The sequence below is a fragment of the Deinococcus planocerae genome, assembly GCF_002869765.1.
Taxonomy (GTDB): Bacteria; Deinococcota; Deinococci; order Deinococcales; family Deinococcaceae; genus Deinococcus; species Deinococcus planocerae.
Genome location: NZ_PNOR01000012.1, coordinates 1 through 114933, shown reverse-complemented (window position 1 = coordinate 114933; position 114933 = coordinate 1). Strand labels below are relative to the sequence as shown.

Sequence of the window (114933 nt, the reverse complement as noted above, 5' to 3'; positions counted from 1 at the left end):
TCTGGCTGGTCGCGCAGGCGCTCATCATCGGCTACGGCATCTGGGCGATGCATTTCGTCGGCATGCTGGCCTTTCAGGTCCCGGCGGCCATCAGCTACAACCTGCCGCTGACCGTCCTCTCCGGTGTGGCGGCGGTGGCCCTGCTGTACCCGGCCCTGCTGATCTTGCACGGGGGCGCCCTGACCGCCGGGCGGCTGCTGACGGCGGGAGGCGTTGCCGGCACCGGAATCGTCGTCATGCACTACCTGGGGATGTACGCCCTGCGCATTCCGGGAACCGCCGTGAGCGTGAGCTGGGCGCCCTTCCTGGCCTCCGTGCTCATCGCCGTGGGCGCCAGCGTCGCCGCGTTCTTCCTCTTCAAGCTGGTGTCGAGCGAGTGGGCCGAGGGCCGATCCCGGGCCGTCATGACCGCCCTCAAGCTCGGGGCCGGGCTGGTGATGGGCTTTGCCATCGTGAGCATGCACTACACCGGCATGGCGGCCCTGCGTCACCGCGTCGTGGACGCTGGAGCGCTAGGCACCACCATCTCGGGCGCCGACACCGGACTGCTCGCCCTGCTCATCGGCGTGGTGACCTTCCTGCTGATCGGGCTGGCCGTGACGAGCATCCTGATGGATTCGGGCAGCACGCACGACGTCGGGGAGCTGGAGTTCACCGCCGAGGGTACGGACTGAGCCCTGCCGCCTGACGTCTCCCCATCCGTCCCCCTGCCCCGCCCAAGAGGAGTCTTCCAGATGCAACTCCAGTACCAGACGGCCCGCCTCTCGTCTTCCCTCCGCTCCCGCACCTCGCGGGCGGCCGGCGGCCCCCTCGCCAACCTGCGCGTCGGCCAGAAGCTCGCGCTGATCGCCTTTTCCTTCGGTATTCCGCTGAGCGTGCTGCTCTCGCTCGTGCTGCAACAGGGGCAGCAAGACATTCGCCTCCTTCAGCAACAGGAGAGCGGGGTCACCCACGTGGCCCTGGCGCAAGACGTTCTCGCCAAGCTCCAGCAACACCGCCGCCTGATGGACAACGCGCTCACGGGTGTGGGCTCGCTGCAAGCTGCCCAGGCCAAGGCGCGGGAGATCGACGCCGCCCTGCAAAAGGCGGTCGCGGCGGCGCGCCAGAACGGCGACCCCTTCGGCGAGCTCGACGACTACGCGCAACTTGAACGCGCGTGGAACACCATCAAGGCCCGGGGCATCAACACCACGGCGGCGCAGAGCTTCGAGGCACACGAACAGGCCATCGACGAGTCCATGCTCCCCCTGCTCACCGAGATCGCCAACGAGTCCAAGCTGATTCTCGACCCGAACCTCGACAGCTTCTACCTGGTGCTCGCCTCGACCCGGCAGTTGCCCCAGTTGCTCGAATCCATCGGGGAGCTGCGCCACGAGGGACAGACGGCGCTCAACCGCAGCCAACTCGACGTCGCCACCCGCGTTCGCGTCGCTGGCCTGATCGAGAAGGTTCAGGAAGAGAACGAGATCGCCAATCAGTCGCTGACGTACGCCGCGCAGGCCAACTCGGCCTTCGCCGCCCAACTCAAGGCCGTCGATGACAAGGCCAACCTGAGCCTGAAGACGCTGCTCACGACCGCGCGCGACGAGATCGTCAACCAGCCCAAGTCCGCCCTCAGCGCCGCGACGTTCTCCCAGCTCGCCACCCGGGTCAACGAGGAGTACCGCAAGCTCTTCGCTGTCAGCTTCAACGACCTCGACGTCACGTTCGCCCAGCGGCGGCAGGAAATCGAGCGCACACGCCTCCTCACGCTGCTCGGCGTGGGGGCCGTGGTGCTGGCCGCCTTCGCCCTCCTGATCGCGCTCGCCCGCAGCATCACCAAGCCGCTGGGCGCGCTGACCCGCGCCAGCCAGGCGCTCGGGCAGGGCGACCTCGACGTGAAGGTGCCCGTCCGCACCCGCGACGAGTTGGGCTTCATGGCGAACACCTTCAACCGCACGGCGGCCCAGCTCCGCGAGAACGAACTCAAGAACCAGCGCGAGCGCGAGGAGTCACAACGCCTCCAGCAAAACATCGGCGACTTCCTCGACGTGACGATGGACATTGCCGACGGCGACCTCACCCGGCGCGGGCGCGTCTCCGAGGACGTGCTCGGCAACGTGGTGGACTCCATCAACCTGATGGTCGAGGAGCTGGGCACCGTGCTGCGGGGCGTCCAGGCCGCCTCAAGCTCGGTGAGCGGCGGCGCGCAGGCGATGCTGGGCACCACCGGCGAGATCGTGCAGGGCAGCGAGGCGACCGCGGGCGAGGCCCAGCGGGTGCGTGAGCAGGTGCAGGAGGTGACGGGCGCCATCCGCCGCATGGCCGAGATCGCCGCCGCGAGCGCGACCGCGGCGCAACAGGCGCTCAGCGCCTCGGTGCAGGGGCAGGACGCCGTGAAAGACACCCTGGGCGGAATGCAAAACGTCCGACGCGAGGTGCAGGACATCTCCAAGCGCGTCAAGGCCCTCGGGGACCGCTCGCTGGAGATTCAGGAGATCGTGGACACCATCACCCGCCTCTCCTCGCAGACGAACCTGCTCGCGCTCAACGCGGCCATCGAGGCGGCGGGCGCGGGCGAGGCCGGAAGCCGCTTCGCCATCGTCGCCGACGAGGTGCGCAAGCTCGCCGAGAACAGCGCCCAGGCGACGGGCCGCATCGCCACCCTGATCAAGACCGTGCAGGGCGAGATCCAGGAGGTGGTCGCTTCGGTGGAGGACGGCACCCGCGAGGTGGAGTCGGGCTACCGGGTCGCCACGACCGCCGGTGAGAGGCTTCAGGAACTCGGCGCCCTCGCCCGGCAGTCGGCCCAGCTCGCCGAGAGCATCAGCGCCGCCACGACCGAGCAGGTGCGCGGCGTCGAGCAGGTGGGCGAGGCGGTCGGGGAGATCGCCCAGATCGCCGAGCGGTCAAGTGTGTCCGTGCAGCGGGGCCGCCAGGCCGCCGAGGAGCTTCAGGCCCTCGCCGGGCAGCTCGGCGGCAGCCTGGAACGCTTCCGGCTCCCGGGTTAGGAGGACTAGGGATGACCGCGCACTCCGCCGATCTGCTGGGCGCCTACCTGCTCGAAAGCTGGCAGAACCTGACCCAGCTCGAATCCCGCCTGAATGAGCTGCGGGCCGGGCACGACCCCGGGGCCGTGGACGCCCTCGTCGTGCTCTACCACCGGATGCGGGGCAGCGCGGCCCTCTACGGCTTCCCGCAGATGTCGAGCCTCTCCGCCCTGGGCGAGCGTCTCCTCGAACCCCGCCCCGAGCTGCCCGAGGGGCTGCGGCAGCAACTCCTGGACGTGCTCGGCAGCGTCGCCGTGTGCCTGCGGGGCGCCCTGGAGGGGGTGGCGAGCGGCCAGGGCGAGGGCGAGGTGGGCCTCACCTTCGCCCAGATCGGGGGCACCCGGCGGCTGCAAGACCTCCTCGCCGCCCAGCCCACGGCCTTCCGCGCCCCGTCGGCCCCGGAGCGGGCCAAGGGACCGGAGGTTCCGGCCATCCCCGCGGGGTTGGAGGCGACTCTGCGCGCCTTCCGGGAAGGGCAGAGCGACCTGTGGGGCTACTTCGCCCCCGAGGTGCGCGAGCATCTGGGCGCCCTGCGCGCCGGGCTGGAGGCGGGCGAGGCGGGCGACGTGACCGAGATGTTCCGCGCCGCCCACACGATCAAGGGCAGCGCCTACATGGTGGGCTTCGAGGTGCTGGGCGACTTCGGGCACGGCCTGGAGAACCTGCTCTCGGCGGTGCGCGACGGCGAGCGGGCCCTGGACGCCCCCGCGCGTCAGGCCCTCCTAGAGGCCACCTCGGTGGTCGAGCGGCTGCTGCGCGCGGCGGAGGGCGAGCCCGACAACCTGAAGCCCGTCCTGGCGCGGGTGGGCGCTCGGCTCGCCGCGCTCGTCGGGGGTGAGGTCCCCGAGCCCGAGGCCCCGGCCCCCCAGGCCCCCGAGCCCGAGGCGCCGCGGCCCGTCACCCCGGAGCGCCGGGCGAGCGTGCGGGTCGATCCGGGGCGCCTCGACGGCCTGATGGACCTCGTGGGCGAACTCGTGGTCTCCCGCGCCCGGCTGGGGCAGACGCTCTCCGGGCTCGCCGGGCTCGCGCAGGCGATGGCGGACAGCCACGCCCGCATCGGGCGCGCGGTGCGCGACTTCGAGGAGAGGTACCTCAACCCCGACATGGTGCGGGCGGGCGAGGATTCCGCGACCTCCCGGGCAGGCGCCAGCGTCGGCGAGCTGTTCGACGAGCTGGAATTCGACGCCTACGACGACCTCAACATCCTCGCGCGGGCGGTCACCGAACTCGCCGCCGACTTCGGGGAGGTGCGCTCCGGTTTCGGAGCCGGGCTCGGCAGCCTGCGCGACGAGAACGAGCGGCTGGGCAAGCTGCTGCGGCGGCTGCGCCAGGAGGTCGCCCGCACGAGCCGGGTGCCCTTCGGGCAGGCCACCACCCGGTTGCGCCGCTGGGCGCGGGAGCGCGAAGGGCTCCTCCACCTGATCACCGAGGGCGAGCGGGTGGAGGTCGAGGCGGGCGTGCTCCAGGGCCTCGCCGACCCCCTGCTCCACCTCGTCACGAACGCGGCCCACCACGGCCTCGAACCCGCGGAGGAACGGGTCCGGGCGGGCAAACCGGCCCTGGGCACCCTCCGCGTCCGGGCCGTGGCGCGCGGGCACCACCTCGACGTGGAGGTCAGCGACGACGGGCGGGGCATCGACGTGGCCGCCGTTCGGGAGCGGGCCCTGGCGCGCGGGCTGCGCTCGGCGGCTGAACTCCAGGCGATGAGCGACGAGGCCGCCCTGCACCTGATCCTGCTCCCCGGCCTCTCGACCGCCCGCGAGGTGACGGCGGAGGCGGGGCGCGGGGTCGGCATGGACGTGGTGGCGAGCAACGTCCGCCGCCTGGGCGGGGAACTCCTGATCCGCAGCCGCCCCGGCGAGGGAACCACCTTCACCCTGCGGGTGCCCCTCACCGTGCGCGTCGCCGAGATCGTGCTCGCCCGGGTGGGGCCGCAGACGGTGGCCTTCGCCACGAACAGCGTCGCGGCCCTGCGCGAACTCGACCCGGAAGAGGTGCTGGACACCCCGGCGGGCGAGCGGGTCCTGTACGAGGGGCAAAGGGTCTCCCTGCATCCCCTGCGTCCCCTGTGGGGGCTGCCGGAGGGGGACGGGCCCGGGCCCCGGCGGGTGGCGGTGCTCTCCACGGCCTCGGGGTTCACGGCGGTCGAGGTGGACGAGTTCCTCGACATCGAGGAGGTCTCCTTGCGCCCGCTCGAGCCGCTGCTCGCCAGCCTGCCCTTCCTGGCGGGGGCGACGGTCACGAGCGGCGGGGAGGTCGTGCCGCTGCTCGACCCGGGGGGGCTCGAACGCCTGGCGGGGGAGCCGCGGCTGTGGGCGCCCCGGACGGGGACGGAGGCGGCCCGCGAGCAGGCCCGGCTGCTCCTCGTGGACGACTCGGTGAGCGTGCGCCGGGTGGTGGGGCGGATGCTCGAACGCGGCGGCTACCGGGTCGTGACCGCCGCCGACGGGCAGGCGGCGCTGGAGCTGCTGACCCAGGACCCGGCCTTCGACCTCATTCTCAGCGACCTGGAGATGCCCCGCATGAACGGTTACGAACTGATCGAGGCCCTGCGCGCCCGCCCGGTCACCGCCGGAACCCCGGTCGTGGTGATGACGACGCGGGCGGGCGAGAAACACCAGCGGCTGGCCTTCGCGCTGGGTGCGACCGACTACTTCAGCAAACCCGTGGACGAGACGCTGCTCCTGCGGCGGCTGGGGCAGCTTTGCGCCGGGGGGGCCCCGTGAGCGCTCCTCGCAGCGTGCTCTTCGTGATGGGGTCTTTCGCGCGGGGCCGCGCCCACGCCCTGCTCGGCACCGGGCGCGGCCTGGAGGCGAGCTTCGCCGAGGGGGCGCTGTACGCCCTCACGCGGCTGGAACGCAACGTGCCCGATCTGATCGTCTGCGACGAGACCCTGACCGACATGGGGGGCGAGGACTTCCTCGAGATCGTCCGCAACGACCCGGCGACCGCCTCCTGCCCCTTTCTGCTCGTCGCGCGCGAAAAGCCGCCTCGCCTTACCGGCCCCCTCGACCTGTGGCAGGCCCCCGGCCTCTCCCCGCAGGAGATGATCGGCGTGGTGCAGGGGCACCTGGAGCGGCTGGGCCCCCGCCTCCCCGAGGCCCCGCAGCCCCCCGAGGCCGTGGGGGACGAGGACCCGTTCACCGACGATCTCCTCCTCGACGACTCGGCGGACGAGGGCCCTGCGCCCGACGAGCCCCTGGACGAGGGCGGCGCCGGGCTTCAGGGAACGCTCGAACTCATCGGGTTTTTCGACCTGCTGACCTTTCTCAACCAGATGCGCAAGAGCGGGCGGCTGACCGTGCAGCTCGGCGACCTGACCGCACAGTTCGTGCTCGACAACGGGGAGGTCGTCTGGGCCGAGTGCGGCGGTCTGGGCGGCGAGGCGGCCTTCTCGCGCACCTACGCGCTGACCGAGGCGACCCCCGGGGTTCCCTTCACCTTCCATCCCCTGCGCCAGGGCGAGGTTCGGGGGCTACCCCACACGATCACCACCTCCACCCAACACCTGATGCTGGAGGCCACCGTGCAGCTCGATCACGCGCGGGCGGCCCACGGCTGAGGCGCCCTTTCCCTGCCCACCAAGGAGTCCCATGCCCGAAGTTCTCGTCGTCGACGACAGCGTCAGCGTCCGCAAGGCGCTGGAATTCAGCCTCTCGCCCCACGGCCTGACCGTGCTCGGCGCCCCCAGCGCGGAAGACGCCCTGAGCCTCCTGGCGGGCCGCCCCACCGTCGACCTCGTGATCGCCGACATCGTGATGCCGGGGATGGGGGGCTTCGAACTCTGCCACGAACTCCGGACCCGGCCCGAGCACGCGGGCCTGCCCGTCCTCCTGATGAGCGGCGTCGTGAACGACGGCATGTACCGCCAGGCCCAGGAGGCGGGGGCCGCCGGGCTCCTGAAAAAGCCCTTCACCTCGGGCGGCCTGCTGCCGGTGGTGCAGCGCGCCCTGAGAAGCCCCCAGGCGACCGAGGGCCTGACCCCGCCCGCGCCCGCGGCCCCCTCCCCGGCGCCCGCCGAGGCTCCCAAGCCCGCTGCCCCGTCCCGGCACGCCACCCTGCTCGGGCAACTCGCCGAGGCGCCCGGCCTGGTGAGCGCCGCCGCCTACGGGCGGGAGGGCACCGTGCTCGCCCACGTCGGGGAGGCGCTGCCGGGGGAGGTGGGAACCTACGCCCGCTTCTACCTGGGAACGGCCCAGGTCCTGGGAGAGCGCGTCGGGGGGCAGGCCATCCAAACTCTTCAGTTGGAATACGGTCGGCGGACGCTGCTCCTCGCGCAAGACGGCGAGGTGCTGTACGCGTGCCTCCTGCGCGAGGCGAGCAGCGCGGGCGTCGTCAAGTACCTGCTGCGGCAGGTGGTGACCCACTGACCGGGCCCACGACCCGGCGGCAGGAGCACCGAAGAGCTGGACGGAGGGGGAGCCGGGCGGTCGGACGCCGGGGTTCCCCTTCCGGCTTTTTCATCAGCCATCACGACGCGGGGGCCAGGGTGAAGTGCTGGCCCCGGCAACCCGGAGGGTCCGCCTGATCACCAGCGGACGCCTCGCCTCGCAGCGCGCAGGAGGACGTGCCGCCGTCGAACCCCCGAGGCTCGCCCCGGGCGTCCCGCGTGATCCCCGCGCGCCCACATCTCGTCGGCCACGCGCCGGGTAAGGAGGGCCTGCCGCAAGGACCCCACGCTGTGGCCCGCCTCCGGCGCCACACTCCCGGGGTCCCCACGCCTGCACGCGACGGCCAGCTCGCCGCGCACACTCCCAGTCGCCTTTTCCCTAGGCTCCGCGTTGACAATCCCACCTGCATCTGCCGCCTCTTCTAATCGATTAGAATCTGTCGGGAGGTGCTCGGCCCCTCTTCGCCGGGAGGGGTTCGGGCCGCGGAAGACCGCCCGAGCATCCAGGCCCACCACAGGACTCTTGCCAGAGAGGGACAGCCATGCACAAGACCATCGCAGTCGGCGTGATCGGCACCGGGGGCATGGGCACCCGCCACGCGCACAACCTCCACCGCCTCGTCCCCGGCGCCGCCGTCGCGGGCACCTCCGACGTGGACCGCGACCGCGCCGCTCGGGTCGCCGCCGAGTGCGGGGGGGCCGCCGTCTTCGACGACCCGTACCAGCTCATCGAGGACCCCACGGTGAACGCGGTGCTGATCGCCTCCACCGACTCGACGCACGCGGCCTTTGTGCGGGCGTGCCTGGAGGCGGGCAAGCCGGTCATGTGCGAGAAGCCGCTCGCGGAGACGGCCCAGGACGCGTGGCACCTCGTGCAGGCGGAGCAGGCCCTGGGGCGGCGGCTCGTCGCCGTGGGGCTGATGCGGCGGTTCGACCCCCAGCACCTCGCCGTCGAGCGGGCGGTGCGGGCGGGCAAGGTCGGCAGGGGCCTGATGTTCAAGGGCACCCACCGCAACGCGAAGGTGCCCACGCACCTCCCGGGGCGGGTGGTCATCACCAACTCGGCGGTCCACGACATCGACTCGGCGCGCTGGCTGCTCGGTCAGGAGGTCACGGAGGTCTTCGTGCGCGGGGTGCGGACCCGGCCCCACTTCTCGGGGGAGACGGTCGACATGCTGCTCCTCCAACTCGCGCTCACAGACGGCTGCCTCGCCACGGTCGAGGTCACGTCCGCCGCCGGGTACGGCTACGAGGTCTGCGCCGAGGTCGTGGGGGAAACGGGCACGGTGACCACGGCCCAGCCCGCCGACGCGGTGGTCCGTCTGAACGGGCAAAGCGCCACCGACGTGGATCAGATCTGGCTCGACCGCTTCCGGCAGGCGTACGTGGACGAACTGGTGGGGTGGGTCGAGTCGGTGCAGACAGGTACGTCCTTCCGGGGCGCGAGCGCGTGGGACGGGTACGTCTCACAAGTGGTGACCGACGCCTGTATCGAGGCGCTCAACACCGGCCAGCCCGTGCAGGTGCCGACACCCGAGACGCCCGCCCTCTACCGCGAGGACGCCGCACCGGAGGTCGTTGGTGCCGACTGAGAGCGGAAAGCCCCCGGTGCCCGCGATCCGAGGAACGGAGGAGGCCCCCCTGTGAACACGGTTCGTCTGACGGTCGCGCAAGCCGCCCTGCGATTCCTCGCCGCGCAGCACAGCGAGCGGGATGGAGTGCGGCAACGTCTCATCCCCGGTGTCTGGGGCATCTTCGGACACGGCAACGTCGCCGGGCTGGGTCAGGCGCTCGAAGAGTACGGGGATGAACTCGGCCTTCCCACCTACCGCCCGCAGAACGAGCAGGGGATGGTCCATGTGGCCGCCGCCTACGCCCGCCACAAAAACCGCCTCCAGACCTTCGCCTGCACCGCGAGCATCGGCCCCGGCAGCATGAACATGCTCACGGGGGCGGCCCTGGCGACGGTCAACCGCCTGCCCGTGCTGCTCCTGCCCAGCGACCTCTTCGCCAACCGCATTCCCGATCCGGTCTTGCAGCAGCTCGAACACCCGCTGGAGCACGACCTGAGCGTGAACGACTGCTTCCGCCCGGTCAGCCGCTTCTACACCCGGATTTCGCGGCCCGAGCAGCTTCTCTCCGCCCTGCCGGAGGCGATGCGGGTGCTCACCGACCCCGCCGAGACGGGCGCGGTGGTCGTCTCCCTGCCCCAGGACGTGCAGGCCGAGGCTTTCGAGTGGCCCGAGAGCTTCTTCGCCGAACGGGTGTGGCGGGTGCGCCGCCCTCCGCCCGAACTGGAGGTGGTGCGGCAGGCTGCCGAACTCCTGCGGAAGGCCAAGCGTCCCCTCATCGTGGCAGGCGGTGGCGTGATCTACAGCGGGGCGGAGCGTCAACTCGCGCAGTTCGTCGAAACGTTCGGCATCCCCGTCGTCGAGTCGCAGGCGGGCAAGGGCTCTCTGGTGTGGGACCACCCGCAGAACGCCGGGCCCGTCGGCTCCATCGGCGGCAGCGCGGCGAACCGCCTGGCGCGCGAGGCGGACGTGGTGCTGGCGATTGGGACGCGGCTGGGCGATTTCGTGACCGCCAGCAAGACGGCCTTCCAGAATCCGGACGTGCAGTTTATCGGCCTGAACGTGGTCCCGATGGACGCGGCGAAGCTGGGGGCGCTGAGCCTCGTTGCAGATGCGCGGGAGGGGCTGAACGCGCTTCAGGCCGCGCTGGAAGGTTGGGCGGGGACGGCCTCGGCCACCCGCACCGCTGCCAGCGATCTCATCACCGAATGGCACGGCCTCGTGGACGCCCAGCGCGCCGACACGGGCAGCACGCCTCCCTCCCAGGGCGCCGTGATCGGCACGGTGAACAGCGTCACGGGCGAGAACACGACCGTCATCTGCGCCGCCGGGAGTATGCCGGGCGATCTGCTGCGCCTGTGGCGGCCCACGGATTCCAAGTCCTACCACGTCGAGTACGGCTTTTCCTGCATGGGCTACGAGATTCCCGCCGGGATCGGCGTCGCCCTGGCCCAGCCGGATCGCCGCGTCGTCGTGATGATCGGGGACGGTTCGTACCTGATGATGAACTCCGAGATCGTCACGGCGGTCGCGGAGAACCTGAACCTGACGGTCGTGCTGGTGGACAACCGTGCGTATATGAGCATTCGCGGCCTCCAGATGGAATGCGGCAGCCCCAGCTTCAACAACGAGCTGAGACACCGCAACCCGGAGACGGGGCGGACGGACGGCCCGGTCGTGAACGTGGACTTCGTGATGCACGCGCGGGGCATGGGGGCACAGGCGGTGCGCGCTGAGACGCTGGCCGACCTAGAGACGGCCCTCAAAAACGCAGGCCAGCAGGGCGGCGTCCAAGTCATCGTCGTGCCCGTCAACCTGCGTGAGCGGGTGCCCGGCTTCGACTCCTGGTGGGACGTGCCCATCGCCCAAGTGTCCGAGCAGGAGCAGGTCCAGCAGACCCGCAAGCACTACGAGGAGAAGGTGGGGGCCCAGCGCGCCTACTTCGCCCCGACCCGCAGCAAACAGGAAGTTTGACCCGCCCGGCGCGGCGAAAGGACGGCGAACCATGACCCAGACGCAAACCCGGCTCCAGAACTTCGTGGGCGGCCAGTGGGAGCCTTCCCGCTCCAGCGAGGCGCAGCCCGTCATCAACCCCGCGACCGCCCAGACCCTCGCGGACGTGCCGCTGACCACCGCGCAGGAGGTGGACCGCGCCGTGCAGGCCGCCCAGGCCGCCTTCCGCGAGTGGAGCGAGGTGCCCGTCGGCGACCGCATCCAGCCCCTCTTCAAGCTCAAGGCGCTGATCGAGGAGAACATCGAGGACCTCGCCCGCACGATCACCGACGAGTGCGGCAAGACCCGCGCGGAGAGCATCGGCGAGATTCGGCGTGGCATCGAGAACATCGAGGTGGCGAGCGGCATCCCGATGCTGATGCAGGGCGTGAACAACGAGAACATCGCCCGCGGCATCGACGAGCATATGTTCCGCCAGCCCCTCGGGGTCGTCGCGGCGATCACGCCCTTCAATTTCCCGGCGATGATCCCGCTGTGGTTTCTGCCCTACGCGGTGGCGACCGGCAACGCCTTCATCCTCAAGCCGAGCGAGCGGGTGCCGCTGACGAGTGCGAAGCTGTTCGAGCTGATCGAGAAGGCGGGCTTTTCCAAAGGCGTTCTCAGCCTCGTCAACGGCGGGAAGGACGTGGTGAATGCCCTCCTCGACCACCCGCAGGTACGCGCGATCAGCTTCGTGGGCTCGACCCCGGTTGCCCGCTACATCTACGAACGCGGGGCGAAGAACGGCAAGCGCGTGCAGGCGCAGGGCGGCGCGAAGAATCCGGCGGTGATCCTCCCCGACGCGGACATGGAGATGACGGCAACGATCCTCGCCGACAGCGCCTTCGGCTGCGCGGGGCAGCGGTGCCTGGCAACGAGCGTGGCGATCACCGTGGGTGATGCCCGCAAGGACTTCACCGACCTGATGGTGGACCTCGCGCAAAGCCGCCGAGTCGGGTACGGCTTCGACGACGGCGTGCAGATGGGCCCGGTGATCAACGAGGGGAGCAAGGAGCGAGTTGAGAGCCTGATCGAGAAGGGCGTGCAGGAGGGCGCGCGGGCCATCGTGGACGGTCGCGGGGCGAAGGTCCCCGGCTACGAGGGGGGCTACTTTGTGGGGCCGACGCTGCTCGACGACGTGCCCCCGCAGGGCGAAATCGCCCGCACGGAGATCTTCGGCCCGGTCCTGAGCATGATGCACGCCGCGACGGTGGACGAGGCCGTGAGGCTCGTCAACGAGCGCGCCTTCGGCAACCAGGCGAGCCTCTTTACGGGCAGCGGCGCGGCGGCCCGCAAGTTCCGGCACGAGGCTCGGGCGGGGAACATCGGCATCAATATCGGGGTGGCGGCGCCCATCGCCTACTTCCCCTTCTCGGGCTGGGGCGACTCCTTCTTCGGGGACCTGCACGCGCAGGGCCGCCACGGGGTCGAGTTCTACACCGAGACGAAGGTCGTGGTGGAGCGCTGGCCGCGCGAGTGGAGCCGGACGTTCTGAAGGGTTGAAGGGGTTGGGCGTTAAGTGGCCTGGGGATGAGGTTTGCGTTTACCCCCCTCCCAGCCTCCCCCACAAGGGGAGAGGAGCTAAAAGAGCAATCTTTCTCCCTCTCCCCTCGTGGGTGACTCGAAGAGCCGCGTAGCGGAGGGCCGGGGTGAGGGGGCGTGTGACCGGCTCCACCGCAAAAAGGATGCTTTCTCCCTTTCCACCGGCTCGGATGCCCGGCCCGTTCACCCCCTCCCAACTTGCCCCCTCAAGGGGGAGGGGCACAAAAATTCAGCCACCCATTTGCCTGTCCACGAAAGCGAATCCCACCATGACCGATCCCCCCCAATCCCCAACCCCCGCCCTCATCACCATCGGGCGCAGTTCCATCGACCTGTACTCGCAGGACGTGGGCAAGCCTCTTCCCGAGGTCCGCACGGTCGGCGCCTACCTGGGCGGCAGTCCCCTCAACATCGCGGTCGGCGCCTCCCGGCTGGGCGTGGAGGCGGCCCTCGTCACCGCTGTCGGAGACGACCAGGTAGGTGACTTCATCCTCGCCGGGCTGGAGCGCGAGGGTGTGAGCACCGATTACATCCCGCGCAAGGCGGGCACCCGGACGAGCGCCGTGATCCTCGCCATGCAGCCGCCCGACCGCTTCCCCATCACCTTCTACCGGGACAACGCGGCAGACATTCAACTCGGCATCGACGATATTCAAGCGGTGCCTATCGAAGAGGCCCGGGCTCTCGTCGTCAACGGGACCGCGCTGTCCAAGGAGCCGAGCCGCAGCGCCGTCCTCTTTGCGTGTGAGCGGGCGAAGGCGGCGGATGTGCCCGTGTATCTCGACCTCGATTTCCGGGCGAACCAGTGGCACGACCCGCGCGCCTTCGGGCTGACCATCCGGTCGCTGCTGCCGGGCGTGGACGTGGTGATCGGCACGGAAGAAGAGATCAACGCGGCGATGCTGCGTGACCCTGCCGACATCACCATCCGCCACAACCAGATGACGGCCCCCGAGATTCGCGGCGACGTGGCGGCGAACACGGCGGCGCTGCTGTCCCGCGTGTCCACCGTCGTCGTGAAGGAGGGCGAGCGCGGCTGCACCGTCCACCGGGCGGGGGAGGCGGCGCTCAATGTCCCCGGCTTCCCCGTCGAGGTCGTCAGCGTGCTGGGGGCGGGGGACGCCTTCGCTGCCGGGCTGATCACGGGGCGGCTGCGGGGCTGGGACTGGTTTCGCAGCGCGCGGCTGGGGAATGCCTGCGGGGCCATCGTCGTCAACCGGATCGGCTGCGCAGACTTCACACCCACCCAGGTCGAGGTGGACGCTTTCGTGGAGGAGAAGGGAGGCTGGGAATGCCCTACGTCACCGACGCTCGCCCGCTGATTCAGGCGGCGTACCGGGAAGGCTACGCGCTGCCCGCCTTCAACTTCTGCTCGCTGGAGATGGCGAAAGGCTGTGTGCAGGCCGCCGAAAAGGCAGGCGTGCCCGTCATCCTCCAGACCTACCCGGCGGATATCGAGCAGGCGAGCGCGCACGTCCTCGCGCAGACCGTCCGCGCCCTCGCCGACGAGGTGAGCGTGCCCGTCGCCCTGCACCTCGACCACGGGCGCGGGCTGGAGATGGCGGTGGGATGCCTGCGCGCCGGGTACTCCTCCGTCATGTTCGACGGGCAGGACTACGCCTTCCCCGAGGTGCTGGACCTCACGACACGGCTTGCCGAGATCGCCCACGCCGCCGGGGCCTCGCTGGAGGTGAGCGCGGAGAGCTTCGGCATTCCGGGGCAACAGAACGAGTTGGAGGCGACCGACCCCGACCACGCCCGGGGGCTCCGCGAAGCGGGGGCGGATATGGTGGCCTGCGCGGTGGGCAGCGAGCACGGGCAGAGTTCGCGGCTGGACCTGGGGTTGCTGCGTGCGGTGGCGGACGCCGTGCAGGGTCCCCTCGTCCTCCACGGCGGGAGCGGCATCCACCCGGACGACGTGCGGACGGCGTTAAGCTGCGGCGTGGTGAAGGTGAACATCGGCAGCGCCCTCTACCGTGCCGTCAGGAAGGTTTGGAGCGACGAGACGCCGGGCCTGACCTCCCACCGGGCCGGGTACGCCGCCGTCCGCGCCGCCGTGGAGCGGACGACCGCCCCATACCTCGAACTCCTCAACCCGCGCGCCCGGGTGGGCGAGGTGACGACGTGACGGGAACGAACCACTTTTCCACGACCTCAGACACGCACCCTGGTATCACCCCCGAGAGCGCCGGGTGGCAGTACCTCACCTTCCGCGTGGAGCACCTGGGGGCGGGCGAGACGCGGACGGGCGAGACGGGCGGGCTGGAGATGGCCCTCGTGCCGCAGGAGGGCGACCTCACCGCTTCAGCGAACGGAGAGACCTACACCCTGCGGCGCGAGAGCGTCTTCACCCAGCTTCCGCACGTGCTGTACCTGCCGCCGGGCACGAGCTACACGCTGACCGCCACGCAGGACAGCACCTACGCGATAGGCGGAGCCCCCGCCCAGGGCCGCTTGCCCGTCCGCCTGATCCGCCCTGAAGAGATTCGGGTGGAACTGCGCGGCGGCGCGAACGCGACCCGGCAGGTGAGCCACATCCTCGGCCCCGACCTCCCCGCCGAGCGCCTGCTGCTGTACGAGGTCTACACGCCCAGCGGGAACTGGAGCGGCTGGCCTCCCCACCGCCACGACGGGCGGCTGGGGTCCCTCTACATCGAGGAGACGTACTACTACCGGGTTTCGCCCCCGGGGGGCTGGGCGGTCCACCGCAACTACAGCCCGGAGGACGGGGAGGACGAACTCCTTCTCGCGCGGGACGGCGACCTGATCCTGTCGCGGCGGGGGTATCACCCGGTGGCCGCCGCGCCGGGCAGCAACGTCTATTACCTCAACTACATGGCGGGGGAGGCGCAGGGTGAGGAGCGCAGCCGAGCGCCCGTGGACGAGGCCGCCTGGGGCTGGATGCGTCAGGACTGGGGGGGCCGGGCGATGGATTTGCCCTTCGGAGCCGCGCGCCGGGGAGAACCCCTTCATGAGGCGGGCGGGCAAGACGAGACGCTGGTCCGGGAGGACTCGTCTCAACCGGCCTCGGAGGCTCCTCCCCCTTGACCTGCCAGGCTGCGGCGCCGAGCGTCCCAGCTCCCTCTCTCCAACCCTGCCCCCGCAAGCCGCTCTCCGAGTCCCCCGCAAGGGAAAAGGGAGAACAGATAGGAGCGTCCATGATTCAAGTTGCCAATGCCCCCTGCTCGTGGGGTGTGATCGAGAACATCGAGGGCGAGCGCGGCGGGTACGCCACCGTCCTCGACGAGATGCACGACACCGGCTACGTCGGCACCGAACTGGGCGACTGGGGCTTCATGCCCACCGATCCGGCAACGCTGAGCGGGGAGTTGAGCGCCCGCAAGCTCAAGCTCCTCGGCTCGTGGGTGAGCGTGTCCCTGCACGACCCGGACCGCCACGCCCGGAGCGAGGCCGAGGCCGTCCGTACCGCCCGCCTCCTCGCGGCGGTGGGGGGCTCACAGGCCGTCGTGGTGCTGGGCAATGATCCCTACACCGACCCCGTGCGGACGCTGAACGCGGGCCGCATCGCGCCGGAGATGGGGATGACGGAGAGCCAGTGGGAGGTTTTCGCCCAGGGAGCCAACCGGGTCGCGCAGGCTGTCATGCGGGAGACCGGGCTGCGGACCGTCTTCCACCACCACATCGGGACCTGGGTGGAGACGCCCGCCGAGGTGGACTGCTTCCTGAGCCTGACCGACCCCGAGGTGATGGGGCTGTGCTTCGACACCGGGCACTACACCTTCGCGGGCGGGGACACGGTGGAGGGGCTGCGGCGCTACCGGGACCGCATCTGGCACGTCCACTTCAAGGACCAGGACCCGGGGGTGGCCGAGCGGTCGCGCCGGGAGGGCTGGGACGGCGTGACGGCGGTCGGGCACGGCGTCTTCTGCGAATTGGGGAAGGGAAGCGTGGACTTCCCCGCCGTGCTGAGGCAACTGGGGGAGAACGGCTACGGGGGCTGGGTGGTGGTGGAGCAGGACGTGCTGCCCGGCCTGGGGAGCCCGGCCCAGAGTGCGCGGCGCAACCGCGAGTACCTTCGGCGCATCGGCTTGTGACCCGTCTCCCGCCCCGCCGTGTCCCCCGAAGCGTGGCCGAGCGTGTGGAGGGCGCAGGCCCGGTGGCTCCCACTGCCGTCCGCCCCCGGGGGGGGCCAGGGCGCCGCCGCGCCGCGGCTCTCGGGGCCGGTCCTGTGGGGGCGACCGAGGGACCCCGGTGACCCGACCCACCTCCAGAGCTTCCGGGGTGGACCGGACCTCTGCTCCCGGCACCCGGACCCGCCGCGTGACCCACAAGGACGTGGCCGAGCGGGCGGGCGTGTCGGTGGCGACCGTCTCGTACGTCCTGAACGGCGGGCCGCGCCCGGTGTCGCCCGAGACGCGCGCCCGGGTGCAGGCCGTGATCGACGAACTGGAGTACTACCCGAACGATGTGGCGCGCAGCCTGCGCCGGCGGCAGAGTCGGGCGGTCGGGCTGCTCATCCCCAGCATCACGAACACCTTCTACGCCGAGGTGGCCCACGCGCTCGAAACGTCTTGCCACCGGGAGGGCTTTGTGGTGCTGCTGTGCAACTCCGAGGGCGAGGCGGGGCGCGAGGAGAGGTACGTCCAGGCGCTGCGGGCGGGGCGGGTGGACGGGCTGGTCGTGATTGCGCACTCGGACCCGGCGGCGCTGCTGCGGCCCATCCTCCAGGCCCGGCTTCCGGTCGTCCTCCTCGAACACGACGTGCCCGGCGTGGCGTGCGTCGCCATCGAGGAATTCCGGGGAGGACAGGTCGGCACCGAGCACCTGCTGGGGCTGGGCCACCGCCGCGTCGCCCTGTTGCGGGAGACGCCGACGAGCGCCCTGAGCCGGGAGCGGGTCGGCGGCTACCGGGCGGCGCTCTCGCAGGCGGGCATCGACTACGACCCGGCGCTGGTGGTCGAGTGCGGCGCCACCCTGGCGGAGGGCCACCGGGTGACGAGCGGGTTGCTGGCCCTGCCCGATCCGCCGACTGCGGTGTTCGCCCACAACGACCTGCTCGCCCTGGGGGCCTGCCACGCCGTCCATCAGGCGGGGCTGCGCGTGCCGCAAGACGTCTCGGTGGTGGGCTACGACGACGTTGCCAGCGCCGCCTACCTCAACCCGCCCCTGACGACCATGCGCTTCCCGAAGGCAGAGATGGGACGCCGGGCGGGCGAGCTGATCCTGGGGGCGCTGCGGGGCGAGGAGTTGCCCGCCCGGACGGTGACCCTGCCCGTCGAACTCGTCGTGCGGGCCTCGACGGCGCCGCCGCGGGCGAAAGGCACGTCCTCTCGCTGAGCCCGTCAGGGGCCGAAGCGCCGAAGCTGCACCCGGTACACGCCGCCCACGTCCTCCCGCCACGCGAGTACGGCGGCCCCCGAGGCGTCCACCGCCAGCGACGGCGAGCGGGCGTCGCGCCCCTGGTCCCGATTCACCGTCCCGAGGTCCTGCCAGCCCTCCCCCGTCCAGCGGGCGAGCCTCACCCGGCCCAGGCCGCCGCGCTCCTCCACCCAGGCGAGCACCGGGCGACCGCCCTGGTCCAGCGCCAGGGAGGGGGCAGAGGCCGAGCCCGTGCCGAGCCTCCCGCCCAGCGCCTCCCAGCCCCTCCCGGTCCAGCGCGAGACGAAGAGGGCGTCCTGACCGCCCGCGTCCTCCAGCCACGCGACGACGGGGCGCTCCTGCGCGTCCAGCACGAGGCGGGTGGAGGCGACGTAGGTGTTCGGCGTGCGGTTCAGCGCCCCGCCGAGGGGCTCCCAGCGCTCCCCGGTCCAGCGCGCGGCGAGCACGCGGCTGGCGAGCACCTCGCCTTGCAACCACGCGACGGTGGGCCGCCCCGCCCGGCCCAGCGCGAGGGCGGGCGTGCGCGAGAAGGCCCGGAGGTCGTTGAAGGGCGCGCTGCGGGTCCAGACCTTCGCCGCGGGGTCCCACGTCCGCACGGTGAGGCGGCTGCCGTCGGGCTTGCGGAGGTATTCGCCCCAGGCGAGGACGGGTTCGCCCTGCCGGGCCGCGACCGCCCGCGTCCGGGCCGCATAGGGCAGGTCGTCGCCGAGGTAGCGCGTGCGCCAGTCCGTCCACGCGCCGCCCTGGTACGCGCGGAAGACCACGATGTCGTTGTCGCCGTAATTCTCGTTCCACACGAGGACGGGGGTGCCGCGCTCGTCGAGGGCGAGGTTCAGGGAAGACACCGGGCGGGGGTGGTCGTAGTTGAGGGGGCCGCCGAGCGCCGTCCACGTTCCGCCCGCGTGCCGCCACGCGGTGAGCTGCCGGGCGACGAACGTGCCGCGCCCGCTGCTGTACGTGCCCTCGTCGGCGACGACCGCGAGGACCAGCGACCCGTCGGGGGCGGCGGCGAGCGCGAGTTCCCGCACGGGCGGCGAGGCGGCCAGACCGGGTGGGGCGCCCGGGGTGGAGGGAGACGTGGGCGCCGTGGCGAGCGCGGCGGTCAGGAGGGCGGCGAGTCCCAGGGTCAGGGGATGCGGGCGCAAGGTTGTCCTTTCCCCGCCCGCGCCCCGGAAGGTGTGGACGGCCCGGAGTCGGGGCGGTGTCGTGCCCCCATTGTGCGCGCCGCCGCGGGTGGGAACAACGCCCGCCCGTCACCCGCGGGGCCCGGGAGGACACCTCCCGGTTCCGCCAGACGCGCAACGGCAGAGGGGGGCAGCAGTCCCTTCCGCCCTCTACGGCACGGTCAACGTGGGCACCTCGGTCACCCGGCCCGCCGGGGCCGTGACCGGTTCGCCCGTCACCCCGCCCACCTCCACCCGCACCGCCCGCTCGGGAAGGCGCAGGAAGCCGTAGCCGCCGAGGCCGTTCGTGGTCGTGCGGGCCAGCTCCTCGCCCGACTCGTCGAGGAGGCGCACCGTCCGGTTCCCGAGGGGCGCCGTGCCCGTGGTCGCCACCGTGCCGCGCAGGGCCCGCAGCGCCGCCGGGTCGGGGCGGACCCAGCGGGCGGGGGACGCGAAGGGGCCGCCGGGTCCGGCCAGCTTCCTCGTGAGTTCGGGCAGCACGTCGGCGGTGGTTCGCTTCCCGGCGTTCACGTCGGCGTCGGGCGTGCGGTAGGAGTACCCGGCCCAGCCCAGGCCCAGGGTGCGGGTCTTACGGACCTGATTCAGGGTGCTCGCCTGGTCGTTGAGGTAGATCGACGCGCCGCTGACCTGCGTGACCTCCGGCGAGCGCACCCGCAGCCCCGCCGCGTACGCCGCCCAGGTGTTGAACCACCCCGCCTGCTCGGGCACGAAGTCGCGCTTGTAGTTCATCATCACGTTCAGGTCGAGGTAACCCCCCCGCACCCAGGTCAGCCAGTCCTGCAAGACCTCGTTGTACGTGCGCGTCTGGGTGAAGCCCTCGTCCGTCGTCGGCCCCGCCCCGTAGGTGATCGTGGCCGCGTTGACGCTCACGTCGGGCCTCACCGCCTTCACTGCGAGCGCCGTGTCCCGCACGAGGTTGGTGACCTGGGTGCGGCGCCAGGCCGACCAGGCGGGGTCTTCCGGGGCGAGCGTGCCGCTGGCCCCCGTCTCCGCGCGGAAGCGGGCGAGGGCCGTCTCGTTGTACCCCCAGCCGTTGGGCCCGCCCACCGGGTTGTAGTCGGGGTAGCGCACCCGGTCGAACTGGATGCCGTCCACGTCGTAGTTCTGCACCACCGAGACGTACATGTTCTTGATGTACTCGGTCGCGTCGGGGTGGCCGGGGTCGAACACCCAGTCGGCCCCCGCCTTCAGGGTGCCGTCGAACTTCACCAGGAGCCAGTTGTCGCGCCCCGTCTTGTCCGGGCCGTGCAGGTTGAAGGCGTGGTCGGGGCTCTTCGGCGGCGTGGGCGAGTTCCAGACTGAGGTCGTGATGATCCAGGCGTGGACTTGAAGGCCGAGCGGGTGCGCCTTTTCGATCAGGTCCGCGAGGGGGTCGAATCCGGCGGGCACGGCGGGGTCGTCCGTCGGCGGCATGGCGGCCTTCAGGCAGTAGCAGTCGCCCCGCCGCCCCACCTGCGCGAAGATGACGTTCACATTCATCGCGCGGGCGTCGGCAATCAGTTGATCCACCTCGGCGGGCGTCTTGATCCCGGGCCCGAAAGCGTCCACCCACAGGCCGCGCAGCTCGACCGGGGCGCCCTGCGGGACGGGCGTGGGGGCGGCGGGCGGCTGGGCGGAGGCGACGACGGACAGGCTCAGCACGGCGGACAGCAGGACGGTATTCATGGGCTTTTCCCCTCAGGAGGACGAATCGAGAACGGTCGGGGCCTGGGTGGTTCGGTTCCCGCCTCTCAGCGGCTTTGGGTATCCGCTGCGTCGCGCAGCGCGTCCCCGAAGAAGTTGAAGGCGAGCACCGCCAGGAAGATGAAGAGGCCGGGGATGAGCAGCCACGGGTAGAGCCGCAGCGTCTGGAAGTTCTGCGCGTCCTTGAGCAGAAGGCCCCAGGAGGTCATCGGCTCCTTGATCCCCAGCCCCAGGAAGCTCAGCGCGCTCTCGCCCAGGATGTAGCCGGGAAGGGCGAGCGTGGCCGTCACCACCAGGAAGGAACTCAGGTTCGGCGTGATGTGCCGCAGGATCACCCGCAGGTCACGGGCGCCGATGGCCTGCGCGGCGGTCACGTACTCCACGTTGCGAGCGGCGAGCACCTGCCCGCGCACCACCCGCGCGAGCCCCGCCCAGCCGATCAGGGCGAGCACGGCCACGATGCCCAGATACACCCAGGTGCTCGGCCACCGCGCGGGAATCAGCGTCGAGAGCGCGAGCAGGATGGGTAGGCGCGGGAAGGAGAGCAGCACCTCCACCGTCCGCTGGATCAGGTTGTCGGTCCAGCCGCCGTAATACCCGCTGATGCCCCCCAGCACGATGCCGATGGCGAACGAGATCAGCACCCCGATCACGCCCACCGTCAGGCTGACCTGACCGCCGACGAGGGTGCGCGAGAGCAGGTCCCGCCCCAGTTGGTCGGTGCCGAGCGGGAAGAAGGTGTTCCCCTCCGGCACGCCGAAGAGGTGGAGGTTGGACGGGATGCCCAGGAAGCGGTACTCGTCCCCCCGCACGAAGAGGCGGATGGGCACCGGATTCGTTCGGTCCTCCACGTTCCTGCGGGCGAAGGTCACCGGGTCGCGCTCCTGCTTGAAGCCGTACACGAAGGGCGTCCGCAGCCTCCCCTCGTGGACGATGTGGACCCGCTGCGGCGGCTGGTAGCTCGCCTCCTCGTGCTGGGTGGTGATCGCGTAGGGCGCGAGGAAGGGCGAGAACAGCGCCAGGGCGTAGAGGAGGATCAGGAGCCAGCCGCCGATCACGCCCAGCCGCGACTTGCGGTAGCGCCGCCACGCCATCGCCCAGGGGGAGGGCGTGACGGGGGTGGGGGAAGCGGGGAGGGTGGTCATGGGTGCCCTCGGCGGTGAGTGGGAAGTGGGAAGTGGTGAGTGGGAAAAGCGCAGCGGAGGCGGAAGCGTGAAGCCAGAGCTTCCACCAACCACTGACCACTCACCACTAACCGCCTCACCCGTACCTCACGCGCGGGTCCGCCCACGCCAGCGCCAGGTCGGCGAGCAGGTTGCCCACGAGGAGCAGAAACGCACTCAGCATCAGCAGGGTCAGGGCCGTGTACTGGTCCTTGTTGACGAGGCTGTCGTACAGCAGCGGCCCGATGGTGGGGAGGTTGAGGACGATGGAGATGATGATGGTGCCGCTGATCAGGGTCGGCAGGCTCAGGCCCGCGAGGGTGATCAGGGGATTGATCGCGTTGCGGACGGCATGGCGCCAGATCACCCGGTTCTGCGGCAGCCCCTTCGCCCGCGCCGTGCGGATGTAGTCCTGGCTCAGCACGTCGAGGGTGGAGGCCCGCATCTGCCGCATCAGCCCCGCCACGCCTTCTAAACCGATGGCGAGCACAGGAATCCACAGGTGGTTGAGCAGGTCCAGCACCCTGGCCCACGACCACGGCGCGTCGATGTAGTCTGGACTGAAGAGCCCCCCGACGTTCGTCCCCCCGAGTTGCAGCACGAGCGCGACGAGGAGGAGGGCGGCCAGGAAGTCGGGGATGGCGAGCCCCACGTACCCCAGGAAGTTCGCCACGCTCGCCGCGAAGCCGTGCCGGTTGAAGGCCGTGTACAACCCCAGCGGCACGGCGACGATCCACGTGAAGAGCAGCGTGATCAGGCTGATGAAGACCGTCCAGCCCAGCAGGTCGCCGATCACGCTCACCACAGGCCGGTTTTGCAGGAAGGAGTACCCGAAGTCGAACTCGGTGATCACCCCCCACAGCCACCGCCCGTACTGCACGACGGCGGGCTGGTCGAGCCCGAGCTGACGGCTGATCGCCGCCGCCGTCTCGCGGGTGAAGCGCGGGTCTTCGAGGTACTGGTCGGTGAAGCTGCCCGGCTGGAGCTTGATCACCGTGAAGCACACGGCGCTGATCACGAGCAGGGTGGGAATCATGCCGAGGATTCGGCGCAGGGTGTAGGTCAGCATAGGGGGTGAGTGGTCAGTGGTCAGTGGGGAGTGGAAGCTTCAGCGTGGTGCTTACGCCTCGGCTGCGCTTTTTCCACTCACCACTCCCCACAACCCACTTACTTCTGATAGATGAGCGGCACCGGGTTGTACCCCGGAATCACCCCGAGGTTGTAGATGTAGTTGCCGTACTTGTTGCTGATCGCGCCGATGTTCTCGGGCTTGGCGAGGGGCGTCACCGGCAGGTTCTGGGCGAAGAGGAGCTGCCAGCGGGTGTAGAGCGCCTTGCGCTTGCTGCGGTCGGTGGTGGTCGCCGCGTCGTTGAAGATGGTGTAGATCTGGCGCTCCCAGGGCTGCATCCGGGCCAGGTTGGGCGTGCCGCCGTCCTGGGCGGGCTGGAGGCTGCGGTGCCAGTAGTACAGGGCGCCGCCGGGCTGCCAGATGGGCTTGCGCAGCTCGGGGTCGGGCTGGTCGCCGAAGGCGTGGAGGATCATCTCCCAGTCGCCGCTCTGCCCGGTCGAGAGCAGGTTGCGGGAGAGGATGCCCTTGAGGTTCACCTTCACGCCCGCCTTGGCGAAGTCGCTCTGGATGATCGTGGCGATGGCGGGGTAGACGGAGGAGTCGGTGCCGTAGGTGAGGTCGAACTCCAGATTCTTGCCCCGGGCGACCTCGCGGATGCCGTCACCGTTCGTGTCCCTCAGCCCCAGCGCGTCGAGGGCCGCCCCCGCCGCCCGCAGGTCGAAGGCGCCGAGCTGCCGGGTGGTGTTGGCGTACCAGTCGCGGTTGACGGGCGCGACCCCGTGCCCCGGCAGGCTCGCCAGGCCGTTGTACACCGTGTCGATGATGCGCTCGCGGTTCAGCGCACTCTGCATCGCGCGGCGGAAGCGCACGTCGCCGAAGACCCGGGCGAGCGCGGGGTCCTTCGCGTCGAAGTTGTACGCCACGAAGGGCGGGCTCCCGAACAGGGCGGTCGAGCGCGTCACCTTGAAGGGAGCGCCCGCCACCTCGCGTCCCTTGAGGTCGGGGAACTGCGCGCCCGTGATGTTGAGCTGGTCCACGTTCCCCGCGAGGAACTGCGCGACCTGGGCCTGGGGGTCGCGGATGATCAGGAATTCGAGCTGGTTCAGGTACGGAAGCTGGGTGCCCCGGGCGTCCACCTTCCAGTAGTTCGGATTCTTGACGAGCGTGACCTTCTGGCCCGCCGTGTAGTTGCTCAGCCGGAAGGGGCCGGTGCCGACGACCTCGGACTCGGCCACGTTGCCCGGCCACGCGTTGTTGATGTCGGCGGCCTTGGCCCCGCCCTCCTGCGAGAAGCGCACCAACTTGTGCTTCGGCATCACGAACGAGCGCATCTGGAGGAGGAACGCCGGGCTGGGACGCGGCAGCACGAACTGCACGGTCGTGGGGTTGACCTTGCGCACCTCGACCTGCTTGCCGTCGAGCTTGAAGGAGGCGGCGTCCCCGGCGCGGGCCTCCGGGTTCATGATGATCTGGCTGTAGGTGAACACCACGTCGTCGGCGGTGAAGGGCTGGCCGTCACTCCACCGCACGCCCTGGCGCAGCCGGAAGGTGTACGTCCGCCCGTCGGGGCTCACCGTCCAGGACTCGGCGAGGGCGGGCTCGACCCGGTAGGTGGCGTAGTTGAACTCGACCAGCCCGTCGAAGAGCTGCTGGGCGATGAGTCCCAGGTTGTTGTCGATCACGCCGTAGTAGTTCAGGCTCTGCGGGCTGTCCCCGAGGATGAGGGTGTACGTCCCGCCGGGCTTGCCGTCGGTGATGCCCAGGGCGCCGTAGCCCGTGACCTTCTTGGGCGCGGCCAGGGCACCCCCCACGAGGGCGAGCGTGACCAGACTGAGCAGACGGGGGGCGAGGGTGCGTCGGTTGAGCATGAAGACCTCCGGAGGTCGGCGCGAGATGGGAAAGACCTCAATTGTGGTTAAGGTTGGGCCTCAGGATAGGTCCGCCCCCCCTCTACCGCAACCCTCGCGGGCAGGCGGGCACCTGGGTGGTATGGTCTCCCGGATGCCGCTTTCCTGCGCTTTCCCCGGTGCCGCCCCGGTGACGACGTGAGCACCCCCCGCGTCCTCGGCCTGATGAGCGGCACGAGCGCGGACGGGATCGACGCGGCGCTGCTGGAATTGCCGGGGTGGCCTGAGTTGGAAGACGGGGGGAGGTGGCCCGGTCTGCCGGAAGGCGTGCCGCGCGGGCGCGTCGTGGAGCACGTCTTCACCCCCTTTCCTCCTGAGCTTCGCGCGGCGGTCATCGCAGCCATGCGGGACGAGGCCAGCGCGGCGGAACTCACCCAGCTCCACTGGTGGCTGGGCGAGGCGCTGGCGGAGGCGGCCCTGCCCCTCGCTCCATCCGCCGACCTGATCGCCTCGCACGGGCAGACCGTCCAGCACCACCCACGGCCCGACCCTGTGCGCGGCTGGACCCGGCCCGCCACCCTCCAACTCGGCGAGGCGGCGGTGATCGCGGCGCGGACAGGAAAACTCGTGGTCGCCGACTTCCGCCCGGCGGACATGGCGGTGGGTGGGTTGGGCGCCCCCCTGGTCCCCTTCGCCGACTGGGCACTGTTCGGGCAGCCTGTCGTGCGGCGGGCCGTCCACAATCTCGGCGGAATCAGCAACCTGACGTATCTGTCGGGGGAGGATCGGGCGGGCGTCCTCGCCTTCGACACCGGACCTGGAAATTGCCTCATCGACGAGGTGGCGGGCCTGAACGGGCAGACCCACGACGAGGGCGGGCGGCTCGCGGCGGCGGGGCAGGTTCACGAGGAAACGCTGGCCGCGTGGCTCACGCACCCCGAGTTGCAGCTTCCTCCCCCCAAAGCCACCGGGCGCGAGGTCTGGACGCTCGCCCGCCTCCCCTCCCCCGCCGACCTCAGCCTCCCCGACCTCGCGGCGACCGCCACGGCCTTCACCGCGCGCACTGTGGCCGACGCCTATCACCGCTGGGTCGTCCCGCACGGCCTGGACGAGATCGTGGTGGCGGGCGGAGGGGCGCGTAACCCGGTCCTGATGGCGGCCCTGCGCGCGGCCCTCTCCCCCATCCCCGTACTGACCTTCGAGGAGGTGGGCTGGGCGGCGCACGGTTTCACCGACGCCACGCGCGAGGCGGCGGCCTTCGCCTTCCTGGGCTACGCGCGGGCGCAGGGGTGGGCGAACGTTCTGCCGCACATCACGGGGGCGCGGGTGGCCGTGAGCGCCGGGAAGGTTCTGCTACCGCCCTCCGAGGAGCCACGATGACGACCGACCCCCGCCCCACCGAGGGCGTGCATCCCGACCACCCCGATCTCGACCGCCTCGACCCCCTCGCGCTCGTGCGGGCCCTGGCCGACGACCAGCGGCTCGCGGTGGAGGCGGTGCGCGCGGCGACTCCGGCCTTGGCCCGGGTGGTGGAGGCGGCCCTGCCCCGCCTGGAACGCGGCGGGCGGCTCGTGTACGTGGGCGCGGGCACGAGTGGGCGGCTGGGCGTGCTCGACGCGACCGAACTCACCCCGACCTTCTCCTGGCCGCCCGAGCGGGCCGTGCCGCTGATCGCCGGGGGCGAGCGGGCGATCCGGCAGGCGGTCGAGGGGGCCGAGGACAGAGCCGGGGCGGGGGCAGGGGACGTGCGCGCGGTCGGAGTCGGGCCGGACGACGTTCTCATCGCGGTCGCGGCGAGCGGCACGACCCCTTACGTCCTCGGTGCGGTGGCAGCGGCCCGCAGCCTCAGGGCGCTCACCGTTGGGATGGCGAACAATCCGGGCACCCCCCTCCTCGCCGCCGCCGACCATGCCGTCCTCCTCGACACCGGGCCGGAGGTCATCAGCGGCAGCACGCGCCTGAAGGCCGGAACCGCCCAGAAGATCGCCCTGAATACCCTGTCGAGCGCCCTGATGGTGCGGCTGGGCAAGGTGTACGGCAACCTGATGGTGGACGTGCGGGCGACGAACGCCAAGTTGGAGGCCCGCGCCCTGCGTCTGACCCGCCACGCGACCGATGCTGGCGAGACGGAGGCAAAGACAGCCCTGACGGCGGCGGGCGGGCGTGTCAAGACCGCCGTCGTGATGCTGCGGCTCGGGGTGGATGCGGGCGAGGCGGAGGCCCGGCTGGCGGCGGCGGGCGGACATGCACGGATGGCCCTGGGGGAAGGGTGATTCCGCAGCGGACGCGGGACCTGCTCGACCAAGCTGTCGAGAAGCAGGGCCTGTGTGGAGCGGCCTTTGGCGTGGTGGACACGGACGGGCAAGGAGAGACCTACGGGCTGGGCTGGGCAGCCCGCGAACCCGAACCTCTGCCGCTGGACGGAGAGACGTGGTGGGACCTCGCCAGCCTGACCAAGCCTCTTTTCACCGCGCGGGAAATCCTGCGGGTGGTGGAAGAGGGCCTGCTCGACCTCGACGACCCCCTCTCGGCCCATCTCCCCGATCTCGCGTGGATGCAGGAGACGCTGCTGAAGGCCCGGACCCTGCGTCAACTCCTCACCCACACGGCGGGCCTTCCCGCCTGGGCGCCGCTCTACACCTGGGGCGACGCGACGACGATCCGCGCCCGGCTGCTCCAGGAGCCGTGGCGGCTGAGGGCACCGGGGGAGGTGGTGTACAGCGATCTCGGCTACCTGCTGCTGGGGACGGTTCTGGAGCGGGTACGCGGCGTGCCCCTGCGGGCGTTCGGGCTGGACGAGGGGCTGACCTTCACGCCGGACCGCGCTCACAGCGCCGCCACCGAGCGTTGCCCCTGGCGCGGGCGGGTGCTGCGCGGCGAGACGCACGACGAGAACGCCTGGGCGCTCGGCGGGGTGGCGGGGCACGCGGGCCTGTTCGGCACGCTCGCCGGGGTGCTGACGCAGGCCAAGGGCCTCCTGCGCGAACGCTGGCTCTCCCCCGCCGCGCAGGCCGCCGCGACCCGTCCCCAAGCGGGGGGCCGCTCGCTGGCCTTCGTGGCCGCCCAGCCGGGCTGGAGCGGGGGCAGCCTCTGCGGGGAGCGGGCCTTCGGGCACACCGGCTTCACGGGCACGGGGCTGTGGGTGGAGCCGGAACTAGGCCTCGCGTGGGTGCTCCTCACCAACCGGGTCCACCCCTCGCGGCACGGCACGCTCGATATTCAGGCGCTGCGACGGGCGGTGGGGAACACGCTGCTCGCAGCTCGGGGCTAGAAGCCCAGGAAACGAAAAAGCGCCCCACGCGGGGCGCCCTGGCTGGAAGGCCCGTGCTCAGTCGCCGCTCGCCGCGTCGCCGCCCAGCGAGCCCTTGAGGGTGGAGGCGACCTTGAAGGCGACTTTCTTGCCCGCCGGAATCTGGATCTTCTCGCTCGTGCCGGGGCGCACGCCGGTGCGCGCGGCGGTGGCCTTGACGCTCAGGGTGCCCAGGCCGGGCAAGCCCACGCTCTTGCCACTGCGGATCGCGTCCACGACCACGCCCAGCATCGCGCTCACGGCCTCCTCGCTCTGCTTCTTGGTCAGGCCGGTCTTGTCGGCGACCTGCTCCACGAGCTGCGTCTTGGCGACCTTGCCGCTGCCGCCCCGGGCGTCTCCACCGTTCCCGCCTGTGCTCGCCTCGTTCACGTCGTCGCGCTGGGCTTTGGCCGCGCCCCGCGTGGAGCCCTTGGCGGCGGCAGGCTTCTTGGCGGGGGCCTTCGTCGACTTTTTCGTCATGGTGAGCAGCATGACATATGTTGCCCCGCTCGTGAAGAGGGGTCAGAGCGAACGAGCCCCTCTGGCACGGGTTTCTTAAGAACTGCTCCAGATTCTTCGCGTCCTGGCGCGCATTTTTGATCGAGTTCATTCTTTGGGTGGACGCTGGCGCCCCCCAAGCACGGCCCAGACGGCCTCGCTGTCCCGTGCTCCCGGGTCGGGCCGGGGGCGGGGATGTGTGCAGGGGCGCCGATTTGCCCTACACTCTGGGCCACACCCCCTTTTTGTCGCCCGCGCCGCGCGCCTTGCGGCGAGCCGGGCCTTCTCCCGGAGGTCTTCGCCATGACACAAGACGGTCTGATGTCCGCCCCCACCGACGCCGCAGGAGCGCCCGCGACCCGCTACTGGCCCGCGGGCAAGCCGCGCACGCTGACCCTGCCGCAGGTGGGCCTGATGCACAACCTGCGCGTCTCCGCCGAGCGCTACCCCGACCGGGCGGCCCTGTGGTTCTACGGGCGCGAGGTGAGCTACCGGGAACTGCGCGAGGGGGCCGAGCGGCTGGCCGGTCACCTGAAGGCGCAGGGCGTCGGGAAGGGCGACCGCGTGGCCGTGTGGGTGCAGAACAGCCCCGCCTGGGCCGTCGCCGCGCACGCCGCGTGGCACCTCGGCGCGGTGGTCGTGCCGCTCGCCCCCATGCTCCAGGCGCGCGAGTTCGGCTTCTTCCTCCAGGACGCCGGAATCCGCGTCGGCGTGGTGGGCGCCGAGCTGTACGAGAAGGCCAAGCAGGGCGGCCTTCAGCACGCGGTCGTGGCGAACGTCCTGCACGGCACGGACTCGGGGAAGGCCGGGGTGCCCCTGCCCGACGGGCTGAACGTGACGCCCACGCTTCAGGAGGGGGACGTGACGCTGGAGGACGCCTTGCAGGCCCACCCCGCCCCCGCCGCCGAGGTGGGCCCGGACGACCTGTGCGTGATGCCGTACACGAGCGGCACGACCGGACTGCCCAAGGGCTGTATGCACACCCACCGCAGCGTGCAGGCGAACGTCTTCGGGGCCGGGGTGTGGGTGGACGGCAGCGTGGAGGACGTGTACCTCGCTACCCTGCCCTTCTTCCACGTGACGGGGTTTGTCAACAGCCTTCTCGCGCCGCTGATGGGCGGTGGCCGGGTCGTGGTGATGGCCCGCTGGGACCGCGACGTGGCCCGCACCCTGATCCGCGAGCAGGGCGTGACCGTCTGGACGAACACCGCCACGATGGTGATCGACCTGATGGGCAGCCCGAACTTCGACCCCTCGCACCTCGCGACGCTGCGCAGCGTGACGGGGGGTGGCGCGTCCCTCCCCGCCGCGGTCGGGCAGCGGCTGTTCGACCTCACCGGGATCACCTTCACCGAGGGGTACGGCCTCAGCGAGACGATGGCGCAGACCCACACCAACCCCAAGGACCGCCCCAAGCTGCAATGCCTGGGCATTCCGATCTTCGGGGTGGACGCGCGGGTGGTAGACCTCGACACGGGCGAGGAGCTTCCGCCCGGCGGCGTCGGCGAGATCGTCATCCACGGGCCACAGGTCATGCAGGGCTACTGGAACCGCCCCGACGCGACGGCGGAGGCGTTCACGGACATTGACGGCAAACGCTTTTTCCGCTCGGGCGACCTGGGCTACATGGACGAGGAGGGCTACTTCTTTTTCACCGACCGCCTCAAGCGCATGGTGAACGTCTCAGGGATGAAGGTCTGGCCCGCCGAGGTCGAGAATCTGCTGCACGGCCACCCCGCCGTGCAGGAGGCCTGCGTGATCGCCGTCCCCGACGAGCGCACCGGGGAACACGCCCGCGCATTGATCGTCCTCAAGCCCGGCCAGCAGGTCAGCGGCAAGGACATCGAAGCCTGGGCGCGCGACGTGATGGCGACCTACAAGGTGCCCCGCGACTACCAGTTCGTCGAGTCCCTCCCGCGCGGCGCGACGGGTAAGGTGGCGTGGAGACAGCTTCAGGAGCAGGCGCGGGCGCAGATGCAGGGTTGAGCGTCGTGAGCAAGGGGAGGGGCCGCGCGGGTTGACCCCCCTTCATCTTTGCGGGCGGTCAGGAAGGGTCGGCGCCGAGGAAGGAGCTGACCGAGTGACTGACCGAGCCCTGGAAATGCGCTGGGTCGTGATGAGGCGCCCCTCTTGAGGCGAGGAGGGTGACGGTGCAGACCTCACCCTGATCGCGCAGGCCCTCGCTCGCCGCCTCTGCAAGCAGCGCACTCAACGCCCGAACGAGGCGCCGATACCGCTCCGGCGTGAGGCGTAAGGTCAGCGCCTCGACATGTGGGGGGCAGCCCTCCTCGGCAGGGGCATCCGGTTGAGGCGGGGGCGGAACAGGGTGCTCACGGTCCCCGAATCCCATCACCGTCTCCTCTTCCTCCCGTGATCGGCTCCACGACTCCTCATAAGCCTTCAAGAAGGTGTCGGCGAAGACCCGGATGTCCCCCGCCTGACCTCCCCCCTCCAGCGGGGGCAACAATTTCATCGGGAAGCGAAACTCCTGCGCCGTGAGCTGCAAAAACACCTTTCCACCCTCGCGCCGCACCTCCCGCAGCAGGCCCAGTTCCAGCAGCCGCCGCGCGTGGTGATGCACCAGATTGGCGGGTTGACCCATCGCCGCGGCCACGTCGCTCGGCGAGGCGGGCGAGACGAAACGTCCCAACAGGTCGATGTGTCCCTTCAGCGCACGGGCCTGCGCCGGGTCGGAAACGCGCAGCACGTCCAGTTGTTCGGTCGTCATGCCCGCAGGATGACGGCCCGCGTTTCAGTCGGCCACAGAGGGGGCTGAAAGTTCTGAACCGCTGGTGTCTTGACCTCCGGACAACTCCGCCTTCAGCCACCGCGCCGCCTGATCCATCAGCCCCGCGGCGGCGGGCGAGAAAGCCGTCATGTTGGCGAAGCCGTGGATCATGCCGGGGCCGGGCTGGTGCTCGGCGCGCACCCCCGCCTGCCTCAGCGCCTCGACGTAGGCGATGCCCTCGTCGCGCAGGGGGTCGAACTCGGCGGTCAGGACGAGGGCGGGCGGCAGGTCGTGGAGTTCGGCGGCGTGGAGGGGGCTGACGTGCGGGTGCGCGGCGTGCGCGGGGTCGGCGAGGTACATCTGGCCGAAAAAGGCCATGCGCTCCTCGGTCAGGAAGTAGCCCTGGGCGTTCTCGCGGCGGCTGGGGTAGCGGTCCACGTTGACGAAGTCGGCGGCGGGGTAGATCAGGAGCTGGGCCTTGACCGCCGGACCACCCTCGTCCCGGGCCCGCTGGGTGCAGGCGATGCACAGGCTCGCCCCGGCGCTGTCGCCCGCCACCGCGAGGCGGGTGGAGTCGGCGCCCAGTTCCCCGGCATGGGCGGCGGCCCACACCAGCGCGGCGTAGGCGTCGTCCGCCCCGGCGGGGAAGCGGTGCTCGGGCGCGAGGCGGTATTCGACGCTCAGGACGGCGGTGTTCGCCTCGGCACACAGCTCGCGGCACACGCTGTCGTGCGTCTCGATGGAATACGCGACGAAGCCTCCGCCATGGAAGAACACGGTCAGGGGGTGTGGTCCCTCCCCCACCGGGGTGTAGAGCCGGGCGGGGAGGTCGGACGCCGGGCCGGGGATGGTCAGGTCGCGCGTCCCGGCGATGGTCACGTCCCGCTTCGGAGCGCGGGCGGCATTGGCGATCACGGCGGCGCGCATCTCCTCCAGACCGTTCGGCTGGGGCGCGGCGGCGAGCTGGAGCAGGACTTCCTGAAGGTGGGGATCGAGGGGCATCGGTTTTCCTTTCGCGGCGCTCAGCGCCAGGAGGTGAGATCGGGGTCGAGGTGGCCGGTCTCGTTGAACGAGTCGAGGCTGGCGCGCCCGCCGCCGTAGGTGAGTCGGGTGAGGCTGCCGTTCCGGACGCGCCAGTTCAAGGTCAGGGCCGAGTCGTCGGGAGCGCGCAGGACGGCGGCGACGGTCACGCCGATCACGCCGCCCGAGGAGAAGGCGAGGACGGTGCGGCCCGAAGGACCCGTAAGGAGTTCCCGCAGGAAAGCGTGGACGCGGGCGCGGAAGGCGGCCCAGGTCTCCACCCCGGGATGCGTCACCTCGCCCCGCAGGTACGCCTCCGCCAGGGGTTCGAGCATCCGCTGGAAGTGGCGGTTGCGCTCCGGCCCGAGCCGTCCCTCTTCCGAGGCGCGCAGCAGGGCGCCAAACTTCGGGTCCCGGGCGGCGAGGAGCGGCCCCAGGGTGCGGGTCAGGCCGTCGCCGTCGTACTCGGCGAGGCGGGGGTCCACCACGGGCTCGGGCCACTCCCCCGCCGCCGACTCTGCGGCCAGCCGGGCGCTCTCGCGCTGCCGGACGAGCGGGCCGCAGAACACGTCGGTGGGTTCGACTCCCGCCTCCGCGAGAAAGGTTCCCACCGCGCGGGCCTGTTCCTCCCCCAAGCGGGAAAGGCGGTCGGTGTCGGCCTCGAAGGGGGTGGCCTGACCGTGCCGAACGAGGATGAGGGTGCTCACGCGGGGGCCCCGAGCGGGGAGGCGGGTGAGAACCGGGTTGTGGAATGGGGCACGGAGGCCAGGGTAGCGCACTGGAGCGGCCCTGCCGCGCACCCCCTCACGCCCCCGCCCCTTCCGGGAAGTGGAGGGGCGGGGGCCAGGGACGTTCACCCGGGCGCCGAAGCACATCAGCCGGAAGAGCCCGACCTGCGGAGAATGTGGACCCGGCCTGTCACGGGCTGTCAGGCCAGGGAAGCCGCGCGAACCTGCCACGACGTGGAAAGCTCGGGAGGGTCGCGCATGAGAGAAGACCCGTCCCGGACGGAGAAAGGGAGGGGTCTGGATCAGGCGTTCGGTGCCGCCCAATGACGTTCGCGCTGGTACTCGGCAGACTTGCGTGCTGGACGACGAAGCGCGACACTACCGTTACAACCCGCCTTCGGGTGGGTTGAGGGATTGAAACAGCCGCTCCGAAACGCAGACGATGACGTCGGTCCTCATTGCCGTTCGCCCTCGCGTGTGCGGCGGGCAGGGCATGGCATACCGTGTCAGAAGACTCCAGAATGCCTACCCCTCCCGGCCCCAGCCGGGGAACGGAGCCCCCGATGATGCATCCCGCCCTGCTCACCGCCGCCCTGCTGACTTTCTTTTTCGCCGTGCTGACGCTGGGCATGATCCTGGGCGTCAACCTGGGCAGCCACAGCCGCCTGTACGTCCCGGCAGGGACAGCCCTGCGCCTGCCGCCCCCCGCGTACCGGACGCTCTGGCGACTGCGCTTTTCCCTCTACACTCTGCTGCTGGGTACTGCCGCGCTGCTGTGGCTGGCGTGGCTGTGGCGGGTGGTGCCGCCTGTGCAGGGCATCCGGCTGACGTAGGTGAGCCGGGCCCTTCCCTATCCCCCCGCTTCCCCGATTCGTCGCCACGCCTCCCCGATCAGCCACTGGGCCTGAGACCCCAGCGGGGCGAAGCGGGTGTCCCGCGTCTGTCCGGCGCGGTAACGGGCGTAGATCTGCCCCACGATCACGGCGAGCTTGAAGTGGCCCAGCACCTCGTACCACGCGACGCCTCCCACGTCCCGACCGCTGCGTTCGGCGTAGCGATTCAGGAACTCCTCGCGGGTGTAGTAGCCCTCGGCGCTCGCCACCGCCCCGACCCGGTTGGGCTCGCGGCCCGGCATCTCGGGCATCGTCCAGTAGGTCAGGGTCAGGCCGAGGTCCACCAGGGGGTCTCCCACGGTCGTCATCTCCCAGTCGAGGAGGGCGACCACCCGCGAGGGATCGTGGGGGTCCAGCATCAGGTTGTCGAGCTTGAAGTCGTTGTGGACGAGGGTGTGGGCCGACTCGGGGGGCGTGTTGGCGGTGAGCCACGCGATCACGTCCTCGTCGTGCAGTTCGTCCACGGGGGGCATGTCGTCCGTGCGGGCGCGGCGCCAGCGTCCGGCCCAGCCCTCGACCTGCCGCCCGTTGAAGCCCTCCGGCTTGCCGAGCCCACGCAACCCCGCCGCGTCGATGTCCACCGCGTGCAGGTCGGCGAGGGTATCCGCGAGCGCCTGCGAGAGCCTGCGGGGAGCGTCGGGCAGGGCCGCGTACTCGGGCGGCAGCTTCGTCCTCACGACCGTCCCGCGCCGCCGTTCCATCAGGTAGAAGGAGGCGCCGATCACCTCCGGGTCCTCGACGAGCAGGATGGGCTTGGGAGCGACGGGGAGGACGGGATGCACCCGCTCCAGCAGCCGATACTCGCGCGGCATGTCGTGGGCCTTCGCCGCCACCGGGCCGAGGGGGGCGCGGCGCAGCACGTACTCCTGCCCCCCCTCAGACAATTGGCCCAGCCGGACGAGGTAGGTGAGGTTGGAAAAGCCGCCGGGGAACTGCTCCACGGTCAGCCGGTCCACGTCCCCCTCCACCCGTCCGCGCAGGGCCTCCCGCAGCGAGTCCAGCGGCAACTCCTCCCCGGGGCGGACGGGGGCGGTGTCGGGACGGGTCATCGGGCCTGCTCTCCCGCCCCGAAGGCCCGGCCCCCGTGCGCGGCGAGCAGCGCCATCGCCTTTTCCCGCAGCCTCCGCATCTTGCCGATCCAGGTGTCGTAGTCGGCGGCCTTGTTCTGGAAAGACTGGAGAGTCGTGGGGTGGGTGGTGATCAGGAAGCCGTCGCGGCGCAGCACCTCCAGCGTCTTCTCCACGAGTTCGTCCGTCGTGATCGCCGTCTGCTGGAGGATGGGCGCGTTCTGGATCATCGGGGTCCAGACGCCTTCCGGGCACAGGCAGGAGACCTTGATGCTCCGGTCCCCGTAGGTGATCGCCAGCCACTCGGCAAACGCCAGCGCCGCGTGCTTGGTGACCGCATAGGGGGCGGAGTGCAGCTCGGTGAGGAGCCCCGCCGCCGACGCCGTGTTCAGGAGGTGGCCCTCGCCGCGTTCGAGCATGTGCGGCAGCAGGTGCCGGGCAGCCCAGACGTGGCTCATCACGTTGACCTTGTAGATCAGGTCCCACTGCTTGTCCGGCGTCTCCGGCCCCTCGCCGATGGCGATGCCCGCGTTCGAGCAGAAGAGGTCGATGCGGCCCTCCTGCGCGAGCACGCCGTCAATAAGGGCCTGAATATCTTCTTCCTTCGCCACGTTCGCGGGCACGAAGCGCGCGCCGATCTCTGCCGCCTTCTGGGCACCCACCTCGGCGTTGAGGTCGGAGGCGATCACGGTGGCGCCCTCCCGCACGAAGCGGGTTGCCAGCGCGAGGCCGATGCCGGAAGCGGAGCCGGTGACGACGATGATTTTGTTTTGGAAGTCCATGTGAAGGCTCCTTATCGGGGTTTCCCCTTCGCTTAAAAGTGCCACGTAGGGTTGTGAAGGGATGCTGAACTCCCCTGGTCCGTCTCCCTGCCTGACCGACCGTCAGGGAGACCTGCGAAACCTTTGGGGGTGATGACGCGTGGAATACACAGGTTACATCGCCACGGCCAGCTTCGACGACGAGGCCGACCTGTTCCACGGCGAGGTGGTCAACCTGCGGGATGTCATCACCTTTCAGGGCCGCACGGTCGATGAGTTGCGGCAGGCGTTCAAGGAAAGCGTGGACGACGACCTCGCCTTCTGCCGGGAGCGGGGCGAGGAGCCCGAGAAACCCTTCAGCGGGCGCTTCAACCTCCGCATCCGCCCCGAGCTTCACGCCCGCCTCGCCGCCCGCGCCCGCAGCGAGGGCCTGAGCCTGAACGCCTTTGTGAAGCGGGCGCTGGAGCGGACAACTTGAGCTGAAGCGGAGGGAGTTCATCACATCGGGGTCACGAGAGGCCGAAGTTGTTCAGCAACCTGCCGGGGGTCACTCAGCCTCCCCTGGGCCGTTCCCAGCACGAGGTCGAACACGGTGTCATCCGGGCCGCTCAGCTCTGCCCCGTTCAGCAGCAGGAAAACGGAGGTCGCCGCATAGGCCGTCCGCTTGTTGCCGTCCACGAAGGCGTGGCCCCGCGCCAGGAAGAACAGCAGGGCGGCGGCCTTCTCCGATATCGACGGGTAAAGCTCCACGCCGAACGCCTCCATCGCGGGCTGAGCGAGGGCCGAGGCGAGGGTCCCAGGGTCACGCAGACCAGACCTGCCCCCAAAGTCGGCGATGGCCTCGTCGTGCAATTCCACCACCTGCCCGGGGGTCAGGTAGACGGTCACGCGTCGCTGAGTCGCTGGAGCAGGTCGCGCTTCTCCCGGAACAGCTTGGCCCTGGCGTCCTCAAAAGTCAGGCCCTTGCGGGCAGGACGCAGGATCAGGCCCCCCTCGGTGGGCTCGATCTCCACCTCATCCTCGAAGCGGTACAGCTCCAGCAACTCCTTGGGCAGGATGACGGCCCGCGACTTGCCGACGGTGGTGAGACGTTTGCGCATGGCTCGATTCTAACCCGGTTAGAGCCTCAGTCCCCTACCACCGCTGCCCGCCGCTCCTTGGCCCGCTGTTGCCGCTTCATCTCCTCCTTCGCCACCGTCTCGGTGTGGACGATATCGGGGCCGTCGGCGAGGCGCAGGGTGCGCGCACCCGCGTACATGTTGGCGAGGGGCGTGTCCTGGCTGACCCCCGCGCCGCCGAAGACCTGGATGGCGCGGTCGATGACCCGCAGGGCGACGTTGGGCGCGACCACCTTGATCGCCGCGATCTGCCCGCGCGCCTCCTTGTTGCCCACCGTATCCATCATGTGCGCGGCCTGCATGGTCAGCAGCCGCGCCTGGTCGATCTCCATGCGGCTGTGCGCAATCGCCTCGCGGACGTGCTGGTGGCCGCCGAGCGGCTTGCCGAAGGCGACGCGCTGGCCCGCCCGCTCCACCATCAGGTCCAGTGCCCGCTCCGCCTGCCCGATCAGCCTCATGCAGTGGTGGATGCGCCCCGGCCCCAGCCGCCCCTGCGCGATCTCGAAGCCGCGCCCCTCGCCCAGCAGGAGGGCAGAGGCGGGCACGCGCACGTTCTCGAAGGTCATCTCCGCGTGGCCGTGCGGCGCGTCGTCGTAGCCGAAGACGGTGAGCATCCGGTTGATGGTCACGCCGGGCGCGTCCATCGGAATCAGGATCATGGACTGCTGGAGGTGACGCTCCGCGTTCGGGTCCGTCTTGCCCATGAAGATGCTCACGGCGCAGCGGGGGTCGCCCGCGCCGGAGGTCCACCACTTGCGCGCGTTGATGACGTACCCGTCGCCGTCTCGCACGATGCTCGCCTGGATGTTCGTCGCGTCGCTCGACGCCACGTCCGGCTCGGTCATCGAGAAGGCGGAGCGGATCTCGCCGTTCAGGAGGGGGGTCAGCCAGCGGTCCTGCTGCTCGGGGGTGCCGTAACGGGCCAGCACCTCCATGTTGCCGGTGTCGGGCGCGTTGCAGTTGAAGATTTCGGGCGCCCACCACACCCGGCCCATCACCTCGCACAGGGGGGCGTATTCCAGGTTGCTCAGGCCCGGGCCGAACACGCCCTGCGGGTCCGAGGCGGGCGGCAGGAAGAGGTTCCACAGGCCCTGGGCGCGCGCCCTCGGCTTGAGGTCCTCGATGAGTTGAACGTGTTCCCAGCGGTTCCCCTCGTTCACCTGGCGGTTGAACTCGGCCTCGTTGGGGTAGATGTGCTCCTCCATGAACGCGCTCAGGCGGGCGTGCAGGTCGCGGGTGCGGGGCGAGACGTCGAACATCGTCATAGCGGTTCCTCCTCCAGCTTCAGGGGGCGAAAGTGGGCGGTGTGGTCTTCGATGCCGATCAGGACCTCGCGGTGGATGCCCCCGCCCTCCCGCCGCACCGAGAGGCCCAGGGCCAGGATGCGGTCGAGCAGCGCCTCGGCACGGCCCAGCAGGGCGGGGTCGGGGTCGCTGACCAGTTCATCGGCGAGGCGGGCGTCCTCCTCGAACAGGGGGCGGTAGGGCTCGAAGGCGGGCAGCGGTTCGAAGGTGCAGTGGACGCTGAAGGGCTCGACGCGGCTGAGCGGCATCCGCGCCAGCAGCACGCCGTCGCGCTCCAGCAGGTAGACGGTCACGCCTTTTCCTCCCGGCCCGGGCGACCGCCGACGGGCGAGATCGTCGCCAGCGCCGCCGCGACGAGGGTGTCCTCTCCCCCGCTGCGGGCGTACACGTCGGCGCGCACGACGACCTGACGGCGGCCCGCGCGCAGGACCTCCCCGCGTGCCCACAGCGTCTCTCCCTTCGCGGGGGCGAGCAGGTTGAGCTTGTACTCGGCGGTCACCACGTCCCCGGCGACCGAGGCGGCGGCCCACGCGCTCACGGTGTCCGCGAGGTAGCCGATCACCGCCCCGTGCGCGTAGCCGTGGTGCTGGGTGAGGATGGGCTTGAGGTCGATCTCGATCTCGACCCGCCCGTTCTCGAAGTGGCTGAGGCGCGTGCCCATGAACCGCGTAAACTCGCTCGTCTCGATGGCGCGTTCGAGCAGGTCACGGGTGAGGGTGGAGGGGTCGGGGGCGGTCATGGGGTCACGTCCCTCCCCCCGCCGGAGGCACGTCCGCCGTGACGATGGTGCCGAGTGCGGTGGCGACCAGCCGCTCCTCGTCTCCCTGCACGGCGAAGATGTCGCAGCGGGTGACGGCCTGCCGCTTCCCGGCGCTGAGCACGCTGCCCCGAGCGACGAGCGCCTCACCGACGCCAGGCTTCACGAAGTTGATTTTGAACTCGGAGGTCAGCACACTCGGCCCCAGCGCCGCCGCCCCCATGAAGGTGAGGGCGATGTCGGCCAGCGCCGCCTGCACGCCCCCGTGCGCGAAGCCGTGGTGCTGGGTGATCTCCTGCCGGAAGGGCACCCGCACGACCACGCCCGCAGGCGACATTTCCTCGACCCTGGCTCCCACAAGCACGCTGAAGGGCTGGGAGTCGAGGACACTCTGGGCAAAGGCAATCGCGTCGGTTCCGTCGAGCGTCGTCATAGGTACACCCGCATCACCGTCTCCGCCGTCGCCGCGGGTCTTTCACTGCCCTCGATCTCGATGGTGTTGGCGACGGTGAGCTGGGCGTAGCCGCTGCCGTCCTCCACGCCGACCAGCGTTCCACGGTTGCGCAGGCGACTTCCCACGGGCACGGGCGAGATGAAGCGCACGCGGTTGAGGCCGTAGTTCACGACCATCCGCGCCCCCTCCAGCCGGGGAGAGCCGCCGTGGGTCATGAAGTGCCCCGCCAGCAGCGAGAGGGTCAGGAAGCCGTGCGCGATGGGTCCGCCGAAAGGGGTCTGCGCCGCCCGCTCGGGGTCCACGTGGATGAACTGGTGGTCGCCGGTCGCGTCCGCAAACCTGTTGACCATCTCCTGCGTGACAGTCACCCAGTCAGATAAGGCGATCTCCTGGCCGATGCGGGAGCGGAGGTCGGGAAGGGGAAGGGCGGTCATGGTGCCTCCTTTGGAGCAGTCAGCCGTCAGCTCTCAGCTTGTATTGCCGACGGCTGACTGCTCCATTCAAATCGCCGTCACCCCGCCGTCCACCGCGATGTTCTGCCCGGTCATGTAGGCGCTGGCATCGCTGGAGAGCAGCAGGGCGAGGCCCTTGAGGTCTTCGGGCCCGCCGAGACGGCCCAGGGGCGTGCTGCCGAGGATGGTCTCCTCCCCGTAGGCGATGGTGCCCTTCGTCATCTTGGTGGGGAAGTAGCCCGGGCAGATCGAGTTGACGGTGATGTCGTACTTCGCCCACTCCGAGGCGAGCGCGCGGGTGAGGTTGACGACCGCCCCCTTCGACGTGTTGTAGGCGACCGTTCCGGCCATGCGCGGGCTGTTGCCCTTGAGCCCGGCGACCGAGGCGACGTTCACCACGCGGCCCGCGCGGGCGGGGATCATGCACCGCTTCCCCACCGCCTGCGTGAGGAGGAAGAGGCCGTTGACGTTGAGGTTGATCACCTTCAGCCACGCCTCGAAGGGGTGCTCCTCGGCAGGTGCGCCCCAGGTGGCCCCGGCGTTGTTCACGAGGATGTGGATGGGACCGACCTCCGAGACGATGCGCTCCACGAGGGGCTCGATGGTCTCGAACTGGGAGAGGTCGTTCTGGTAGACGTGGGCCTTGATCCCTAGGCCCTCCAGGTGGGCCTTCGCCTCGTCGAGTTCGTTCCCCTTGCGGGCGGTCAGGACGACGGTCGCGCCGTACTCGCCCAGCCCCTCCGCGATTTGCAGGCCGAGGCCGCGCGAGCCCCCGGTGATCAGGGCGACTTTGCCGGTCAGGTCGAAGAGTTCCTTGAGTGCCATAGAGGGTGCCTCCGGGGTTGAGTTGTGCCGGGTTAGAGCCGTACCTCCCACCATAGGGAAAGTGTACGTACACGTCAATTCTGAACGTCGGCGGACAGTGAGCTGGGGTTAACCTGTCTGTTCTTGCAAAAACCCGCGCAGGTCCGACAGAAACTCCTGCGGGCGTTCGAGGTGCGGCATGTGCCCGGTTCCCGGGTAGACGCGCAACTGGGCACCGGGGATACCTGCCGCCAGCCGCTCGGCGTTCGGCAGGGGGATCAGGTCGTCCAATTCGCCGTGCAGCACGAGGGTGGGGACGTTGAGGCGGGCGAGCCCTTGCGTGATGTCGTGCGCCCGGATCGCCCGGAACTGCCGCTTGAAGCTCTCCTCGCTCATGGGATGGCGCTCGGCGTGGCGGGCGGCGAGGTCGAGCAGTCCAGGATTGGCTTCGATGAACCCGTCGTGCGTCATCAGCGTCAGCGCCTGCCGCGCCCGTTCCCGCGCTTCCATGTCGGCGGGCAGGAAGAGGGCCGCACGCCCCCGCTCGGTGGCCGGAGTCGTGTCCGCCCCACCAGGCGTCGTGGAGACGAGCACCAACCCGCGCACGAGGTCCGGGTGCCGCAGCGCGAGGTGCTGCGCGACCATCCCTCCCATGCTCAGCCCAACGACGAAGGCGGGCGCGGCGGCCACCTCCCGCAGAAACTCGGCGGCGTCATCGGCGAGGTCGGCGAGCGTGAAAGCGTCCTCGAAGGGGTCGGAGTCGCCGGTATCGCGGTGGTCGGGGGCGAGGGCGCGGTCTTCCTGCCCGATCTCCCCCACCACCCCCTCCCACCCCAGCCGCGAGCCGCCCAGCCACGCGAGGAAGAGGACGTTGGCGCGCGGATGAGACGGAGAAACCTCCAGATAGGCGAGGTTTCTACCCCCCACCGCGACCCGGTGAAAATCCTGCTGGGCTGACGGCTGAGAGCTGAGGGCAGACCGCTCCACTAAAACCACGCCCCCTGCATCTCGAACGTCGTCCTGTCCGCGCTTGCCAGCAGGTCCGCGTGCGCCTGCACCTTCGGCAGTTCGTGGGTGGCGAAGAAGCGGGCGGCCTGGAGCTTGCCCCGGTAGAAGTCGGCGTCGTCGCCCCGCGCCCCGGGGAGCTGGCGGGCGGCGGCGATGGCCTGCCGCAGCCACATCCAGCCGACGACGGTGTGCCCGAACATCTCCAGGGCGCTGTTCGCATTCGCCAGGAAGAGGTCGGGGCCGAGTTCAGGGGCCTGGGTGAGGATGGCCCGCAACGCCCCGGTGCTCTGAGCAACGGCCTGGTGCAGCGCCGTGCGAATCTCGTCGAGTCCCTCCAGGCCCTCGGACGCCCGCAGGTCGGCCTGCATCTTTTCGAGCAGCACCTGAAGCCCCCGCCCGCCCGCCTGCGACACCTTGCGGCCCAGGAGGTCGTTGCCCTGAATCCCTTCCGTGCCCTCGTGAATGGGGTTGAGGCGGTTATCGCGGTAGTACATCTCGACCGGGTAGTCACGGGTGTACCCAGCGCCGCCCATGACCTGGATCGCGTCGCTCAGCGCCTCCTGGCTGTACTTGCTGGGCCAGCTCTTGACGATGGGCGTGAGCAGGTCGAGGAGGAGTTCGTTGTCCCGCCTCGCCTCCTCCGGCCCGGTCTCGATCTCGTCCTCCAGGTGGGCGGCGTACAGGCCGAGCGCGAGGCCACCCTCCACGAAGCTCTTCTGCCGCAGCAGGAGGCGCCGCACGTCGGCGTGTTCGATGATGGCGACGGGTTCGCTCCCCGGGTCCTTGTTGCTCGCGTGCCGCCCCTGACGCCGGTCACGGGCGTACTCCAGGCTGGCGAGGTACCCCGCGTACCCCTGCATGACGGCGCCCATGCCGACGCCGATGCGGGCTCCGTTCATCATGTGGAACATGTACCGCAGGCCCTGGCCGGGCTCCCCGATCAGCTCCCCGACCGTCTCGCCGCCCTCCCCGTAGTTGAGCAGCGTGTTCGTCGTGCCCCGGTAGCCCATCTTGTGATTCAGGCCCGCCAGGACGACGTTGTTGGACTCGCCGACACTGCCGTCCTCGTTCACCCGGTATCTCGGCACGATGAAGAGGGAGATGCCCTTCACGCCCGAGGGACCGCCCCTGATGCGCGCCAGGACGAGGTGGATGATGTTTTCCGACAGCTCGTGCTCGCCCGCCGAGATCCACATCTTCGTGCCGGTGACCGCGTACGTGCCGTCTCCCCTCGGTGTGGCGGTGGTGCGGATGTCCGCCAGGCCCGACCCCGCGTGCGGCTCGGAGAGGGCCATCGTGCCGAACCAGCGGCCTTCGAGGAGGGGGAGCATGTATTTCTGCTGCTGCTCGGGCGAGGCGAAAACGCGTTGCAGGTTGGCGTTGCCGATGGTCAGGAAGGGGTAGCTGCTCGTGCCGATGTTCGCCCCCTTGAAGTGGGCGTGCATGGCCTGCGCGACCACGTTGGGCAGCCCCAGCCCGCCCAGCTCCTCGTCGGCGTGGGCGCTGAAAAAGCCCGCCTCGCGGAAGGCCTTCATCGCCTGGGCGGCGGCGGGAACGAGTTTGACCTTCCCGCCTTCGATATGCGGCTCGTTCAGGTCCGCCTCGCGGGCGTGGTTGGCGAAATACTTGTCGGCGACGTTGTAGGCGAGGCCCAATACGTCGTCGTACACCTCGCGCGAGTGCTCGGCAAAGCGGGGTCGCGTGGGCAGGGAGGCGGTGTCGAGCACCTCGTAGAGCTGGAATTGCAGGTCGCGGCGGGACAGGAAGGGGGCCATAGGGTCACTCCTTTGCGTGGAGGGGGGAGGTTGCGCTGCTTCGGTCCCGTCAGCTTAGGCCGGGTGTACGCACACGTCAATTTTGTACGCGGGCGTTCACAGGGCGGGGCAGGAACCGTACACTGGGCACACTCTCGACCACTCTTGCCCCATCCCCAGGAGGTTTTCCCATGCGCGCCCTGATCTGCGACCGTTTCGACCAACCCGAAGCCCTGACCGTCCGGGACGTGCCCGACCCCACCCCCGGCCCCGGCGAGGTCGTCCTCGACGTGGAGGCGGCGGGCGTGAACTACCCCGACGCGCTGATGGTGCAGGGGCTCTATCAGGTCAAGCCGCCCTTCCCCTTCACGCCGGGGGCGGAGGCTGCCGGAGTCGTCTCGGCGGTGGGAGAAGGGGTGCAGGGCCTCCAGCCTGGTCAACGAGTCGTGGCCTTCACGGGGACGGGCGCCTTCGCCGAGAAGTTGCTTGCCCCCGCCAACGCGGTGATGCCGCTGCCGGGGGGGATGGACGCCGCCGTCGCCGCCAGCCTTCCCCTCGCCTACGGCACGTCCATGCACGCGCTCAGCGACCGGGCGCAGTTGCAAGCGGGCGAGACGCTGCTCGTCCTCGGTGCGGCGGGCGGGGTGGGCCTCGCGGCGGTGATGATCGGCAAAGCGCTGGGCGCGCGGGTGATCGCGGCGGCGAGCACGGACGAGAAGCTGACCCTGGCCCGCGAGCACGGGGCGGACGAGACGCTGAACTACGCCTCGGAAGACCTGCGGGGCGGCCTCAAGGCGCTCACGGGTGGCCAGGGGCCGGACGTGATCTTCGACCCGGTGGGCGGGGACCTCGCCGAGCCCGCCTTCCGCTCGATCGGGTGGGGCGGGCGCTATCTGGTGGTGGGCTTCGCGGGGGGCGACATTCCGAGGCTGCCCTTCAACCTCCCGCTCCTCAAGGGCGCCTCGGTGGTCGGCGTGTTCTGGGGCGAGTTCGCCCGGCGCGACCCGCGCGGCAACGCCCGCAACCTCATGCGGCTGGCGGGGTGGGTGGGGGACGGGACGATCCGGCCACTGGTGAGCGAACGTTACGCGCTGGAGCGGGCCCCGGAAGCCCTGCGCGCCCTGCTCGACCGCCGGGTGACGGGCAAGGTCGTGGTCACGCCCTGATGACGCAGAGCCCCCAGCCGCTCACCTTCTACACGACCGCCGAACTCGCCCGCGAGGCGGGGGTGACCCGGCGCACGGTGATGCACTACGCCGAACTGGGCCTCCTGACCCCCGACCAGGTGACGGCCTCGGGGCGGGCGCTGTACGGGCCCTACGCGCTGCGGCTCTTGCGGGACGTGATGGACCTGCGCATTCTGGGCGTGCCCCTCGACGAGGTGCGCGACATGGTGACCCTGCGGCGGGCGACCCACGACGTGGGCGGCACGTACCGCCACGACTGGACCCGCGCCGACATCCCCCTCAGCGACGAGCGGCTGCGGGCCGTCCACGCGCGGCTGCGGGCCTTGAACGCCGCCTATGCCCGGCAGGCCGAGGGCCTCGCCCGCTTCGACCGCTGGCTCACCAAGAGATTTACGGGGGGCGACGTGCCCCCGCTGCCGGAGCCCGCCCTGGCCGGGGACGAGGGGGGCTGAGGCGAACGCCCGTCACGGACCCGCCGGGAAAAGCGCCGTCAAGGAAACGTTCATCGTTCGGGGTCCGATGGGGATTTGGCCCGATGCGACAGAAGGGCGTCGTCCCTCTGGCATAGAGCAGGGGGCGTGGCCCTCGCACGGACGGGAGGGACCGCCGACCCCCTGCGTCCCGTCGTCCTGCCCGCCCAAGGAGGCTCCATGCGACCGATCCCGCTGCTCACCTCGCTCCTGCTCCTCGCCGCGCCCGCAGCTTCGGCCCAGACCGCACCCGCCCCGCCCCGGCAGACGCCAGCCGCGCCGACCCAGGCGGCCCCGAGCACGCTGCGCCCCGACGAACTCTCGCAGGTCGAGGTGCTGGAGCGCTCGCTGAGGGGCGTGGTCTATATCAGCGCCGAGACGCCCGGCGACGAGCAGCCCGTCTTCTCCAGCCCGCTGTTCGAGGACCCCCGCGGCGGGGTGGAGCAGTCGAGCGGCAGCGGCTTTTTCGTGGACGCGCAGGGGTACGCCCTGACGAACTTCCACGTCGTGGAGGGGGCGACCCGGCTGAGCGTGCGCCTGCTGGGCCAGAGCCGCGAGTTTCCGGCGCGCGTCGTGGGCACCGCGCCCGACTACGACCTCGCCCTGATACAGGTGCAGAACGTACCCGCAGGTCTCATCCGGCCCCTGCCGCTCGGGGACAGCACGCGGCTGCGCGTGGGGCAGCGGGTCTTCGCCATCGGGGCGCCCTTGGGGCAGCAGTTCTCGGCGTCCGAGGGCATCGTGTCGGCGGTGGAGCGCACCATCCCCACCGGGCAGCGGCAGGTGCCGCAAAACGCCATCCAGACCGACGCGGCGATCAATCCCGGCAACTCGGGCGGACCGCTGCTCAACAGCGCCGGGCAGGTCATCGGGATCAACACCCAGATCCTGTCGCCCTCGGGCGCGGTGACGGGCATCGGGCAGAGCGCGGGCATCGGCTTCGCCATTCCCAGCAACGTCGCGGGCCGCCTGTTGCCGCGGCTGCGCGCGGGCGAGACGGTCACCGGGCCGCGCATCGGCGTGGTGCTCGCGCCCTTCGAACTCAGCGTCTTTTCCGAGCAGGCCCGCCGTCAGTACAACCTCCCGCGCGAGGGGGCCCTCGTCGTGACGGTCGAGCCGAACGGCCCGGCGGCACGCGGCGGCCTGCGCGGCGGCACCCAGCGGATCAACACGCCCTTCGGGCCGATCACCCTCGGCGGCGACGTCATCACCGCCGTCAACGGCCAGCCCATCGAAACCTCCGCCGACCTGCGCGAGCGGCTCTTCAGCGGCCAGGTGGGCGAGACGCTGCGCCTCACCGTCGTGCGCGGCGGCCAGACCGTGCAGGTCCCCGTCACCCTCGCCCCCGGCACGCCCCCGAGCACGGGGCAGGGGCGGTAGGGCGTTCGGCACGGGAACGTTGTCATGCTGACTTCCAAAGCCGCGTAGCAGAGCGGAGCGCAGCGTCCCGTCTGCCCGGCAGGAGACCCTTCGCTTCACTCAGGGTGACCGCTCAAGCGGCGAGGCGGAGAGTTCCCAGACGGCGTTGTGGGACCCTGCGCCTCGCGCGTTCCTGTCCAGCGCACGGCCCACCCGGCGCCCCCGCCGGACCTCAACTCCCCGTCTTCACGTACCGGGCAGTCTCGACATCCAGCACGAGGTTGCCCGCCGCCGCGCTGTCCTCCAGTTGCTCCAGCCGGTAGGCACCGACGATGGGAAAAACCGGGAAGGGCTCCGTCATCAGGGCGGCCAGCGCGACCTGATTCGGCGAGCGCCCCAGCCGGGCGGCGACCTCGCGCACCCGCTCCAGCCGCGCGAAATTGGCGTCGTTGTAGTACACGCGGCGGACGTGCCGGGCGGACGGCGCAGTGACCCACCACCTGCCCCGCCCGTACCTCCCGCCGAAGAAGCCGTTCGCCTGGGACGAGTACGGCACCGCCGCCAGCCCGCCCTCGCGGTGCAGCGCGTGGGTCGCCCCGTCCATCACGACGAGGGTCGGGTCACCCAGGGAGCCGGGGTTGGGTTCGGCGAGGCTCCAGCTCATCTGGTTCGCCACGGGGGGACGCCTTCCCGCCCGCCGCGCGTACCCGTTGGCCTCCCGCAGCCGCGCCGCGCTCCAGTTGGAGACCCCGAAGGCACGGATAAGCCCCTCGTCCACGAACGCATTGAGGGTGTCCACGATGGCCTCGACCGGGCGGCGGGGATCGTCGCGGTGGAGCCAGTACAGGTCGATCACGTCCGTCCGCAGGTCGAGGAGGCTGCCCTCCAGGTCGAGGCGGAGGTCGTGCTCCGACAGGCGCCCGCGTCCCATGTCGTCCAGGGGCGGGTGGCCGCCCTTCGTGGCGAGGACGATCCGGTCGCGCTTCCCCGTGGCCGCGAGCCATCTCCCGAGCAGCTTCTCGCTGCGGCTGCGCTCGCCGGGCAGCCAGTCGGAGTAGACGCGCGCCGTGTCGAGGAACGTGCCGCCGAGGTCGAGAAAGCGGCCCAGCAACCGGAACGAGGCGGCCTCGCCCAGCTTGCTCCCGAGCGCCGCCGTCCCCAGGGCGATCACGGAGGGCCGGAGATGGGTGCCGGGGATGGCCTGGGCGCGCATGGTGGCCCCCACTGTAGGGGGGTGGCGCGTGCGGAGGTTAAGCTTCGTTGAAAGGACCGTGTGGGCCCCGCTGTCCGGGTTCTGTGAGACCTTGCCCTTAGAATGTGTTCCCATGAAGCTTTCTCTCCGGCTGGCCTGTCGGGGCCTTACGGCGGCGGGCATTCCCGGGAGCGGCCCGCGTCCGTGTCGCCCCTCGCGGGTCCGTTTCCCGACCCGGGCCGAGGCGGCGCGGCCATGAAGGCCATCGACATTCTCCTCGTCGAGGACAACGCCGCCGACATCCTGCTGACCGAGGAGGCCTTCAGCGAGGCCGACTTTCCCCACGCGCTGCACCTCGCCCGGGATGGGGTCGAGGCCCTGGCCTTCCTGCGCCGCGAGGGCGAGCACTCGGGAGCCCCGCGCCCCGACGTGATCCTCCTCGACCTGAACATGCCCCGCATGGGCGGCCTGGAGGTCCTCGACGTGCTCAAGGTGGACCAGGACCTGCGCAATATCCCGATTATCGTCCTCACCACCTCGCGTGCCGAGCAGGACATCTGGCGCAGCTACAACCTGCACGCCAACGCCTACATCCCCAAGCCCGTCACCCTGGAGGAATTCGTCGAGGTCATCCGCTCCTTGGGCGCCTTCTGGTTCGCCACGGCGGCCCTGCCCCCCGACCACCAGCCGTAAGGGCCGGGCAGGACACAGCAGGCCTCCCGCAAAACGTCCCCACAAGCGTGGGGAAAAGGTCAGGCACAATCTCATTTTGAACAACTCCTCGGGCCATCCCCACGGGGTGAGGGAGAGAAAAGCATGCCCGGTGGAGGCAGCGTACCGGGTGAAACCGCGCGGCCTCTTTGCGAAAAGTTGACGAACTGACGCCAGGCGTCCCATCTGGACGGGGAGCACGTATGGGAGAGTCACCGCGTCCGTGAGCACGCCGGACCATTCCCACACGGGTGGGGAAGACGCCATCAGGGTGAGGATGGTGGTCAGCGTGGTCGGACCATCCCCACACCCGTGGGGAAAACGCACCCCCGCGGGTGACGAGGCCCGCGTCGGTCGGACCATCCCCACACCCGTGGGGAAAACACTTCCCCAGGAGACCCCGTGACCGACTTCAAACCGGACCATCCCCACACCCGTGGGGAAAACGGGCGTGTCGGGCAAGTCGGGAGAAAACATCTGGGACCATCCCCACACCCGTGGGGAAAACCCGGCGAAGGCCCGGAAGCGGTAGCGGGGCGGCGGACCATCCCCACACCCGTGGGGAAAACGGAGGCGGCACGGGTGGGGAACGGAATGAGCTCGGACCATCCCCACACCCGTGGGGAAAACTCGGCGGGCGGGTTGTCCAGCGCGGCATACACCGGACCATCCCCACACCCGTGGGGAAAACTTCAGCCCCTGCACGGACGCGTCCACGTAGGCCGGACCATCCCCACACCCGTGGGGAAAACTAGCTGGCGTTGCCCGCAGGGGCAGTGCGGAGCGGACCATCCCCACACCCGTGGGGAAAACGGTCGGTGACCGCCGTGACCCGGAAGGCAGGCCGGACCATCCCCACACCCGTGGGGAAAACTCGACCCTGTGACACACAAGTTGCCAAGGATACGGACCATCCCCACACCCGTGGGGAAAACGAAAGCGGGTGAGGTCGTAGGTCAGGTTGAGCGGACCATCCCCACACCCGTGGGGAAAACGTGGTAGCTCCACCTGTCTGATTTTCGGACGCCGGACCATCCCCACACCCGTGGGGAAAACGCATCCCGCCCGGCGGAGGGAGCAGCAGCACCCGGACCATCCCCACACCCGTGGGGAAAACTTGGGCGGGGCACTCCCCGCAACGTTAGACCGCGGACCATCCCCACACCCGTGGGGAAAACCAACGCGACGGTATACCGCGCCCCCACCTCCCCGGACCATCCCCACACCCGTGGGGAAAACAGGTTGCGTTGAGCGATGCCCGCCCCGGTGATCGGACCATCCCCACACCCGTGGGGAAAACGACCACGCCGCCGCGCTCAACATCCAGATTACCGGACCATCCCCACACCCGTGGGGAAAACTTGTCGGTGATTACGGAAGAGTGTGTGTACTGCGGACCATCCCCACACCCGTGGGGAAAACACTCTCAAAACACACGCCTCCCCGACCATCACCCGTATCGAGGTCTCTTCTCCAACCCCCGACTTACCTCACAATTTGTCATCGTCCTCGGGAGGGGCATACTCCCGGCTGAGTTCCGCGTGGCGGGCGTTGCGAACGGCGACCAATTGATAGCCGTCGAGGCTAACGACGCGGCGGGCGCCGTCGCCGTGGGTGCGGATCACGAAGCCCTGCTCGTTCTGCGCCCGGTAGACCTGGGTGCAGCGGCCCCGGCGCGTGTGCTGCACGGCCTTGTCCCACAGCAGGTCGCGGACGAGGGCCGAGGCGTTGCCGACGTACACGCCCGGCTGCACCTCGATCAGCCAGCGGGCAAGCTCGCCGCGCAGGCTCTCAGGAACGGCTTCCAGCGTCATCACCAGCATAGTTGCGGCCTCCCACCGCGTTGCCCGAGGGGTCCCACAGGTCGCCCGGTGCGCTCGGCTCGGGGTCCGGGTCGTCGCCGCCGAGGAGGTGAACGAGGTCCGCCGCCATGCGTTCGAGGAGGCGCAGCCGGGTCATGTGGTCACGCAGTCCGGTGCGGACGCGCCTCTCCAGATCGTCGCCGGGCGTGGCCGCCTCGCGGAAGGCGATGGGGAGAACCACCTCGACCTTGTAGAGGTCCGCCACGTCGTACACGAAGGACAGCAGCTTCCCGGTGTGGACGAAGCCCAGGGCCGGGCTGTACCCCATGCTGAGGATCGCCGCGTGCGCGAGGCCGTACAGACAGGCGTTCCCCGCGCTGACCGCCTTGTTGATCGGTGTGGCGCGGTTCCAGTCCTGCTGCTTGTACTGCCTCGTCTCCCACCTCACCCCGTGGGCGGCGCTGTAGCGGGCGTAGGCGTCCCGCATCCGCGCCCCCTCGCGCCCACGAATCTGCTGGAGGGTCAGGTCGTCCGGCAGCCCCTCCGGAAAACGCATCGCGTACATCTGCCGCACGACCCTCAAGCGGCTCTGTGGATTGGCCCACAACGTCGCTTGGCGGTGGAGGCGGGCCGCGCTGCGGGTCTCGCCCAGGCCGCTCGCGTACAGCCGCACGCCTTCCTCCCCGACCCAGAGCAGCGAGCAGCCCGTGTCGGAGAGGGCCTTGACCGCCTCGTGGCTCACGCTGCACCCGGGGCCGAGGAGGAGGACACTCAGGCTGGCAACCGGAATGGTGAGCATCCCCTCGGGGTGGTAGGCGCGTACGCCCCGCCCGTCTTGCTCCAGGCGGGTGTGTTCGAGGTAGAGGTAACCCGTGCCGTCGCGGAACTTGGGCAGCTCGCGCAGGTTTTGCCGCTGCCAGATGATCGCGTTCGAGGGGTCGGTCATGGGGCACCTCCGGCGGGCGCGAGGCTCAGCAACCCGCAGCCCAGCGCCTTGGCGTGGCCCAGGCCGCCCCGCACGGCCCCGAGCAGCGCCGCGCCGTCGCTCACGTCGATCAACCCGTCGAAGGTGACGGTGTGAAGGGTGAGGGTCTGGGCGCCCTTGCGGGTGCGGAGGGAGCCGCTGTGGAGCAGGTCCGCGCCCCGCACCCGGAAGCCGCCGCGTTCCCCCTGGCGGTGGAGCCAGCCGAGCTGTTCCTGCGGCCCGTGCAGGGCGTGGCGGCGGCTGCGACCCTGCTCGTCCAGCCTGCGAACCGTCACGTTCGCGCGCAGGTGAAAACGCAGGGGACGGCCCGGCGTGAGCGCGGCGGCGAGGTCGAGGGGCTTGCACGCGCTGTGGCGCAGGTAACCGGGGTGACGGTCCTCCAGCGCCTCCCAGTCGGGGAGCGTGAGGCTCTGCACCAGGACCGCGCTTCCCTCCTGCCGCCACAGGACGCGCTCGCCGTCAGGCAGGGGTGCCCCCCCCTCGCCCGCGCCGGGGAAGGCCCAGCGCAGGGTCTGATGCAGCGCGTAGGGGCTTTGCAGGTCGCGGAACGCCTGACGGTGGCGGTCGTCGAGCACGAGGCGGGAGAGGTACATCACGACGCCTCCTCCAGGCTCAGGGCGAGGGCCTCGCTCCAGGTCAGCACGTCGCGCAGGGCGTAGCGCCGAACGGCGAAGGGGGCGGTCGGGTCGTCGCGCCGCACGCCGGGGGCCGCGTCCCGGCCAGGGTCGGGCACGGCGCGGGCGTCCACCACGAGGCGGTACGGGGCATTCAAGGTTCCCCGTCGCGCCTCCCGTTCGCCGCGCAGGGTGGGGGCGGCACGCAGGGCGGGGAGCAGCGCCTCTCCCCGCAGGGCGTCCGGCCTCCAGAGGGGCAGCGACGGCGGAAAGCTCTTGCGGCCCAGCGCGAGGGGCCAGTGTGGATTCTTGAGGGCGGCGTGGACTTCGCCCAGCAGCGCCGGGTCCCCCTGCAAGCCCGCCCAGAAGGCCGCGTCGGCGAGGTAGGCGCGGCGGGTCAGGCTGGTGCTCGCGCGGCGCTCGCCGGGGTGGAGCTGCGCCGTGTGGTAGTCGTGCCGGAGGGTGCCCTCGCGGTCCACCCGCACCCCGAAGGCGAGGGAGGCGAGGTGGCTCACAGGTTCGGCGCGGTCGAGGCCGAGGGCCGCGGCGCACAGGCCCAGCACGCCGCTCTTGCTGGGCTCGGCCTCGGTGTCGCGGTCGTCGAAGCGCGAGCGGGTGCCCCAGGACTGCATTGGTCCGGCGAGGGGGATGAGCAGGGTGGAGGGGGCCGTCACCTCACCCGCCCAGCCGCGCGTAGAGGCTCCGCACGTCCGCCAGGGTCGCCTCGATCAGGGCGTCCACGCTGTCTATCCTGTCTCCAAAGATGTGAACCTTTTCCGTCTCGTGTCTGGAGATGTAACGACCGTTTCCGGTGTCCCCAAAGACACGGTTTTGCCAGTCCATCTCGGAAGCAAGCCGGTTGATGCTTGGAAGCATGTACCCCTCGCCGTCCTCCCTCTCCTCCTTACGGAATCGGCTGTCCTCGAAGGCGTTGGCGAGGTTGCGGGGGCTGGCGTTCTCGCGGACCACCTGCACGAGGAGGCTGGGGAGGTTGTGCGCCGCGAAGGTGTTCTGCTTGCCCGTCGGCGCGGCGAAGACCGAGGCGTACAGGAAGGCGCGCAGGCCGCGCAGGGCGAGGTCGGTGTCGCCGCCCAGGTTCTCCCGCAGCTTCGCCAGGTCGAGGCAGGCGTAGCGGTAGAAGGTCGCGCTGCCGAACTCCACCGTCCCCAGCATGTCGGCCCCCGCGGTGTCCCCGGGCTTGAGGTCGTCCACCGCCGTGTAGAAGTCGAATTCCCGCCCGCGCAGGGCGTGGGTGCCTATCGCGTGCGCCACCTGCGCGGCGGCGTCGGCGTTCTTGTCGGGGAGGTTCGCAAGCATTCGCCCAAAAAGAGCGATATCCACGGCATTTTTGCCCTCGCCGTTGTTGATCAGGCAGGCTTCGAGGGTCGCCTTGGTGTCCTTCTCCGGCTTGTATCTCGTTGCGCTGAACAGGTCGAAGCTCCGGTGGATGACTTCGGCCAGCTTCTCCAGCTCCTCCCGGCCCAGGAAAGCCAGGTACTCCGTCTTGCCGTCCTTGGTGATTTTCATCTGCTTTTGCGTGCCCATCGTCTGCAAAGCGTTCTCAGCCGCCCGCCGCGCCTCCTCCTCGCCGTGGCCGCGCTCCGCCAGCCGCCTCGCAACCGCCTCGTGTGCCCGCTTCGTGCGCTCGCCCAGCTCGTCTCTGCCCAGGAGTTCGCGCTCCCGGAAGTCCATCCGCATCGCCCGCTTGAACGACTGGCTGCTGATGCGGGCGCGGCGCACCCCGCCGAAGTAGGCGTCCTTGGGGCTGCCCGTGTCGTCGCGGTTGAGGTTGCTGGGCGCGAAGTTTTGCAGGTAGTGGAGTTCGAGCAGGGCTTTCACAGGCGCTCTCCTTCGTCGTCAGCGGAATCGGCAGGGCGGGGCGGGGTGGGGGGGTCGGCGGGTTCGGATTCGTCGTCCGGGACCGGGCGGTCGGCAGAACGGGCGGGCGTCCCGTGGCGGTAGAAGTCCCGCGCCCACGTTCGGCGCACGTCGTCCCCGGCATAGGGATGAGTCCAGCGCGTCACGTCGGCGAGGAGGCGCACCCAGTCGGGCTTGCGGTCGGCGGCCCTGAGCAGCGTGACCGCCTGCCGGAGCTGGTACGCCAGACCGTCGCGGTCGGCGTCGAGGAGGGCCAGGAAGCGTTTCTCGGTGCTGGGCCGCTCGCCCTGATCCAGGTAGAGGCGACCGAGGAGCGCACCCAGGGAGAGGCCCGCGCGTTCCTGCCCGTCGTCTTCCGTCTCTTCCTCGTCCTCGTGCGGGCGCTCGATCAGGGCGTAGAGGCCCGCGAGGAGGTACAGGGCCTCGCGCCCGGAGCGGTCCTCGTCGCGCAGGCGCAGGCCCGAGCGCAGGAGCACGCCCTCCAGCCACGCGGCGCTCTGGCCGGGCCGCTCGTCGCCCAGGCTGCGGCGCAACTCGGCGAGGCGCCCACGCTCCAGGCGGGAGAGGGCCTGCACGAAGCGGGCCTCCGGGGGGACTTCGGCGGGTGGGCTGGTCATGCGGAGACCTCCTGCGGCTCGGCGGCGATTCTTCTCAGCGCAATTTCCAGGGTGGCCTGGGGGGAGAGTTGACGTTTGCCCTCGGTCACGCGGGGGCGGTAGGCCGCGCTGGCGTTCGCCCGGGAGTCGCCCACCCCCTCCAGCGCGAGCGCCCAGGCGTCCCAGGCCGCGTGCGTGAGGGTCCGGTGCCACGCCGCCAGCGCCTCCCCCGCATCCAGGTCGAGGGCCGCGAGGTAGACACGGAAGGGCGCCTCCAGCCGCGCCCAGAAAGTCGGGAGGGTGGGCAGTCCGTCCGCCAGCCGCGTCACGTCGTCCTTGTGCGGCTCGCGGGTGCCGCCGCGTGACAGCACCTCCCCGGCGAGGCGGCGCGTGGCCTGCCGTAATCCTTCCCCGACGGTCTTGGCGTCGCTGAGCGCCGTGTGGATCTGCTTGGCGAAGGCCGCCGGGTCGTTCACGAAGGCTTCCGGCAGGGTGTATTCCTCCTGGCGGAAGGCGAAGCCCTTGCCCTGGTCGGTGATCTGCCCGAAGACGCTGACGGGAATGACAGGCTGGGCGCCGCTCCGACGCGCTGCCTCCACCACCCACGCCCGCCGTTCCTCCCGGGAGAGGCCGGGCGGCGGGGGAGCCGGGGCAGGACGGAGGGCCTTCAGCACCTCCCGGGCGTGGGCGACGGCCCGAGGCGGCACGCCCGGGACCGAGCGCACCTTCCCGGCGGCGGTGACGGTGGCCGTGTCCTGCGGGTCGGGGAGCAGGGCGGCGAGGTCGCGCCAGAACAGTACCTCGCGCCGGAGCTTCTGCGGGAAGAGGGCCGGGGCCCTGGGATCGCCGCCCGGGCGCAGGGCGACGTGGGGATCGACGTTCAGGCCCGCGCCCTCGCCGCTCCCCTCCAAGGGCACGCCCGCCGCGAAGCCCACCACGCGCACGACCTCGCCGCCGTCCGGGCCGGGTTCGGGGTGCAGGCGCACGCTGCGGCTGACCCAGGTGTAGCGGTCCACCGGACCCTGGGGCGCCCGCGTCCGCCCGTGCTCGTGGTACGCGCGCACGTCCGCCACGGTCAGGGGTTCGCGCTCCCAGACGGGCCGGTCGGCCTCCAGCTCCCCCGCCGCGAGGGGCACGAGGTTCAGGCACAGCGTCTCATGCAGGGTGCGGCCCTGGGGCACGGTCAGCGCCGCTGTCGCCACCGGGGCCGCTTTTGCCGCTGTGGTGAAGCGTTTGATCAGCCCCCCCAGCATGAAGGTCTGGGCCTCCACCAGCCGCCGCGCCGCCCCGGCGAGGGAGAGGGCGTCTCGCCGCTCGCCGCCGGGCCGCGCCGCCGGGTTGAACAGGGGCGTCGTGTTCGCGCTCCCGACCTCGGCGCCCAGGCGGGTCCAGTGGCTGCGGTACCGCCCGTCCTCCAGCTCGGGCGTCAGGTCGGCCACCTGCCAGAAGGGCGCCCCGCCGAAGAGGTCGAAGCGGCCCTGCCAGCGGTCCAGGTAAGCCTCGACCTGCCCCGCCGGGAAGCCGTCCCTGTACCACCCCGCCGCCTGCGCCGCGTCCTTCGGTCCCTGCAAAGCCCGATGCAGCACGGCGAGGCACAGGCGCAACAGGGCGACCGTGACGAGGGGCGAGGGGTCGTCGATGCGCTGGTGCGACCGGGCCTCCGTCAACGCCTCCCACAGACCGACCTCGCGCACGGGGCCGCCGTCCAGGGGCCGCAGGGAGAGCCAGGGGGCGTCGATCAGGTTGAAGGTGGGAGCGGGAGGCTTCACGATCTCACCTCCTCCGGCCCGTGCTGCCGCAGCGCCGCGCGCAGTTCGCCGAGCCAGTGCCGCCGCACGACTTCCGGGCCGAGCACATCCACCCTCGGGCCCCACGAGAGAATCCAGGGGATGAGTTCGCGGGGGAGCCCCGTGTTGTCGGTCCCGGCGCGGATGTCGAGTTCGACGCTGCCATCGGCGTAGATCAGGGGCTCGCTGGCGTTGGGATAGCCGCCCTCCAGGACGCGGTAGGCGGCGTCGGGCGTGAAGCGCAGCCGCACGGTGATGGGGTTCTCGCCGCCGATCACGCCCCAGGCGTCGGTGAGGTAGTCGCGGGGGTTGAACTCCTCGGGGATGGTGTACGTGTCGCTCAACGTGACGGGGTTGAGCATCCGCCCGAGCTTGAAGGTGCGGACCTGGCCGCGGTGCCTGCGCTCCAGCCCGATCACGTAGGGGGCGAGGTTCGCGCGGCTGACCTCCACGAAGTACACGCAGAGTTCGTTGCCGCGTTCGAGGTCGCCGTTCGGGCGCTTGTAGTCGAAGCGCAGGACCTGATGCCGCTCCCAGGCGAGGGCGACCCGCTCCAGGGTGCCGTCGTCGCTGCGCCGGGCCGTGTTGACGACCACCGACTCGTCGAGCACCCGCCGGGTCGCCTCGGGCAGGTCGCGGGCGATCTTGTGCAGGGCGCTGATGTAGCGGCTGTGGTGGGCGGGCGCGTGGTGGTACAGCAGCCGCACGGCGGCGTGGACGGTCAGCACCTCCACCGGATCGAGCGGCTCGCGGCGCACGGGGATGTGATACTTCCCGTCGCGTTGTTTCTCCAGCCCCCTCTCCATCTGTTCGAGGTCGCCGAGCGCCCGCTGGACCGTGCGGATGGGCTCGCGGAGCAGGTCGGCAAGTTCGCGGCTGGTCATGGACTGGGTGCGCAAGTGGTCCTCGATCAGCCTCAGGCGCTGCGCTTTGCGCCACGTGCTGCGTTCCTGCGCGTTCATGGACGGGGGTTCGTGCCGTTCCGGGTCCTGGGGTAAGGGGTCGCCCACGGTGGTCCTCCGCCCCTGAGGATGCCCGTGGCGTGTCGCGCCATCGTCGCGGCGGGTTCTGCACCCACATTCAGTGCAAATGATCTGAGTCCTTCTGACGCAACTGGGTCTCCCGGTCCAGCACCCAGGGGAGGGTGACGCCGCTCAGGAAAGCCTCGATGGGCTGGCCCGCTTCCAGAGCGCTCCGCACGTCGTAGTCCCACTCCGCCGCCGGGTCGAGGAAGTACGCGCCGGAGCGGGCCTGCACGCTGCCCTCCCAACCCAGGGCGCGGCGCAACTCGCCCGCGATGCGCGACACCGCCTGCTTGCCGTGCCGCTCGCATCGGTCCTCACGGCTGGAGACGGCGAGGGCGAGTTCCCCGGTCCCGGCCCGCCCCCCCGCCTCCAGCAGCGCGACGAGCAGCACGCCCGCCCGCGAGGCCGGCCCGACCGGCACCGGGCGCCCATTCACCCGCACGTCGAGGGGGCCGAGGGCCCGGACGGTGACGTGAGTGCGCTCGGCACGAGGCAGCGGGGCCGGGCGGGTCGCCGGGTCGGGCAGGGGAGAGAACAGCTCCGGGAAGGCGTGCGCCTCCTCCCGCGCCCAGAGGGTTTGAAGATTCAGGCCGCCCAGGTGGGAGAGCGCCCCGGCGAGGTCGCCCCCCTGCCGGGCGAGTTCGGCGCGCACGATCCTCTCCCGGTCGGCGTCCTCGCCCGTGAGGGGAGGGATGAGCCCGAGGGCTTCGTGAGCGGCGGAAACGTCCCCGAGCGCGGCGTACGCGGCGGCCACGTCCACGAAGACCCACGAGCGGCCCGTCTGCCGGTCGCCGGGGGTCGCGGTCGTGGCGCGGGTGAGCCACTCCACGGCGCTGCGGGCCCGGCCCGAGAGGCGCAGGGTGTGGCCCAGGCCGCGCCACGCCTGCTGGCGGTCGTCGTCCTCGGCCTGCAATTCGAGCGCGGCGCGGTAGGCCCAGGCGGCGCGGTCCCACTCGCCCAGGGCGCGGCGCACGGCCCCCTCCCCGCACAGGGCGCGGGCGCGAAAGGCCGCCGCGCGCCCCACCCCGCTCACCCGCCCGAAATAGGCCTCGGCCTCCCCGAAACGGCAGTCGCGCAGACACACCAGCCCCAGGTTGTGCAGGGCGAGCGCGTGGTAATACGGGTCGCGCTCGACGAGGGGCAGCGCCTGGGTGTACGCGCGCAGGGCGCCCTGCACGTCCCCGCGTCCGCTCAGGGTCGCGCCCTCCTCCAGCCACACCAGGGCCAGCGCCCGCCCCGTGGCGTGGAGGCGCGCCCGGGCGTACCCCTCCCGCCAGCCGCCCTGTCCCAGCGCCGCCAGCGAGCGGGCCCGCACCCGCCAGCCCAGGGTGTCCTCGAAGCGGGTGAGCCCCCCGGTCTCCGGCCCGGCGTCCGGCTCGGTGTCCAGCGATTCGCTCAGGGCGGGTTTCAACGTCTCCAGCGCCTCTCCGAACCGCTCCTGCTGCGAGAGCGCCCAGGCCCGGTAGACGTTCAGGAAGTGAGCACCCAGCCCGGCGTCGCGGGCGGCCTCCACCGCGTCCAGCGAGTCCCCGGCCCGCCGCAGGCCGGTCAGGAGCCGCAGGTGGAGGCGCACGCCCGGCCCGCTGCTCCGCGTCTGCGGGGGCAGGAGAGCGAGGAGGTCCAGCAGCCGCGCGAAACGGTCGAGGTCCGGTGCCCCGTCGGCGGCGAGCCACAGGGTCCGCAACGCGAGGTCCGCCCGGCCCCCCTCCACCAGGGCCGGGACGGACAGGGCGAGTTCCTCGTCGGACACGAACGCGGCGGGCGGGCGCGGCACCCGCCCACTCTACCGGGGGGCTGAGAGGAGGGTCAGGCCCCGGAGCCCTCAGCCGCCCATGCCCCCCTTGTCGTTGTCCCCGGCGAGAAGGGGAGCGGCGAGGGCGTGGGTGGCGGTTGGCGCGGCGGTGTTCCGGGCGAACGGAACGCCCGGCAGCGCGGCGGCCAGCAGCGTCAGGACGAGGGCGGGGGCGAGGCGGGCGGTCGTGCGGGCGGGGTGGGTCATGGGCGGTCTCCCTCGGGCGGGGCCCGGGAACGGGACAGGACGGCCCGGCGGCGCTCGCCCGTGCGGCGGCGTCTGCGGGAGAGTCAGGTCCGGGCGGCGCGCTCGCCCGCAGGGGTGCGGGGGGCGCTCGGCGCTGTCTGCATCGCGCTTTTTCCGCGCGACACGTTCAGCGTGCCGGGGCAGGGCGTCAAATTCGGACGCCCGGTTCAGCGCCCCTTGCCTTTTGCCTCCCCGGGTTCCAGCCGCCCGTTACCGTGGGCCATGTCCGCCGATCTGCCGCCCCTGGGCCCCGCCGCCCGGAGCCTCTGGGCCAAGAGCGACCGGGGCGCCCGGCCCGGCCAGTGGCTCCCCGTCCTGCACCACCTCCTCGACGTGGCCGCCTGCGCGTGGGAAGTGCTGGCCCGCGAGCCCGCCCGCACGGGCGACCTCCTCGCCGGGGACCTGGGCGTGGATGCCGAACTCGCCCGGCGCTGGACCTGCGCCCTGGCGGGACTCCACGACCTCGGCAAGGCCAGCCCCGCCTTTCAGCAACTCTGGGACGCGGGGGCGGCCCGGGTTCGCGTTCACCTGCGGGTGCCGACCACCCAGCCCGCCGTCCCACACGGGGTCGTCACCCAGGAGCGGCTGGGCGGCCTGCTTCCCCTCGCCTGCGGCTGGCCCGCCGACCTCGCCCGACACGTAGGGGACGCGGTGGGCTGCCACCACGGACGGCGCGCGGACCCCGGCCACCTGAGCGACCGCGACCACGGCGGCGCCGAGTGGGTAGGCGTACAGCTTGAACTCGTGGACGCGGTGTTCGCCGCCTTCGGACTGCTGGACGCGCCACCTCCGCCCGTGGAGGCGCTGACGGGCGCGGCCTTCATGCGCCTCGCCGGGCTGACGAGCTTCGCGGACTGGGTGGGCAGCAGCTTCCCCCTTCCGGATCGGGTGGACGAGCTGGCCTTCACCGACCCGGGGGCGTACCTGGAGCGGGCCCGCTCAAGAGCCCGCGCGGCCCTCGACGACATCGGCTGGACGACGCGCGAGCCCCTGCGCCCCGACCTCCCCGACCTGGGGACGGCCTTCGCCTACATCGGGGGCTTCGGGGCGAGGTCCCTGCAAACCCTGCTCGCGGGGCAGGTGGCCCAGGGCGCGGACGACCCCCGCCCCCTCCTCGCGCTGGTGGAGGCGCCGATGGGGGAGGGCAAGACGGAGGCGGCGCTGTACGCCTTCCTGGGCCTCCAGAACGCGCTGGGGCACCGGGGCCTGTACGTCGCGCTGCCCACCCAGGCGACCGGGAACGCGATGTACGACCGACTGCTGAAGTTTCTGGACTGGCAGCTCCGGGGGCAGGCGCGCACCGTCACCGTGGACCTGCAACTCCTGCACGGCGGCGCGGAACTCCACGCCCGGCACGGGGAGAGGCGGGCCCGCACCCGCACGCTCAGGCAACAGCGCCTGACCACCCACCCCAACGCCCCCGGCGACCCCGCCGAGGCGGATGCCTTCCGCGTCACCGCCGAGGGGTGGTTCGCCCACCGCAAACGCGCGCTCCTGAGCGAGTACGGGGTCGGCACCGTCGATCAGGCGCTGCTCGGGGTGCTGGCCGTGCCCCACCAGTTCGTGCGGCTGTGGGGCCTGGGCAACCGGGTCGTCGTGCTCGACGAGGTGCACGCCTACGACACCTACACCACCCGCCTGATCCACGCCCTCGTCGCGTGGCTGCGCGCCCTGGGGTCGAGCGTGATCGTGATGAGCGCGACGCTGCCCCGGGAAACCCGCCTCGACCTCCTGAAAGCCTGGGGCACGCCCGAGAGCGGGGAGGCCGAGTATCCCCGCCTCACCCTCGCCCGCGCGGGGGAGACCCGGGCCGCCACGCACCACGTCCCCGGCCCGCGCCGTGAGTTGAACGTGCGTTTGCAGCCTCTCGACCCCAACCCGTCCGCCGTCGCCCGGCAGGCCGTGGACCTCGCCTCGGTGGGCGGCTGCGTGGCCGTGATCGTCAACACCGTGCAGCGGGCCCAGGACGTGTTCGTGGCGGTGCGCGACCTCCTCGGCGACCGTTGCCAAACGGTGCGGCGCGGCTCGAAACATCCCGAACGGGTGGGCGTCCACCTCTTCCACGCCCGCTATCCGGTGGCGGAACGCGCCGACCGCGAGGAACGCGTGCTGCGCTACCTCGGCCCTCAGCCCGCCACGTACCGCAGGGGGGACGAGGAGATCACGGGGGAGGTCCGCCCCGCCCGCTTCATCCTGATCGCCACCCAGGTCGCCGAGCAGAGCCTCGACTTCGACGCGGACGTGATGGTCAGCGACCTCGCGCCCGTGGACCTGCTGCTCCAGCGGGCTGGGCGCCTGCACCGCCACGCGGGGAACACCCGTCGGCGCGGCCCGCACAGCCCTGCCACCCTGCACGTCGCGGGCCTGGGCGAGTGGCCCGGGGCGGCGCTCGGCGAGCACAGGTGGAAGTACGTCTACGCCCCGGCCCTGCTCTACCGCACCTGGCACGCCCTGCGGGGCCGCGAGTGGCTGCGCCTCCCCGACGACCTCGACCCGCTCGTGCAGGGCGTCTACGCCTGCCCCCCTCTGGATGGGCTCACCCCCGAGCAGACCGCGACCCTGGCCGCCGCCGACGCCGACCTGACCTCCCGCACCACGAACGAGGCCACCCTGGGCGGCGGGGCGCACCTCGGTCTCCCGGGAGACTTCCTGTCCCGTTCCCCCACGGCTCCGCAAGCCGACCCGGACGGCGAGCCTCCCCAGGACGACGACCACGCCGAGGACGCGCCTCAACTGGGCACCCGCCTGGGCGAGCGCAGCGTGCGGATCGTCCTCCTGCACCGCCGTGACGGCTCGGTCTGGCTCGACGCCGATGGACGCGAGAAACCGTGCCTCCACAATCTCCGCAAGGACGACTGGGACACCGCCCGGCGCATCTACGAGCGCAGCCTCCAGGTCACGCGCCCGGACATCGTGTCCGGCATCGAGGCTCATGTGAGTACGAACGGCCTGCGGCTGGGCGGCGAGCATCAGGGCTGGGCCGCCCACCCCCTGCTGCGCGGCTGCCTGCCCCTCGTCCTGACCGGCGGCGAGGCCACGCTGGGCCGCACCCGCGTCCGCCTCGACGACGAACTGGGGGTGGTCTACGAGCGCGTCGGTTAGGCTGGGCCTGGGCGGTTGCCCGCGCCGCATGACAATGTGAGGTGAGTCGGATCACCCGGGAGAGGCTTCGGGTAGGGAGTGGGTGGTTTTAGGACGGTGGGGCGAAGTGTTTTCCCCACGGGTGTGGGGATGGTCCTTCCTCGCGGGGGATGAGTGCGGCCCTTCTCGCGTTTTCCCCACGGGTGTGGGGATGGTCCGACGCCGGGCACGGATGACGACTTTGCCGCGCTGTTTTCCCCACGGGTGTGGGGATGGTCCGCGCGTCCTGTTCACCACGATCTACGCCATGCGGTTTTCCCCACGGGTGTGGGGATGGTCCGCAATGATGTTCTGAACGGGATTCGCAGGCAGGGTTTTCCCCACGGGTGTGGGGATGGTCCGATCACGCTGGGCGCGCACGCGATGGGCACGACGTTTTCCCCACGGGTGTGGGGATGGTCCTTACAGGCGGATCGTCTGCAATTGTCAGATCAAGTTTTCCCCACGGGTGTGGGGATGGTCCAGGGGGGTATGAATCACGTCCCCCGTGACGGTGAGTTTTCCCCACGGGTGTGGGGATGGTCCTCTGGGCGCACAACGCAAATGCCGTGTTGACAGGTTTTCCCCACGGGTGTGGGGATGGTCCGCCACACGATGCCGATGGTTGTGGACATGCTGAGTTTTCCCCACGGGTGTGGGGATGGTCCGCTCATCAAATGGCAACCGCCCGTTGCCGAGCGTTTTCCCCACGGGTGTGGGGATGGTCCGCCGATATGCCCGATTTCCTTGCGCCCGGCCACGTTTTCCCCACGGGTGTGGGGATGGTCCGGTGTGCCACCTGCGGGCGGCCTTCACCCTCGAGTTTTCCCCACGGGTGTGGGGATGGTCCGGCCTCGTGCATCTCGCCCGCCGTGACGCTTTTGTTTTCCCCACGGGTGTGGGGATGGTCCGCTCGTGCGCATCTGGGGCAACGGGGCCAGCTTGTTTTCCCCACGGGTGTGGGGATGGTCCGTTCGTGGACCAGAACCGCAAGGCGGCGGTGCGGTTTTCCCCACGGGTGTGGGGATGGTCCGGGGCCGTAGTCGGGGTGGAGGCTGGTGAGCCAGTTTTCCCCACGGGTGTGGGGATGGTCCGTCTACGACCTGGCCGTCTTCCAGTTGCACGCGGTTTTCCCCACGGATATGGGGATGACCCGTACTCTGGCCTTCAATATCCGACGATTTCAACCTTCTCCACACCTGTGACGAAACGAGACCTCTTCCATGCTCAAAACAACTCAAGCACCTGACCCCACACGACCCTGCTCATCAGCCTGGAATCAGCGCGGGGGGCCTACAGTACCTTAACGGAAGAGGAGCAGTTCCCAGACCTTTGGCGGACGCTCTTTCCCGACCCCAAGGCTAGGATGTGAAGCGCCCATGACTCCCGCCGTACCTCTCTGTCTCGCCCTGCCCGAACGTCTCCGGACCCCTCCTCTGCCCAGGGTCGGGCGCAGCGTGCGGTCCCGCCTCCCGCTGCGGGGGTGGACGCGATGAGGCGGCGGTGGCCGTGGGCGGTCTTGCTTCTCGTGGCGCTCGGGGGTGCGGGAGGCTACCTGTACAGCGAGAAGCAGGAGACCGGCGAGATCGCCCGCGCGGTGTGGCAGGAGCTGCCCGGCAAGGGCGATCCCGAGGAGGCGCAGGCCGAGCCGCTGTTCCAGGACCTGAAGCCTGAGAAGTTGGGAGCCGCCGAGGCCACGCAACAACCCCCTGCCCCAGCCCGGCAACCCGAGCCGGCTGAGGCACCGACCGCCGCCCCTCCGGTGCCTCAGCCCAGCGAAAAGACGACCGCTGAGCCCAAGCAAACCGCAACGAAGGCTCCCGCAACCCCCACGCCGCCCCCGGTCAGGACGGCGAACGCGGCAGTGCCCGCCTCCACTCCCACGCCACGCTCCACCGAGGCGCCGCCGGCTGCTCCCGAGCCGAAGCCCGCGACGAAGGAGGAGGTCAAGGCCGCCCAGCCGACCCCCGCCTCGCCGCCCGTCAGCGCCGCGCCCAAGCCCACCCCGGCCCCAGCCCAGGAGACCGCCACAGACACCCGACCGGCTCCGAGCCCGGCGGCCCCCGCGCCCCCGCCAGCCGCGCGCACGACCGGGCAGGACGACGGCGGGAGCATGCGGCCCAACCCCTTTTCCAACAACGTGCACGTGCTCCTGATCGCCAACGACCAGGAGAAAATCGGCGAGGGCCGGGCCGACTCGATCATGCTCGTCACGCTCAACCCGGACCGAAAGGTCGCGACGCTGCTGAGCATTCCGCGTGACACGCGGGTGGCTATCCCGGGGCACGGGATGGACAAGGTGAATCACGCCTACCGCTTCGGGGGGGCCGCGCTGCTCAACCGCACCCTGCAACGCTTCCTGGGCTTTCCCTTCCAGTACTACGCGGAGATCAGTTACGGCGGCTTCCGCAACATGATCGATCAGGTGGGCGGGGTAGATGTGGAGGTGCCCTTCTCCTTCGACTACGAGGGCTACCACTTCGAGAAGGGGCCGATGCACCTCGACGGCAAGACCGCCCTCGCCTACAGCCGGATGCGCAAGCTCGACCCCCGCGGCGCCTTCGGGCGCGAGGACCGTCACCAGCAGATCGTGCGCGCCCTGATGGAGCGGCTGGCCGACATCCCGGTGGGCGACACCGTGCGCATGAACGCCTTCGCCCGCGAGCTTATCCCCTACGTCCGCACCGACCTGGGGCCGCGCAAGATCGTGACCCTGCGCCGCGCCCACCCCTACGCCGACAAACCGCCCGTCAAGCTCAATGTGCGCGGGCACGGGCAGATGATGAACGGCATCTACTACTACATCGTCAACGACGCGGAACGGCGGCGCCTGCACCTCGCCCTGCGGTAGCGGGGAGGCTGAAGGCGGAAGGTCAAAGGCAGAAGGCCAGGACGGGGCGCCTTCTGCCTTTGACCTTCCGCACCCCCTCCGGTGTGGCATCGTGGGCGGCGAGCCTCAAGACCACTCTGCCCCCGGCCCTTCCAGGCTGGCGGACGGGCTGACCCCTCACCTGCCAAGGAGCCTCTTTCATGTCCCAGTACATCCTCGCGCTCGACCAGGGCACCACCTCCAGCCGCGCCATCGTCTTCGACCGGGAGGGTTCGGTTGTGGCAGCGGCCCAGAAAGAGTTCGCGCAACTCTTTCCCCGCCCCGGCTGGGTCGAGCACGATCCCCTGGAAATCTGGAGCACCCAGAGCGGCGTGGCGCAGGAGGCGATCACGCGGGCGGGGCTGCGCGCCGGGGACATCGCCGCCATCGGCATCACCAACCAGCGCGAGACCGTGGTGGTGTGGGACCGGGCCACGGGGCAACCCGTCCACCCCGCCATCGTCTGGCAGGACCGCCGCACCGCGCCCCTGTGCGACGCGTTGCGGGCGCAGGGGCATGAGACGACCTTCCAGGCGAAGACGGGCCTCGTCCTCGACCCCTACTTCAGCGGCACGAAGGTGGCGTGGATGCTCGACCATGTGCCGGGCGCGCGCGAGCGGGCCGAGAAGGGAGAACTCGCCTTCGGCACCGTGGATTCGTGGCTCGTTTACAACCTCACGGGGGGGGAGCGGCACCTCACCGACGTGACGAACGCCAGCCGCACCCTGATGTTCAACCTCCGCACCGGGGACTGGGACGACGAGCTGCTCGCCCTGCTCAACGTGCCGCGCGCCCTCCTGCCCGAGGTCAGGGGCAGCAGCGAGGTCTACGGGCAGACGGCAGAGGGCCTCTTTGGCAGCCGCATCCCCATCGCCGGGATCGCGGGGGACCAGCAGGCGGCGACCTTCGGGCAGGCGTGCCTGGACAAGGGCATGGCGAAAAATACCTACGGCACCGGCTGCTTCATGCTGATGAACACGGCGGGCGAGGCGGTGCCGAGCCGCCACAAGCTCCTCACCACCGTCGCGTGGCAACTGGGGGAGAAGCGCACCTACGCGCTCGAAGGCAGCGTCTTCGTGGCGGGCGCGGTCGTCCAGTGGCTGCGCGACGGGCTGGGAATCATCCGCGAGAGCCGCGAGGTCGAGGCGCTGGCGACGAGCGTGGAGTCGTCGGGGGGCGTCTTTCTGGTGCCCGCCTTCGTGGGGTTGGGAGCGCCGTACTGGGACCCCTATGCCCGCGGAACGATGGTCGGCCTCACGCGCGGCACCACGTCCGCGCACATCGCCCGCGCCGCGCTCGAATCCATCGCCTTCCAGTCGGCGGAACTGCTGGGCGCCATGCGGCAAGACAGCGGGGGCGAACTGCGCGAGCTGCGGGTGGACGGCGGCGCCAGCCTCAACAACCTGATGATGCAGTTCCAGGCCGACATTCTCGGCGTGCCCGTCGTGCGCCCACGGGTGACGGAGACGACCGCCCTGGGCGCCGCGTACCTCGCCGGGCTGGCGGTCGGGTACTGGTCCGGCCAGGAGGAGATCGCCCGGCAATGGGGGGCGGAGCGGACCTTCGAGCCGGCAATGGACGCGGACGAGCGCGGGCACCGCCTGAGCCGCTGGCGCCGGGCGGTCGAGCGCAGCCGGGCGTGGGAGGAACCGGAGGGCTGAGAAGCGACAAGAAAGCATTTGCCGGCAAGAAGGCAAGAAGAGGTGTCACCCTGAGCGCGACAAGGGGTCTCCTGTAGGAAAGACGGGACGCTTCGCTTTGCTCGGCATGACAAAGTTCGTTCGTCAAATGCTTTAGACCACACGCAAGAGTGAAAACCCTCTTCATGCTCCTCCCCTTCGAGGGGGAGGCTGGGACTGGTGCAGCTCCGCAGGAGAGGGGGTGGGCGGGCCGGGTCTCCGAGAAAAGGAGCCCTGAACGACCGTGACCTTCCTGAACCCCCGCCTCGTGTGGGAGCATCCCTTCAGCCTGCCCGCTCTCTCCTCCCCTCCCGAAAGGAACCCGATGCCCCCGCTCCCCGACCCCCGCTCTCCCCTCCTCGCCGCCGCCACCGCCCCGCAGGTCTGGGACCTCCTCGTGATCGGCGGGGGCGCCTCGGGCCTGGGCACCGCCGTCGAGGCGGCCTCGCGCGGCTACCGCACCCTGCTCCTGGAGGCCCACGACTACGCCAAGGGCACGTCCAGCCGCTCGACGAAGCTCGTCCACGGCGGCGTGCGTTACCTCGCCCAGGGAAACGTCGGGCTGGTGCGCGAGGCCCTGCGCGAGCGCGGCCTGCTGAAGAAGAACGCGCCGCACCTCGTCCACGACCTCGGCTTCCTGATCGCCTCCTACACGTGGTGGTCGAAACCCTTCTACGGAATCGGGCTCAAGGTGTACGACGCGCTCGCCGGGCGGCTGAACCTCCAGCCCAGCCGCCTCGTGGGGCGAAAGAAGGCGCTCGGCAAGATTCCGACCCTCAAGGAGGACGGTTTGAAGGGCGGCGTCCTGTACTTCGACGGGCAGTTCGACGACTCGCGGCTGGCGATCACCCTGCTGCGGACCCTGGGGGACCACGGCGGGGTGGCGCTCAACTACGCCCCGGTGGTCGGGCTCGTCAAGGAGGGGGGCCGGGTCGCCGGAGCCCGCTTCCGCGACGAGGAGACCGGGCGGGAGCACGAGGTTCGGGCGCGGGCGGTGGTGAACGCGACGGGCGTCTTCGTGGACGAGGTGCGCCGGATGGACGACCCCGGGGCGCGCGACATGCTCTCGCCCAGCCAGGGGGTGCACGTGGTCGTGGACCGCCGCTTCCTGCCGGGCGACAGCGCCCTGATGGTCCCGCGCACGGACGACGGGCGGGTGCTCTTCGCGGTGCCGTGGCACGAGCACGTGGTGATCGGCACGACCGACACGCCCGTGCCCGAGACGAGCCTGGAACCCCGGCCCCAGGAGGAGGAGGTCGAGTTCATCCTGAGCACCGCCGCGCGTTACCTCGACCCCGCCCCCACCCGCGCCGACGTGCGCAGCGTGTACGTGGGCCTGCGCCCGCTCGTGCGGGGCGAGAAGACCGACGGGGCGGGCTCCACGGCGGCCCTCTCGCGCGACCACCTCATCCGGGTCTCGGACTCGGGGCTGCTCACCCTGACGGGCGGCAAGTGGACGACCTACCGCCACATGGGCGAGGACGTGGTGGACCGCGCCGCCGCCCTCGCCGGGCTGCCGGAGCGCCTGAGCCTCACGCGGGGCCTGCCCCTCCACGGCTGGAGCCCCCCCGAGGAGACGGCGGGGCGACCCGATCACCTGCGGGTCTACGGCTCGGACGCGGAGAGGATTCAGGCCCTGCCCGGAGCCGACCGTCTCCTCCACCCCGAGTTGCCCTACACCGAGGCGGAGCTGCGCTGGGGCGTGCGGGAGGAGAGTGCGCGCACCGTCGAGGACCTGCTCTCCCGGCGCACCCGGGCCCTGCTGCTGGGCGCCCGCGCGAGCCTGGAGGCCGCCCCCCGCGCCGCCGCCCTCCTCGCCGAGGAGCTGGGACGGGACGAGGCGTGGCAGGAGGCGCAGGTGCGCTCGTACCGCGAGGTGGCGCAGGGGTACCTCCTGGCCTGAAGGAACGCTGGAGGCCGGGTTCTCCCCCACCCGCAGGGAGGACCTTAGGATGGGCGGCGTCCGCTGCCCCTTCCCGACCCTCCCCGCACCAAATGGAGCCCCCATGCCCAGACCCGATTCCTGCCCACCCGCCGCCCTGCGCCCCCGCAAGGTGGAGGCATGAGCTTTCAGGCCGTCTTCGGACGCGAGCCCGAGGTCACGGCGAGCGCGCCGGGCCGCGTCAACCTGCTCGGCGAACACACCGACTACCAGGGAGGCTTCGTGCTGCCGACCGCCATCCCGCAGCGGGCGAACGTCATGGTGGCGCGCAACAACGGGAGGGAGCACCGCCTGCACAGCGCCAACCTCAAGCGGACCCTGACCGTGCCCCTCGGCGAGCGCGGCGAGGACTTCGCCCCCTACGTGATCGGCTGCATCGAGCTGCTCGGCGTGACGGACGCGCTCGACGTCTACATCGACAGCAACGTGCCGAGCGGCGGGTTATCGAGCAGCGCGGCGCTGGAGGTCGGCACCCTGCGGGCCCTGCGCGAGCTGTACGGGTTCCCGCAGGACGACGTGGAACTCGCTTTGATCGGCCAGCGGGTCGAGCACGAGTACGTGGGCGTGAAGTCGGGGATCATGGACCAGATGGCAAGCAGCCTCGCCGACACGGAGCACATGCTCTTCCTCGACACCCGCAGCCTGGAGCGGCAGGTCTACCCCTTCCCGGCGGGGGCGGAGGTCCTCGTGATCGACTCGGGCGTGCCGCGCACCCTGGCGGGCAGCGGCTACAACGAGCGCCGCGCCCAGGTCGAGGAGGCCGCCCGGCTCCTCGGCGTCCGCGAGCTGCGCGACGTGACGGACGTGTCCGTAGTCGAGGCTCTCGCAGATGACCTTCTGCGCCGCCGCGCCCGGCACGTCGTCCTGGAGAACGCGCGGGTGCTGGAGGCCCTGCACGCCGACGCCGCGCGCTTCGGCGAACTCATGAACGCCTCGCACGCCAGCCTGAAAGACGACTACGAGGTCTCGCACCCGAAGGTGGACGAACTCGTGGCGCTCCTCCAGGCCGACTCCCGGGTGTACGGCGCCCGGATGACCGGGGCGGGCTTCGGCGGGGCGCTCGTGGCGCTCGTGCCGCAGGGGGAGGCGGAGAGCATCGCGGACGGCGTGCTCGCGCGCTACGGCGGGCAGGGGCAGCGCGTCGTGCCGTGATGGGGAGGGGTTCCCGCGCCCCCGGTCAGGAGATCGCCCGCAGGACCCGGAAGCGCTCGGCGGCGGGCGCGCCGATCTCCATGCCGCGGTAGCGCGCCCAGGTGCGGATGCTGTCGGGGCTGATGGGGTGGGGGCCCTCGCGGATCTGGGAGGTGTGGCAAAGCATCGCCTCGACCTTGGCCTCGACCGCCGCCTCGTCGAGCCGCAGGTACCAGTCCCCGCCGGGAAGCTGGTCGTACTGCCAGACGATGTTGGGGTACTCGTACATCGCCACCAGGGCCACGGTGTCCTCCGCGCGGGGCCGCAGCGCCGCGAAGCACGCCTGAAACAGCGCCCGGTGGTCCTGGTGGAAGGAGGGGTAGGGGATCAGCACGGCGGTGGGCCGCAGCCGCCGCAGCAGCAGGTCGAGCGCCATCACGAGTTCCTGCTGGGGCACGGTGTCGAGCCGCCCGTCGCCCTGCTCGTACAGGAAGTGGACGTTTTCCCCACACACCCCCAGCGAGGCGCAGGCGTGGCGGGTCTCCTGGCGCCGGGTCTCCCCGGTCACCACCCCGCCGTGGTGCCACAGGAACGAGTCGGCGGTGACCGCGATGAGGACGTGCACTTCGTCTCCCGTCTCCCGCAGGGTGTGCATCAGGCCGCCGCAGCCCAGCACCTCGTCGTCGGCGTGCGGGGAGATGATCAGCGTTTTGCGCAGCAGCGCGGACGTGGAGATCATGCCGACAGCTCCGGGGTCACGCGGGCGCCCCCGGTGGCCTGCCGCCCGGCGCGGTGGCTCGTCCAGGCCTCCCGGCTGGGGTCGTTGAACAGGTAATCGAGGGTGCTCATCGCGGGCGCGAAGGGCCCGAAAGGCTGGGGGTACGCGAAGGGCCGGAAGCTGTGGTAGTGCACCTCGATTCCGTGGCGGCGGAAGACCTCCTCGTCGAGGTAGTCGCGCCCCGAGGGCCCCGAGAGGTAGGCCGTCCCCCCCACCTCCCGGACGAGCGCGCACAGCAGCTCCGAGCGCCGCCCCCCCACCCCGAGCGACGAGGCGAGCACGACCGGGGTGCTCACCCCCAGCGCCCCCGCGAGGTGGCCGAGGGCCGGGACGGTGAAGTCCACCAGCCGCTCGGGCCTGCCCCCGTACAGGGTCTCCAGCAGCTCCTCCTGCGCGGCATAGCCCGGCGTCTTGCCGTAGAACTGGCGCAGGGTCAGGCGGTGATTGCGCCCCCAGGGGGTGCGGTGGTTGAGTTCGACCTCGTGGATGGGCGCCCCGCAGCGGCCCGCCGTGTTGACGGGCGCCGTCAGCCACTGCTCTCCCGACGGCCCCTTCACGCGCACCCGGTTCTGGTAGCCGCCCTTTTCGAACCCCACGTGATCGAGCACGACGAGCAGGTCGGCGTCGGCCATCTTGTCGAAGAAGCCCAGCCAGGGCAAAAAGTTGGGTTGATGAATGGTTACGAGCATGGAGTTCCTGTTCTGGAAAGGAGGCCCCGGTCCCTCCGTGGGGTGGACCAGGGGAGAAGCGGGACGCGAAGGCCGCCGGGAAACCACCGAAAGAGTGAGAAACTTCTCAGAGCGTAGGGTCCGCGCCGTTTGACCGACCGTTGCTCATCGCTCTCACCCGGGAGCACCCGCTTCTCATGGCGCCGGGCCGCGCGTCCTCCTGGGGCTGCCCGCGACATGAGACGGCAGGAGGGGCCCCGCCGTCTGCTCCCCCCTCCCTCCACCCCCGGCGCAGGGAGGGCGCGGCCCGGCGGCGCTACTCTGCTCTGGCCGGGGTCGGCTCCCGCGCCCGGCGCCCCGGGTCATCTCCCTACGCTTATCCACCGAGGTCTTCTATGAACCTACTCGTGACCGGCGGTGCCGGATACATCGGCAGCCACACCGTCCGCCGCCTGATGGAGGCGGGGCACGGCGTCACCGTGCTCGACAACCTCTCCAGCGGCCACGTCGAGGCGCTGCCCCCGGGCGCGGCCTTCGAGCGGGTCGACCTGCTCGACCAGGGCGCCGTGCGCGACCTGTTCGCCCGGATCAAGCCTGAGGGGGTGGTCCACTTCGCCGCCCTGATCGAGGTGGGTGAGAGCATGCGCGCCCCGGGGCGCTACTACCGCAACAACGTGGTGGGCAGCCTCAACCTCCTCCAGGCGAACGCCGAGACCGTCAAGGCGCCCGTCGTCTTCAGCTCCACCGCCGCCGTGTACGGGGACGCCGAGGTCACGCCCATCCCCGAGGGGGCGCCCAAGGGCCCGACGAGCGTGTACGGCGAGACCAAGCTGATGACCGAGCAGATGCTGGGCGCCTTCGAGCGCGCGCACGGCATCCGGAACATCAAGCTGCGCTACTTCAACGTCTGCGGCGCCGAGCCGGGCGGGGCCATCGGCGAGGACCACCCCAACAAGACCCACCTCATCGAACTCGCGCTCCTGACCGCCCTCGGCCAGCGCGAGAAGATGCTGATCTTCGGGGAGGACTACCCCACCCCCGACGGCACCTGCATCCGCGACTACATCCACGTCGTGGACCTCGCCGACGCGCACGTCCTCGCGGTCCAGGCCCTCCAGGACGGCGTGGCGAGCACGGCCTACAACGTCGGCCTGGGGCACGGCTTCAGCGTGAAGCAGGTCCTCGACGCCGTGGACGCGGTGATCGCCGAAGACGGCCTCCCGCCCCTCACCCGCGAGGTCGCCCCCCGCCGCCCGGGCGACCCGCCGAGCCTCGTCGCCGACAGCCGCCGCATCCAGGGCGACCTTGGCTGGACCCCGCACTTCACCGACCTCAGGGGCATCATCCGCACCGCCTGGGAGTGGCACCGCAGCCATCCGCACGGGTTCAAGCGGTGATTCCCTCTCCCCCGTCCCAGCGGCGGGGGTCGCTTTCTGGGAGGGGAACCCCTTCGCTCGTCACGTGACGAGCAACCGGGGAGACCCGTCCACCGCTGCCTCCCCGTGTCGCCTCCCTTTGACAGCCTGCCGCGTCCAGGTTACGTTTGACGGGTGGAGGAGCGAACGACAGTGGTGCCGCACGTGCGCGCGTGGCGGGAACGGGCGGGGGTCGGGGCCGGGGAGCTGGCGCGGCGGGCGGGCCTGACCCGGCAGGCGCTGCACCGGGTGGAGACGGGGGCGGTCGAGCCGGGCATCCACACGGCCCTGGCGCTCGCGCGGGCGCTCGGCACGACGGTCGAGGCCCTCTTCGAACTCGCCCCGCAGGAGGTGTGGGCCCAGCCGGTGGGGGGCGTTCCGGCCCCGGGAAGCCGGGTGCGGCTCGCACGGGTGGGGGAGCACACGCTGGCCTTGCCGCTGGGGGCGGAGGATTCGTTCACCTGCCCGGCGGACGGGGTGACGGGCCCGCCCCGGGCGGACGGGGCCGTGTCCGTCACGCCCACGGGGGAGGCCCTCGCCGCGCGCACACTGGTCGTGGCGGGGTGTGACCCCAGCCTGCGCCTGCTCGCGGCGGCGGTGCCGGGGGCGGCGGGCCGGGTGCTCGTGCGCCCGCTGCCCAGCGAGGAAGCCCTGGGCGCCGTGGAGCGGGGGGAGGCGCACGTCGCCGCCGTCCACCTGTGGGACCCCCGGGCGGGCGGGTTGAACCACGCCGCGCTGGAGGGGGGCCTGGGGCCGCTGGGCTTCAGCGTCTACCGGCTGTGGACCTGGACGCAGGGGTGGATGGTCGCGCCGGGCAACCCGCGCGGCATCCGCCTGGCCGCCAACCTCGCCGGGCCGGGGGTGCGGCTGGTGAACCGCCCGCCCGGCGCCGGGAGCCGCGTCCTGCTCGACGCCTGGCTGGAGGCGGAGGGCCTCTCCCCTGCCGACGTGGGCGGGTACGACCGGATGGCTGCCTCCCCCGTCGAGGTCGCGCGGATGGTCCGTGCGGGCGAGGCGGACGTGGGGGTCGGGCCGCAGGCGGTCGCCCTGGCGCACGGGCTGGACTTCGTGCCCGTGCAGGTCGAGCCGGTGGAACTCGTCGTCCCGGCGGCCCACGCCCGGCACCCGGCGCTCCCGGCCCTGCTCGCGGCGGCGGCCTCGCCCGCCCTGCACGCCCAGCTCGCCACCCTCGGGGGGTACGACCCGGCGGGGGCGGGGGGGGTCACGCGGGTGCGCCCGGCCCGGAGGTCCGCGTGAGGCGCCTCCTCGTCCTGCTGGCCCTGACGCTCGGAACGGCGGGCGCGGCCAACCTGACCGTCTTCGCGGCGAGCAGCCTCACCGACGCCTTCACCGAGATCGGGCGGGCCTTCGACGCGGGGACGGGGAACCGCACGACCTTCAGCTTCGCGGGGTCCCAGGTGCTGCGCACCCAGCTCACCCAGGGCGCTCGGGCGGACGTGTTCGCCTCCGCGAACGCCGCCCAGTTCGACCCGCTCCTGGAGGGCGGACTGATCGCCTCCGGGCAAGTCTTCGCCCGCAACCGCCTCGCGGTGATCACGCCCCGGGGAGGCACGGCGGTGCGGACCCTCGCCGACCTCGCGCGGCCCGGGCTCAAGCTCGTGATCGCCGAGCGCGGCGTGCCCGTGGGCGAGGCCACCCGGCGGGCCTTCGACCTGATCGGCGCCTCTGGAAGCTACGGGGCGGACTTCGCCGCCCGCGCCCTGCGCAACGTGGTCAGCGAGGAGCCCAACGTGCGTCAGGTCGCCCTCAAGGTGAGCCTGGGGCAGGCGGACGCGGCGGTCGTGTACGTGAGCGACGTGACGCCCACCCTGCGCCGGAGCGTGCGGACGGTGGCCCTTCCGCCCCGCTTCAACCCGCCCGTGAGCTACCCGGTCGGCGTGCTGAGGGCCAGCCCAAACGCGGAGCAGGCTCAGGCCTTCGTGCGCTTCGTGCGCGGGCCGGAGGGGCAACGCATCTTGCGCAAGTGGGGGTTCTTGCCCGCCCCGTGACCCGGCCTCACCCCGTTCCCGTCGTCCTCAGCCTGGGGCTCGCCGCCTTCCTGCTCCTGCCCGTCGCCGCGCTTCTCGCCCGGGGGCTGGGCGCGGACTTCCTGCCCACCCTGCTCTCGCCGGTCGTGCTCGACGCGCTGCGGGTGAGTGCCGTGACGACGGGCGCGGCCCTGGCCCTCACCCTCGCGCTGGGCACGCCGGTCGCCTACCTGCTCGCGCGGCGGCGCTTTCCGGGGCGCACCCTCCTCGACGCCCTGCTCGACCTGCCGATGGTGCTCCCGCCCGTGGTGGCGGGGGTGGCGCTGCTGCTCACCTTCGGGCGGACCGGGTGGCTGGGGCGCCCGCTGGAACTCGCCGGGGTCTCCCTCGCCTTCAGCCCCGCCGCCGTCGTCCTCGCGCAGGTGTTCACGAGCGCGCCCTTCTACATCCGGGCCGCCAAGGCGGGCTTTCTCGCCTTCGACCCCGACGTGGAGGCCGCCGCGCGGGTGGACGGGGCGGGACCGTGGGCCACCTTCGCACGGGTGACCCTACCCCTCGCGCTCCCCTTCCTGCTGGAGGGGGCGGTCCTGGCCTGGGCACGGTCGCTGGGCGAGTTCGGGGCGACCCTGCTCTTCGCGGGGAGCCTCCCGGGCCGCACCCGCACGGTGCCGCTCGCCATCTACGGGGCACTGGAGAGTGATCTCGCGCCCGCCCTGGTGCTCAGCGCCGTCATGGTCGTGCTCGCGTTCGGGGTGCTGTTCGCCCTGCGCGCCCTGGCGGGGAGGCGGGGCTGAGGGGTGTGCTAGCGTCCCGGCATGACGAGTCCCACCCCCGCGACGGACGTGTACTTCGACTTCCTGTGCCCCTTCGCCTGGCGCGGGGTGGAGCTGGCGGACGTGCTGCGGCGGGAGCAGGGTCTCCCCTTCCGGCTGCGGCACTTCTCGCTTGTGCAGGGCAACCACCCCGACAACCCCGACCGCAAGGCGCCGACGTGGTGGCTGCACGAGCAGGGCGCGGAGGAAGGCGAACCCTTCCAGCGGGGCAGCCTGCGCGCCTTCCTCGCCGCCCACGCGGCGGCCCGGCAGGGGGAGGAGGAGGCGTGGAAGTTCGCCCTCGCCCTCTTCCGCGCCCGCCACGAACGCAAGGCCGAGCTGGACGAGGAGACGATCCGGGGCGCCGCCGAGGAGGCCGGGCTGGATCCCGAGCAGTTCGCCCGTGACCTCGCGGACGACGCGGCGTTACGCGACGAGCTGGGCGCCGAGCTGCGGGACGCGGCGGCCCTCGGGGTCTTCGGCACGCCCACCTTCGCGCTGCCGGAGGGGCAGGCGGCCTACCTGCGCTTCTCGCGCCTGACCCGGGACGCCAAAGCAGCGCAGGACCTCTGGAGCCTGTACGGCGAGGTCCTGCGCTCGGGGGCGGGGATCGAGACGATCAAGCGCCCCCGCTGAGGTCCGTCACGCTCCCCCCAGCACGAGGCCCAGGCGGACCCGCAGGTCCTGGACCATCGCGGCCCGCTCCCCGCTGCTCACCCCGCGCAGCACCCGGGCCTTGACCTCCAGCGGGTCTTCCAACCCCTCGTCGAGCGTGAGGCGCAGGGTGTCGAGTTCGGTGAGCTTCAGGTCGTTGCGCAGCAGGAACGTCAGCGTGCGCATGACCTCCTCGACCTGCGCCTCCCGGGGCAGGCTCCGCAGGGTCTCCTCCCCCTCTTCTCCAGTTTTCTCCTGAGAGGCCCGGGAAGCGGCCTCCGAGGCTCGCCCGGCACTCCGGGTGCGGTCTCGCCTCTGCTGCGCCTTCCGGGCCCCTTCTGAGGCCAGCACGGGCCCTTCGGGGAGGGCGTACTTCTCCGGGTTCCTGAGCAGATCGCTGAAGAAGGCGGGGCGGCTGCGGGGTTTGTACCCGTCCGCCACGATGGCCTGGTAGCGGGCGAGGGTGTCCTCGACGGCATCCTCGCCGTGTTCGCGCACGAGTTGCAGGGCGCGGGTCTGGGTGATGCCGATGTCCGCGAGGTCCTCGATCAGCCCCGGGCTGGGCGGGATGAAGGCTTCCCCGAAGGTGTAATGCAGGTATTTCTTTTTGCCGCGCCCGACGTACTCGACGTTTTTCAGGAAGCCCTTTTCGAGGAGTTCCTCGTGGGCGGCGTCGAGGGTGCGCTGGGCCATGCTGGGACGGTCGGTCACGATCTTGCAGGCCTGGGCCCATTCCATCAGGCCGACCTGGAAGGTCATTGCCACCCGCTCAGGCTGCTCGGGGTCGCGGCGCTGGGCGTCGAGCAGGCGGTAGATGGCCCGCGTGGGCGGGCGGCCCAGCGTCTGCATGAAGCTCAGGTCGAGCGGCTTGATGTACCCCGAGCGCACGCTGCGCGCGATCTCCTGCGGCAGGGTGATCTTGAGGATGCTGGTGGCGTCGAGACGGTCACTCTCTCCCGAAGTGAATTCCAGGCGGTCGATGTACCGGAAGTTCACGTTCGTCCAACGTTTGCGCGGGTGGTCGCGCCACCCCTCCGAGATGAAGTAGTTCGTCGTGGTCAGGCGCCGCAGACTCTCGTCGAGCGCCGCGTAGTACCGCCCGCTGTGGTCCAGGCCCGCCATCTGGAGAAGCTGGTAGGGCGTGCAGGTCACGCAACCGTCCGGCGGGGCCCCCTGGTCGATGTACAGGTTCACGAGTGCGGCGGTGATGTCGGTGTCGATGCCGTGCGGCACCCCGTACTCGGGCATGGCCTGGCAGGTCACCCGGTAACGCCGTTCGCCGTCCTCAAGTTCCACGCTCCAGTCCCGGTAGCCGGGCGGGATGCGTTCTTGGACGCTGATCAGGCTCAGCCGGGCGATGTTGAGTTCGTCGAAGCGCTTGATGCCGTTTTCGGCCACCGGGGTCCCCCTGTTGTTGTTTTTAAATCTTTTAAAAGATCTTTTTAAAAGATATGTTGTAACAACATCAGGCGGCAGGTCGACTCGCGTCCCAGACGGCCTCCAGGGGGTGAAACGGCGCAAGTTGTCCGATAGTTTGGCGCAAGTTGTCCGATAGTTTTGACCCCAAAACGGCGCAAGTTGTCCGATAGGTAGACCTCAAACGGCGCAAGTTGTCCGATAGTTTTGGCGCAAGTTGTCCGATAGGTAGACTTTGAAAACGGCGCAAGTTGTCCGATACTTCCACCCCAAAACGGCGCAAGTTGTCCGATAGTTGAGGGCAAAACGGCGCAAGATGTCCGATAGGTAGACTTTACGAACATATAAATCAGAAAACAGCGTCTGACACGACATCTATGGAAGAACGGCGCAAGTTGTCCGATAGTGCCCCCTCTGAAAACGGCGCAAGATGTCCGATAGATAGATTTATTGTTGTAGGCGTATCATCTGGAATGGATTATGTAAATAACGAGGAAATCGCCGCCCTCTAGGCTTGTTGGACACCCCCGATGGGGGCGTAAGAACGAGCCGGGGAGAGGGCAAACGGAATTCCTCTTGAAGAGGACCGCCGCGCGTCCTCCCCCCCTGCTCAAACGGCGCAAGTCGTCCGATAGTCCCAGGAGTCAGGGTAGGTTCCGGGCGAGCCCTTTTTCCTGCTCGTCACGTGACGAGCGGGCGGGGCGGGCATCGGGTAGGCTGGGGGGAATGCGCACGCTGACGTTCTTCAACCACGCGGGTGGGGTCATGAAGTCGAGCCTCACCCGCGACGTGGGGTACACCCTCTCGCAGGCGGGGCGGCGGGTGCTGCTCGTCGACCTCGATCCCCAGGCGAACCTGACCGACTGGCTGGGCGTGAGCGGCGTGACCCGCGAGCAGACGGTCTACGACACGGCCACGCGGGGTGAGCCCCTCCCCTCCCCCATCTCCGCGCACGGCCTCCACCTGATCCCCAGCGACGTGTCCCTGGCCCTGGCCGAGGGGCAGATGATGGGCGTGGTGGGGGCGCATCTGCACCTGCGGCAGGCCCTCCAGGCGGTCGCCGAGGGGTACGACGTGGCCCTGATCGACAGCCCGCCCAGCTTGGGGCAGCTCTCGATCCTGGGAGCGCTCGCCGCCGACCACCTGATCGTGCCGGTGCCCACCCGGCAAAAGGGCATGAACGCCCTGGCCGGGCTGAGCGAGGCGATGGCGACGTACCGCAAGCTGCGCCCGGACCTCACGGTCGCGTTGTACGTGCCCACCCTGTACGACGCGCGGCGCTCGCACGACCGGGAGGCTTTGAACGCCCTGCAAGACCTCCTGCGGCCCCTCGCCAGCCCGGTGCCCGACCGCGGCGCGGTGTGGAACGACAGCGCGAGCGCCGGTCAGCCCGTCGGGGTGTATGCCCCCGGCTCGCCGGTCCACCGCGACGTGCTGCGGGTGACGGCGGAGATCGCCCGCGCCGCGCGCCTCGGCGTGGAGATTCCCGGGGTGGAGGCGTGACCCGCCGGGCCCGGCCCGCCATCGGCGCCCGCCTGAGCGGTCTGGTGGAGGGGGTCGAGGCGCTGGGCCAACCCGCTTCCATGACCCTGCCGTTGGACTCGCTGCGCCCGGGCGCCTTCCAGCCGCGCGTGCACTTCGCGCCCGAGACCCTCGAGGAACTCGCCCGCAGCATCCGGGAGCAGGGGGTGCTTCAGCCGCTGCTCGTCCGTCCGCTGGGAGGTGGGGGGTACGAGATCGTGGCCGGGGAGCGGCGCTGGCGGGCGGCTGGGCTCGCCGAGTTGCGCGAGGTCCCGGTGCTCGTCCGCGACCTCAGCGACGATCAGGCTCGGCTCGCCGCCGCCGTCGAGAACCTGCAACGCGAGAACCTCAACCCGCTGGAGGAAGTGCGCGCCCGGCTCGCGGTCGCCGCCTCGGCCCTGGGCGTGGCGCCCGACGAGGCCGCCGCCCGCCTCTTCGCGCTCGACCGCCGCCCCGAGGAAAACCCTGAGGCGGTCGCCCGGCTCGACGCGCTCTTCGGCGCCCTGGGGCGCGAGACGTGGCGCAGCTTCGTGAAAAACCGGGCCGCCGTCCTCCACCTGCCGGACGACGTTCAGGTCGCGGTGCAGGAGGGGCTGGACTACCGCAAGGCCCTCGTCGTCGGGCGGGTGATGGACGGGGCGCGGCGGGCCGAACTGCTTGACCTCGCCCGCCGGGGAGAGACCGTGCAGGGGTTGCGCGACCGCCTGCGGCCCGTCCGGGCGACCGATCCGGCCCAGGAGATCGCCCGCCGCCTCGCCGACCGCCGCACGCTCTCCCGGCTCGACGAGGCGCGGCGCCGCAAGGTCGAGCGGTTGCTGCGCCAGATCGGCGAGCTGCTCGACGGCACCCCCGAACCGAGCTGAAGCCCCTTGCTCGTCACGTGACGAGCAGAGTCGAGCTACTCGTCCTCATCTGGCGCCGTGCGGCCCAGCACGCCCTGGGCCGCCTCGAGCACGGGCCCGCCTCCGGGCGTCAGCGCGTAGTCGCACAGGGCGAGGAAGGCCGTGTCTGCGGGAGCGGCGCTCACCCCGAGCGTGAGGGTCACCTCCTCTCCGAGCCGCGACAGGACGTAGTTGACGGCGCTCTCGGGATTGACCTCGCGGGGCAGCATGGTGAGGGTGGTCGGGCCCTCGATCAGGCGCAGCCGTCCCCGGAAGGGTCCCTCGTCCAGCCAAGTCTGCCACTCGCGCGCCGCCGCCCGGAGGGCGTGGGTGAGGTGGTGGGGGTGGGCCAGGGTCACCATCAGGGGACGGCCCTGCTGCTCGTGGAGGCTCGCCTCCGTGCCGAGCTGCCCCAGCCACCCGATATGCTGGGCGGCCTGGTGGGCCAGGCGCAGGGCGCCCTCGTGTTCCTCCAGCGTCTCGGCGCTGAGACTGTGCCACGCCGGGTCCTCCGCGCCGTCCGGACCCAGCACGACGGCCCCGTGCCGCAGCACCTGCCAGGAGGTGAAGGCTGCGGGAATCTCCAGCAGGCCCTCCTCGTCCAGCCCCGTCACGGGGATCAGCTCGGCCCCCGACAGCAGGGCGGCGAGGGTGACCTGGGCCGTGCTCGGTTCCTCGCCCGGCATGGGCGCGGTGAGGATACCCTCGGGGTTCACGAAAGCGACGATCATGGCCGCACTGTAGTGCCGGGAGGTGAGGCACAAGGGGTGGGCTCACCGCCGGGGGTGGTCCGCCCGGGGCCGTCGCTTGGAGCAAACGGCACCAGGACCTGCCATGCCGACTCACGGGGCTGCGAGGCAGGGCGCAGCGAAGCGTCCCCCTGCCTGGCAGAAGACCCCACGATCATACTCAGGGCGGCACCTCTTTCCATTTCCAGGTCAACTGCTCCGAGCCCGGCAAGAACCCTTCACGCAGTCTCTTCCAATCTGCTCGTCACGTGACGAGCACGGGCGGCGTGCCAGGGTCTGTCAGGAGACCCGACTCCGCTTCACCCCCGCTCAAGGTGCGGAAATGCGTCTGGTCAGCCGCCTGCCACCGTCTGCTCGTCACGTGACGAGCAAGGGGACTGGGCCCAGGATTCGGAGCGCGGTCGTTGCAGATGCCTCTCCGCACGGTGTGGGGGTCCAACCTGATTCCGCCGACCGCCGGCCCGAGGCCTGGCCTAAGGTGAGCGCTCCAGAACGTTCACGCAGACGGGCAGGGGGTGGGTGATCAGGTAGCCGCCCCTGGCCGGGTCGTGGGCCTCGGGTTGGGTGCGGCCCTCCGCATCGGTGGCGCGGGCGAGGAGCGTGACCCGGGCGGCGCGTTCGGGCACCCGCCACAGGTGGTGCCAGCGCCGCCAGACGTGGCGGACGGGGGGGTCGAGGAACTCGGCGTCCTCCCAGGTGGTCCCGCCGTCCACGCTGACCTCCACCCGCGTCACGTCGGCCTCGCCCGCCCAGGCCGCGCCCCGGACCTCGTAGGTCACCCCGCAGGCCACCTCCTCGTGGGGGGCGGGGCGGGCGATGGCGGCCTTGACCTGAAGGGGCCCGATGGGCGTGAGCTGCGGCGGCAGGCCGTCCCGCGTCTCCCAGTAGGCGTAGTCGACCGTCTGGAAAAAGCCCCGGAAGGCCCGCGCGCTGACCGTGACCGACGTGAGCCACTTGACCGACGCCATGCCGTACCACCCCGGCACGACCGCGCGCAGCGGGAAGCCGTGGTCGGGCGTGAGAGGCTCGCCGTTCATCCCGTAGGCCAGCAGCACGTCGCCGAGGGCCTTGTCCAGCGGCACGCTCCGGGCGTAGGTGATCTCGCCGGGGGTCTCCACGGGGTCGGTCAGGTGTCCGCGGTCGGCACCCTCCAGCACGACCTCCCGCGCCGTCTCCAGGAGCCCGGCCCGCTCCAGCACCTGAGAGAGCGGCACGCCGGTCCACTCGGCGGTGCCCACCGCCCCGAGTTCCCAGGCCACCCCGCGCCGCCTGGGTGACAGGAAGACGCGCCCGTTCCCCGCGCACTCCATCGTCGCCGTGACCGTGCGCGCGGGCAAGGACCGCAGGTCGTCGAGGCTCAGCCGCAGGGGCCGGGCGACCTCCCCGCCCACCGTCAGGCCGTAGGTTGCGGCGGTCAGGGCCGGGGTGGGAAAGTGGCTGCGGACGTAGAAGCTGCCCGTCGGCGTGATCCGGGAGTCCAGGTCCCGAAAGGGGAATTCCAGGTTGGGCGGCGCCTGCTCGCGGATGATGAGACCGGACGCGGGACCCTGACTGGACGGTGGACCGAACTTGGGCATGAACGCTCCTCGTGGGTGGGCGGGGCGGCGCGGAGGCCAGCCGTGCGGGGCCTCCCCGGGTTCGTGGATTCGCAACTTAGGGTGGCACCTTGCCGTCCGTCAAATCCCGGCGAACGACCGGGTGGGGGTCAGCGGTCGCCGTGGGGGCGGCCATAGGCTACGTCCCCCCTTCCGAGGGGGGGAACACCCGCTCCTCCTGGCCGACGAGGACGAGGTGGAAGGGCGTGGGACGGGGCGGGGACCACACGTCCGACCCGTCGGGGGAGTGCCAGAAGGGGGCGCAGCGTTGCCATGCCTCCCGCAGGCGCCGCAGCACGCCGGGTGCCCCTGTCTCCGCGTCCCAGACGATCAGCAGGTACCCGCAGGCCGGATGCCAGGCGAGGTCACGCAGGCAACCCTCCAGCGCGTCGAGGCTGTAGGCGAACCAAGGCGGGAACGCCATCGCGTGGGCCAACCCGGCGAGGAGCTCCGCCTCCGACCTCAACTCCGCCCCGCGCAGGTGGAAGACGGCGAGGTCGCGGGGGTGTTCGAGGAAGGCGGCGACCTGCGCGACCGAGGCGAAGTGGACGCACCGCGGCCCGGTCTCCGTGAGCGCCGAGAGGTTCATGGGGCGGGCCGCCCGCGCCCGGTGAAGCCCACGTGTCGGCCTGGCCGGTCTTCCGCTCCTCCTCGCACCGTGACCCCCCCGCCCATCACCCCTCGCCGCCGGGAAGCCGCCTCTCCTCCTGGCCGGGAATTTGGACAGGGGCCGCTCCTGGCGAGAGAGGCCGACGGAGGCGGGGCAACGCGCCATCTGCTGTGGTCGGGAGCGGCTCCGGGCATGGCGATCTCCGGGAAGGAAGAAGAGGCGCTCGGTGGTCGGTGCTCCCAGCATAAGCCCCTCGTCAGAGTGAGGAGGGGTGGGTCCAGGGCGAGGAGAGCGGGGGCCTTCCATCCCCAGCCGCCCCGGCCAGTCCGTGACTTTCTTGCCTCTTCACGTTCGGCGACTCGCCGGAAACGTCCTTCTATAGTCTCGGGGAGGGGGTCGAGGTCCGGCCCGGACGCGGCCCTGTCCACAGCCGCACACCGAACAGCTCCACAGAGGAGGGAAGACGAACCATGCCACTGACGGTGATCGCCAAGCTGAAAGCCAAAGAGGGGGCCGAGGAGCAGCTCTACGGGGCGTGCCGCGCCCTGATCGCGCCGACGCTGGCCGAGGAGGGCTGCGTCAATTACGACATGCACCGCTCGGTCGAGGACCCCGGTTTGATCATGTGCTACGAGAACTGGACCACCCGTCCCCTCTGGGAGCGGCACATGCAGGCCCCGCACCTCACCGGATTCTCCGCCGCGACCGAGGGCATCGTCGAGGTCTGGGAGCTGTTCCTGGGCGAGAAGGTGGACGGGCCGCAGGATTCCTGACGCGCCCTCCCCGCCGAGCGGACGCCCCCCGCAGCCCGAGCGACGACCGCTGAAGGAGACAGCCGGTGAAGATCACGTTTTACGCCCACGCCAGCTTCCGGTTAGAGGCGGACGGGCTGGCCGTCGTGACCGACCCCTACACGCCGGGGCCCAAACCGGGCTCAGGCTTCGCCCCCATCGACGAGCCCGCCGACCTCGTGATCATGAGTTCGTCGACCGACACGTTCCACTCCGACCCGAGCCATATCCGCGGTGATCCCGCCGTGGTCGACGCCCTCGAACTGCCGCCGGAGGGCGCCACCGTGAAGGGGGTCGAGATCCGGCCTTTCCCGGCGATGGAGAGCCTGACCTTCGACTTCCAGGGCGAGTTCGGGCGTCACCCGGACGCGAACGCCCTGTACCTGTTCACCCTCGGCGGGCTGCGCGTCTTGCACCTCGGCGACACGGGCAACCCGGTTCCACCCGAACACCTCGGCGCGCTGCGGGGCAACGTCGACATCCTGCTCGCGCTGGCGGGCGCGCACGCGACCATCGCCCTGGGCGACCTCGACGCGGCCATCGAGGCGATAGACCCCCGCGTGGTCATCCCCATGCACTACCACAGCCCGCGCGGCTGGCTCCAGATCGAGCCCGTCGAGACGTTCCTGTCGCGCTACCCGGGGGACATGATCACCCGGGTGGGTGGGCCGAGCCTGGAGATCACGCCCGGGACGCTGCCCGGGCGGCGCCACATCTTCGTGCTCGAACAGTCGCGCTGAGGCACAGGCACACCCTCCGCGGAGGACGGCGGCGGGCGGCAGGGAGTTGGGGGGGGTGGGGCGGAAACTCTTTCTGCTACGATCCGGACACGCTCAACCCAGCCCCTTCGCCGCTTCGGACTCTTCCCACGGAGGTTTTTCCATGACGCGACCCCTGTTCGTGACCGCCCTGCTCGCCCTCTCCTCGCTCGCGCTGGCCGACCTCCGGGTGGGGGTGGTGGTGTCCTCGACGGGTCCGGCGGCGAGCCTGGGCATTCCCGAGAAGAACACGGTCGCGCTGCTGCCGCAAACCATCGGCGGGCAGCGCGTCGTGTACACGGTGCTCGACGACGCCTCCGACACGACCGCCGCCGTGACGGCCACCCGCAAGCTGATTCAGGACAACCGGGTGGACCTGATCATCGGGACGACGACCACGCCCGCCTCGCTCGCCATGATCGACGTGGTGGCCGAGGCGAAGGTGCCCATGATCAGCCTCGCCGCCTCCGAGGCGATCATCAAGCCCGTGGACGCCCGCAGAAGCTGGGTGTTCAAGACCCCGCAGACCGACGCCCTGATGGCCGCCGCCATCGCGGGGCACATGCAGCAAAACGGGGTGAAGACGGTCGGCTACATCGGCTTCAACGACGCCTACGGGGAGGGCTGGCTCGCCGAACTCCAGCGCAACGCGGCGGCGCGCGGCATCCGGGTCGTGGCGGTGGAGCGCTACGGGCGCAGCGACACCAGCGTGACCGGGCAGATTCTCAAGGTGCTCGCCGCCCGGCCCGACGCGGTGCTGGTCGGCGCCTCCGGGGTGCCCGCCGTGCTGCCGCAAAAGACGCTGAAGGACCGCGGCTTCGGGGGCAAGATCTACCAGACCCACGGGGTCGCCAACGCCGACTTCCTGCGGGTGGGGGGCCGGGACGTGGAGGGCGCGATCCTGCCCGCCGGGCCGGTGCTCGTCGCCTCCCAGCTTCCCGACACCAACCCCACGAAGAAGGTGGGGCTGGCCTACACCAACCTCTACGAGAGCCGCTACGGCCAGGGCAGCGTGAGCACCTTCGGGGCGCACATGTGGGACGCGGGCCTGCTGATGCAGAAGGCCGTTCCCGTCGCCCTCAAGCGGGCGAGGCCCGGCACCGCCGAGTTCCGCGCCGCCCTGCGCGACGCGCTTGAGGGCACCCGCAATGTGATCGGCGCGCACGGCATCTTCAACCTCAGCGCGCAAGACCACCTCGGCCTCGACGCCCGCAGCCGCGTGATGGTGCAGATCGTGAACGGCGATTGGAAGCTCATCCGGTAGGGGAGAGGGTGACGGTTCCGGAGTCGGCCTGGCTGGGGGCGTTGCGGGACGCGCTGGGCGAGCGGGTGAGCGTGCAGCCGGGAGACCTGAACGCCCACGCCCGCGACGAGGGCACGGCCCTGACCTGCACCCCCGGGGCGGTCGTCCTCGCCCGGTCAGAGGCGGATGTGCTCGGGGCCCTGGCGGTCGCGCGGGAATTCGGCGTGCCCGTCACCCCCTGGGGCGCGGGGACGAGCCTGGAGGGGGCGGCCCTCCCGGTACCCGGGGCCATCTCCCTCGACCTCACGGGCCTGGACACCGTGGGCGAGGTGGACCCGGTGGGCTGGACGGTGACGGTGGGGCCGGGGGTGCGGCGACTCGCGCTGAACCGCCGCCTGCGCCCGCACGGCCTGTTCTTCCCGGTGGACCCGGGGGCGGACGCCTCGCTGGGGGGCATGGCCGCCACGAACGCCAGCGGCACGACCACCGTGCGTTACGGCGGAATGCGCGAGCACGTCGCCGCCCTGCGCGTGGCGCTCCTCGACGGGCGCGTCGTGACCCTGGGGAGCGCGGCCCGCAAGAGCAGCAGCGGGTATGCCCTCAAAAGCCTCTTCATCGGCTCGGAGGGGACCCTGGGCGTGATCACGTCCCTCACCCTGCGGCTGCACCCCCTGCCGCCCGTCACGGCGAGCGCGCAGCTCGCCTTCCCGGACGTGGGGGCCGCCGTGGGGGCGAGCCTGGCCCTGCGCGGGCTGGGCGTGCTCCCCGAGCGGCTGGAGTTTGTGGACGCGGCGACCGTGCGGGCGGTGAACCGCCACCGGGACCGCCGCGACCCGGAAGAGCCGACCCTCTGGGTGGAGGTGGCGGGCCGCGACCCGGCGGACGCGGACGCGCAGCTCGCCCTCGCCTCGGAGGCGGCGGCCCTCCACGGGGGGCGGGTGGTGGGAGAGGCCCGGACGCCCGAGGCGGCGGGGGCGCTGTGGGCCGCCCGGCACGGGGTCTACGACGCCCTGCGCGCCGCCTGGCCCGGGCACGCCACCCGCATCGGGGACGTGTGCGTGCCCCTCCCGGCGCTCGCGGGGACGGCGGCCCTCGCGCTGCGGTTGCTGGACGAGGGTGGGCTCACCGCCCCGCTGGTCGGCCACATCGGAGACGGGAACCTCCACCTCCTGATGCACGCGCCGCCGGAGGACGCGGACGCCTGGGCGCGCATCGATCACGTCCTGCACAGCCTCGCCGCGCACGCCGTCGCGGTGGGGGGCACCTGCACGGGCGAACACGGGGTGGGGCTGCGCAAGCGGGCTTACCTGCGCGCCGAGCACGGGGACGCCCTCGACGTGATGCGCGACGTGAAGGCGCTGTTCGATCCCCGTGGGCTGCTCAACCCGGGGAAGGTGGTCGGTGACCCGGGCACGCTGCCCGCCCCTCTCCAACACCTGTTCTGACTGGAGTTCCGATGGTTGAGCCCGAGACCAGGACCCCGGCCCACCTCGCCCACCCTGCCTGCGTCCGCGAGGATGACCTGCGGGGGGCGCTGTGAGGCTCGCCCGCATCGACCACGTGGCGCTGGTGGTCGGTGATGTGGACCGCTCGGTTCGCTGGTACGGGGAAGTGCTGGGCCTGCGGCGGACATACGCGGAGGTCTGGTCGGACCCCCAGGACCCGGTGTTCCTGGCCCACGGTCCGGTGGGGGTGGCCCTGCTGCGACCACGCGGGGACGCCGGGCCGGGGCATCCCCGGCAGCATTTCGCCGTCGCCACGGACGAGCCCGGCTTCCGGGAGGCGCGGGAACGGCTGGCCGCCCTGGGGATCGCTGCCGAGGAGCAGGACCACACGGTCTGCCGCTCGCTCTACTTCCGCGACCCCGACGGGCATCTGATCGAGCTGGTGACCTACCCTACACAGGGGTGAGGGGCGGGGGGCCGAACCTTTCAGCCCGCCCGCGTCCGCCGCAGGAAGCGAGTGAGGAGCAGCACCGCCGCCATCGTGAGCCCCGCCGTCAGGCCGAACCACAGGCCGCGCGGCCCCATCCCGAGGGGAAAGGCGAGCAGCACCCCCACCCCCAGCCCCACGAGCCAGTACGAGGTCAGCGAGATCAGCAGCGGCCAGCGGGTGTCTTGCAGGCCGCGCAGGGCGGCGTTCGCGGTGACCTGCACCCCGTCGAGCGTCTGGAAGAGGGCGGCGATCACGAGGAGGGCTGTGCCCGTACTGATCAGCGCCGCGTTGCGCGGGTCGTCCACGTCCACGAAGACGCCGAGGGCGAGGCGGGGGGCGAGGAGTTCGAGGAGGGCGAACACGACCATCACGCCGCCCGCGAGGCCGACGCCGACCAACCCCGCCCGCCGCGTCCCCGCCCGGTCGCCCGCCCCCGCCGCGTGCGCGACCCGGATGCCCGTCGCGGTGGCGAGGCCCAGCGGGATCATGAACACCGCCGTGATGACCTGCAACGCGACGTTGTGCCCCGCGAGCGCCTCCGGCCCGAAGCGGGCCATCAGCAGCGAGACCACGCTGAACATGCCCCCCTCGGCGCCGAGGGTGAGGCCGATGGGCCAGCCCAGGCGCAGCAGGGCGCGCACCTCCCCGCGCGTGTCCCCCCCCGTGCGGGGCGCGGCCCGCAGCGCGGCGGGGAGCAGGGCCAGGGTGGTCGCCCACGCCGTCACCGCACTCGCCACGCCCGCTCCCACCAGACCCAGCCGCGGCAGGGGCCCCCACCCGAAGGCGAGCGCCGGGCTGAGCACGCTCACGAGCGCCACCCCGCCGAGCGCCACCGCCGTCACCACCTGGGGCCGCCCGGTGCCCTCCAGCGTGCCGCGCAGGGCCGTGAAGGTCAGCATGGGAAGCATCCCCAGGGCGTACACCCGCAGGTAGGTCGCGGCGAGGTCTGCCCGTATGCCCTCCGGCGCGAGGCCGGGCAGCAGCGCCGCCACCCCCCACATCAGGGGGAGGGCGAGCGCCGCGAGAAAGAGGGCCAGCCGCAGCCCCCCCCGCAGCGCCCGCCCCACGCCCCCCGGGTCCCCCGCCCCGTGCGACTGCGCGGCCCGCGGGCCGACCGAGAGCATCACCCCCACCAGGACCATGAACAGCAGGTAGTAGGTCGCGTTCGCATACGCCGCCGCCGCGAGTTCCGCCCCGCCCAGCCGCCCGATGACCGCCGTGCTGATCAGGGCCAGGGAATTCGAGGCGAACTGCGACACGACCACCGGCCCGGCGAGCCGGGTGAGTGCGGTGAGTTCCCCGCGCAGGGGAGAGGGGAGCAGGAGGGGTCGGGGGCTCGGCGTCACGGGGGCCCAGTCTACGCGGCCCGCTCTACGCGCGCCGGGGTCGTGCGGCGCAGAGGGGCGTTCCCCCTTGCTCGTCACGTGACGAGCAACCCTTCCCCGCTCCCCCTCCACCCTGCTGGTGCCGTGCCCGCGTAGCCTGACAACAGGGTTGGCGAGCACTTCCAGGGCCGCGTCGCCGATCTCCGGGGCGTCGAGGGCGGGCAGGTCGTCCACAGGGCAACCTGCCCGCGCCTCGCCGGGCGTCAGGCCGCTCAGGAAGGCGGCGAGTCGACGTCCGGGGTAAGAAAGCGCGGGCTTCGAGGTCCAACTCCGGGCGAAAACAGCTTCGGGTCAGGGTCCCGGCGTAGGAGTTGGGGCGTGCCCACCGCCGCCGCTTTGCCCCTCCCTCCAGCCTCGCCCGGTCAGCCCGCCGCACATCTGCCGTCCGCCCGCGTGGGGCGGCGCCTATGCTGGGGTATGCCGCGCTTTCCCCTCCGGGCCCTTCTGCTCCTGACGGCGTGCCTGGGGGCGACCGCCCGGGCCGACGTGACGGTCGCCCCCACGCCGCTGTACGCCTCGCCCACGCTGGGCGGCCCGCCCGTGCTCACGTTGCCCCCCGGCAAGCCCGTGACCGTCCTGCGGTCCTCGGGGGGCGGGCGCCCGGTCGTGACCATCCCCTACGGCGAGCGGGTGCTCTACGCCCGCGGCGGGAACGTGAGGTCCACCGCCGGGCCCGTGCGGCTGAGCGGGCCCCAGTGGTATCTGCCGCCCCAGCCGAGCGCGCGCCCCGTGACGGTGTACCTCAGCCGCGAGTCGAACGCCGCCCAGGGCCGCGCCGCGGATTGGGAGGTGCGCGTGCTGCCGCTCGCCCCGTCGGCTCCCGGCGAGACGGGCCTGCGTGTCACGGGAGGGGCTCTGCGCAGCGTGCGGGTGGGGCTCGCGGGCACCAAGGCCACCGCGCCCCTCGGGGCCCTGGCGCCGGGCCGTTACCTCGTGACCGCCTCGCGCGCGGACGCCCCCGCCGCGGTCCTCGCCGCCGAGGTGATGGAGGTCACCGACCTCGCGCTGACCACCCTAACCACCCCGGCGGGCCTGTGGGTCTGGTCCACCCGCCTCGACGACGGGAGGGTCCTCCCCGGCGTGCGGCTGCGGGCGGTCGCCTCCCTCTTCGGGCCGGAGGGCGAGCGGGTGTCGTCCCGGTCCCTGCCCCCGGTGACGACGGACGCCCGGGGCCTGGCCTTCCTGCCGCAGCGGGACGGGGAGAGGCTGGCCGTCTACGGGGACGCGGCGCTCGGCGGCCTGACCCACCGGGCCGCGCTGGGGACGGGTGAATACGGCCTGTGGTCGGGCGACGAGACGCGGGCGCGCACCTTCGTCCAGACGGACAAACCGGTGTACCGCCCCGGCGAGACCCTGCGGGGGCTGGCGGTCGCCCGGCGACTGGGACCGGGGACGCGCGTGCCGTACCGGGGCCCCGTTACCGTGCGCCTCGTGGACGACGGCTACCCGGCCCTGACCCTGGCGTGGCGGTCGGCGAATGCGGACGCGGACGGCCTCGTGACCTTCGAGTTCCCCCTCCCCGAGGACGTGCGGGTGGGCGAGTACCGGGTGGAGGTCGAGGTGCCCGGCCCCTCCACCCCGGCGAACCCCGCCCCCGCGCCCGACATCGCCAGCCTGCCCGTGCGGGTGCAGGCCTTCGTCAAGCCGCAGTTCACCCTCGACCTCGGCGGCCCGGCGGAGGTCGTGACCGGCGAGCCCCTGCCCGTGAGTGCGCGCGCCGAGCTGTATGCGGGGGGCGGGGCGACCGTGCGCGCGGACGCCTTCCTCGGCGGCGGCTACGGCGAGGGCGCCCTCTGGCCGGGGGCGGTGAACACCGGGAACCCGAACGACCGCTTCCACCTCGAAACGCAGTCCTGGGCCTACTGGCGCTCCTCGCCGGACCTGAACCCCGGGCAAAAGCCCGCCGCCCGGCTCGACATCACCTCGGGGCAGGGGCAGGCCTCGTTGCGCCCGACGGCGACCGGGGGCGTGCCCCGCGTCTACACCGTGGTGGTCCGCGCCCGCGACGAGTACGGGCGGGACGTGCTCGCCTCGCGCGAGGTCACCGTCCACCCCGCCGGGCTGAAGTTCGAGCTGCCGGGGTTTCCTACCCAGACGGGCGAGGAGGTGAGGGCCCGCGTCCTCGTCCGTCAGGTCGGCACGAACGCGCCGCTGGCGGGTCGCCCGGTGGGCGTCACGGTGGTCCGCGCCTACAGCGAGCCCATCCAGGTGGAGGGCCGCACCGAGTACCGCAACCGCGAGGAGGTGGTCTCGCGGCGGGAGGCCCGCAGCGGGGCCGGGGGGGCGCTCGACCTCGCCTTCCGGGCGGGGAAGCCGGGCGCCTACCTCGTCCGTCTGTCGGCCCGGGACGCGGCGGCGCGGGCGGTGCGCGCCACCTTCCAGGCTGCCTTCGTGCCCGAGCCCGCCCCGACCGGACAGGCCCGCACCCTGACCCTGGGCGCCGACCGCACCCGCTACGCGGTGGGGGACACCGCCCGCCTCACCCTGCGCACCGACCTCCCGCCGGGCACGCCCCTCCTACTGAGCGCGAACGTCGAGGGCCGCGTCACCCCCCGCCTCGTCCGGGTGACGGGCCGTGAGCTGAGGCTGGATTGGAAGGTCACCCCCGACCTCGCGCCCGGCCTGACCTTTTCGGCGGCGGCGGTCTTCGGGGCGGACTCGCTGCGCGCGGGCACCGACCTCCTGTACGTCCCGCGCACCGACCGACAGCTCGACGTGACCGTCATCCCGGAAAAGGCCAACCTGCGGCCCGGCGAGGAGACCATCCTGACTGTCCGAACCCGGCAGGGGGGGCGCCCGGTGCCCGCCCTCGTCACGCTCGCGGTGGTGAACGAGTCCGTCTACGCGCTCGCGGAAGACCCCAGCCCCGACCCCTGGCGCCTGCTGTGGGGGGCGAGCTACCCCGCCGTACAGGTGTACTCGACCGCCGGGGCGCCCGCCGACGGGGGAGGCGGCGGGGGAGGTGGGGCAGAGGGCGGCGTGCCGAGGCAGGACCTGCGCGAGGTGGCCCTCTTCCGCACGGTGGCAACTGGGCAAGACGGTGCGGCCCGCGTCCAGGTCCGTCTCCCCGAGGCGCTGGGAGGCTACCGCGTCAGCGCCCGCGCCCTGACCCGGGAGGGCGGCGCCGGGGCGAGCCGGGGAGAGGTCCGCGCCGAGCTGCCCTTCGCCCTGCGCCTCGCCCGACCGCGCGTGCTCACCCAGGGGGACGCGGGCCGCGCCGCCGTGAGCGTCCTCGACCGCACCGGGCCGGGGGGGAGCGCCGGGCAGGGCACCGTCACCCTCGGCCTGGGGGTCGGCGGGCGGGAGGGCACCCGCACCCTGCCCCTGAACGCGGGGGCCGCGAGCACCCTCTTCCCCCTCACCGCGCCGGGGACGGGCCGCAGCGTCCTCCTCGACGCCTGGGCGCAGCGGGGCGAACACCGCGACGCCCTGCGCGAGACCCTGCCCCTGCGCGAGGCGGGGCCGCGCACTCTCCTCGCCCGGAGCGGGGCGCAGGCGGGGCCGGGCCTCCTGACCGACCCCCTGACCTGGCCCGGCGGTGCGGGGGTCGAGAGCCTCGTCGTGGACCTCGCCGCCACGCCGCTGCAAGCCGCCCTGGGCGGCCTCGACGCGCACCTCGCCGACCCGGAGGATCGCTGGGTCACGACCGACGGGGTGGCGGCCCGGCTGGGGGCCAACCTCGACCTCGCGGCCATCGGCACCCGGCTGGGCTGGCCCGACGTGGCGGCGCGCGCGCTGGGGCAGGCCAGGCGCGACCTCGCCTCCCTGCTCGCCCTGCGCGGCCAGGAGGGGTGGGGCTGGACCGCCGGGAGCGCCCCCGACGCCGAGATGACCGCCCGCGCCCTGAGTGCGCTTGCCCAGGCGAAAGGAACAGGTCTGACCGACGCGGCGACCCTGACGGTGGCCGCGGGGAACGCCCGCCGCCTGCTGGCGAAGGCGGGAACGGGTGAGCCGGAGCGCGTGCTCCTCGCCGCCGCCCTCGCCCGGACGGGGGACCCCTCCGCTGCGCTCGGCCTGGCGCGCGCAGGTGGTCCAACCGACCCGGTGGACACCGCCCGGCTCGCCGCCGCCCTGGCCCCGGTCGCCCCCGACCTCGCCCGGCCCCTCTACACGCGGGCGCGGCGCGCGGCGCAGACGACCACGACGGGCACCCTGGTCCTCGGCGACGCCGGGGGCTGGCGGGGCGACACCGAGCCCACCGCCCTGCTGCTGGAGGCGGGGGCGGCGTTGGGGCAAGCGGCGGACGTGGCCCCCCTGACCCAGGCGCTCCTCGACCGCAAGACGGGCGCCGCGTGGCCCGGTCCCCTCGGCACCGGGGCGGCCCTGCGCGCCCTGCGCCGCGTGGTGGAGGGGGAGACGGCGGGACGGCAGCCCAGCGCGGTCACCCTGCGCATCGGCACCTGGGAGCAGACCGGGCGGGTGGGTGCCCCGCTGCGTGTCGTGGTGCCTCCAGAGGCCGTGAAAGCGGGTGAGCCGCTGACCCTCCAGGGCGACGGCCCCTTGGCCTTCCGCCGGGAATTGCGCGTCCGCGCCAAGGACACCACTCCTGCCGCCCCCAGCCTCGTTCACGTCGAGCGGCGGTACGACCGCACGCGGGTCGAGCGCGACGGGGTGGTCACGGTGACCCTCACCGTGCGCGCCGACGTGGGGGCGCGGCACCTGCGCGTCACCGACCCCCTGCCCGGCGGCCTGGAGGCGGTGGACGACCGGCCCTTCGCCTATCCGGGCTCGGTCAACCCGCCGCGCTCGGGCGCGGTGGCGTGGGCGGAACGGTCCATCTACGACGACCGGGCGGTCTTCTACCTGGAACGGGTCGCGCCGGGCGTCACCACCATCCGCTACCAGTTGCGGGCGCTCGCCCCTGGCCGCTACACCGCCCCGGCTCCCCGCGTGGACCTTGCCGGTGGCGGCGTGCCTGCCGTAGGCAGTGCGGAGGCGGTCGAGGTGCTGGAGTAGCTCAGGACGCGGGCGACCCCTCCGCCCCGCCCGGCTGCTCTTCCCCCGCAAACGCCGCGTCGAAGGCCACGTTCGAGCCCGGGAAGTCGAGCCGCCGCAGGAAGGCCGCGCTCTCGGTCGCCCCGTGCACCCGGTCCATCCGCGAGTCCTCCCACTCGACGCTCAGCGGCCCGTCGTACCCGATGTCGTTCAGCGCGACGATCACCTCCTCGAAATCGATGTCCCCGCGCCCCACCGAGCGGAAATCCCAGTAGCGGCGGTGGTCGCCGAAACTCGTGTGCCCGCCGAAGACGCCGACCTCGCCCGTCCCGTGCCCCCACCACACGTCCTTCATGTGCGCGTGGAAGATGCGGCCCCGGAAGGTGTAGAGGAAGCGGACGTAATCCACGTGCTGATACCCCAGGTGGCTGGGGTCGAAGTTGAAGCCGAAGCGGGGGTGGTGCCCCACCGCCTCCAGCGCCCGCTGCGCCGTCGCGATGTCGAAGGCGATCTCTGTGGGGTGGACCTCCAGCGCGAAGTTGACCCCCTCCGTCTCGAAGGCGTCGAGGATGGGCGTCCAGCGGGCCGCGAAGTCCGCGAAGCCCCGGTCCCAGAAGGCCTGATCGGTCGGCGGGAAGGCGTAGAGGCTGTGCCAGATAGACGAGCCCGTGAAGCCGTTCACGACGCCCACGCCGAACTTCCGGGCGGCCCGGCCCGTGTCGATGATCTCCTGCGCCGCCCGCCCCCGCACCCCCTCGGGCTCGCCGTCACCCCAGACGTGGGCGGGGACGATGGAGCGGTGCCGCTCGTCGATGGGGTCGCACACCGCCTGCCCGACGAGGTGGTTGCTGATCGCCACGCAGTGCAGGCCGTGTTGCTCAAGGAGGGCGCGTTTTTGCCGGACGTAATCGTCATCGCGCAGGGCCGCCTGAACGTCGAAGTGGTCGCCCCAGCAGGCGAGTTCCAGGCCGTCGTAGCCCATCTGTTTCGCCAGCGGCGCGAGTTCTTTGAGGGGGAGGTCGGCCCACTGGCCGGTAAAGAGGGTGATCGGTCGGGGCATGGGGTCTCCAGGGGAGGCGCCGCCCGCAGCCGGGGAAGCGGGCGGGCGGCGCGGGAAAGAGGCTCTAGGCGGTGTGGGTCCGGTACCCGGGGGACAGCTTAAACTCCCGGCGCCCCCGCTGGCGTGCCCCGGAACCACCCGGGCTGGGCAGGCAGCGCCTCGGGTCGCTCGGCGTGGCTCGTGGGCGTCAGGGTCCGCTCCTGCTCGGCGGCCTCCAGAATCGTGTGCATCACGTCGAGGACGTGGAAGGCGAGGTCGCCGCTCGCCCGGTGGGGCGTGCCGCGCACCACGGCGTCGAGCATATCCGCCAGCCCGATGCCGCGCGCATTGCTCTGGAAGGGGCGGGTCAGCTCTACCGTCTCCCACTCCTCGGCTCCCCGGCGCCGGATTCTGAGAGGCCCCCCGAAGGTGTTGGGATCGGGCAGGCTCAGCGTCCCCTGGGTCCCGTACATCTCGATGCGCGGCAGCTCGCTCGCGGGCGTGTCGAAGCTGGCGATGAAGGTGGCGGCCTGTCCACCCGCAAAGCTCAGTTGGGCCGTGACGTGCGTGGGCGTGCTCACCTGAATCTTCTCCCCCTGCCGCGCCCCGCTGCCGACCACCCGCTCCTCGAACGCCTTGACGGCGCTGCCGCCCACCCGTGTCACGGCGCCGAGCATGTTCACCAGCGCGGTCAGGTAGTACGGCCCCATGTCGAAGAGCGGCCCCGCGCCCGGCTGGTAGAAGAAGTCGGGGCTGGGGTGCCAGGCTTCCGGGCCGCTCCCCATGAAAAAGGCCGTGGCGGCGACCGGGCGCCCGATGGCCCCGGCGTCGAGGAGTTCGCGCCCGGTCTGGAGCCCTGCGCCCAGGAAGGTGTCAGGGGCACAGCCGACCCGCAGCCCGCGCTCCTGAGCCTCCCGCAAGATGGCCCGCCCGTCCTCGCGCTCTACCGCCAGCGGCTTCTCGCTGTAGACGTGCTTCCCGGCGCTCAGGGCGGCCAGGCTCACCTCGGCGTGCGTGGCGGGCGGCGTGAGGTTCACGACGGCGACGATCTCCGGGTCGGCGAGGAGGTCCTCGCGCGTCATCGCCTGCGTGCCGTACTCGGCGGCCTGCGCACGGGCGCGGCCCAGGTCTATGTCGGTGACCGCCTTCACCTCGAACAGTGCAAGTTCGCGGGCGATCCCCAGGTAGGCGGCGCTGATGTTGCCGGTGCCGACGATGCCGATTCTGTGGGTCATGGTGTCTTCCTTCGGTGGGGGAGGGGAGAGGGACTTACCCTTCCCAGGTGGACAGGCCCTCGTCGATCAGCCGCCGCGCGCTTCTCTCCACGTCGGCGAACACGTCCCCGGCGCTGCGGTCCATCTCCAGCACGTGCCACCGCGCGGACGGGGCGGCCAGGAGGGCGGCGCGGTAGTCCACCACCCCTTCGCCGAGCGGCACCTGATCCGCCTCGGGCGTGGCCGGGCCGTCCTTGACGTGGAGGGCCAGCGTCCGGTCCCCGAGTTGCCGCAGGAGTTCCGCCGGGTCCTGCCCCGCCGTGCGCGCCCAGTAGGTATCGACCTCGGTGAAGACCGCCGGGTCGAGCAGGCCGAGCAGGGTGTCGTAGGCGGTCTGTCCATTCTCCAACGTGTTCCACTCCCACCAGTGGTTGTGGTAGCCGAGCCGGAGGCCCCGCGCGCCCGCGTTCTGCGCGGCCTCGTTCATCGCCCCCGCGAAGCGTTGGGTGCCGTCCAGGGTGGAGAGGGCGTCCCGCTCGAAGCCGTGAACCTCGCCGGGCCAGGAGACGACGGCGAGGGTGGCCCCAATCAGCTCCAGCTCGTCGAGGATGGCTTCGGCCTGCGGCCCGTACGGCGCGGCGGCGTGGACGGACGAGAGGTTCAGGCCGTGGTCGGCCAGGTCGCGGCGCAGGGTGGTCGCCGACGCCATCCGCGCGGCGGGGGTCTGATGGCGGCCCCCGATGCCGAAGGGCTCGACGTACCGGAAGCCGATCCCGGCGACCCGCGCCACGGTGGCGGTCGGGTCGGCCTGCCCGGCGTCGCGGAAGGTGTACATCTGCACCGAGAGGGTGCCTTTCTGAGTGTTCTGAGCATCGGTCATGCGGACCTCCGGGAGGGCGTGAGACTCTTGGTGAAAGGCCGTCTTCGAGATGATGACGCAGAGCCGGGCGGACTCCTCCGCGCCTCAGCCCACTGATTCGCTCCACTCCCCGGTCAGGGTGAGCGGCAGCCGCATGGGCAGGTCCGCGCTGCTCGTCCCGATCAGGACATCGAACTCCCCCGCGTCCGCCACCCAGGCGTTCCGGGCGTCGTCGAAGTAGGCGAGCGAGCGCATGTCGAGGGGCAAGGTGACCTCCCCGCTCTCGCCGGGCCCCAGCGTCACCTTCCCGAACGCCTTCAGTTCCTTCGCGGGCCGCTCCAGCGTCGTCTCCGCGTCGCGCACGTAGACCTGCACGACCTGCTGCCCCGCCCGCTCGCCCGTGTTGCGCACCCGCACGCTCACCCGGACCTTGCCGCCCGGCGCGATCCTCTCGGCGTTCAGCCGCGCGTCCTCCAACTCGAAGGTCGTGTAGCTCAGCCCGTGGCCGAAGGGGAAGAGGGGCGCCCGGCCCGCCCGGTCCACATGGCGGTAACCGATGAACAGCCCCTCCCGGTACTCGACGTGTCCGTTCTCGCCGGGGTACTGCACGTCGGGCGTCTCCGGGTGGGTGGGGTCGTCCTCCAGCCGGGCCGGGAAGGTCTGGGGCAGTCTCCCGCCGGGGTCGGCGTGGCCGAGGAGCACGTCGGCGAAGGCGTGCCCGGCCTCCTGACCGGGGAACCAGCCCTGCAAGAGGGCGGGCACCTCGCCCAGCCACGGCATCAGGACCGGGCCGCCCGTCTGGAGGAGAATGACCGTGCGCGGGTTGGCCGCCGTGACCGCCCGCACCAGTTCGTCCTGGCGGCCCGGCAGGTCCAGCCCCCAGCGGTCCACGCCCTCGGTCTCCCAGTCGCCGTTCGTCCCCACGCACACCACCGCGTAGTCGGCCTCGCGCGCCAGCCGCACCGCGTCCTCCAGCGCCGTGGGGGAGAGGGGTGCGCGGAAGCCCAGCCGCACGGCGTTCAGGGGCACGAACCCGCCCCCGTGCGGCTCGAACTCGACCGTGGCCGCGTGCTCCCCGGCACCGAGGACAATGCTTGCCCGCAGTTCGGCGCTGCCCATCCCGAAGTAGGTGTCGCCCGGCTGCCAGTTCGTCCGGTTGTCGATCACCTCCCGCCCGTCCACGAGGAGCCGGGTCAGCCCCGCGCTCGCCAGGCTCAGCTCGTACTCGCCGTCCGCGGGGACGCTCAGGGTCAGGCTCAGCCGGGCACGGAAGGACGCGGGGTTCACGCCCGTCGGGAAGGAGAACCACATGATCTCGCTTCCCCGGCGTTCCTCGGTCGCCACGGGTTCGCCGTCCGCGCCGAAGTATTCGAGATGCAGCGGAACGTCCAGCGTGGGCAGGAAGCGGTCGTTGTCGCACCCGACGGCGTGGGTGACGTTCTCCTCCCCCAGCGCCGCGCGCAACCCGTCGAGCGGGGAAACGCGGCGGTGGGCGTTCATCTGCGCGCTGCCGCCTCCCATGACCTGCCCGGTCGCCGCGTTCGGCCCGATCACGGCGACCCTCGCCCCGGCGGGGAGGGGGAGCAGACCGCCCTCGTTCTTGAGCAGCACGGTTCCCTCGGCCCCGGCCCGGCGAATCAGGGCGCGGGTGTCCGCGTACTCTTCGTCGCGTTCGCTCTCGTCGCGCACGTCGCGGGGCCGGTCGAAGGTCCCGGTGCGCTCGATCAGGCGCAAGACGTTGCGGGCGGCCTCACGCACCGCCCGCCGGGTCGCCTCGTCGTTCTGCGCCTCCTCCAGCAGCGCCCCCCTGGCCCTCGCCGGGCCGGGCATCTCCAGGTCGAGCCCCGCCCGCACGCTCTCGCCCGCCGAGTGGGTGCCGCCCCAGTCGCTCACCACCAGGCCGCCAAAGCCCCACTCGCCGCGCAAAATCTCCTTGATGAGCCTTGGATTCTCGCTGCAATACGTGCCGCCCAGCCGGTTGTACCCGGTCATGATCGCCCACGCGCCGCCCCGCTTGACCGTCATCTCGAAGGGCAGCAGGTACAGCTCGCGCAACGCCCGTTCGGGAATGTCCGAACTGATCGTGTTGCGCTCGTACTCCGACTCGTTGCCGACGTAGTGCTTGACGGTGGCCGCCACGCCCCTGGACTGGAGGCCCCGCACGTAGGCGGTCCCGAGGGTGCCCGTCAGGAAGGGGTCTTCCGAGTAGCTTTCGAAGTTGCGCCCGTTCAGCGTCGAGCGGAAGAGGTTCATCGTGGGGGCGAGGAGCACGCCCGCGCCCTTGTCCTGCGCCTCACGGGCGAGATGCTGGCCGACCTCGCGCAGCAACTCGGCGTTCCACGTGCTGCCCAGCGAGATGCCGACCGGGAAGGCCGCCGTCTTCTTCCCGCCGACGAGGGGACCGCCGCCGCGCGCCCCGGCGGGGCCGTCGGTGACCTTCAAGGAGGGGATGTTCAGGCGCGGGACAGGGACGGTGCGCCAGAAGTCGGCTCCGGCCAGCAGCGAGACCTGTTCCTCCAGGGTCATCTGGTCGAGCAAACGGTCGAGGTCGGGTGTTCGCGTGTCGGCCTTCGGCATGGGGAAACCTCGGAAAGGACGTGGGGGCGTCGTGCGGCGTCAGAAGCCCGCCGTCACGCCAGCGCCTCCTGCGGGTGGAGGGGCGGCTGGGCCGCCAGCGCGGGGTCGTGCAGGATGCAGCGGGCCTGGTGGCCGGGGCCCACGTCGTACATCCTCGGCAGGCCCTCGCGGCACACGGGCCGGGCGTGCGGGCACCTCGGCTCGAAGGGGCAGCCGGGCGGCAGGTTCGTCAGGTCGGGGACCTCGCCCCGCGCCTCGACGCGCTCTGGGTGCAGGCCCTCCTCGGGCTTGGGGGCCGCCGACTTGAGCAGTTGCGTGTACGGCATCTGCGGGTGGTCGATCACCCGCCCCGCCGGACCCACCTCCACGATGTGCCCGGTGTACATCACCGCGATGCGGTCGGCCATGTACCGCGCCCCCGCGAGGTCGTGGGTGATGAACAGCATGGAGAGCCCTTCCTGGTCCCGCAGGTCGAGCAGCAGGTTCATGATGTCGAGCCGGATGGACACGTCGAGCGCCGAGGTCGGCTCGTCCGCGAGGATCAGCTCGGGCCGGGCGGCCAGCGCGCGGGCGATCACCACCCGCTGCCGCTGCCCGCCGCTCAGCTCGTGCGGTTTCTTGGCGGCGTAGCTCGCGCCGGGCGAGAGGCCCACCCGGTCGAGGAGGGCGTTGACCTGCCCGGGCACGTCACGCCCCCTCGCCAGCCCGTGCAATTTCAGCGGGCGCGACAGGATGTACCCGACCGTGTGCAGGCCGTTGAGGCTGCCGTAGGGGTCCTGAAAGATCATCTGGACGTGCTTGCGAAATCTCCTCAGCCGCGCGCCGCCCATCCGCAGCGGCACCTCCTCGCCCGCGAGGCGCAGCGTCCCCGAGGTCGGCTCGTGCAGGTGGCCGATCAATCGGGCGACCGTGCTCTTGCCCGAGCCCGACTCGCCCACCAGTCCCAGCACCTCGCCGCGCCCGATGGTGAGGTCCACGTGGTTCACGGCGGTGACGCTCTTGCCCGCGCGCCCCACCTTGAAGACCTTGGTAAGTCCCCGCGCCTCCAGGGCGGTTCCGAGACTCGGGTGCGTGTCAGTCGCTGGCGAGAGCATGGCCCCCCTCCTGTGGTCCCGGCTCCTTCACGGCGGGCGAGTGCAGGAAGCAGGCGACCCGGTGCCCGGCCTCCACCTCGACGTTGGCGGGCTTGAGAACGTCGCAGGTCCCCGGCATCCGCGACGGGCAGCGGTCGTAGAAGGGGCAGCCCGGCAACTCCAGATTCAGCGGCGGCGGGCGCCCGGGAATCCCCTCGCGCCGCTCGCGCTCGCCGGAGAGCGGCGGGAAGGCCGTCATCAGCCGCCGGGTGTAGGGGTGCTTGGGCTGGCGGTAGATGTCGGCGGCGGGCGCCTCCTCCACGATCTCGCCCGCGTACATGATGGCGATGCGGTCGCTCATCTCGACCAGCAGCGAGAGGTCGTGGGTGATGAAGATGATGGCGATGCCGAGTTCCCGGCGCACCTCGTCGATCTCCTGCAAGATCTGCCGCTGCACCACCACGTCCAGCGCCGTCGTCGGCTCGTCCATCACCACCAGTTTCGGCTCCAGGGCGAGCGCGATGGCGATGACCACCCGCTGCTTCATCCCGCCCGAGAGCTGGTGCGGGTAGGCGTCGAGGTAACTCTCGCGGATGCCGACGAGCCGGAAGAGTTCCTTGGCCCGGGCCTCCAGCCTCGCCCTGTCCTTCACCCCGTGCGCCTGCATCGCGTCGTAGACCTGCTCCCGAATCTTGATGACCGGGTTGAGGATGTTCATGCTGGCCTGAAAGACGAGGGAATAGTCCTTCCAGCGCACCCGCCGCAGCTCCTCGGGACTCAGCGCGAGAAGGTCCTTGCCGTCCAGCACCGCCTCGCCGCCGAACACGGCTCCGGGGGGGTCGAGGAGCCGGGTCGCCGCGAAGGCCAGGGTGGACTTGCCGCAGCCCGACTCGCCCGCGAGGCCGACGAATTCTCCCCGCTTCACGTCCAGGCTCACGTCGCGCACGGCCCGCACCGGCCCGAGGGGGGTGACGTACCCCGCGTCGAGGTGCCGGATGGAGAGCAGGGAGTCGGCGGACTGCGGGGCCGCGACCTTCGCGCCCTTCCCGCGCCTCAGAACCTTGGTCGCCTTGTTCGCGTGGTTGGCCTTGGGGTTGGTGATCTCGTCGATGCCGAAATTCAGCAGCGCGCAGGCGGTCCCGAGCAGGGCGATCCCCAGCCCCGGCCACGCGAACCACCACCACGCCCCCTGGAGGAGGGCGCCCCGGGCCTGTGCCCAGTACAGCATGGTGCCCCAGGTGATCTTGCCCACGTCGCCCACCCCGATAAAGGAGAGGGACGCCTCGGCGAGGATGGCGTACAGCGCGGTGGAAAAGAAGTTCGCCATGATCAATCCCGCGAGGTTGGGCAGCATCTCCGCGAAGATGATCCGCCCCGGCCCCTCCCCGGTGGCGACGGCGGCCTGCACGAAGTCGCGCCCCCGCAGCGCCAGCGCCTGCCCGCGCAGCACCCGCGCCCCGAAGGCCCAGCCCGTCAGCGAGATCACCAGGATGATCGGCCACACCCCGCCGCCGCGCAGGAAGGCCCCCGCCACGATCAGGAGGGGCAGCCCCGGCAGCACGAGGAAGACGTTGATGACCGTGTTGATGATCTCGTCGGTGCGCCCCCCGAAGTAGGCGGCGGCGATGCCCAGGGTCGTGCCGATGGCGGTCGCCACCAATCCCGAGGCGAAGCCGATCAGGAGCGTGAGCCGTGCCCCGTACAGCAGTTGCGCCAGGATGTCCTGCCCCAGCGCGGTCGTGCCCAGCGGGTGCGCCGCCGAGGGCTTGAGCCACGTCCCGAACTCCAGCGAGGTCGGGTCGTAGGGGGTGAGCAGCGGGGCGAACAGGCCCATCAGCAGCAAGGCGAGCAGGATGGCCGCCCCCGCGGCGGCGCGCGGCGAGCGCAGCACGAAACGCAGGCCACGCGGGTTGAACCGCGGCCTGGGCGTGCGGCCCACGGGGATGACGGTCACGTGACCCTCCCGTCCCGCACGCGCGGGTCGAGGACCGCGTACAGCGCGTCCACGATGAAGTTGGCGATGAGGACCGCCAGCGCGATGAAGAGGAAGATCGCCTGCATCAGCGGGTAGTCGAGCCCCACGACCGCCTGGTACAGGTACAGCCCCAGGCCGGGGTACGAGAACACCGTCTCGGTGAGGATCGAGCCGCCCACCACGAACCCCAGCGCGATGCCGAAGGCGGTGAAGGAGGGCAGCAGGGCGTTTCTCAGGATGTAGCGGTTCAGGATGCGGCCATCAGATAAGCCCTTGGCCCGCGCGAAGGCGAGGTAATCTTCCCCCATCACGTTCATGACGTTGTTGCGCATGGTGATCAGCCAGCCGCCCGCCGACGTGACGATGATGGTCAGCGCGGGCAACACGGCGTGGTGCAGCATCGAACTCCACCACTGGGGGCTGAAGGTCGTCAGGAAGGGGTCGAGGTTCCCGCTGAGGGGAAAGACGCTCTGCCGGTACGCGAGGAAGTACAGCAGCAGCAGCGCGAACCAGAAGTACGGCATGGAGTTCAGGAAGAGGGCGAGCGGCGGCAGGGCGTCGGCCACCCGGCCCCCGCGCCGCCACGCCGAATACAGCCCGAAGGCGCTGCCGAGCAGGAACGACAGGATGGTCGTCACGCCGATCAACCCGATGGTCCACGGCGCCGCCTGCGCGATGATGTCGCTCACCGGGGTCGGGAACTGCCCGATGGAACGCCCGAAGTCGCCGCGCAGCAGCCGCCCGAGGTACTGGAAGTACTGCTCGATCAGGGTGCCCTGGTTGTCGAGGCCGTAAGCCTTGGTGAGCGCCGTGACCGCCTGCGGGTCGAGCCGCCCCTGGTACTTGGCGATCATCGCGCCGATGGGGTCGCCCGGCACCAGACGCGGCAGGATGAAGTTGAGGGTCACCGCCACCCACAGGGTGAACAGCAAGACGCCGAACTTACGCAGGAGGTAGGGCATGGGGGCCTCCTCAAGACGCGGGCGGGACGGGAGTGGTCCCAGTCCCACCCGGGGGAATGCAAGGCGAGGCGAGGCTTATTCGGGGCGAGGGGGTCTTTTGACCCCTCCCCCTTGACTCGCAGAGCCGCTTGCGGAGGGGGGAGGTTGGGACTCGTAGAGCTGCGCAGCAGAGGGGGTGAGCGGGCCTGGCGTGTGACCCAAGTTGAATGAGTGGCAGGCCGTCTTGCCGCCGCTGGCGCTGGTCACACGCCCCCTCTCCCCGGCCCTCTCCCGCAGGGGGAGAGGGAGAAAACACCCTCAGCCCGCCGGGGTGCGCCTCACTTGGGCTTGACGTTGAGGTACATCAGCCGTGCGCCGGGCACGTCGTCGGGGCTGCCGTCGTTGTAGGGGTTTTGCGCGGTCGGGAAGTTCGTGAACTTGCTGGTGTTGTACAGCGAGAACTGCGCGCGGTCGGTGAGGGGCACCCACGGCATGTCGCGCGCCACGGTCGAGATCATGGTGGAGACGGCCTGCTTCTGCGCGGCGGGGTCGCTGGTGGAGCGGAAGGCGGCGATGGCCTTCGTGAGGTTCGGGTTGGTGTAGCGCGAGAGGTTCGACGGGGCCGTCTTGCCCACGGGGGCGCTGAGTTCGGGCGAGAACGACGAGTAGAAGAGGTAATACGGGGAAGGCCCATTGCCCCAGCCCCAACTGATGCCCATGTCGTAGGTCGCGGTCTGGAGCCCGCCCGAGTAGCTGCTCCACGTCTGCTGGTCGATGGAGGTGTTGATGCCGACCCGCTTGAGGTTGTCGCCCACGACCTGCGCCATCGTGATGAAGTCGGTCCAGCCCGCGCCGACGAGAATCTTGAAGGCCGGGAGAGGCTGGCCGTCCTTGCCCAGGCGCACGCCCTGCGCGTTCTTGCGGTACCCGGCGGCGGTCAGCGCCCGGTCGGCGGCGGCGGGGTCGTACTTGGGAGCCATGCCCTTCATGGAGGCGGGCAGCCACTGCGCCTGCTGGGCGGGAATCACCGCGCTCGCCGGGGCGGCGTTCAGCACGCCCGAGTAGGCTTTTTGCGCCACGTCCTTCGTGTTGATCGCCGATGCCAGGGCGCGGCGGAAGGCGGGGTCATTGAAGGGGGCCTTCGTGGTGTTGAAGTACAAGAAGTTGGAGTTGTTCGTCGGCCACCAGTAGCTGAAGTTCGGGCCCTTGTCGGCGAAGCCTCCCTTGGGGTCGGGAATCCCGACGTAGCCGTAATCGGCCTCGCCCTTGAGGAGTTGCAGCAGCGCGGCGTCGTTGCCGTTCGTCGCGCGCCACACCACCGCGTCCACGTAGGGCTGGCCCTTGATCCAGTAGTTGGGGTTTTTCAGCACCCGCACCGCCTGCTGGCTGTAGGCGTCGAAGGTGAAGGGCCCGGTGCCGACCGGCTTGGAATTGGTGTAGGTCAGCGGGTCCGTGACGCTGCTCCACAGGTGCTGGGGCACGATGGGCGTCAGCGCCAGGTAGAAAAAGATCGGGGTGTTCGCGCGGTTGAAGGTGAAAGTGACGGTGTTGCCGCTCGCCCTCACGCCCGTCAGGCCGTTTTTCCACAGCCCGCTGAGGTCGAGCGCCGGGTACTGCTTGAGGTAGTTGAAGGTAAAGGCCACGTCGTTTGCCGTGAAGGCCCGGCCATCGTGCCACCTCACGCCGGGCCGGGTCGTGACCGTCAACGTCCTGTTGTCCGGGCTCCAGGCGTACCGCGTCCCCAGGACGTTGGTGACCTTGCCGTTCAGGCCGTTGACGTAAAAGAGCGTCTCGTAGATCGCCGAGTTCGTCGCCTGGAGGTGCTGGTCCCCGGGCGAAAAGGGGTTGAGGTTCTGCGCGCCCCACTGCGCCGCGCGCACGACCGTGAAGGTGGTCTTCGGTTGCTGGGCGAGGGCGAAGGCCCCGAGGGCGGCGGTGAGCAGGGCGAGGGGGGCGGCAAGGCGGGTCACTGGCTTCATGCGGAACCTCGGGAGAGTCTCCGGCGCGGCGCCGGGCGAGCGGGGCGGGTTGGGAATGGGGGTCAGCGGGACGGGGGGGGCGGGGGCCCGGTGGAGTCACGCACGATCAAGGTGGTGGGAAAGGGCGGGGGCGGGGCGGGCGACACGCCGCGCACGAGGTCGAGCAGCATCCGCACGGCGGCCCCGCCCATCTCGGGGAGCGGCTGGCGCACGGTGGTCAGGGGCGGGCGGCCCCGCGCGGCGGCCCCCACGTCGTCGTAGCCCACGACCGACAGCTCCCCGGGCACGCGCACCCCGCAACCCTCGGCGGCGCGCAGCACCCCCAGGGCCGCCGAGTCGTTGGCCGCGAAGATGGCGGTGGGCGGCTCGGGCAGGCGCAGCAGCTCGTGGGCGGCGCGCTCCCCGCCGACTTCGGTGAAGTCCCCGGCGGCCACGTACGGCGGGGGGAGGTCCACGCCGCCCTCCCGCAGCCCGTCGCGCAAGCCGCGTTCGCGCGCCCGCGATTCCTCTCGGTGGACCCAGACACCCTCCGGCCCCCGGATGTACGCCACCCGGCGGTGGCCCAGCGCCAGCAGGTGCCGGGCGACGAGGAGGCCGCCGTGCGCGTTGTCGCCCCGCACGCTGTAGGGGCTCAGAGACCCGGCGGTGACCACCGGCACGGCCCCCTCGAACATCTGGTGCTCGTCCCCGCTGGGTAGGATCAGCAGCACCCCGTCCGCGAGGGTCCGCAGCAGGGCCGCCCGCTCGCGCTCCAGGCTCACCCTCCCCGAGGTGGTGAACACCGCCAGATTCATGCCCGCGTCCTCGGCGGCGCCCAGTGCACCGTGGAGCAGCTCGGTCACGTAGGGCACTCCGTAGCGCGGGGCCAGCACGCCGATCAGGTTGCTGCGCCGCCCCGCCAGCCGCCGCGCCGCCGGATTCGCCACGTACCCGGTCTGCTCGACGGCGTGCAGGACCCGTTGCCGCGTCGCCTCGCTCATGCCGGGCTTCCCGTTGATGACGTTCGAGGCCGTCATCTTCGACACCCCCGCCAGGCGCGCGACATCCGCCAGGGTGGCCGGGGTCGGCGGCGGGGCAACGGAAGGCGGCGACACGAGGTCCGTCATGGGCGCTCCGGGGTGGAAAGCAGGACCCAGCCAGCGGGACGAAGAGGGCGGAGGACAGGACTCGCCGACAGCCTCGTGCTTAATCAAACTTTACTTTAGCGATAAAGTAGGCTTTTCGCGGGGGCGTGTCAAGGTGCCTTGCCCGGGCGGACCCGGCGCACAATGGGCGGCGTGACCCATTCCAGCCTGCAAGCCCCTCTTGACGAGGTGAGGCGCGTCTTTGCCACGCGACCGGACGTGGCGCGCGTCTTCGCCCGCTGCCTGCCGAATACCCTGGAGACCACCGTGCAGCCGCGCGGGGACGGCACGACCTTCGTGGTGACGGGCGACATCCCTGCGATGTGGCTGCGCGACTCGGCGGCGCAGGTGTGGCCGTACCTCGCCCTGTGCGCGGGGGACGCGGAGGTGCGCGCCCTGCTGGGCGGCGTGATCCGCCAGCACGCGCGGCACCTCCTCACCGACCCCTACGCCAACGCCTTTAACGCCGAGCCCAATGGCGCGGGCCACGCGGGAGACGAACCCACCCGCCATCCCCTCGTGTGGGAGCGCAAGTTCGAGCTGGACTCGCTGTGTTACCCCCTGCGTCTCGCCCACCGTTACTGGCGGGTGACGGGCGACGCCGAACCTCTGAGGGGCGAGTTTCAGGACGCGGCACGGACCATCCTAGACGTGATGCGCACCGAGCAGCACCACGCCGGGCGCAGCCGCTACACCTTCTTCCGACCGGGCGACGTGGCCCCCACCGACAACCTGCCCAACGGGGGAGCGGGGAACCCGGTGGCGTACACCGGCATGGTCTGGTCCGCCTTCCGCCCCAGCGACGACGCGTGCACGCGCAACTACCACGTCCCCGGCAACATGATGGCGGTCGTGGAACTGCGCCACCTCGCCGAGATCGCGCGGGAGGTGTGGGGGGACGAGGCTTTCGCGGGCGAGGCCCTGTCCCTGGCGGACGAGATCGAGCGCGGCATCGAGACCCACGCGGTCGTCGAGCACCCCACCTACGGGCGGATGTACGCCTACGAGACCGACGGGCTGGGCCACCACGTCCTGATGGACGACGCCAACGTGCCGAGCCTGCTCTCGATTCCCTACCTGGGCTACCGTCCCGCGAGCGACGAGACGTACCGAAACACCCGCGCCTTCGTGCTCAGCCCGGACAACCCGTATTTCTACCGGGGAACGTTCGCGGAAGGGATCGGCAGCCCGCACACGCCCGCGCCGCACGTCTGGCCCCTCGCGCTCGCCATGCGGGGACTAACGGCCACCGACGGGGACGAGCGGGACGAGATGCTGCATACGCTGTGCGCCACGACCGCCGGAACTGACCTGATGCACGAGAGCTTCCACCCGGACGACCCGGCGGTGTTCACCCGCGAGTGGTTCGGCTGGGCCAACAGTCTCTTCAGCGAGCTGGTGCTGCGCGGCCTGGAGGATGGGCGGCCCACCTCAGCGCCCGCCCGCGAGCCCTGACACGGCGGCCCGCAGGCTGGCGGGCTGAAAGCCGAAGGTGTTCACGGCAGGCAGCGGCAGCTCGGCGCTCAACTCCGGGTTCCAGAGGTTGACGTGCAGGGCGCGCGGGTGGGCGGCGAGCCCGCGGGCCAGGTCCACCTCGGCGTCCAGCGCGACCCGGCGGGCGGTGAAGAGGACAGCGGCGTCGAAGCGGGCGAGATCGCCGGGGTCGGGCACGTCCGGGCCGTACGCGACGACCTCGCACGCCGGGAAGTGCTCGCGGAGCAGCGCGGTGAGCCCCTGGGCGAGTGGCACCCGGTCGCTCGCGGCCCCGCCGTCGGAGGACGCGGGCACGAGGGCGAGGAGGCGCGCCTCCCGGGCAAGGGGGAGTGGGACCTCACCCCGCACCCGCACGGCGGCGCGGGCGGCGTCCTCGATGTCCTGCCACACGGCGCCGTCTCCCAGCACGTCCTCCAGCGCGCGGAGGTCGGGCTCGGGGAAGGGGAAGCGGGCGAGGGCCGCACGCCAGCGCCGCAGGCTGCGGGCCACCGCCTCGTCACTCGGCGGCGCGGCGGCAAAGTCTCGCACCACGGGGTCCTGCCCCGCGAGGTCGGGGGCGAAGACCAGCGCGTGGTCGGCCCCGGCCTCGATGCTCCGGCGGGCCGACTCGGCCTGAGGGTAGAGGTCCAGCAGGGCGCCCATGTGCAGGGCGTCGGTGTACACCAGCCCGCCAAAGCCCAGCCGGGAACGCAGGTCGCCCAGGATATGCGGGCTGATCGTCGCGGGCTCGGGCGCAATGCGTGGCAGCAGCAGGTGGGCGGTCATGACGGACGCGAGCCCGGCCTCTATCGCTGCCCGGAACGGCGCGAGCTCCACCGCGTCGAGGTCGGCCTGGGTGCAGTCCAGCGTCGGCAGGGCGAGGTGCGAGTCCACGTCGGCGTCGCCGTGGCCGGGGTAGTGCTTGGCGACCGCCATCACCCCCGCCGCGTGGTGCCCGCGCAGGAACGTGAGGCCGTGGCGGCTCACGACCTCCACCGTCTCCCCGAACGCCCGCTCCCCGATGACCGGGTTGCGCGGGTTGGTGTTCACGTCGAGCAGCGGCGCGAAGTTGACGTTGATGCCCAGGGCGCGCAGCCCCCGGGCCATGCCGTTCGAGACGCGCCGGGTCCGCTCCGGGTCGTCCCCCTCGCCCAGCACGCGCCCGCCCGGCGAAACGGGCAGCCCCGGCAGCCGCACGACCGACCCGCCCTCCTGGTCGATGCTCACGAGCACGTCCGGGCCGAGCACCCCCCGCAGGTCGGTCACCAGCCGCGCCACGTCCTCCAGCCGCGTGAGGCTTCCGCGAAAGAGGCACACGCCGCCGACCGGGTGCCGCTCGAAAAACCGCCGCTCCGCCGGGCCGAGGGGGTGCATGGGCAGGCTGACCGTGAGCAGCTTGCGGGGGTCGGACGCGGTGGGGGCTGTCATGTCCGCAGGGTGACGTATAGGTCGGCTGGGCGGCAACCGGGCACACGCCGGTTTCCGGCCCCACCAACAACACGAGGACGCCACCCCCGGGGGCGGATGGCGGGCTTGCCCGATGTCCCGGCCCAACAGCGGCGGCGAGTCACGAATTTGACAGCTCCTCCTCCTTATGTAACAGTTGGAGTGTCATGAACCTCGACAGCCGCCTCTCCAGCGTGCTTCATCTGCTGCTGCACCTGATGGAGTCCCGGCAGGCCATCCCCTCCGGGCGCCTCGCCACCGCCATGAACAGCAACCCCGTGGTGGTCCGCCGCACGATGGCCGGGCTGCGGGACGCGGGCCTGGTCACCTCCGAAAAGGGGCACGGCGGCGGCTGGCGCCTGGCCTGCGACCCGGCCCGGACGACCCTGCTGGACGTGTACCGGGCCCTGGGCTCGCCCACCCTGTTCGCCGTCGGCAACCGCTCGCAGAGCCCGACCTGCCTGATCGAGCAGGCCGTCAACGCGGCCCTGGACGACACTTTGCGGGAGGCGGGCGCCCTGATTGCCGCGCGGCTCCAGACCCTGACGCTGGCGGCTCTGGCGCGCGACTTCGAGTCTCGCCGCCACCTGTCCCTCTGCGCCCCACAGGAGAACACCCATGCTTTATGACGCTCTGGTGATCGGCGGCAGCTACGCCGGGCTGTCCGGCGCGATGCAAATTGCCCGCAGTGGCCGCCCCGTCTGCGTCCTGGACGGCGGGAGGCCCCGCAACCGCTTCGCCGCCCACTCCCACGGCTTTTTTGGTCAGGACGGGCAGGCCCCGCGCCAGATGATCGCCCGCGCCCGCGCCGACCTCGCCGCCTACCCCAACGTGACCTTGCTGGACACCCTGGCGACCCGTGCCCGACGTGACGGGGACGCTTTTTGCGTCACCCTCGCCTCCGGGGGGACCCTCCGCGCCCGGAAGCTGCTGCTGGCCTACGGGGTCGTGGACCTGTTGCCCGACCTGCCCGGCGTGGCCGAGCGCTGGGGACGGACCGTGCTGCACTGCCCGTACTGCCACGGCTACGAAGTCCGGGGCGAGCGGCTGGGCGTGCTGAGCGTGCTGCCGCAGTCCACCCACCAGGCCCTGCTGATCTCGGACTGGGGCCCCGTCACCTTCTTCCTGAACGGCGGGCCGCCGCCGGACGCCGTGACGCTGGCGAAGTTCGCCCAACGCGGGATCACGGTCGAGCCCGCGCCGATCCTGGGGCTGGAGGGTGACCTCCCTGCGCTGGAAGGCGTGCGCCTCACGGGTGGCCCCCTCGTTCCCGTGGGCGCCCTCTTCCTGGCCTCACGCGTCCGTCCGGCCAGTGACCTCGCCACGCAACTGGGCTGCGCCCCCGTGGACGGCCCGCAGGGACCGATGATCCAGACGGACGCGGGCAAGCAGACCAGCGTGCCGGGCGTGTACGCGGCGGGTGACCTCACGCCGGGCATCGGCAACGCCTCGATGGCCGCCGCCGATGGGGTGTTCGCCGGAGCCTCGCTGCACCAGTCGCTGATCTTCGGGCCGCTCTCGGCGCTGGAGCCGGTGGCGTCGGACTGATCTCACACCGCAGAACTGTTTTCCCCTCGGGACGTGATTCGGGCCGCGTTCGGCGCCCCGCCGCGTCCTTTCCCCTCGACCCTCTGGAGGCCTCAAGATGAACGAGCAAACAGGCGACCCCTCCCTCCCGTCCACCGCCCAGGCGTACTGGGAGCAGCGGTACCAGGACCACCCCCGGCCCTGGACCGGGCGACCCAACGCCATCCTGGCGCGGTGGGTGGAAGCGCTGACGCCGGGCACCGCCCTCGACCTGGGGTGCAGCGAGGGCAACAGCGCCGTCTGGCTGGCCGGGCAGGGCTGGCAGGTCACCGGCGTGGACATCTCGGCCACGGCTCTGGAACGCGCCGCCCGCCACGCCGCCGACGCGGGGGTGGGCGCCCGCACCCACTTCGAGCAGCACGATCTGGAAGTGAGCTTTCCGGCGGGGCAGTTCGATCTGGTGTACGCGCTCTACCTGCAATCGCCCGTCGCGTTTCCCCGGGACGCGGTGCTGCGGCGGGCCGCCGACGCCGTGGCCCCCGGTGGGCTGCTGCTGGTGATCGAGCACGCCTCGGCGCCCTCCTGGGTGAGAGAGCCGAAGGTCCAGTACCCGACCGCGCGGGAAGCGCTCGACTCCATCGGCCTGAATCTTGACGGGTGGGACCTTCTCTTTCTGGGAACCCCGGAACGGGCCGTGACCGAAACGACCGGCCCGGACGGTCAGCCGGGCACGATCAGGGACAACATCATCGCGCTTCGGCGGTTGGGGCCCTGACGACGGCGGAGGAGCCCGGCCCCGCCGGAACTCGTCTCGACCAGCGCCCAACGCAGTAGCATCAATCACCCTTATGGCGAGCATCAAGCTGGCATACATCGGCGGCGGCAGCACCCGCGCGCCGGGCACGGTGGCGTCGTTCATCCGGCAATCGGAGAACTTCGCGGGGTCGGAGATCGTCCTCGTGGACCTCGACGCGGGGCGGCTGGACCTCGTGCGGCGGCTTGCGGAGCGGATGATTGAGGCGCAGGGCGCCGACCTGCGGGTGACGGCGACCACCGACCGCGAGGCCGCCCTACCCGGCTGCGACGCGGTGCTGTCGAGTTTCCGGCCCGGCGGCTTCGAGGCGCGGGCGCTCGACGAGCGGATTCCGCTCTCGCACGGCGCTATCGGACAGGAGACGCAGGGGGCGGGGGGCTTTTTCATGGCGCTGCGGGCGCTGCACGTCACGCGCGGGCTGGTCTCGGACATGGCGCGGCTGTGCCCGGGGGCGACCCTCTTCAACTACACCAACCCCGTGAACATCATCGCGCAGGCGGTGGCCGACCATTCGGAGGTCCCGGTCATCTCGCTGTGCGAGGGGCCCATCGTGTTCCCGCTCGAACTCGCGCACATGGCGGGTCTCGACCCGGCGCGGGTGCGGGCCACGATGGTCGGCCTCAACCACGCCTGCTGGAGCGTGGAGGCGGAGTATGACGGGGAACCGCTGCTGCCGCTCCTCGAACGCGCGCTGGAGGAGGGCGTGGAGGACTCCTGGGACCGCCGCCTCCTGCACCTCGCCGTCACGATAGGGTCCCTGCCCGCCTCGTACATGAAGTACTACTTCTACGAGGAGGACATGCTGGCCGAGCTGCGCGCCAAATCCACCACGCGCGCCCAGGACATCCTCGCGGAGGTGCCCGACTACTGGGCGCACTACCGCGAGCAGGTGGAGGCCCCGGAGCCCACCCTCGACCCGGCCCGCTCGCGCGGCGGCATCTTCGAGCTGGAGGTCGCGGTGGACGTGATGGACGCGGTGTTCAACGACCGGGGCGAGGTGTGGCCGTGCAACGTGGTGAATGGCGGGGCCATCGCCGACTTCCCCCACGGGCAGGTCGTGGAGGTGCCGTGCCGGGTGGACCGCCGGGGTGCGCGTCCGCTCTCGGGCTTCCGGGTGCCGTCCCCCGTGCGGGGTCTGCTGGACGCTCTCGGCGAGTACCAGCAACTTGCGGCGGACGCGGGGTGGCACGGGTCGCGCGGGGACGCCCTGCGTGCCCTCGTCAGTAACCCCCTCGTCCGCACGCTGCCCCTCGCCGAGCGGCTGTACGGCGACCTCGCGCGAGCGCACCGCGAGTACCTGCCGGAGCGGCTGTGGTGATGGCGGGCGGGGTGAAGGTGGAGGTGCTGGAGGACGCGGACGCCCTCGCCCGCCGCGCTGCCGACCTCATCGGGGACGCGGTGCGGGCCAAACCGGCGCTCTCGGTCCTCGTCGCCACCGGCAATACCCCGATGGCGACGTACGCGGAGCTGGCCCGGCGGGGGCTGGACGCCTCACGCCTGACCGCCGTGCAGCTCGACGAGTACCTCGGGGTGGGCGAGGACGACCCGCGCTCGCTGTGGGGGTGGATGCGCCGCGCCTTCGTGGAGCCGCTGGGGGTGGGGAAGGTCGTCCGGCTGGGGGGCGGAATCTTCGACCCCGACACGGCCTGCCGCCGCTACGAGGCGGAGGTTTCGGCCCTCGGCGGGATCGACCTCGCGGTCCTGGGGCTGGGGCCGAACGGGCACCTGGGCTTCAACGAGCCGCCGTGCGGGCGGGGCGCGCCGACGCGGGTGGTGACGCTGACGCCGGAGAGCCTGGCGAGCAACGCCGGGTACTGGGACGGGCAGGCGGTGCCCCGGCGGGCGCTGACGGCGGGGATGGACGTGATCCTGTCCGCGCGCCAGATTCTGCTGCTCGTGAGCGGCGAGCACAAACGGGACATCCTCGCCCGCACCTTGAAGGAACCGCCCACGCCCGCGGTGCCCGCCTCGTGGCTCCAGGGGACGCAGGCGACGGTCCTGGCCGACCGCGCCGCGTGGCCGGGGACGGCCCCCGCGTGAGCGCCCCCGGGCTCGTCCTCGGGATCGACGCGGGCAACACCAAGACGGTCGCGCTCGTGGTGGGCGCCGCCGGGCGCGTGCTGGGGTGGGGGCGCGGGGGGCGCGGCAACATCTACGTCTCCAAACGGGACGCCCTCGCCGCCATCGACCGGGCGGTGGTGGGGGCGCTGGCGATGGCGGGCGCGCGGGCCGCCGAGTTGCGCGCCGCCGTCCTGAGCGCGACGGGCGCCGACTGGCCCGAGGACTTCGCGCTGTTGAGGGCCGAGCTGACCTCACGCGGCTGGGGCGAGTCCCGCGAGGTCGTCAACGACGCCGTGGGCGCCCTGCACGCCGCCTCCCCGTCCGGGACGGGCGTGATCGTCGCCTGCGGCACGGGCGCGGGCATCGCCGCCGCCGCCCCGGATGGCCGGACCTGGCACACGAGCTACTGGCAGGAACCGGAGGGCGCCGAGGAACTCGGGGAGGCGACCCTGCGCGCGGTGTACCGGGCGGAACTCGGCCTGGACCCGCCCACCGCGCTGACGGCGCGGGTGCTGGCCCTCTACCGTCTGGGGAGCGTGGAGGCGCTGTTGCACGCCTTCACCCGCCGGGACCGCCGCCCGCCGGGCCGGGTGGGCCGCCTCGCACGGGTGCTGCTGGACGCGGCGGAGGGCGGAGACGAGACGGCGGCCCGGCTCGTGCGGGAACACGGCGCGGCCCTAGGCGACTACGCCCTCGTGGCCGCGCGGCGGGTGGGCCTGGGCGGCGCGGCCTTCGACCTGTACGCGGCGGGGGGCGTGATGCGCCACCCCTCGCCCCTGCTGCGGGACGCCCTGCTCGCGCGGGTGCGGCGGGGGCGGGGCCCCGCCCCCGCCCCCCCCCCCCCCGCCCGCAGGCTGGGCAGGGTGA

97 protein-coding genes and 2 CRISPR repeat arrays (1 of these 99 only partly in view) are annotated in these 114933 nt (G+C 71.5%); of the genes, 48 read left to right on the top strand and 49 right to left on the bottom strand.

The features are described from left to right. The 13 genes from A7B18_RS08960 to A7B18_RS08900 form a co-directional block, all read left to right on the top strand. Positions 1–674, top strand: partial view of an MHYT domain-containing protein gene (locus A7B18_RS08960; protein WP_102126341.1) — the 3' portion only. Its footprint begins 145 nt before the window's first position; only the last 674 of its 819 coding nucleotides appear in the window; its start codon lies off the left edge, out of view; it ends in the stop codon at positions 672–674. A gap of 60 nt (positions 675–734) precedes the next feature. Further along, positions 735–2990 (top strand): methyl-accepting chemotaxis protein, encoded by a 2256-nt coding sequence (locus A7B18_RS08955; RefSeq protein WP_180970081.1) that lies wholly within the window; start codon positions 735–737, stop codon positions 2988–2990. 11 nt (positions 2991–3001) lie between these two features. After that, positions 3002–5755, top strand: a complete 2754-nt coding sequence (locus A7B18_RS08950) for a hybrid sensor histidine kinase/response regulator (RefSeq protein WP_102126340.1) — start codon at positions 3002–3004, stop codon at positions 5753–5755. Continuing rightward, on the top strand, positions 5752–6591 hold the full coding sequence (locus A7B18_RS08945; protein WP_146009493.1) for a DUF4388 domain-containing protein: 840 nt from the start codon (positions 5752–5754) through the stop codon (positions 6589–6591). Before A7B18_RS08950 ends, A7B18_RS08945 begins: the two co-directional genes overlap by 4 nt. 31 nt (positions 6592–6622) lie before the next feature. After that, positions 6623–7399, top strand: a complete 777-nt coding sequence (locus A7B18_RS08940; RefSeq protein WP_102126338.1) for a response regulator — start codon at positions 6623–6625, stop codon at positions 7397–7399. A gap of 562 nt (positions 7400–7961) precedes the next feature. Further along, on the top strand, positions 7962–9011 hold the full coding sequence (locus A7B18_RS08935) for a Gfo/Idh/MocA family oxidoreductase (protein ID WP_102126337.1): 1050 nt from the start codon (positions 7962–7964) through the stop codon (positions 9009–9011). Positions 9012–9062: 51 nt separating this feature from the next. Beyond that, positions 9063–10964 carry a 3D-(3,5/4)-trihydroxycyclohexane-1,2-dione acylhydrolase (decyclizing) gene (gene iolD / locus A7B18_RS08930; RefSeq protein ID WP_102126336.1) on the top strand — a complete coding sequence of 634 codons (1902 nt, stop codon included), beginning with the start codon at positions 9063–9065 and terminating at the stop codon, positions 10962–10964. Between the two features lie 31 nt (positions 10965–10995). Then, a complete protein-coding gene (locus A7B18_RS08925) occupies positions 10996–12477 on the top strand; it encodes a CoA-acylating methylmalonate-semialdehyde dehydrogenase (protein WP_102126335.1) in 1482 nt (493 codons plus the stop codon). Positions 12478–12793: 316 nt separating this feature from the next. Further along, entirely contained in the window at positions 12794–13846 is a 1053-nt protein-coding gene (gene iolC / locus A7B18_RS08920) for a 5-dehydro-2-deoxygluconokinase (RefSeq protein WP_102126334.1), read from the top strand. After that, the gene (locus A7B18_RS08915; protein WP_102126333.1) at positions 13816–14652 is read left to right on the top strand and encodes a class II fructose-bisphosphate aldolase; all 837 of its coding nucleotides are present in this window, start codon (positions 13816–13818) and stop codon (positions 14650–14652) included. Before iolC ends, A7B18_RS08915 begins: the two co-directional genes overlap by 31 nt. Further along, positions 14649–15572: a 5-deoxy-glucuronate isomerase gene (gene iolB, locus A7B18_RS08910; RefSeq protein ID WP_102126332.1), complete on the top strand. Its 924-nt coding sequence runs from the start codon at positions 14649–14651 to the stop codon at positions 15570–15572. Before A7B18_RS08915 ends, iolB begins: the two co-directional genes overlap by 4 nt. A 110-nt stretch (positions 15573–15682) precedes the next feature. Beyond that, on the top strand, positions 15683–16579 hold the full coding sequence (locus tag A7B18_RS08905; RefSeq protein ID WP_102126331.1) for a TIM barrel protein: 897 nt from the start codon (positions 15683–15685) through the stop codon (positions 16577–16579). A gap of 157 nt (positions 16580–16736) precedes the next feature. Further along, positions 16737–17822, top strand: a complete 1086-nt coding sequence (locus A7B18_RS08900) for a LacI family DNA-binding transcriptional regulator (protein WP_180970080.1) — start codon at positions 16737–16739, stop codon at positions 17820–17822. A 5-nt stretch (positions 17823–17827) separates the two neighbouring features. Here A7B18_RS08900 and A7B18_RS08895 read toward each other — a convergent pair whose 3' ends face one another. From A7B18_RS08895 to A7B18_RS08875, 5 genes are all read right to left on the bottom strand, one after another. Continuing rightward, positions 17828–19009: a hypothetical protein gene (locus A7B18_RS08895; RefSeq protein WP_245872804.1), complete on the bottom strand. Its 1182-nt coding sequence runs from the start codon at positions 19007–19009 to the stop codon at positions 17828–17830. A 189-nt stretch (positions 19010–19198) separates the two neighbouring features. Then, entirely contained in the window at positions 19199–20713 is a 1515-nt protein-coding gene (locus A7B18_RS08890) for a family 10 glycosylhydrolase (protein ID WP_102126329.1), read from the bottom strand. Positions 20714–20778: 65 nt separating this feature from the next. Next, positions 20779–21876, bottom strand: a complete 1098-nt coding sequence (locus A7B18_RS08885; RefSeq protein WP_102126328.1) for an ABC transporter permease — start codon at positions 21874–21876, stop codon at positions 20779–20781. 115 nt (positions 21877–21991) lie between these two features. Further along, positions 21992–22963, bottom strand: coding sequence for an ABC transporter permease (locus tag A7B18_RS08880; protein WP_102126327.1), 972 nt, complete (start codon positions 22961–22963; stop codon positions 21992–21994). Between the two features lie 98 nt (positions 22964–23061). Continuing rightward, on the bottom strand, positions 23062–24831 hold the full coding sequence (locus A7B18_RS08875; protein ID WP_102126326.1) for an ABC transporter substrate-binding protein: 1770 nt from the start codon (positions 24829–24831) through the stop codon (positions 23062–23064). Between the two features lie 177 nt (positions 24832–25008). Between A7B18_RS08875 and A7B18_RS08870 the strand changes: the two genes are divergently transcribed. The 3 genes from A7B18_RS08870 to A7B18_RS08860 are packed head-to-tail and all read left to right on the top strand — an operon-like array spanning position 25009 to position 28081. Further along, on the top strand, positions 25009–26190 hold the full coding sequence (locus A7B18_RS08870) for an anhydro-N-acetylmuramic acid kinase (RefSeq protein WP_281260156.1): 1182 nt from the start codon (positions 25009–25011) through the stop codon (positions 26188–26190). Then, positions 26187–27083: an N-acetylmuramic acid 6-phosphate etherase gene (murQ, locus tag A7B18_RS08865; protein ID WP_102126325.1), complete on the top strand. Its 897-nt coding sequence runs from the start codon at positions 26187–26189 to the stop codon at positions 27081–27083. Before A7B18_RS08870 ends, murQ begins: the two co-directional genes overlap by 4 nt. Next, positions 27080–28081: a serine hydrolase domain-containing protein gene (locus A7B18_RS08860; RefSeq protein WP_102126324.1), complete on the top strand. Its 1002-nt coding sequence runs from the start codon at positions 27080–27082 to the stop codon at positions 28079–28081. Before murQ ends, A7B18_RS08860 begins: the two co-directional genes overlap by 4 nt. Before the next feature lie 57 nt (positions 28082–28138). Here the strand turns inward: A7B18_RS08860 and A7B18_RS08855 are convergent, their stop codons facing one another. Continuing rightward, positions 28139–28579, bottom strand: coding sequence for an HU family DNA-binding protein (locus A7B18_RS08855; RefSeq protein ID WP_425430326.1), 441 nt, complete (start codon positions 28577–28579; stop codon positions 28139–28141). A gap of 321 nt (positions 28580–28900) precedes the next feature. On the opposite strand from A7B18_RS08855, the gene A7B18_RS08850 reads away from it, so the two are divergent. Further along, positions 28901–30583 (top strand): long-chain-fatty-acid--CoA ligase, encoded by a 1683-nt coding sequence (locus A7B18_RS08850; RefSeq protein ID WP_102126322.1) that lies wholly within the window; start codon positions 28901–28903, stop codon positions 30581–30583. A 58-nt stretch (positions 30584–30641) separates the two neighbouring features. Here A7B18_RS08850 and A7B18_RS08845 read toward each other — a convergent pair whose 3' ends face one another. The 3 genes from A7B18_RS08845 to A7B18_RS08835 are packed head-to-tail and all read right to left on the bottom strand — an operon-like array spanning position 30642 to position 33052. Further along, entirely contained in the window at positions 30642–31325 is a 684-nt protein-coding gene (locus A7B18_RS08845; RefSeq protein WP_102126321.1) for a hypothetical protein, read from the bottom strand. Positions 31326–31349: 24 nt separating this feature from the next. Further along, positions 31350–32327, bottom strand: a complete 978-nt coding sequence (locus A7B18_RS08840) for an alpha/beta hydrolase (RefSeq protein ID WP_102126320.1) — start codon at positions 32325–32327, stop codon at positions 31350–31352. Positions 32328–32347: 20 nt separating this feature from the next. After that, a complete protein-coding gene (locus tag A7B18_RS08835; RefSeq protein WP_102126319.1) occupies positions 32348–33052 on the bottom strand; it encodes a histidine phosphatase family protein in 705 nt (234 codons plus the stop codon). A gap of 584 nt (positions 33053–33636) precedes the next feature. On the opposite strand from A7B18_RS08835, the gene A7B18_RS08830 reads away from it, so the two are divergent. After that, positions 33637–33906 (top strand): hypothetical protein, encoded by a 270-nt coding sequence (locus A7B18_RS08830; RefSeq protein ID WP_102126318.1) that lies wholly within the window; start codon positions 33637–33639, stop codon positions 33904–33906. Between the two features lie 17 nt (positions 33907–33923). On the opposite strand, the gene A7B18_RS08825 is transcribed toward A7B18_RS08830, so the two are convergent. Together A7B18_RS08825 and A7B18_RS08820 are read right to left on the bottom strand one after the other, a co-directional pair. Next, on the bottom strand, positions 33924–35015 hold the full coding sequence (locus A7B18_RS08825) for a phosphotransferase family protein (RefSeq protein WP_102126317.1): 1092 nt from the start codon (positions 35013–35015) through the stop codon (positions 33924–33926). Further along, entirely contained in the window at positions 35012–35815 is an 804-nt protein-coding gene (locus A7B18_RS08820) for an SDR family oxidoreductase (protein ID WP_102126316.1), read from the bottom strand. Before A7B18_RS08820 ends, A7B18_RS08825 begins: the two co-directional genes overlap by 4 nt. Before the next feature lie 139 nt (positions 35816–35954). Between A7B18_RS08820 and A7B18_RS08815 the strand changes: the two genes are divergently transcribed. Beyond that, positions 35955–36272, top strand: coding sequence for a type II toxin-antitoxin system HicB family antitoxin (locus tag A7B18_RS08815; protein WP_102126315.1), 318 nt, complete (start codon positions 35955–35957; stop codon positions 36270–36272). A 20-nt stretch (positions 36273–36292) separates the two neighbouring features. Here the strand turns inward: A7B18_RS08815 and A7B18_RS08810 are convergent, their stop codons facing one another. The 10 genes from A7B18_RS08810 to A7B18_RS08765 form a co-directional block, all read right to left on the bottom strand. After that, complete coding sequence (locus A7B18_RS08810) at positions 36293–36682, bottom strand: type II toxin-antitoxin system death-on-curing family toxin (RefSeq protein ID WP_102126314.1); 390 nt, start codon at positions 36680–36682, stop codon at positions 36293–36295. Continuing rightward, complete coding sequence (locus A7B18_RS08805; RefSeq protein WP_102126313.1) at positions 36679–36894, bottom strand: AbrB/MazE/SpoVT family DNA-binding domain-containing protein; 216 nt, start codon at positions 36892–36894, stop codon at positions 36679–36681. The genes A7B18_RS08810 and A7B18_RS08805 overlap by 4 nt, the downstream gene beginning before the upstream one ends. 26 nt (positions 36895–36920) lie before the next feature. Then, entirely contained in the window at positions 36921–38177 is a 1257-nt protein-coding gene (locus A7B18_RS08800) for an acyl-CoA dehydrogenase family protein (protein ID WP_102126312.1), read from the bottom strand. Further along, positions 38174–38509, bottom strand: a complete 336-nt coding sequence (locus tag A7B18_RS08795) for a hypothetical protein (protein WP_245872803.1) — start codon at positions 38507–38509, stop codon at positions 38174–38176. Before A7B18_RS08795 ends, A7B18_RS08800 begins: the two co-directional genes overlap by 4 nt. Beyond that, positions 38506–38955, bottom strand: a complete 450-nt coding sequence (locus tag A7B18_RS08790) for a PaaI family thioesterase (protein ID WP_102126311.1) — start codon at positions 38953–38955, stop codon at positions 38506–38508. Before A7B18_RS08790 ends, A7B18_RS08795 begins: the two co-directional genes overlap by 4 nt. A 4-nt stretch (positions 38956–38959) precedes the next feature. After that, a complete protein-coding gene (locus A7B18_RS08785) occupies positions 38960–39406 on the bottom strand; it encodes a PaaI family thioesterase (protein ID WP_102126310.1) in 447 nt (148 codons plus the stop codon). Then, positions 39403–39861: a MaoC family dehydratase gene (locus tag A7B18_RS08780; RefSeq protein WP_102126309.1), complete on the bottom strand. Its 459-nt coding sequence runs from the start codon at positions 39859–39861 to the stop codon at positions 39403–39405. The genes A7B18_RS08785 and A7B18_RS08780 overlap by 4 nt, the downstream gene beginning before the upstream one ends. Positions 39862–39927: 66 nt before the next feature. Next, positions 39928–40704: an SDR family oxidoreductase gene (locus A7B18_RS08775; protein WP_102126308.1), complete on the bottom strand. Its 777-nt coding sequence runs from the start codon at positions 40702–40704 to the stop codon at positions 39928–39930. 108 nt (positions 40705–40812) lie between these two features. After that, the gene (locus tag A7B18_RS08770) at positions 40813–41610 is read right to left on the bottom strand and encodes an alpha/beta fold hydrolase (protein ID WP_245872802.1); all 798 of its coding nucleotides are present in this window, start codon (positions 41608–41610) and stop codon (positions 40813–40815) included. A 59-nt stretch (positions 41611–41669) separates the two neighbouring features. Next, a complete protein-coding gene (locus A7B18_RS08765) occupies positions 41670–43466 on the bottom strand; it encodes an acyl-CoA dehydrogenase (RefSeq protein ID WP_102126306.1) in 1797 nt (598 codons plus the stop codon). Between the two features lie 170 nt (positions 43467–43636). On the opposite strand from A7B18_RS08765, the gene A7B18_RS08760 reads away from it, so the two are divergent. The 3 genes from A7B18_RS08760 (at position 43637) to A7B18_RS08750 (ending at position 46482) form a co-directional block, all read left to right on the top strand. Beyond that, positions 43637–44611: an NADPH:quinone oxidoreductase family protein gene (locus A7B18_RS08760; protein WP_102126305.1), complete on the top strand. Its 975-nt coding sequence runs from the start codon at positions 43637–43639 to the stop codon at positions 44609–44611. Continuing rightward, complete coding sequence (locus A7B18_RS08755; protein WP_102126304.1) at positions 44611–45084, top strand: MerR family transcriptional regulator; 474 nt, start codon at positions 44611–44613, stop codon at positions 45082–45084. The genes A7B18_RS08760 and A7B18_RS08755 overlap by 1 nt, the downstream gene beginning before the upstream one ends. Before the next feature lie 198 nt (positions 45085–45282). Continuing rightward, positions 45283–46482 (top strand): S1C family serine protease, encoded by a 1200-nt coding sequence (locus A7B18_RS08750; RefSeq protein WP_102126303.1) that lies wholly within the window; start codon positions 45283–45285, stop codon positions 46480–46482. A gap of 211 nt (positions 46483–46693) precedes the next feature. Here A7B18_RS08750 and A7B18_RS08745 read toward each other — a convergent pair whose 3' ends face one another. Next, on the bottom strand, positions 46694–47674 hold the full coding sequence (locus tag A7B18_RS08745) for an aldo/keto reductase (RefSeq protein ID WP_180970079.1): 981 nt from the start codon (positions 47672–47674) through the stop codon (positions 46694–46696). Between the two features lie 234 nt (positions 47675–47908). Between A7B18_RS08745 and A7B18_RS08740 the strand changes: the two genes are divergently transcribed. Continuing rightward, positions 47909–48346: a response regulator gene (locus tag A7B18_RS08740; RefSeq protein ID WP_102126301.1), complete on the top strand. Its 438-nt coding sequence runs from the start codon at positions 47909–47911 to the stop codon at positions 48344–48346. A gap of 251 nt (positions 48347–48597) precedes the next feature. Continuing rightward, positions 48598–49786: direct repeats of the CRISPR family, unit length 29 nt; unit sequence CGGACCATCCCCACACCCGTGGGGAAAAC. A gap of 68 nt (positions 49787–49854) precedes the next feature. On the opposite strand, the gene cas2e is transcribed toward A7B18_RS08740, so the two are convergent. From cas2e to A7B18_RS21920, 10 genes are all read right to left on the bottom strand, one after another. Then, positions 49855–50178 (bottom strand): type I-E CRISPR-associated endoribonuclease Cas2e, encoded by a 324-nt coding sequence (cas2e, locus tag A7B18_RS08735; RefSeq protein ID WP_102126354.1) that lies wholly within the window; start codon positions 50176–50178, stop codon positions 49855–49857. After that, positions 50156–51112, bottom strand: coding sequence for a type I-E CRISPR-associated endonuclease Cas1e (cas1e, locus tag A7B18_RS08730; RefSeq protein ID WP_102126300.1), 957 nt, complete (start codon positions 51110–51112; stop codon positions 50156–50158). The genes cas2e and cas1e overlap by 23 nt, the downstream gene beginning before the upstream one ends. Then, complete coding sequence (gene cas6e, locus A7B18_RS08725; protein WP_102126299.1) at positions 51109–51744, bottom strand: type I-E CRISPR-associated protein Cas6/Cse3/CasE; 636 nt, start codon at positions 51742–51744, stop codon at positions 51109–51111. The genes cas1e and cas6e overlap by 4 nt, the downstream gene beginning before the upstream one ends. Continuing rightward, the gene (gene cas5e / locus A7B18_RS08720) at positions 51744–52439 is read right to left on the bottom strand and encodes a type I-E CRISPR-associated protein Cas5/CasD (protein ID WP_245872801.1); all 696 of its coding nucleotides are present in this window, start codon (positions 52437–52439) and stop codon (positions 51744–51746) included. Before cas5e ends, cas6e begins: the two co-directional genes overlap by 1 nt. 1 nt (position 52440) lies before the next feature. Continuing rightward, entirely contained in the window at positions 52441–53604 is a 1164-nt protein-coding gene (gene cas7e, locus A7B18_RS08715) for a type I-E CRISPR-associated protein Cas7/Cse4/CasC (RefSeq protein WP_102126298.1), read from the bottom strand. Next, positions 53601–54260, bottom strand: coding sequence for a type I-E CRISPR-associated protein Cse2/CasB (gene casB / locus A7B18_RS08710; protein WP_102126297.1), 660 nt, complete (start codon positions 54258–54260; stop codon positions 53601–53603). Before casB ends, cas7e begins: the two co-directional genes overlap by 4 nt. Beyond that, positions 54257–56008 carry a type I-E CRISPR-associated protein Cse1/CasA gene (casA, locus tag A7B18_RS08705; protein ID WP_102126296.1) on the bottom strand — a complete coding sequence of 584 codons (1752 nt, stop codon included), beginning with the start codon at positions 56006–56008 and terminating at the stop codon, positions 54257–54259. The genes casB and casA overlap by 4 nt, the downstream gene beginning before the upstream one ends. Beyond that, positions 56005–57036: a helix-turn-helix transcriptional regulator gene (locus tag A7B18_RS08700; protein ID WP_245872800.1), complete on the bottom strand. Its 1032-nt coding sequence runs from the start codon at positions 57034–57036 to the stop codon at positions 56005–56007. The genes casA and A7B18_RS08700 overlap by 4 nt, the downstream gene beginning before the upstream one ends. 70 nt (positions 57037–57106) lie before the next feature. Then, the gene (locus A7B18_RS08695; protein WP_245872799.1) at positions 57107–58825 is read right to left on the bottom strand and encodes a tetratricopeptide repeat protein; all 1719 of its coding nucleotides are present in this window, start codon (positions 58823–58825) and stop codon (positions 57107–57109) included. 48 nt (positions 58826–58873) lie between these two features. Next, the gene (locus A7B18_RS21920) at positions 58874–59050 is read right to left on the bottom strand and encodes a hypothetical protein (protein WP_180970078.1); all 177 of its coding nucleotides are present in this window, start codon (positions 59048–59050) and stop codon (positions 58874–58876) included. 261 nt (positions 59051–59311) lie between these two features. Here A7B18_RS21920 and A7B18_RS08690 point away from each other — a divergent pair, with 261 nt between their 5' ends. From A7B18_RS08690 to galK, 5 genes are all read left to right on the top strand, one after another. Next, positions 59312–62191 (top strand): CRISPR-associated helicase/endonuclease Cas3, encoded by a 2880-nt coding sequence (locus A7B18_RS08690; protein ID WP_102126295.1) that lies wholly within the window; start codon positions 59312–59314, stop codon positions 62189–62191. Positions 62192–62299: 108 nt separating this feature from the next. Then, positions 62300–63365: a CRISPR direct-repeat array (repeat unit 29 nt; unit sequence GTTTTCCCCACGGGTGTGGGGATGGTCCG). Positions 63366–63701: 336 nt separating this feature from the next. Then, entirely contained in the window at positions 63702–65060 is a 1359-nt protein-coding gene (locus A7B18_RS21340) for an LCP family protein (RefSeq protein WP_146009492.1), read from the top strand. 179 nt (positions 65061–65239) lie between these two features. Continuing rightward, entirely contained in the window at positions 65240–66739 is a 1500-nt protein-coding gene (gene glpK / locus A7B18_RS08675) for a glycerol kinase GlpK (protein WP_102126292.1), read from the top strand. 343 nt (positions 66740–67082) lie between these two features. Then, complete coding sequence (locus A7B18_RS08670) at positions 67083–68660, top strand: glycerol-3-phosphate dehydrogenase/oxidase (RefSeq protein ID WP_102126350.1); 1578 nt, start codon at positions 67083–67085, stop codon at positions 68658–68660. A gap of 159 nt (positions 68661–68819) precedes the next feature. After that, positions 68820–69851, top strand: a complete 1032-nt coding sequence (galK, locus tag A7B18_RS08665) for a galactokinase (protein ID WP_102126291.1) — start codon at positions 68820–68822, stop codon at positions 69849–69851. 25 nt (positions 69852–69876) lie between these two features. Here the strand turns inward: galK and A7B18_RS08660 are convergent, their stop codons facing one another. Together A7B18_RS08660 and A7B18_RS08655 are read right to left on the bottom strand one after the other, a co-directional pair. Beyond that, a complete protein-coding gene (locus tag A7B18_RS08660; RefSeq protein WP_102126290.1) occupies positions 69877–70569 on the bottom strand; it encodes a PIG-L deacetylase family protein in 693 nt (230 codons plus the stop codon). Beyond that, entirely contained in the window at positions 70566–71297 is a 732-nt protein-coding gene (locus A7B18_RS08655; protein ID WP_102126289.1) for a WbqC family protein, read from the bottom strand. The genes A7B18_RS08660 and A7B18_RS08655 overlap by 4 nt, the downstream gene beginning before the upstream one ends. A gap of 374 nt (positions 71298–71671) precedes the next feature. Here A7B18_RS08655 and galE point away from each other — a divergent pair, with 374 nt between their 5' ends. The 5 genes from galE to A7B18_RS08630 all read left to right on the top strand — a co-directional run bounded on the left by galE (position 71672) and on the right by A7B18_RS08630 (position 76127). Beyond that, positions 71672–72673, top strand: a complete 1002-nt coding sequence (gene galE / locus A7B18_RS08650; protein WP_102126288.1) for a UDP-glucose 4-epimerase GalE — start codon at positions 71672–71674, stop codon at positions 72671–72673. 174 nt (positions 72674–72847) lie between these two features. Continuing rightward, positions 72848–73948 (top strand): substrate-binding domain-containing protein, encoded by a 1101-nt coding sequence (locus A7B18_RS22860; RefSeq protein ID WP_180970077.1) that lies wholly within the window; start codon positions 72848–72850, stop codon positions 73946–73948. Further along, positions 73945–74700 carry a molybdate ABC transporter substrate-binding protein gene (gene modA / locus A7B18_RS08640; protein ID WP_102126286.1) on the top strand — a complete coding sequence of 252 codons (756 nt, stop codon included), beginning with the start codon at positions 73945–73947 and terminating at the stop codon, positions 74698–74700. Before A7B18_RS22860 ends, modA begins: the two co-directional genes overlap by 4 nt. Then, positions 74697–75473: an ABC transporter permease gene (locus tag A7B18_RS08635; protein WP_102126349.1), complete on the top strand. Its 777-nt coding sequence runs from the start codon at positions 74697–74699 to the stop codon at positions 75471–75473. The genes modA and A7B18_RS08635 overlap by 4 nt, the downstream gene beginning before the upstream one ends. A gap of 21 nt (positions 75474–75494) precedes the next feature. Then, a complete protein-coding gene (locus A7B18_RS08630; RefSeq protein ID WP_102126285.1) occupies positions 75495–76127 on the top strand; it encodes a DsbA family oxidoreductase in 633 nt (210 codons plus the stop codon). Positions 76128–76133: 6 nt separating this feature from the next. On the opposite strand, the gene A7B18_RS08625 is transcribed toward A7B18_RS08630, so the two are convergent. Continuing rightward, complete coding sequence (locus A7B18_RS08625; RefSeq protein WP_102126284.1) at positions 76134–77543, bottom strand: replication initiator protein A; 1410 nt, start codon at positions 77541–77543, stop codon at positions 76134–76136. Between the two features lie 744 nt (positions 77544–78287). Between A7B18_RS08625 and A7B18_RS08620 the strand changes: the two genes are divergently transcribed. Beyond that, positions 78288–79064 carry a ParA family protein gene (locus tag A7B18_RS08620; RefSeq protein WP_102126283.1) on the top strand — a complete coding sequence of 259 codons (777 nt, stop codon included), beginning with the start codon at positions 78288–78290 and terminating at the stop codon, positions 79062–79064. Then, positions 79061–79945 carry a ParB/RepB/Spo0J family partition protein gene (locus A7B18_RS08615; protein WP_102126282.1) on the top strand — a complete coding sequence of 295 codons (885 nt, stop codon included), beginning with the start codon at positions 79061–79063 and terminating at the stop codon, positions 79943–79945. Before A7B18_RS08620 ends, A7B18_RS08615 begins: the two co-directional genes overlap by 4 nt. Before the next feature lie 35 nt (positions 79946–79980). Here A7B18_RS08615 and A7B18_RS08610 read toward each other — a convergent pair whose 3' ends face one another. From A7B18_RS08610 to A7B18_RS08600, 3 genes are all read right to left on the bottom strand, one after another. Beyond that, entirely contained in the window at positions 79981–80694 is a 714-nt protein-coding gene (locus A7B18_RS08610) for an HAD family hydrolase (protein ID WP_102126348.1), read from the bottom strand. Positions 80695–81185: 491 nt separating this feature from the next. Then, positions 81186–82289: a sulfite oxidase gene (locus A7B18_RS08605; RefSeq protein ID WP_102126281.1), complete on the bottom strand. Its 1104-nt coding sequence runs from the start codon at positions 82287–82289 to the stop codon at positions 81186–81188. 157 nt (positions 82290–82446) lie between these two features. Continuing rightward, positions 82447–82896, bottom strand: a complete 450-nt coding sequence (locus A7B18_RS08600) for a barstar family protein (RefSeq protein ID WP_102126280.1) — start codon at positions 82894–82896, stop codon at positions 82447–82449. Between the two features lie 491 nt (positions 82897–83387). Between A7B18_RS08600 and A7B18_RS08595 the strand changes: the two genes are divergently transcribed. The 5 genes from A7B18_RS08595 to A7B18_RS08575 all read left to right on the top strand — a co-directional run bounded on the left by A7B18_RS08595 (position 83388) and on the right by A7B18_RS08575 (position 87620). Further along, positions 83388–83690 carry a putative quinol monooxygenase gene (locus A7B18_RS08595; RefSeq protein WP_102126279.1) on the top strand — a complete coding sequence of 101 codons (303 nt, stop codon included), beginning with the start codon at positions 83388–83390 and terminating at the stop codon, positions 83688–83690. A gap of 65 nt (positions 83691–83755) precedes the next feature. Then, positions 83756–84448 carry an MBL fold metallo-hydrolase gene (locus A7B18_RS08590; protein WP_102126278.1) on the top strand — a complete coding sequence of 231 codons (693 nt, stop codon included), beginning with the start codon at positions 83756–83758 and terminating at the stop codon, positions 84446–84448. Positions 84449–84590: 142 nt separating this feature from the next. Further along, a complete protein-coding gene (locus tag A7B18_RS08585; RefSeq protein ID WP_102126277.1) occupies positions 84591–85730 on the top strand; it encodes an ABC transporter substrate-binding protein in 1140 nt (379 codons plus the stop codon). 8 nt (positions 85731–85738) lie between these two features. Next, positions 85739–87154 (top strand): FAD-binding oxidoreductase, encoded by a 1416-nt coding sequence (locus tag A7B18_RS08580; RefSeq protein ID WP_102126276.1) that lies wholly within the window; start codon positions 85739–85741, stop codon positions 87152–87154. Positions 87155–87245: 91 nt separating this feature from the next. Further along, entirely contained in the window at positions 87246–87620 is a 375-nt protein-coding gene (locus A7B18_RS08575; RefSeq protein ID WP_102126275.1) for a VOC family protein, read from the top strand. Between the two features lie 20 nt (positions 87621–87640). Here the strand turns inward: A7B18_RS08575 and A7B18_RS08570 are convergent, their stop codons facing one another. Further along, positions 87641–88966: an MATE family efflux transporter gene (locus tag A7B18_RS08570; protein ID WP_102126347.1), complete on the bottom strand. Its 1326-nt coding sequence runs from the start codon at positions 88964–88966 to the stop codon at positions 87641–87643. A 480-nt stretch (positions 88967–89446) separates the two neighbouring features. Between A7B18_RS08570 and A7B18_RS08565 the strand changes: the two genes are divergently transcribed. Continuing rightward, entirely contained in the window at positions 89447–93985 is a 4539-nt protein-coding gene (locus A7B18_RS08565) for an alpha-2-macroglobulin family protein (RefSeq protein WP_102126274.1), read from the top strand. Position 93986: 1 nt separating this feature from the next. Here the strand turns inward: A7B18_RS08565 and A7B18_RS08560 are convergent, their stop codons facing one another. From A7B18_RS08560 to A7B18_RS08520, 9 genes are all read right to left on the bottom strand, one after another. After that, entirely contained in the window at positions 93987–95024 is a 1038-nt protein-coding gene (locus A7B18_RS08560) for a sugar phosphate isomerase/epimerase family protein (RefSeq protein ID WP_102126273.1), read from the bottom strand. 98 nt (positions 95025–95122) lie between these two features. Continuing rightward, positions 95123–96238, bottom strand: coding sequence for a Gfo/Idh/MocA family protein (locus A7B18_RS08555; protein WP_102126272.1), 1116 nt, complete (start codon positions 96236–96238; stop codon positions 95123–95125). A 34-nt stretch (positions 96239–96272) separates the two neighbouring features. Continuing rightward, a complete protein-coding gene (locus tag A7B18_RS08550) occupies positions 96273–97097 on the bottom strand; it encodes a sugar phosphate isomerase/epimerase family protein (protein WP_102126271.1) in 825 nt (274 codons plus the stop codon). Positions 97098–97181: 84 nt separating this feature from the next. Next, positions 97182–99653: a glycoside hydrolase family 3 C-terminal domain-containing protein gene (locus A7B18_RS08545; protein ID WP_102126270.1), complete on the bottom strand. Its 2472-nt coding sequence runs from the start codon at positions 99651–99653 to the stop codon at positions 97182–97184. A gap of 53 nt (positions 99654–99706) precedes the next feature. After that, entirely contained in the window at positions 99707–100747 is a 1041-nt protein-coding gene (locus A7B18_RS08540; RefSeq protein WP_102126269.1) for an ABC transporter ATP-binding protein, read from the bottom strand. Continuing rightward, positions 100728–102680: a dipeptide/oligopeptide/nickel ABC transporter permease/ATP-binding protein gene (locus tag A7B18_RS08535; protein WP_102126268.1), complete on the bottom strand. Its 1953-nt coding sequence runs from the start codon at positions 102678–102680 to the stop codon at positions 100728–100730. Before A7B18_RS08535 ends, A7B18_RS08540 begins: the two co-directional genes overlap by 20 nt. Beyond that, positions 102677–103663 (bottom strand): ABC transporter permease, encoded by a 987-nt coding sequence (locus tag A7B18_RS08530; RefSeq protein ID WP_102126267.1) that lies wholly within the window; start codon positions 103661–103663, stop codon positions 102677–102679. The genes A7B18_RS08535 and A7B18_RS08530 overlap by 4 nt, the downstream gene beginning before the upstream one ends. A 317-nt stretch (positions 103664–103980) precedes the next feature. Continuing rightward, positions 103981–105621 carry an ABC transporter substrate-binding protein gene (locus A7B18_RS08525; RefSeq protein ID WP_180970076.1) on the bottom strand — a complete coding sequence of 547 codons (1641 nt, stop codon included), beginning with the start codon at positions 105619–105621 and terminating at the stop codon, positions 103981–103983. A 62-nt stretch (positions 105622–105683) separates the two neighbouring features. Continuing rightward, positions 105684–106727 carry a LacI family DNA-binding transcriptional regulator gene (locus A7B18_RS08520; RefSeq protein ID WP_102126265.1) on the bottom strand — a complete coding sequence of 348 codons (1044 nt, stop codon included), beginning with the start codon at positions 106725–106727 and terminating at the stop codon, positions 105684–105686. A gap of 171 nt (positions 106728–106898) precedes the next feature. Between A7B18_RS08520 and A7B18_RS08515 the strand changes: the two genes are divergently transcribed. Continuing rightward, positions 106899–108200 (top strand): glycoside hydrolase family 125 protein, encoded by a 1302-nt coding sequence (locus tag A7B18_RS08515; protein ID WP_245872798.1) that lies wholly within the window; start codon positions 106899–106901, stop codon positions 108198–108200. Here A7B18_RS08515 and A7B18_RS08510 read toward each other — a convergent pair. Beyond that, a complete protein-coding gene (locus A7B18_RS08510; protein ID WP_102126263.1) occupies positions 108177–109646 on the bottom strand; it encodes a glycoside hydrolase family 3 N-terminal domain-containing protein in 1470 nt (489 codons plus the stop codon). The two genes, A7B18_RS08515 and A7B18_RS08510, sit on opposite strands and share 24 nt — an antisense overlap. Before the next feature lie 185 nt (positions 109647–109831). Here A7B18_RS08510 and A7B18_RS08505 point away from each other — a divergent pair, with 185 nt between their 5' ends. From A7B18_RS08505 to A7B18_RS08480, 6 genes are all read left to right on the top strand, one after another. Continuing rightward, complete coding sequence (locus A7B18_RS08505; RefSeq protein ID WP_102126262.1) at positions 109832–110293, top strand: Rrf2 family transcriptional regulator; 462 nt, start codon at positions 109832–109834, stop codon at positions 110291–110293. After that, the gene (locus tag A7B18_RS08500) at positions 110283–111212 is read left to right on the top strand and encodes an NAD(P)/FAD-dependent oxidoreductase (RefSeq protein WP_102126261.1); all 930 of its coding nucleotides are present in this window, start codon (positions 110283–110285) and stop codon (positions 111210–111212) included. The genes A7B18_RS08505 and A7B18_RS08500 overlap by 11 nt, the downstream gene beginning before the upstream one ends. A gap of 97 nt (positions 111213–111309) precedes the next feature. After that, a complete protein-coding gene (locus A7B18_RS08495) occupies positions 111310–111966 on the top strand; it encodes a class I SAM-dependent methyltransferase (protein ID WP_102126260.1) in 657 nt (218 codons plus the stop codon). A 73-nt stretch (positions 111967–112039) separates the two neighbouring features. Then, positions 112040–113323, top strand: coding sequence for a family 4 glycosyl hydrolase (locus tag A7B18_RS08490; protein WP_102126259.1), 1284 nt, complete (start codon positions 112040–112042; stop codon positions 113321–113323). Beyond that, a complete protein-coding gene (locus tag A7B18_RS08485; protein WP_102126345.1) occupies positions 113323–114045 on the top strand; it encodes a glucosamine-6-phosphate deaminase in 723 nt (240 codons plus the stop codon). Before A7B18_RS08490 ends, A7B18_RS08485 begins: the two co-directional genes overlap by 1 nt. Next, positions 114042–114933: N-acetylglucosamine kinase (locus A7B18_RS08480; RefSeq protein ID WP_245872797.1), on the top strand; the 892-nt coding region annotated here is incomplete at its 3' end. The genes A7B18_RS08485 and A7B18_RS08480, both read left to right, overlap by 4 nt.

Coding starts and splice junctions, on each gene's coding strand:
- A7B18_RS08505 (WP_102126262.1), top strand. CDS start 109,832: ATGAACCTCGACAGCCGCCTCTCCAGCGTGCTTCATCTGCTGCTGCAC.
- A7B18_RS08595 (WP_102126279.1), top strand. CDS start 83,388: ATGCCACTGACGGTGATCGCCAAGCTGAAAGCCAAAGAGGGGGCCGAG.
- A7B18_RS08560 (WP_102126273.1), bottom strand. CDS start 95,024: ATGCCCCGACCGATCACCCTCTTTACCGGCCAGTGGGCCGACCTCCCC.
- A7B18_RS08510 (WP_102126263.1), bottom strand. CDS start 109,646: ATGACAGCCCCCACCGCGTCCGACCCCCGCAAGCTGCTCACGGTCAGC.
- A7B18_RS08605 (WP_102126281.1), bottom strand. CDS start 82,289: ATGCCCAAGTTCGGTCCACCGTCCAGTCAGGGTCCCGCGTCCGGTCTC.
- A7B18_RS08905 (WP_102126331.1), top strand. CDS start 15,683: ATGATTCAAGTTGCCAATGCCCCCTGCTCGTGGGGTGTGATCGAGAAC.
- A7B18_RS08765 (WP_102126306.1), bottom strand. CDS start 43,466: ATGGCCCCCTTCCTGTCCCGCCGCGACCTGCAATTCCAGCTCTACGAG.
- galK (WP_102126291.1), top strand. CDS start 68,820: ATGAGCTTTCAGGCCGTCTTCGGACGCGAGCCCGAGGTCACGGCGAGC.
- A7B18_RS08805 (WP_102126313.1), bottom strand. CDS start 36,894: ATGCGCAAACGTCTCACCACCGTCGGCAAGTCGCGGGCCGTCATCCTG.
- A7B18_RS08790 (WP_102126311.1), bottom strand. CDS start 38,955: ATGACCGCCCCCGACCCCTCCACCCTCACCCGTGACCTGCTCGAACGC.
- cas2e (WP_102126354.1), bottom strand. CDS start 50,178: ATGACGCTGGAAGCCGTTCCTGAGAGCCTGCGCGGCGAGCTTGCCCGC.
- A7B18_RS08690 (WP_102126295.1), top strand. CDS start 59,312: ATGTCCGCCGATCTGCCGCCCCTGGGCCCCGCCGCCCGGAGCCTCTGG.
- A7B18_RS08600 (WP_102126280.1), bottom strand. CDS start 82,896: ATGAACCTCTCGGCGCTCACGGAGACCGGGCCGCGGTGCGTCCACTTC.
- A7B18_RS08800 (WP_102126312.1), bottom strand. CDS start 38,177: ATGACGATGTTCGACGTCTCGCCCCGCACCCGCGACCTGCACGCCCGC.
- A7B18_RS08670 (WP_102126350.1), top strand. CDS start 67,083: ATGCCCCCGCTCCCCGACCCCCGCTCTCCCCTCCTCGCCGCCGCCACC.
- iolC (WP_102126334.1), top strand. CDS start 12,794: ATGACCGATCCCCCCCAATCCCCAACCCCCGCCCTCATCACCATCGGG.
- A7B18_RS08630 (WP_102126285.1), top strand. CDS start 75,495: ATGACGAGTCCCACCCCCGCGACGGACGTGTACTTCGACTTCCTGTGC.
- A7B18_RS08950 (WP_102126340.1), top strand. CDS start 3,002: ATGACCGCGCACTCCGCCGATCTGCTGGGCGCCTACCTGCTCGAAAGC.
- A7B18_RS08820 (WP_102126316.1), bottom strand. CDS start 35,815: ATGGACTTCCAAAACAAAATCATCGTCGTCACCGGCTCCGCTTCCGGC.
- A7B18_RS08745 (WP_180970079.1), bottom strand. CDS start 47,674: ATGCGCGCCCAGGCCATCCCCGGCACCCATCTCCGGCCCTCCGTGATC.
- A7B18_RS08660 (WP_102126290.1), bottom strand. CDS start 70,569: ATGATCTCCACGTCCGCGCTGCTGCGCAAAACGCTGATCATCTCCCCG.
- A7B18_RS08655 (WP_102126289.1), bottom strand. CDS start 71,297: ATGCTCGTAACCATTCATCAACCCAACTTTTTGCCCTGGCTGGGCTTC.
- A7B18_RS08550 (WP_102126271.1), bottom strand. CDS start 97,097: ATGACCGATGCTCAGAACACTCAGAAAGGCACCCTCTCGGTGCAGATG.
- A7B18_RS08555 (WP_102126272.1), bottom strand. CDS start 96,238: ATGACCCACAGAATCGGCATCGTCGGCACCGGCAACATCAGCGCCGCC.
- A7B18_RS08530 (WP_102126267.1), bottom strand. CDS start 103,663: ATGCCCTACCTCCTGCGTAAGTTCGGCGTCTTGCTGTTCACCCTGTGG.
- glpK (WP_102126292.1), top strand. CDS start 65,240: ATGTCCCAGTACATCCTCGCGCTCGACCAGGGCACCACCTCCAGCCGC.
- A7B18_RS08940 (WP_102126338.1), top strand. CDS start 6,623: ATGCCCGAAGTTCTCGTCGTCGACGACAGCGTCAGCGTCCGCAAGGCG.
- murQ (WP_102126325.1), top strand. CDS start 26,187: ATGACGACCGACCCCCGCCCCACCGAGGGCGTGCATCCCGACCACCCC.
- A7B18_RS08485 (WP_102126345.1), top strand. CDS start 113,323: ATGGCGGGCGGGGTGAAGGTGGAGGTGCTGGAGGACGCGGACGCCCTC.
- A7B18_RS08955 (WP_180970081.1), top strand. CDS start 735: ATGCAACTCCAGTACCAGACGGCCCGCCTCTCGTCTTCCCTCCGCTCC.
- A7B18_RS08935 (WP_102126337.1), top strand. CDS start 7,962: ATGCACAAGACCATCGCAGTCGGCGTGATCGGCACCGGGGGCATGGGC.
- A7B18_RS08825 (WP_102126317.1), bottom strand. CDS start 35,015: ATGACCCGTCCCGACACCGCCCCCGTCCGCCCCGGGGAGGAGTTGCCG.
- A7B18_RS08880 (WP_102126327.1), bottom strand. CDS start 22,963: ATGCTGACCTACACCCTGCGCCGAATCCTCGGCATGATTCCCACCCTG.
- A7B18_RS08755 (WP_102126304.1), top strand. CDS start 44,611: ATGACGCAGAGCCCCCAGCCGCTCACCTTCTACACGACCGCCGAACTC.
- galE (WP_102126288.1), top strand. CDS start 71,672: ATGAACCTACTCGTGACCGGCGGTGCCGGATACATCGGCAGCCACACC.
- cas6e (WP_102126299.1), bottom strand. CDS start 51,744: ATGTACCTCTCCCGCCTCGTGCTCGACGACCGCCACCGTCAGGCGTTC.
- A7B18_RS08780 (WP_102126309.1), bottom strand. CDS start 39,861: ATGACCGCCCTTCCCCTTCCCGACCTCCGCTCCCGCATCGGCCAGGAG.
- A7B18_RS08785 (WP_102126310.1), bottom strand. CDS start 39,406: ATGACGACGCTCGACGGAACCGACGCGATTGCCTTTGCCCAGAGTGTC.
- A7B18_RS08915 (WP_102126333.1), top strand. CDS start 13,816: ATGCCCTACGTCACCGACGCTCGCCCGCTGATTCAGGCGGCGTACCGG.
- A7B18_RS08585 (WP_102126277.1), top strand. CDS start 84,591: ATGACGCGACCCCTGTTCGTGACCGCCCTGCTCGCCCTCTCCTCGCTC.
- A7B18_RS08620 (WP_102126283.1), top strand. CDS start 78,288: ATGCGCACGCTGACGTTCTTCAACCACGCGGGTGGGGTCATGAAGTCG.
- A7B18_RS08760 (WP_102126305.1), top strand. CDS start 43,637: ATGCGCGCCCTGATCTGCGACCGTTTCGACCAACCCGAAGCCCTGACC.
- A7B18_RS08750 (WP_102126303.1), top strand. CDS start 45,283: ATGCGACCGATCCCGCTGCTCACCTCGCTCCTGCTCCTCGCCGCGCCC.
- A7B18_RS08850 (WP_102126322.1), top strand. CDS start 28,901: ATGACACAAGACGGTCTGATGTCCGCCCCCACCGACGCCGCAGGAGCG.
- A7B18_RS21340 (WP_146009492.1), top strand. CDS start 63,702: ATGAGGCGGCGGTGGCCGTGGGCGGTCTTGCTTCTCGTGGCGCTCGGG.
- A7B18_RS21920 (WP_180970078.1), bottom strand. CDS start 59,050: ATGACCCACCCCGCCCGCACGACCGCCCGCCTCGCCCCCGCCCTCGTC.
- cas1e (WP_102126300.1), bottom strand. CDS start 51,112: ATGACCGACCCCTCGAACGCGATCATCTGGCAGCGGCAAAACCTGCGC.
- A7B18_RS08520 (WP_102126265.1), bottom strand. CDS start 106,727: ATGACGGACCTCGTGTCGCCGCCTTCCGTTGCCCCGCCGCCGACCCCG.
- A7B18_RS08740 (WP_102126301.1), top strand. CDS start 47,909: ATGAAGGCCATCGACATTCTCCTCGTCGAGGACAACGCCGCCGACATC.
- A7B18_RS08830 (WP_102126318.1), top strand. CDS start 33,637: ATGATGCATCCCGCCCTGCTCACCGCCGCCCTGCTGACTTTCTTTTTC.
- A7B18_RS08540 (WP_102126269.1), bottom strand. CDS start 100,747: ATGCTCTCGCCAGCGACTGACACGCACCCGAGTCTCGGAACCGCCCTG.
- casB (WP_102126297.1), bottom strand. CDS start 54,260: ATGACCAGCCCACCCGCCGAAGTCCCCCCGGAGGCCCGCTTCGTGCAG.
- A7B18_RS08775 (WP_102126308.1), bottom strand. CDS start 40,704: ATGGCACTCAAGGAACTCTTCGACCTGACCGGCAAAGTCGCCCTGATC.
- A7B18_RS08840 (WP_102126320.1), bottom strand. CDS start 32,327: ATGCCCCTCGATCCCCACCTTCAGGAAGTCCTGCTCCAGCTCGCCGCC.
- A7B18_RS08925 (WP_102126335.1), top strand. CDS start 10,996: ATGACCCAGACGCAAACCCGGCTCCAGAACTTCGTGGGCGGCCAGTGG.
- A7B18_RS08525 (WP_180970076.1), bottom strand. CDS start 105,621: ATGAAGCCAGTGACCCGCCTTGCCGCCCCCCTCGCCCTGCTCACCGCC.
- A7B18_RS08490 (WP_102126259.1), top strand. CDS start 112,040: ATGGCGAGCATCAAGCTGGCATACATCGGCGGCGGCAGCACCCGCGCG.
- A7B18_RS08845 (WP_102126321.1), bottom strand. CDS start 31,325: ATGACGACCGAACAACTGGACGTGCTGCGCGTTTCCGACCCGGCGCAG.
- A7B18_RS08565 (WP_102126274.1), top strand. CDS start 89,447: ATGCCGCGCTTTCCCCTCCGGGCCCTTCTGCTCCTGACGGCGTGCCTG.
- A7B18_RS08545 (WP_102126270.1), bottom strand. CDS start 99,653: ATGCCGAAGGCCGACACGCGAACACCCGACCTCGACCGTTTGCTCGAC.
- A7B18_RS08885 (WP_102126328.1), bottom strand. CDS start 21,876: ATGACCACCCTCCCCGCTTCCCCCACCCCCGTCACGCCCTCCCCCTGG.
- A7B18_RS08610 (WP_102126348.1), bottom strand. CDS start 80,694: ATGATCGTCGCTTTCGTGAACCCCGAGGGTATCCTCACCGCGCCCATG.
- A7B18_RS08500 (WP_102126261.1), top strand. CDS start 110,283: ATGCTTTATGACGCTCTGGTGATCGGCGGCAGCTACGCCGGGCTGTCC.
- A7B18_RS08495 (WP_102126260.1), top strand. CDS start 111,310: ATGAACGAGCAAACAGGCGACCCCTCCCTCCCGTCCACCGCCCAGGCG.
- A7B18_RS08875 (WP_102126326.1), bottom strand. CDS start 24,831: ATGCTCAACCGACGCACCCTCGCCCCCCGTCTGCTCAGTCTGGTCACG.
- A7B18_RS08890 (WP_102126329.1), bottom strand. CDS start 20,713: ATGAATACCGTCCTGCTGTCCGCCGTGCTGAGCCTGTCCGTCGTCGCC.
- A7B18_RS08855 (WP_425430326.1), bottom strand. CDS start 28,579: ATGACGAAAAAGTCGACGAAGGCCCCCGCCAAGAAGCCTGCCGCCGCC.